106 protein-coding genes and 4 pseudogenes are annotated in these 110,177 nt (G+C 69.9%); 71 read left to right on the top strand and 39 right to left on the bottom strand.

All coding sequences use genetic code 11. The annotated features are described in order from the left end of the window. Window positions 1-187: 187 nt before the first annotated feature. The 8 genes from ACZ6ZQ_RS16455 (at window position 188) to ACZ6ZQ_RS16490 (ending at window position 7,168) form a co-directional block, all read left to right on the top strand. The gene (locus ACZ6ZQ_RS16455; RefSeq protein ID WP_469769232.1) at window positions 188-832 is read left to right on the top strand and encodes an HAD family hydrolase; all 645 of its coding nucleotides are present in this window, start codon (window positions 188-190) and stop codon (window positions 830-832) included. Between the two features lie 43 nt (window positions 833-875). Then, window positions 876-2,111 (top strand): MFS transporter, encoded by a 1,236-nt coding sequence (locus ACZ6ZQ_RS16460; protein WP_469769233.1) that lies wholly within the window; start codon window positions 876-878, stop codon window positions 2,109-2,111. Continuing rightward, window positions 2,062-3,237 (top strand): acetoin utilization protein AcuC, encoded by a 1,176-nt coding sequence (locus ACZ6ZQ_RS16465; protein WP_469769234.1) that lies wholly within the window; start codon window positions 2,062-2,064, stop codon window positions 3,235-3,237. Before ACZ6ZQ_RS16460 ends, ACZ6ZQ_RS16465 begins: the two co-directional genes overlap by 50 nt. A 184-nt stretch (window positions 3,238-3,421) precedes the next feature. After that, a complete protein-coding gene (locus ACZ6ZQ_RS16470; RefSeq protein WP_469769414.1) occupies window positions 3,422-4,237 on the top strand; it encodes a phosphatase in 816 nt (271 codons plus the stop codon). 128 nt (window positions 4,238-4,365) lie between these two features. Next, on the top strand, window positions 4,366-4,575 hold the full coding sequence (locus ACZ6ZQ_RS16475) for a helix-turn-helix domain-containing protein (RefSeq protein ID WP_158687078.1): 210 nt from the start codon (window positions 4,366-4,368) through the stop codon (window positions 4,573-4,575). Between the two features lie 110 nt (window positions 4,576-4,685). Beyond that, a complete protein-coding gene (locus tag ACZ6ZQ_RS16480) occupies window positions 4,686-4,784 on the top strand; it encodes a 30S ribosomal protein bS22 (protein ID WP_003948845.1) in 99 nt (32 codons plus the stop codon). A gap of 218 nt (window positions 4,785-5,002) precedes the next feature. Then, window positions 5,003-6,064 carry an NAD-dependent epimerase/dehydratase family protein gene (locus tag ACZ6ZQ_RS16485; RefSeq protein WP_469769235.1) on the top strand — a complete coding sequence of 354 codons (1,062 nt, stop codon included), beginning with the start codon at window positions 5,003-5,005 and terminating at the stop codon, window positions 6,062-6,064. Between the two features lie 15 nt (window positions 6,065-6,079). Continuing rightward, a complete protein-coding gene (locus ACZ6ZQ_RS16490; RefSeq protein WP_469769236.1) occupies window positions 6,080-7,168 on the top strand; it encodes a lysophospholipid acyltransferase family protein in 1,089 nt (362 codons plus the stop codon). Window positions 7,169-7,262: 94 nt separating this feature from the next. Here ACZ6ZQ_RS16490 and ACZ6ZQ_RS16495 read toward each other — a convergent pair whose 3' ends face one another. From ACZ6ZQ_RS16495 to ACZ6ZQ_RS16505, 3 genes are all read right to left on the bottom strand, one after another. Continuing rightward, on the bottom strand, window positions 7,263-8,462 hold the full coding sequence (locus tag ACZ6ZQ_RS16495; RefSeq protein ID WP_469769237.1) for a DUF5667 domain-containing protein: 1,200 nt from the start codon (window positions 8,460-8,462) through the stop codon (window positions 7,263-7,265). Window positions 8,463-8,777: 315 nt separating this feature from the next. After that, complete coding sequence (locus tag ACZ6ZQ_RS16500) at window positions 8,778-9,626, bottom strand: ECF subfamily RNA polymerase sigma factor, BldN family (protein ID WP_469769238.1); 849 nt, start codon at window positions 9,624-9,626, stop codon at window positions 8,778-8,780. 411 nt (window positions 9,627-10,037) lie between these two features. Next, window positions 10,038-10,988 carry an HAD family hydrolase gene (locus ACZ6ZQ_RS16505; RefSeq protein WP_469769239.1) on the bottom strand — a complete coding sequence of 317 codons (951 nt, stop codon included), beginning with the start codon at window positions 10,986-10,988 and terminating at the stop codon, window positions 10,038-10,040. Between the two features lie 126 nt (window positions 10,989-11,114). Between ACZ6ZQ_RS16505 and ACZ6ZQ_RS16510 the strand changes: the two genes are divergently transcribed. The 6 genes from ACZ6ZQ_RS16510 to hemB all read left to right on the top strand — a co-directional run bounded on the left by ACZ6ZQ_RS16510 (window position 11,115) and on the right by hemB (window position 17,607). After that, window positions 11,115-11,390, top strand: coding sequence for a glutaredoxin family protein (locus ACZ6ZQ_RS16510; protein ID WP_469769240.1), 276 nt, complete (start codon window positions 11,115-11,117; stop codon window positions 11,388-11,390). Window positions 11,391-11,663: 273 nt separating this feature from the next. After that, window positions 11,664-12,449 (top strand): redox-sensing transcriptional repressor Rex, encoded by a 786-nt coding sequence (locus tag ACZ6ZQ_RS16515; protein WP_469769241.1) that lies wholly within the window; start codon window positions 11,664-11,666, stop codon window positions 12,447-12,449. Further along, a complete protein-coding gene (locus tag ACZ6ZQ_RS16520) occupies window positions 12,446-13,801 on the top strand; it encodes a glutamyl-tRNA reductase (protein WP_469769242.1) in 1,356 nt (451 codons plus the stop codon). Before ACZ6ZQ_RS16515 ends, ACZ6ZQ_RS16520 begins: the two co-directional genes overlap by 4 nt. Further along, on the top strand, window positions 13,798-14,775 hold the full coding sequence (hemC, locus tag ACZ6ZQ_RS16525; RefSeq protein ID WP_469769243.1) for a hydroxymethylbilane synthase: 978 nt from the start codon (window positions 13,798-13,800) through the stop codon (window positions 14,773-14,775). The genes ACZ6ZQ_RS16520 and hemC overlap by 4 nt, the downstream gene beginning before the upstream one ends. After that, the gene (locus tag ACZ6ZQ_RS16530; RefSeq protein ID WP_469769244.1) at window positions 14,772-16,430 is read left to right on the top strand and encodes a bifunctional uroporphyrinogen-III C-methyltransferase/uroporphyrinogen-III synthase; all 1,659 of its coding nucleotides are present in this window, start codon (window positions 14,772-14,774) and stop codon (window positions 16,428-16,430) included. The genes hemC and ACZ6ZQ_RS16530 overlap by 4 nt, the downstream gene beginning before the upstream one ends. A 178-nt stretch (window positions 16,431-16,608) precedes the next feature. Then, window positions 16,609-17,607 (top strand): porphobilinogen synthase, encoded by a 999-nt coding sequence (hemB, locus tag ACZ6ZQ_RS16535; RefSeq protein ID WP_469769245.1) that lies wholly within the window; start codon window positions 16,609-16,611, stop codon window positions 17,605-17,607. A 244-nt stretch (window positions 17,608-17,851) separates the two neighbouring features. Here the strand turns inward: hemB and ACZ6ZQ_RS16540 are convergent, their stop codons facing one another. Both ACZ6ZQ_RS16540 and ACZ6ZQ_RS16545 read right to left on the bottom strand, forming a co-directional pair. Next, a complete protein-coding gene (locus ACZ6ZQ_RS16540) occupies window positions 17,852-18,736 on the bottom strand; it encodes a DUF4253 domain-containing protein (RefSeq protein ID WP_469769246.1) in 885 nt (294 codons plus the stop codon). 83 nt (window positions 18,737-18,819) lie between these two features. After that, window positions 18,820-19,560 (bottom strand): DUF4232 domain-containing protein, encoded by a 741-nt coding sequence (locus ACZ6ZQ_RS16545; protein ID WP_469769247.1) that lies wholly within the window; start codon window positions 19,558-19,560, stop codon window positions 18,820-18,822. Between the two features lie 298 nt (window positions 19,561-19,858). Between ACZ6ZQ_RS16545 and ACZ6ZQ_RS16550 the strand changes: the two genes are divergently transcribed. Continuing rightward, a complete protein-coding gene (locus tag ACZ6ZQ_RS16550; RefSeq protein ID WP_469769248.1) occupies window positions 19,859-21,223 on the top strand; it encodes a helix-turn-helix domain-containing protein in 1,365 nt (454 codons plus the stop codon). Between the two features lie 3 nt (window positions 21,224-21,226). Here the strand turns inward: ACZ6ZQ_RS16550 and ACZ6ZQ_RS16555 are convergent, their stop codons facing one another. Then, a complete protein-coding gene (locus ACZ6ZQ_RS16555; RefSeq protein ID WP_469769249.1) occupies window positions 21,227-21,475 on the bottom strand; it encodes a DUF397 domain-containing protein in 249 nt (82 codons plus the stop codon). Continuing rightward, entirely contained in the window at window positions 21,459-22,298 is an 840-nt protein-coding gene (locus ACZ6ZQ_RS16560; RefSeq protein ID WP_469769250.1) for a helix-turn-helix domain-containing protein, read from the bottom strand. The genes ACZ6ZQ_RS16555 and ACZ6ZQ_RS16560 overlap by 17 nt, the downstream gene beginning before the upstream one ends. Window positions 22,299-22,411: 113 nt before the next feature. Here ACZ6ZQ_RS16560 and ACZ6ZQ_RS16565 point away from each other — a divergent pair, with 113 nt between their 5' ends. Then, window positions 22,412-22,816: an ATP-binding protein gene (locus tag ACZ6ZQ_RS16565; RefSeq protein WP_469769251.1), complete on the top strand. Its 405-nt coding sequence runs from the start codon at window positions 22,412-22,414 to the stop codon at window positions 22,814-22,816. Here the strand turns inward: ACZ6ZQ_RS16565 and ACZ6ZQ_RS16570 are convergent. After that, window positions 22,800-23,675 (bottom strand): NAD(P)-dependent oxidoreductase, encoded by an 876-nt coding sequence (locus ACZ6ZQ_RS16570; RefSeq protein ID WP_469769252.1) that lies wholly within the window; start codon window positions 23,673-23,675, stop codon window positions 22,800-22,802. The two genes, ACZ6ZQ_RS16565 and ACZ6ZQ_RS16570, sit on opposite strands and share 17 nt — an antisense overlap. A 137-nt stretch (window positions 23,676-23,812) precedes the next feature. Here ACZ6ZQ_RS16570 and ACZ6ZQ_RS16575 point away from each other — a divergent pair, with 137 nt between their 5' ends. After that, the gene (locus tag ACZ6ZQ_RS16575) at window positions 23,813-24,082 is read left to right on the top strand and encodes a DUF1876 domain-containing protein (protein ID WP_469769253.1); all 270 of its coding nucleotides are present in this window, start codon (window positions 23,813-23,815) and stop codon (window positions 24,080-24,082) included. Window positions 24,083-24,164: 82 nt separating this feature from the next. Here the strand turns inward: ACZ6ZQ_RS16575 and argS are convergent, their stop codons facing one another. After that, a complete protein-coding gene (argS, locus tag ACZ6ZQ_RS16580) occupies window positions 24,165-25,940 on the bottom strand; it encodes an arginine--tRNA ligase (protein ID WP_469769254.1) in 1,776 nt (591 codons plus the stop codon). A 199-nt stretch (window positions 25,941-26,139) separates the two neighbouring features. On the opposite strand from argS, the gene lysS reads away from it, so the two are divergent. Continuing rightward, window positions 26,140-27,879 carry a lysine--tRNA ligase gene (gene lysS, locus ACZ6ZQ_RS16585; protein WP_469769255.1) on the top strand — a complete coding sequence of 580 codons (1,740 nt, stop codon included), beginning with the start codon at window positions 26,140-26,142 and terminating at the stop codon, window positions 27,877-27,879. A 189-nt stretch (window positions 27,880-28,068) separates the two neighbouring features. On the opposite strand, the gene ACZ6ZQ_RS16590 is transcribed toward lysS, so the two are convergent. The 3 genes from ACZ6ZQ_RS16590 to ACZ6ZQ_RS16600 form a co-directional block, all read right to left on the bottom strand. Then, window positions 28,069-29,379: a DUF2637 domain-containing protein gene (locus tag ACZ6ZQ_RS16590; RefSeq protein ID WP_469769256.1), complete on the bottom strand. Its 1,311-nt coding sequence runs from the start codon at window positions 29,377-29,379 to the stop codon at window positions 28,069-28,071. A gap of 236 nt (window positions 29,380-29,615) precedes the next feature. Further along, window positions 29,616-30,338, bottom strand: coding sequence for a DUF3558 family protein (locus ACZ6ZQ_RS16595; RefSeq protein ID WP_469769257.1), 723 nt, complete (start codon window positions 30,336-30,338; stop codon window positions 29,616-29,618). Between the two features lie 178 nt (window positions 30,339-30,516). Then, window positions 30,517-31,383 (bottom strand): DUF3558 domain-containing protein, encoded by an 867-nt coding sequence (locus ACZ6ZQ_RS16600; RefSeq protein WP_469769258.1) that lies wholly within the window; start codon window positions 31,381-31,383, stop codon window positions 30,517-30,519. 208 nt (window positions 31,384-31,591) lie between these two features. Between ACZ6ZQ_RS16600 and ACZ6ZQ_RS16605 the strand changes: the two genes are divergently transcribed. Together ACZ6ZQ_RS16605 and ACZ6ZQ_RS16610 are read left to right on the top strand one after the other, a co-directional pair. Next, a complete protein-coding gene (locus ACZ6ZQ_RS16605) occupies window positions 31,592-32,785 on the top strand; it encodes an RtcB family protein (protein WP_469769259.1) in 1,194 nt (397 codons plus the stop codon). Window positions 32,786-32,847: 62 nt separating this feature from the next. Beyond that, a pseudogene (locus ACZ6ZQ_RS16610) lies at window positions 32,848-33,285 on the top strand (SRPBCC family protein); the annotation flags it as partial. A 113-nt stretch (window positions 33,286-33,398) separates the two neighbouring features. On the opposite strand, the gene ACZ6ZQ_RS16615 reads toward ACZ6ZQ_RS16610, so the two are convergent. Continuing rightward, complete coding sequence (locus ACZ6ZQ_RS16615) at window positions 33,399-34,076, bottom strand: hypothetical protein (RefSeq protein WP_469769428.1); 678 nt, start codon at window positions 34,074-34,076, stop codon at window positions 33,399-33,401. Window positions 34,077-34,398: 322 nt separating this feature from the next. Here ACZ6ZQ_RS16615 and ACZ6ZQ_RS16620 point away from each other — a divergent pair, with 322 nt between their 5' ends. After that, window positions 34,399-35,865 (top strand): APC family permease, encoded by a 1,467-nt coding sequence (locus ACZ6ZQ_RS16620; RefSeq protein WP_469769260.1) that lies wholly within the window; start codon window positions 34,399-34,401, stop codon window positions 35,863-35,865. A gap of 151 nt (window positions 35,866-36,016) precedes the next feature. Here the strand turns inward: ACZ6ZQ_RS16620 and ACZ6ZQ_RS16625 are convergent, their stop codons facing one another. The 3 genes and pseudogenes from ACZ6ZQ_RS16625 to ACZ6ZQ_RS16635 all read right to left on the bottom strand — a co-directional run bounded on the left by ACZ6ZQ_RS16625 (window position 36,017) and on the right by ACZ6ZQ_RS16635 (window position 38,664). Next, window positions 36,017-36,784 (bottom strand): SDR family NAD(P)-dependent oxidoreductase, encoded by a 768-nt coding sequence (locus tag ACZ6ZQ_RS16625; protein ID WP_469769261.1) that lies wholly within the window; start codon window positions 36,782-36,784, stop codon window positions 36,017-36,019. Window positions 36,785-36,834: 50 nt separating this feature from the next. Beyond that, on the bottom strand, window positions 36,835-37,170 hold the full coding sequence (locus ACZ6ZQ_RS16630) for a YnfA family protein (protein WP_469769262.1): 336 nt from the start codon (window positions 37,168-37,170) through the stop codon (window positions 36,835-36,837). A gap of 85 nt (window positions 37,171-37,255) precedes the next feature. Continuing rightward, window positions 37,256-38,664: pseudogene (locus tag ACZ6ZQ_RS16635) on the bottom strand (FAD-dependent monooxygenase). A gap of 43 nt (window positions 38,665-38,707) precedes the next feature. Between ACZ6ZQ_RS16635 and ACZ6ZQ_RS16640 the strand changes: the two are divergent. Continuing rightward, window positions 38,708-38,842, top strand: a pseudogene (locus ACZ6ZQ_RS16640) (TetR/AcrR family transcriptional regulator); the annotation flags it as partial. A gap of 29 nt (window positions 38,843-38,871) precedes the next feature. Beyond that, window positions 38,872-39,366, top strand: a complete 495-nt coding sequence (locus ACZ6ZQ_RS16645) for a MarR family winged helix-turn-helix transcriptional regulator (protein ID WP_469769263.1) — start codon at window positions 38,872-38,874, stop codon at window positions 39,364-39,366. A 39-nt stretch (window positions 39,367-39,405) separates the two neighbouring features. Here the strand turns inward: ACZ6ZQ_RS16645 and ACZ6ZQ_RS16650 are convergent, their stop codons facing one another. From ACZ6ZQ_RS16650 to ACZ6ZQ_RS16665, 4 genes are all read right to left on the bottom strand, one after another. Continuing rightward, window positions 39,406-40,140: a Mut7-C RNAse domain-containing protein gene (locus ACZ6ZQ_RS16650; RefSeq protein ID WP_469769264.1), complete on the bottom strand. Its 735-nt coding sequence runs from the start codon at window positions 40,138-40,140 to the stop codon at window positions 39,406-39,408. A 201-nt stretch (window positions 40,141-40,341) separates the two neighbouring features. Continuing rightward, window positions 40,342-41,199: an SDR family oxidoreductase gene (locus ACZ6ZQ_RS16655; protein WP_469769265.1), complete on the bottom strand. Its 858-nt coding sequence runs from the start codon at window positions 41,197-41,199 to the stop codon at window positions 40,342-40,344. A gap of 217 nt (window positions 41,200-41,416) precedes the next feature. Further along, on the bottom strand, window positions 41,417-41,959 hold the full coding sequence (locus tag ACZ6ZQ_RS16660; protein WP_469769415.1) for a GNAT family N-acetyltransferase: 543 nt from the start codon (window positions 41,957-41,959) through the stop codon (window positions 41,417-41,419). 94 nt (window positions 41,960-42,053) lie between these two features. Then, the gene (locus tag ACZ6ZQ_RS16665; protein ID WP_469769266.1) at window positions 42,054-43,010 is read right to left on the bottom strand and encodes a DUF6597 domain-containing transcriptional factor; all 957 of its coding nucleotides are present in this window, start codon (window positions 43,008-43,010) and stop codon (window positions 42,054-42,056) included. 76 nt (window positions 43,011-43,086) lie between these two features. Here ACZ6ZQ_RS16665 and ACZ6ZQ_RS16670 point away from each other — a divergent pair, with 76 nt between their 5' ends. After that, window positions 43,087-43,653: a TIGR03086 family metal-binding protein gene (locus ACZ6ZQ_RS16670; RefSeq protein WP_469769416.1), complete on the top strand. Its 567-nt coding sequence runs from the start codon at window positions 43,087-43,089 to the stop codon at window positions 43,651-43,653. Here the strand turns inward: ACZ6ZQ_RS16670 and ACZ6ZQ_RS16675 are convergent. Further along, on the bottom strand, window positions 43,574-43,957 hold the full coding sequence (locus ACZ6ZQ_RS16675) for a hypothetical protein (RefSeq protein ID WP_469769267.1): 384 nt from the start codon (window positions 43,955-43,957) through the stop codon (window positions 43,574-43,576). The two genes, ACZ6ZQ_RS16670 and ACZ6ZQ_RS16675, sit on opposite strands and share 80 nt — an antisense overlap. Window positions 43,958-44,243: 286 nt before the next feature. On the opposite strand from ACZ6ZQ_RS16675, the gene corA reads away from it, so the two are divergent. Further along, window positions 44,244-45,359 carry a magnesium/cobalt transporter CorA gene (gene corA, locus ACZ6ZQ_RS16680; RefSeq protein ID WP_469769268.1) on the top strand — a complete coding sequence of 372 codons (1,116 nt, stop codon included), beginning with the start codon at window positions 44,244-44,246 and terminating at the stop codon, window positions 45,357-45,359. A 141-nt stretch (window positions 45,360-45,500) separates the two neighbouring features. Here the strand turns inward: corA and ACZ6ZQ_RS16685 are convergent, their stop codons facing one another. Further along, window positions 45,501-46,100, bottom strand: coding sequence for an SMI1/KNR4 family protein (locus ACZ6ZQ_RS16685; protein ID WP_469769269.1), 600 nt, complete (start codon window positions 46,098-46,100; stop codon window positions 45,501-45,503). Beyond that, the gene (locus ACZ6ZQ_RS16690; RefSeq protein ID WP_453663086.1) at window positions 46,091-46,645 is read right to left on the bottom strand and encodes a hypothetical protein; all 555 of its coding nucleotides are present in this window, start codon (window positions 46,643-46,645) and stop codon (window positions 46,091-46,093) included. The genes ACZ6ZQ_RS16685 and ACZ6ZQ_RS16690 overlap by 10 nt, the downstream gene beginning before the upstream one ends. 126 nt (window positions 46,646-46,771) lie before the next feature. Between ACZ6ZQ_RS16690 and hemL the strand changes: the two genes are divergently transcribed. The 8 genes from hemL to ACZ6ZQ_RS16730 all read left to right on the top strand — a co-directional run bounded on the left by hemL (window position 46,772) and on the right by ACZ6ZQ_RS16730 (window position 55,441). Beyond that, window positions 46,772-48,106 carry a glutamate-1-semialdehyde 2,1-aminomutase gene (gene hemL, locus ACZ6ZQ_RS16695; protein WP_469769270.1) on the top strand — a complete coding sequence of 445 codons (1,335 nt, stop codon included), beginning with the start codon at window positions 46,772-46,774 and terminating at the stop codon, window positions 48,104-48,106. Continuing rightward, complete coding sequence (locus ACZ6ZQ_RS16700) at window positions 48,103-48,795, top strand: histidine phosphatase family protein (protein ID WP_469769271.1); 693 nt, start codon at window positions 48,103-48,105, stop codon at window positions 48,793-48,795. The genes hemL and ACZ6ZQ_RS16700 overlap by 4 nt, the downstream gene beginning before the upstream one ends. Window positions 48,796-49,074: 279 nt before the next feature. Further along, window positions 49,075-50,325 (top strand): polysaccharide deacetylase family protein, encoded by a 1,251-nt coding sequence (locus tag ACZ6ZQ_RS16705; protein WP_469769272.1) that lies wholly within the window; start codon window positions 49,075-49,077, stop codon window positions 50,323-50,325. 119 nt (window positions 50,326-50,444) lie between these two features. Further along, entirely contained in the window at window positions 50,445-51,047 is a 603-nt protein-coding gene (locus ACZ6ZQ_RS16710) for a TlpA family protein disulfide reductase (RefSeq protein WP_469769273.1), read from the top strand. Between the two features lie 2 nt (window positions 51,048-51,049). Next, window positions 51,050-51,787 carry a cytochrome c biogenesis CcdA family protein gene (locus ACZ6ZQ_RS16715; protein WP_469769274.1) on the top strand — a complete coding sequence of 246 codons (738 nt, stop codon included), beginning with the start codon at window positions 51,050-51,052 and terminating at the stop codon, window positions 51,785-51,787. 3 nt (window positions 51,788-51,790) lie between these two features. Then, window positions 51,791-53,641 (top strand): cytochrome c biogenesis protein ResB, encoded by a 1,851-nt coding sequence (resB, locus tag ACZ6ZQ_RS16720; protein WP_469769275.1) that lies wholly within the window; start codon window positions 51,791-51,793, stop codon window positions 53,639-53,641. Next, entirely contained in the window at window positions 53,638-54,720 is a 1,083-nt protein-coding gene (gene ccsB, locus ACZ6ZQ_RS16725) for a c-type cytochrome biogenesis protein CcsB (RefSeq protein WP_469769276.1), read from the top strand. Before resB ends, ccsB begins: the two co-directional genes overlap by 4 nt. A 130-nt stretch (window positions 54,721-54,850) precedes the next feature. Further along, window positions 54,851-55,441, top strand: a complete 591-nt coding sequence (locus ACZ6ZQ_RS16730; protein ID WP_469769277.1) for an SRPBCC domain-containing protein — start codon at window positions 54,851-54,853, stop codon at window positions 55,439-55,441. Here ACZ6ZQ_RS16730 and ACZ6ZQ_RS16735 read toward each other — a convergent pair. The 3 genes from ACZ6ZQ_RS16735 to ACZ6ZQ_RS16745 are packed head-to-tail and all read right to left on the bottom strand — an operon-like array spanning window position 55,428 to window position 57,130. Beyond that, the gene (locus ACZ6ZQ_RS16735) at window positions 55,428-56,357 is read right to left on the bottom strand and encodes an isopenicillin N synthase family dioxygenase (RefSeq protein WP_469769278.1); all 930 of its coding nucleotides are present in this window, start codon (window positions 56,355-56,357) and stop codon (window positions 55,428-55,430) included. The two genes, ACZ6ZQ_RS16730 and ACZ6ZQ_RS16735, sit on opposite strands and share 14 nt — an antisense overlap. Beyond that, the gene (locus tag ACZ6ZQ_RS16740) at window positions 56,347-56,802 is read right to left on the bottom strand and encodes a nucleoside deaminase (RefSeq protein WP_469769279.1); all 456 of its coding nucleotides are present in this window, start codon (window positions 56,800-56,802) and stop codon (window positions 56,347-56,349) included. Before ACZ6ZQ_RS16740 ends, ACZ6ZQ_RS16735 begins: the two co-directional genes overlap by 11 nt. A 19-nt stretch (window positions 56,803-56,821) precedes the next feature. Continuing rightward, window positions 56,822-57,130, bottom strand: a complete 309-nt coding sequence (locus ACZ6ZQ_RS16745; protein ID WP_453663106.1) for a PLD nuclease N-terminal domain-containing protein — start codon at window positions 57,128-57,130, stop codon at window positions 56,822-56,824. 84 nt (window positions 57,131-57,214) lie between these two features. On the opposite strand from ACZ6ZQ_RS16745, the gene ACZ6ZQ_RS16750 reads away from it, so the two are divergent. Both ACZ6ZQ_RS16750 and mqnP read left to right on the top strand, forming a co-directional pair. Then, a complete protein-coding gene (locus ACZ6ZQ_RS16750) occupies window positions 57,215-58,666 on the top strand; it encodes a menaquinone biosynthesis decarboxylase (protein ID WP_453663108.1) in 1,452 nt (483 codons plus the stop codon). Beyond that, complete coding sequence (gene mqnP, locus ACZ6ZQ_RS16755) at window positions 58,663-59,565, top strand: menaquinone biosynthesis prenyltransferase MqnP (protein WP_469769280.1); 903 nt, start codon at window positions 58,663-58,665, stop codon at window positions 59,563-59,565. Before ACZ6ZQ_RS16750 ends, mqnP begins: the two co-directional genes overlap by 4 nt. Here the strand turns inward: mqnP and ACZ6ZQ_RS16760 are convergent. Beyond that, entirely contained in the window at window positions 59,555-60,154 is a 600-nt protein-coding gene (locus tag ACZ6ZQ_RS16760) for a rhomboid family intramembrane serine protease (protein WP_469769281.1), read from the bottom strand. The two genes, mqnP and ACZ6ZQ_RS16760, sit on opposite strands and share 11 nt — an antisense overlap. A gap of 98 nt (window positions 60,155-60,252) precedes the next feature. On the opposite strand from ACZ6ZQ_RS16760, the gene ACZ6ZQ_RS16765 reads away from it, so the two are divergent. The 9 genes from ACZ6ZQ_RS16765 to ACZ6ZQ_RS16805 all read left to right on the top strand — a co-directional run bounded on the left by ACZ6ZQ_RS16765 (window position 60,253) and on the right by ACZ6ZQ_RS16805 (window position 66,535). Continuing rightward, the gene (locus ACZ6ZQ_RS16765) at window positions 60,253-60,954 is read left to right on the top strand and encodes a UbiX family flavin prenyltransferase (protein WP_469769282.1); all 702 of its coding nucleotides are present in this window, start codon (window positions 60,253-60,255) and stop codon (window positions 60,952-60,954) included. A gap of 106 nt (window positions 60,955-61,060) precedes the next feature. After that, window positions 61,061-61,516, top strand: a complete 456-nt coding sequence (locus tag ACZ6ZQ_RS16770; RefSeq protein WP_453663114.1) for an Lrp/AsnC family transcriptional regulator — start codon at window positions 61,061-61,063, stop codon at window positions 61,514-61,516. A 91-nt stretch (window positions 61,517-61,607) separates the two neighbouring features. Continuing rightward, a complete protein-coding gene (mqnE, locus tag ACZ6ZQ_RS16775) occupies window positions 61,608-62,786 on the top strand; it encodes an aminofutalosine synthase MqnE (protein WP_453663116.1) in 1,179 nt (392 codons plus the stop codon). A gap of 135 nt (window positions 62,787-62,921) precedes the next feature. After that, entirely contained in the window at window positions 62,922-63,446 is a 525-nt protein-coding gene (locus tag ACZ6ZQ_RS16780; RefSeq protein ID WP_469769283.1) for a GNAT family N-acetyltransferase, read from the top strand. A 102-nt stretch (window positions 63,447-63,548) separates the two neighbouring features. Next, window positions 63,549-63,839: a DUF4229 domain-containing protein gene (locus tag ACZ6ZQ_RS16785; RefSeq protein WP_469769284.1), complete on the top strand. Its 291-nt coding sequence runs from the start codon at window positions 63,549-63,551 to the stop codon at window positions 63,837-63,839. A 184-nt stretch (window positions 63,840-64,023) separates the two neighbouring features. Further along, window positions 64,024-64,101 (top strand): putative leader peptide, encoded by a 78-nt coding sequence (locus ACZ6ZQ_RS16790; RefSeq protein ID WP_469769417.1) that lies wholly within the window; start codon window positions 64,024-64,026, stop codon window positions 64,099-64,101. 90 nt (window positions 64,102-64,191) lie between these two features. After that, window positions 64,192-65,523, top strand: coding sequence for a dicarboxylate/amino acid:cation symporter (locus tag ACZ6ZQ_RS16795; RefSeq protein ID WP_469769285.1), 1,332 nt, complete (start codon window positions 64,192-64,194; stop codon window positions 65,521-65,523). A gap of 176 nt (window positions 65,524-65,699) precedes the next feature. Further along, entirely contained in the window at window positions 65,700-65,774 is a 75-nt protein-coding gene (locus ACZ6ZQ_RS16800) for a 50S ribosomal protein bL37 (protein ID WP_099048249.1), read from the top strand. 140 nt (window positions 65,775-65,914) lie between these two features. Beyond that, on the top strand, window positions 65,915-66,535 hold the full coding sequence (locus ACZ6ZQ_RS16805) for a TetR/AcrR family transcriptional regulator (RefSeq protein WP_469769418.1): 621 nt from the start codon (window positions 65,915-65,917) through the stop codon (window positions 66,533-66,535). Between the two features lie 226 nt (window positions 66,536-66,761). Here ACZ6ZQ_RS16805 and ACZ6ZQ_RS16810 read toward each other — a convergent pair whose 3' ends face one another. The 4 genes from ACZ6ZQ_RS16810 to ACZ6ZQ_RS16825 form a co-directional block, all read right to left on the bottom strand. Continuing rightward, the gene (locus tag ACZ6ZQ_RS16810) at window positions 66,762-67,598 is read right to left on the bottom strand and encodes a DUF4097 family beta strand repeat-containing protein (RefSeq protein ID WP_469769286.1); all 837 of its coding nucleotides are present in this window, start codon (window positions 67,596-67,598) and stop codon (window positions 66,762-66,764) included. A 276-nt stretch (window positions 67,599-67,874) separates the two neighbouring features. Further along, a complete protein-coding gene (locus ACZ6ZQ_RS16815; RefSeq protein ID WP_469769287.1) occupies window positions 67,875-68,414 on the bottom strand; it encodes a hypothetical protein in 540 nt (179 codons plus the stop codon). Between the two features lie 145 nt (window positions 68,415-68,559). Further along, the gene (locus tag ACZ6ZQ_RS16820; RefSeq protein ID WP_469769288.1) at window positions 68,560-68,958 is read right to left on the bottom strand and encodes a DnaJ family domain-containing protein; all 399 of its coding nucleotides are present in this window, start codon (window positions 68,956-68,958) and stop codon (window positions 68,560-68,562) included. Window positions 68,959-69,165: 207 nt separating this feature from the next. After that, window positions 69,166-69,369 (bottom strand): cold-shock protein, encoded by a 204-nt coding sequence (locus ACZ6ZQ_RS16825; RefSeq protein WP_003967102.1) that lies wholly within the window; start codon window positions 69,367-69,369, stop codon window positions 69,166-69,168. A 276-nt stretch (window positions 69,370-69,645) separates the two neighbouring features. Here ACZ6ZQ_RS16825 and ACZ6ZQ_RS16830 point away from each other — a divergent pair, with 276 nt between their 5' ends. Beyond that, window positions 69,646-70,533, top strand: coding sequence for a menaquinone biosynthetic enzyme MqnA/MqnD family protein (locus tag ACZ6ZQ_RS16830; protein ID WP_469769289.1), 888 nt, complete (start codon window positions 69,646-69,648; stop codon window positions 70,531-70,533). An 81-nt stretch (window positions 70,534-70,614) separates the two neighbouring features. Here ACZ6ZQ_RS16830 and ACZ6ZQ_RS16835 read toward each other — a convergent pair whose 3' ends face one another. Further along, window positions 70,615-71,673: an alpha/beta hydrolase gene (locus ACZ6ZQ_RS16835; RefSeq protein WP_469769290.1), complete on the bottom strand. Its 1,059-nt coding sequence runs from the start codon at window positions 71,671-71,673 to the stop codon at window positions 70,615-70,617. A 191-nt stretch (window positions 71,674-71,864) separates the two neighbouring features. Here ACZ6ZQ_RS16835 and ACZ6ZQ_RS16840 point away from each other — a divergent pair, with 191 nt between their 5' ends. The 5 genes from ACZ6ZQ_RS16840 to ACZ6ZQ_RS16860 all read left to right on the top strand — a co-directional run bounded on the left by ACZ6ZQ_RS16840 (window position 71,865) and on the right by ACZ6ZQ_RS16860 (window position 77,247). Next, on the top strand, window positions 71,865-73,523 hold the full coding sequence (locus ACZ6ZQ_RS16840; RefSeq protein ID WP_469769291.1) for a serine/threonine-protein kinase: 1,659 nt from the start codon (window positions 71,865-71,867) through the stop codon (window positions 73,521-73,523). A 167-nt stretch (window positions 73,524-73,690) separates the two neighbouring features. Next, on the top strand, window positions 73,691-74,890 hold the full coding sequence (gene mqnC, locus ACZ6ZQ_RS16845; protein ID WP_453660343.1) for a cyclic dehypoxanthinyl futalosine synthase: 1,200 nt from the start codon (window positions 73,691-73,693) through the stop codon (window positions 74,888-74,890). A 7-nt stretch (window positions 74,891-74,897) separates the two neighbouring features. Next, window positions 74,898-75,542: a hypothetical protein gene (locus tag ACZ6ZQ_RS16850; RefSeq protein WP_469769292.1), complete on the top strand. Its 645-nt coding sequence runs from the start codon at window positions 74,898-74,900 to the stop codon at window positions 75,540-75,542. Window positions 75,543-75,618: 76 nt separating this feature from the next. Further along, on the top strand, window positions 75,619-76,314 hold the full coding sequence (locus ACZ6ZQ_RS16855; RefSeq protein ID WP_469769293.1) for a demethylmenaquinone methyltransferase: 696 nt from the start codon (window positions 75,619-75,621) through the stop codon (window positions 76,312-76,314). 21 nt (window positions 76,315-76,335) lie between these two features. Continuing rightward, window positions 76,336-77,247 carry a glutaminase gene (locus ACZ6ZQ_RS16860; protein WP_469769294.1) on the top strand — a complete coding sequence of 304 codons (912 nt, stop codon included), beginning with the start codon at window positions 76,336-76,338 and terminating at the stop codon, window positions 77,245-77,247. Between the two features lie 157 nt (window positions 77,248-77,404). Here ACZ6ZQ_RS16860 and ACZ6ZQ_RS16865 read toward each other — a convergent pair whose 3' ends face one another. Continuing rightward, window positions 77,405-77,941 (bottom strand): GNAT family N-acetyltransferase, encoded by a 537-nt coding sequence (locus ACZ6ZQ_RS16865; protein WP_469769295.1) that lies wholly within the window; start codon window positions 77,939-77,941, stop codon window positions 77,405-77,407. Window positions 77,942-78,040: 99 nt separating this feature from the next. Between ACZ6ZQ_RS16865 and ACZ6ZQ_RS16870 the strand changes: the two genes are divergently transcribed. Then, window positions 78,041-79,327 carry a geranylgeranyl reductase family protein gene (locus tag ACZ6ZQ_RS16870; RefSeq protein ID WP_469769296.1) on the top strand — a complete coding sequence of 429 codons (1,287 nt, stop codon included), beginning with the start codon at window positions 78,041-78,043 and terminating at the stop codon, window positions 79,325-79,327. A 14-nt stretch (window positions 79,328-79,341) separates the two neighbouring features. On the opposite strand, the gene ACZ6ZQ_RS16875 is transcribed toward ACZ6ZQ_RS16870, so the two are convergent. Further along, window positions 79,342-80,319, bottom strand: a complete 978-nt coding sequence (locus tag ACZ6ZQ_RS16875; protein WP_469769297.1) for a helix-turn-helix domain-containing protein — start codon at window positions 80,317-80,319, stop codon at window positions 79,342-79,344. A gap of 138 nt (window positions 80,320-80,457) precedes the next feature. Here ACZ6ZQ_RS16875 and ACZ6ZQ_RS16880 point away from each other — a divergent pair, with 138 nt between their 5' ends. After that, a complete protein-coding gene (locus ACZ6ZQ_RS16880; protein WP_469769298.1) occupies window positions 80,458-81,324 on the top strand; it encodes an NAD(P)-dependent oxidoreductase in 867 nt (288 codons plus the stop codon). A 380-nt stretch (window positions 81,325-81,704) separates the two neighbouring features. Here the strand turns inward: ACZ6ZQ_RS16880 and ACZ6ZQ_RS16885 are convergent, their stop codons facing one another. Beyond that, window positions 81,705-82,502 (bottom strand): C40 family peptidase, encoded by a 798-nt coding sequence (locus tag ACZ6ZQ_RS16885; protein WP_469769299.1) that lies wholly within the window; start codon window positions 82,500-82,502, stop codon window positions 81,705-81,707. Between the two features lie 690 nt (window positions 82,503-83,192). Between ACZ6ZQ_RS16885 and ACZ6ZQ_RS16890 the strand changes: the two genes are divergently transcribed. The 15 genes from ACZ6ZQ_RS16890 (at window position 83,193) to ACZ6ZQ_RS16960 (ending at window position 99,605) form a co-directional block, all read left to right on the top strand. Next, complete coding sequence (locus ACZ6ZQ_RS16890) at window positions 83,193-83,552, top strand: NADH-quinone oxidoreductase subunit A (RefSeq protein ID WP_003992243.1); 360 nt, start codon at window positions 83,193-83,195, stop codon at window positions 83,550-83,552. Between the two features lie 19 nt (window positions 83,553-83,571). After that, complete coding sequence (locus ACZ6ZQ_RS16895) at window positions 83,572-84,126, top strand: NuoB/complex I 20 kDa subunit family protein (protein ID WP_003998928.1); 555 nt, start codon at window positions 83,572-83,574, stop codon at window positions 84,124-84,126. Beyond that, window positions 84,123-84,851, top strand: a complete 729-nt coding sequence (locus ACZ6ZQ_RS16900) for an NADH-quinone oxidoreductase subunit C (RefSeq protein ID WP_469769300.1) — start codon at window positions 84,123-84,125, stop codon at window positions 84,849-84,851. The genes ACZ6ZQ_RS16895 and ACZ6ZQ_RS16900 overlap by 4 nt, the downstream gene beginning before the upstream one ends. Next, entirely contained in the window at window positions 84,848-86,170 is a 1,323-nt protein-coding gene (locus tag ACZ6ZQ_RS16905) for an NADH-quinone oxidoreductase subunit D (protein ID WP_469769301.1), read from the top strand. Before ACZ6ZQ_RS16900 ends, ACZ6ZQ_RS16905 begins: the two co-directional genes overlap by 4 nt. Before the next feature lie 17 nt (window positions 86,171-86,187). Next, on the top strand, window positions 86,188-87,045 hold the full coding sequence (nuoE, locus tag ACZ6ZQ_RS16910; RefSeq protein ID WP_469769419.1) for an NADH-quinone oxidoreductase subunit NuoE: 858 nt from the start codon (window positions 86,188-86,190) through the stop codon (window positions 87,043-87,045). Then, window positions 87,045-88,418 (top strand): NADH-quinone oxidoreductase subunit NuoF, encoded by a 1,374-nt coding sequence (nuoF, locus tag ACZ6ZQ_RS16915; RefSeq protein WP_469769302.1) that lies wholly within the window; start codon window positions 87,045-87,047, stop codon window positions 88,416-88,418. Before nuoE ends, nuoF begins: the two co-directional genes overlap by 1 nt. After that, window positions 88,415-90,940, top strand: coding sequence for an NADH-quinone oxidoreductase subunit G (locus ACZ6ZQ_RS16920; protein WP_469769303.1), 2,526 nt, complete (start codon window positions 88,415-88,417; stop codon window positions 90,938-90,940). Before nuoF ends, ACZ6ZQ_RS16920 begins: the two co-directional genes overlap by 4 nt. Next, complete coding sequence (gene nuoH, locus ACZ6ZQ_RS16925; protein ID WP_469769304.1) at window positions 90,937-92,307, top strand: NADH-quinone oxidoreductase subunit NuoH; 1,371 nt, start codon at window positions 90,937-90,939, stop codon at window positions 92,305-92,307. Before ACZ6ZQ_RS16920 ends, nuoH begins: the two co-directional genes overlap by 4 nt. Then, a complete protein-coding gene (nuoI, locus tag ACZ6ZQ_RS16930; protein WP_469769305.1) occupies window positions 92,300-92,920 on the top strand; it encodes an NADH-quinone oxidoreductase subunit NuoI in 621 nt (206 codons plus the stop codon). The genes nuoH and nuoI overlap by 8 nt, the downstream gene beginning before the upstream one ends. After that, window positions 92,917-93,765 carry an NADH-quinone oxidoreductase subunit J gene (locus ACZ6ZQ_RS16935; protein WP_469769306.1) on the top strand — a complete coding sequence of 283 codons (849 nt, stop codon included), beginning with the start codon at window positions 92,917-92,919 and terminating at the stop codon, window positions 93,763-93,765. Before nuoI ends, ACZ6ZQ_RS16935 begins: the two co-directional genes overlap by 4 nt. After that, entirely contained in the window at window positions 93,762-94,061 is a 300-nt protein-coding gene (gene nuoK, locus ACZ6ZQ_RS16940; RefSeq protein ID WP_392034867.1) for an NADH-quinone oxidoreductase subunit NuoK, read from the top strand. Before ACZ6ZQ_RS16935 ends, nuoK begins: the two co-directional genes overlap by 4 nt. 16 nt (window positions 94,062-94,077) lie before the next feature. Continuing rightward, the gene (gene nuoL / locus ACZ6ZQ_RS16945) at window positions 94,078-96,048 is read left to right on the top strand and encodes an NADH-quinone oxidoreductase subunit L (RefSeq protein WP_469769307.1); all 1,971 of its coding nucleotides are present in this window, start codon (window positions 94,078-94,080) and stop codon (window positions 96,046-96,048) included. 5 nt (window positions 96,049-96,053) lie between these two features. Beyond that, window positions 96,054-97,649, top strand: a complete 1,596-nt coding sequence (locus ACZ6ZQ_RS16950) for an NADH-quinone oxidoreductase subunit M (RefSeq protein ID WP_469769308.1) — start codon at window positions 96,054-96,056, stop codon at window positions 97,647-97,649. After that, window positions 97,646-99,295 (top strand): NADH-quinone oxidoreductase subunit NuoN, encoded by a 1,650-nt coding sequence (nuoN, locus tag ACZ6ZQ_RS16955; protein WP_469769309.1) that lies wholly within the window; start codon window positions 97,646-97,648, stop codon window positions 99,293-99,295. The genes ACZ6ZQ_RS16950 and nuoN overlap by 4 nt, the downstream gene beginning before the upstream one ends. A 160-nt stretch (window positions 99,296-99,455) precedes the next feature. Continuing rightward, window positions 99,456-99,605, top strand: coding sequence for a hypothetical protein (locus tag ACZ6ZQ_RS16960; protein WP_469769310.1), 150 nt, complete (start codon window positions 99,456-99,458; stop codon window positions 99,603-99,605). Between the two features lie 150 nt (window positions 99,606-99,755). Here ACZ6ZQ_RS16960 and ACZ6ZQ_RS16965 read toward each other — a convergent pair. The 3 genes and pseudogenes from ACZ6ZQ_RS16965 to ACZ6ZQ_RS16975 all read right to left on the bottom strand — a co-directional run. After that, window positions 99,756-100,034, bottom strand: a pseudogene (locus ACZ6ZQ_RS16965) (GntR family transcriptional regulator); the annotation flags it as partial. A gap of 235 nt (window positions 100,035-100,269) precedes the next feature. After that, a complete protein-coding gene (gene fahA / locus ACZ6ZQ_RS16970; protein WP_469769311.1) occupies window positions 100,270-101,499 on the bottom strand; it encodes a fumarylacetoacetase in 1,230 nt (409 codons plus the stop codon). Between the two features lie 511 nt (window positions 101,500-102,010). Next, window positions 102,011-104,068, bottom strand: coding sequence for a CocE/NonD family hydrolase (locus ACZ6ZQ_RS16975; protein ID WP_469769312.1), 2,058 nt, complete (start codon window positions 104,066-104,068; stop codon window positions 102,011-102,013). Between the two features lie 236 nt (window positions 104,069-104,304). Between ACZ6ZQ_RS16975 and ACZ6ZQ_RS16980 the strand changes: the two genes are divergently transcribed. From ACZ6ZQ_RS16980 to ACZ6ZQ_RS16995, 4 genes are all read left to right on the top strand, one after another. After that, on the top strand, window positions 104,305-105,315 hold the full coding sequence (locus tag ACZ6ZQ_RS16980) for a polyprenyl synthetase family protein (RefSeq protein ID WP_469769313.1): 1,011 nt from the start codon (window positions 104,305-104,307) through the stop codon (window positions 105,313-105,315). 228 nt (window positions 105,316-105,543) lie between these two features. Then, entirely contained in the window at window positions 105,544-106,767 is a 1,224-nt protein-coding gene (locus ACZ6ZQ_RS16985; RefSeq protein WP_469769314.1) for a LolA family protein, read from the top strand. A gap of 76 nt (window positions 106,768-106,843) precedes the next feature. After that, window positions 106,844-107,785 carry an ABC transporter ATP-binding protein gene (locus ACZ6ZQ_RS16990; protein ID WP_469769315.1) on the top strand — a complete coding sequence of 314 codons (942 nt, stop codon included), beginning with the start codon at window positions 106,844-106,846 and terminating at the stop codon, window positions 107,783-107,785. Further along, complete coding sequence (locus tag ACZ6ZQ_RS16995) at window positions 107,772-108,704, top strand: ABC transporter permease (protein ID WP_469769316.1); 933 nt, start codon at window positions 107,772-107,774, stop codon at window positions 108,702-108,704. The genes ACZ6ZQ_RS16990 and ACZ6ZQ_RS16995 overlap by 14 nt, the downstream gene beginning before the upstream one ends. A gap of 94 nt (window positions 108,705-108,798) precedes the next feature. Here the strand turns inward: ACZ6ZQ_RS16995 and ACZ6ZQ_RS17000 are convergent, their stop codons facing one another. Next, complete coding sequence (locus ACZ6ZQ_RS17000) at window positions 108,799-110,130, bottom strand: M28 family metallopeptidase (RefSeq protein WP_469769317.1); 1,332 nt, start codon at window positions 110,128-110,130, stop codon at window positions 108,799-108,801. Window positions 110,131-110,177: the final 47 nt, after the last annotated feature.

Consider the following 110,177-nt stretch of genomic DNA (forward strand, 5'->3'; position numbering starts at 1 on the left):
TGCAGGGGGGACCCTGTGGGAGAGTAGGACGCCGCCGAACAATCTTTAGCCTCAACCCCCGGACATCGTCCGGGGGTTGAGGCATTTTTGCGTTCTGCACCAGTACGGTCCTGCCGAGTTGCTACTGAGTTCCTGCTGACTTCCTGCCGGGGGATGACGGTTGAAGTCCACTACCTACGCTGGACGCATGCGCTATGACCTCGTCATCTTCGACAACGACGGTGTGCTCGTCGACAGTGAGCCGATCTCCAATACCGTCCTGGCCGCGTATCTGACCGAGCTCGGGCACCCGACGTCGTACGAGGACTCCCTCCGCGACTACATGGGCGCCGCTGTGCACCGGGTGCACGACACGGTGCTGGAGAGGACCGGGCAGCGGCTGCCGGAGGACTTCGACGAGATCCTGCATGGCCGAGTCTTCGCCGCCTTCGAACGGGAGTTGCAGCCGGTCAACGGCGTGAGCGAGGTGCTCGGGAAGCTTGTCGCGGAAGGGGTGCCGTACTGCGTGGCGTCGTCGGGGAGTCATGAGCGGATCCGGGTCGGGCATCGGAAGACCGGACTGGGCGAGTGGTTCCGGCGCGAGAACGTCTTCAGCGCGCAGGATGTGGGCCGCGGGAAGCCGGCGCCGGATCTGTTCCTGTACGCCGCCGAACGGATGGGGGTCGCGCCCGAGCGGTGCGTCGTCGTGGAGGACAGCCCGCTCGGGGTCGCGGCGGCTCATGCGGCGGGGATGGACGTGTACGGGTTCACGGCGATGACGGCGGCCGCGGACCTCGCCGGCGCCAAGGCGCACTTCGCGGACATGGCGGAGCTGCCGGGATTGCTCGCGTGATCCATCTACTCATGGGTAGATGAGCGGCTTACGCTGTGCGGCCATGACAGACGCGCGGTTGCGGCACGGTCGGGGCTCGTTGGGGCTGAGCTTCTTCGTCCAGGGGGTGACCTTTGCGCTCCTCGTGACGCGCATACCTGCGATTCAGGACCGGTACGGGATATCCGACGGGCTGCTGCCGCTGTTTCTGGCGGCCGTGCCGATCCTGGCCGGGGTAGGCAGCGTAGTGACCGAGAAGCTTGTGGCGCGCGTGCGGCCGGGTGCCGTGCTGAGGTGGTCGCAGCCGGTCGTGCTGCTGTCGCTTCTGAGCGTGGGGGCGGGCAGCGGGCTGTGGCAGGTGGCCGTGGCGCTCGGGGCGTTCGGGCTTGCGGTCGGTGCGCTGGACGCGTCCATGAACATGCTCGGGGTGAGCTTGCAGCGGGCGTACGGGCGCAGCATCATGCTCGGCTTCCACGCGACGTACAGCCTCGGTGGGATCGTGGGCGCGTCGCTCGCATGGGTGGGGGCGCACTGGGATCTGCCGCTCGTGGTGTCGTATCTGCCGGTGGTGGCGGTGCTGTTGCCGGCGGCGCTGGTCGGGAGCCGGTGGTACGTGGACGCGGAGGACCGTCCGGGCCGCCAGGAGGAGGGCGTTGCGGGCGGGGCGCCGGTTCCCTTCAAGGTGCTGCTGCCGCTGTGTCTGGTGATGACGTTCGCGTACATCGGGGATTCGACGGTCTCCAATTGGAGCGCGAAGTATCTCCAGGACGTACTGGGGGGCTCGGAGGAGCTGGCGACGGTCCCGTACAACGCGTACATGGTGACGACGCTGCTGGGGCGGGCCGTGGGGGATCTCGGCGTGCGGCGCTTCGGGGCCGTCGCGGTCGTGCGGTTCGGTACGGTGCTGGCCGCCGGTGGGTTCGCGGTGGTCGCGGTGGCGCCCGGGGCATGGGTGGGGCTTGCCGGGTTCACTCTGCTCGGGCTCGGGCTGTGTGTGATCGTGCCGCAGACGTTCGCAGCGGCGGGGCGGCTCGCTGGTGAACGTCGTAGCCCGGGGGCGAGCGACGTGGCCGTGGCTCGTCTGAACGTTTTCAATTATGTGGGGTTCTTGATCGGGTCGCCGCTGGTCGGGGCGCTCGGAGATGCGTGGAACTACCGGGGCGCGATGCTCGTTCCGATGGTGTTGGTCCTTGTGACGTTGCTGTATGCCCGGTCGTTCATGGCGGAGTCCGACCGATACGGTGGCGAGCATGAGCGGCCGCGCACTGTTGATGTGGGACGAAGCGGTGACGAAGTATGACTTCGGAGCCGGCCATCCGATGGATCCGGTACGGCTTGCGCTGACCATGGGGTTGGTGCGGGCGTACGGGCTGGACCGTGCGGTGGATGTGGTAGCCGCGAAGCCGGCCGGGGAGTCGACGCTGCGGCTGGTCCACCGAGAGGACTATGTGGCGGCCGTGCGGGCGGCCTCCGAGGACCCGCGGGCGGCAGACCAGTCGTACGGTCTGGGGACGATGGACGACCCGGCGTTCGCCGGCATGCATGAGGTGTCCGCGCTGATCGCGGGACAGTCGGTGGGGGCGGCGGACGCGGTCTGGCGTGGGGAAGCCGGGCATGCGGTGAACTTCGCGGGTGGGCTGCATCATGCGATGCCGGGGGCGGCGTCGGGGTTCTGCATCTACAACGACGCGTCGCTGGCGATCGCCCGGCTGCTGGAGCTGGGAGCGGAGCGGGTCGCGTACGTGGATGTGGACGTACATCACGGGGACGGGGTCCAGGCGGCGTTCTGGGACGACCCGAGGGTGCTGACGATTTCGCTGCACGAGCATCCGCGCATGCTGTTTCCGGGGACGGGGTGGCCTGAGGAGACAGGCGGGTCCGGTGCGGCCGAGGGCAGCGCCGTGAATGTGGCGCTGCCGGCGGGGACGGGTGACGAGGGCTGGCTGCGGGCGTTCCATGCCGTGGTGCCGGAGCTGTTGTCGGACTTCCGGCCGCAGGTGCTGGTGACGCAGCACGGGGCGGATACGCACTTCGAGGATCCGCTGGCGCATCTGGCGGTGTCGCTCGATGCGCAGCGGCTGGTCCAGGAGGCGTGCCACTCGCTGGCGCACGAGTACGTCGAGGGCGGGCGTTGGGTCGCCCTCGGGGGCGGTGGGTACGCGGTGGTGGATGTGGTGCCGCGGTCGTGGACGCACCTGGTGGGGATCGCTGGGCATGCGCCGGTGGATCCCGAGTCGGTGATTCCGTCGTCGTGGCGGGATGAAGTGTATGCGCGGACACGGCAGTTGGGGCCGGGGCGGATGACGGACGGCCGTACGCCCGGATGGCGGGCCTGGGAGGAGGGGTACGACCCGGCGGACCGGCTGGACCAGGCGGTGCTGGCGACGAGGCGGGCGGCGTTTCCGCTGAGGGGACTGCTGGCCTAGGGGGTGCCTTCTGGATCAGCCCTGATCCGGAAGACAGGTGCTGGAGCCCGGGGGCGGCGCGCTGACGAAGGAAGGGCGACGCGCTTCCGGAGGCGGGGAGGGAGAGTACCCGCGTTACGCCGACTGTGGGGATTTGCCGGGGTTTTTGGTGTGTGGGTCGGTGGGCTGCGGCAGCATCGGCGGTGTGTTGAGCAGGGGAGCGTTGCGGGCGCATCTGTTGGCGGCGAGGTTGGCCGGGCCGGTGGCCACGTCGAGGGAGGAGAGCCTGCGGAGCTATCGGCTGTTCGCGGCGCGGGATCCACGCGTCACGCTCGGACTCGATCCCGAATGGGTATGGGATGAGCGGGATTTGATCGCGTTAATGGCCGACAAGTGCGGGGTCTCCGGTGATCCGAGGCATGTTTCAGGGCCGGATGTGATCGATCCTGAGAGGACGCTGAGCGGGCTCGATGCGTTCGCCGAGCGGCTGGGGGTGCTGGCCGAGCGGCGGGGTGCGGTGCTGTTCGGGACCGGGCACCCGCATCGGCTGCTCGGGTTCTACGCCGAGCTGGCAGACGCTTTGTCGGCGGCAGGCTGTCTCGTCCTCACACCGGCGCAGGGGCGATGTGTCGACATAACGACCCGGTTCGGGGTACGCACGTACAACCTTGACTACGTACGGGGAGTCGCGCTGGTGCGGGAACCCGGCGTGCCGGTCGCCGGCCGTGAGACCGGTGCGCACACTCACTCGCCCCTCCCGGTTCGGGCCGCGATGGAGGGGGTTGCGGAGGTGGGCGGCCGCCTGCCCGAGCTGGTCGTCGGGGACCACGGCTGGGTCTGCGGGGCAGGTCAGCTGGGATTCGAGGCCATCGGCCTGGCCGACACGGACGATCCGGCGCTGTTCGTCGGCGAGGCCGAGGGGCAGGTGTCCGTCGCCGTTCCGCTTGATGACGCTGTGCGGTCCGATTACTACCGGCCGCTTACTCGCTATGTACTCAATCGAGCGTGTCTGTCACAGTAAACGGCCGATGGCTGCTCCTCTTCCCCACTCGCATCACCCGCCCCTAGTCTGGTGAGTGAGCGCACCGCGACGAAGAGTCACCGGAGGGGAAGCCGGTGTGCGTCGTGTGCGGAAGGTACAGGTGGGTCATGGCTGCTGGCGAGAGGCCTCTCAACGAGGTCAAGTTCCTGACCGTGGCGGAAGTCGCCTCGGTGATGCGCGTATCGAAGATGACCGTGTACCGGTTGGTGCACAGCGGTCATCTGCCGGCGATTCGGGTGGGCAGGTCCTTCCGGGTCCCGGAGCAAGCGGTTCACGAGTACCTCCGCGAGTCCTTTGTGGGGGTGGAATCAGCCTGAGGCGCCCCTCGGATTACAAGCTCGGAGCTCGGGCCGGTAGGCTAGGCCGACGTAGGTCGTGTGGGCCCAGACGCCCCGCACCGAGTGAAGAGAAGTGAGCGAGGGTAGTCGTGGGCTCTGTTATCAAGAAGCGGCGCAAGCGGATGGCGAAGAAGAAGCACCGCAAGCTGCTCAAGCGCACGCGCGTTCAGCGTCGCAACAAGAAGTAAGCGGCGGCTGTCCGTGAATCCGCGGCCCTTCCACCCGAGTGGGTGGAGGGGCCGCGGTGCGTTTGCGGGGCGCGTGCTGTCCCTCGTTTCATGCCACCTGGACCGGCGGTGTCGTGCGTTGGGACCAATGAGCCGTGAAGAAAGCCCTGCGGTCATCACAGCGCAACATCAACCCGCTACGGTGACGCATAGCCAGGACCGAACGGAAGGCGCTGATCTTGGGCAAGGTCGTGCTCGTCACCGGTGTGGCCCGGCAGCTCGGGGGCCGCTTCGTACGCCGAATCCAGCGGGACCCCGAAGTGGACCGGGTAGTGGGCGTGGATGCGGTGACTCCCGAGCATCATCTCGGCGGTGCCGACTTCGTACGGGCGGACATCCGCCAGCCCGCGATAGCTCGTGTACTTGCCGAGCATGATGTCGACACGGTCGTCCATATGGACGTCACGGGCACTCCCCTGGGCGCCGGCGGCCGCACGTCGGTCAAGGAGACCAACGTCATCGGCACCATGCAGCTGCTCGGCGCCTGCCAGAAGTCTCCGACCGTGCGGCGCCTGGTCGTCAAGTCCAGTACGAGCGTGTACGGCTCCGCGCCCCGCGACCCGGCCGTCTTCACCGAGACCACACCGCCCAAGTCCCTCCCCAGCGGTGGCTTCGCCAAGGACGCGGTGGAGGTCGAGGGGTACGTACGCGGCTTCGCGCGCCGCAGGCCGGACGTGGCCGTGTGCGTGCTGCGCTTCGCGAACATCCTCGGGCCGCGCGCCGACTCCCCGCTCGCCGACTATTTCTCGCTGCCCGTCATGCCGACCGTCTTCGGCTACGACCCGCGGCTGCAGTTCGTCCATGAGGACGACGTCATCGAGGTGTTGCGGATCGCCTCCCACGAGCCGCGCCGTGGAACGCTGAACAGCGGCACGTTCAATGTCGCGGGCGATGGCGTGCTGCTGCTGTCGCAGTGCTCGCGGCGGCTGGGCCGTCCCACGGTGCCGGTGCTGCTGCCGGCCGTCACCTGGGTCGGGTCCGCACTGCGGACGGTCGGGCTCACCGACTTCTCGCCGGAGCAGATCCGGCTGCTCACGCACGGCCGGGTGGTCAGTACCGTCCAGATGCGCGAGACGCTGGGCTTCACCCCCGCGTACACGACCGCGGAGACCTTCGCGGACTTCTCGCGCAGCCGCGGGCCGGGGCTGCTGCCGCCGGAGGCCCTGGCGAGGGCGGTCGACAAGGTCGCCGCCCTCCCGCTGGCGGGCGGCGCCAGGACCACCACTCAGAGCGCCGGATAAGGAGCGCAAGGAACGATGGCGGACGCCAAGGTCATTCCGTTCGACGACGACCGGTCACGCAACGGTACGCCGCAGCGCTCGGTGCGGCGGCGCCCCGGGTCAGGTCGGCGAAAGGCCGCCGAGGTGGCGGCCCGTGAGATCCCGGTGGGCGCTGTGCCGGGGCAACTGGGCGGGGAGCGTACGTCGGCGCGGGACGCCGTCGCGGATGCGGGTACGGACTCGGGCACGGCGTCCGACGGGTCGCCGCGCGTGCCGGAGGCGGGCGGCGGCTGGGACCGGCGCATCGCGGGCGGGCTGGCGTTTCTGCGGCGCCGGGTCACCGGTGACTACGAGGTCGACGAGTTCGGCTACGACAAGGAACTCACCGACCAGGTGCTCATGTCGCTGCTGCGGCCGCTGTACGAGAAGTACTTCCGGGTCGAGGTGAAGGGCATCGAGAACATCCCGTCGGAGGGCGGGGCGCTCGTCGTGGCCAACCACTCCGGGACGCTGCCGCTGGACGGGCTGATGATGCAGGTCGCCGTCCATGACAATCACCCGGCCGGCCGCCATCTGCGGCTGCTCGCCGCGGATCTGGTCTTCGTGCTGCCGGTGATAAACGAGCTGGCGCGGAAGGCCGGGCACACGCTGGCGTGCGCGGAGGACGCGGAGCGGCTGCTGCAGCAGGGTGAGGTCGTCGGTGTCATGCCGGAGGGCTTCAAGGGCATCGGCAAGCCCTTCAGCGAGCGGTACAAGCTGCAGCGCTTCGGGCGTGGCGGCTTCGTCTCGACGGCGCTTCGGGCGGGGACGCCGATCGTGCCCTGCTCGATCGTCGGGGCGGAGGAGATCTACCCGATGGTCGGTAACGCGAAAACGCTGGCGCGGCTGCTGGGGTTCCCGTACTTCCCGCTTACGCCGACGTTCCCCTGGCTGGGGCCGCTGGGGGCGGTGCCGCTGCCGACGAAGTGGACGATCCAGTTCGGGGAGCCGATCCCGACGGACGGCTATCCGCCGGAGGCGGCGGAGGATCCGATGCTGATGTTCAACCTGACGGACCAGGTGAGGGAGCAGATCCAGCACACCTTGTACAAGCTGCTGGTGCAGCGGCGGTCGGTGTTCTTCTGAGGGGCCTGTCGGGCCTTCTCATGTCATGACGTCATGAGGGAGGGGCGGGAGACCTGGTGTCTCCCGCCCCTCCCTCATGTGCTCCCTCAGGTGCCTAGGGTGCGTCCTCGCCCTCGATGCCCAGACCGGGCAGCAGGCCCGGCAGCAGCGGCGGGATGGTCACATCGGGCATGGGATCCGTCATGTCCGTCCCCCTGCCGGAGGGGGACGGTGTCGCGCTGTTCTGCGGAGGGTCGAGCAGTCCGCCCGTGTTGCCCCCGAGCAGGCCGTCGTCCGTCGTCGTGCCCGAGCCCGACGGCTGGGGCCAGTTGTCCCCGTCGGTCCGGCCCGTGGAGGGCGAGGACGGCGACGGGCGGTACGTACCGGACGTACCCGAGGAGTCCTGGGGGGACGGTCCGGAATGCTGCGGTCCGCCGTGCTCCGTCTCGGGTACGCGGGGCAGCAGCGACTGGAGCGGCCCGACCTCTTGGTCTATGGCGTCGAGGACCGAGCTCACTTCGTCGCCGACGTCGGTCAGCTGTGCGGGCAGGCGGTCCCGCAGCCCGTTCCACGTGTCGCGGTGGGAGCGGGAGAAGGACGACAGCGTCGCGATGGGGCCGAGCGAGCCGTCCCGTTCGTAGGCCTGGTGAAGAAGCCGGTGGCCTTCGGAGACGTCGTGGTGCATGCCGCTCAGGGCGCGTCTGACCTCGCCCAGGGACTCGTGGTCCAGCTCGCCTGCCCGGCCGCGCTCCATCAGACGGCGGGCTTCGTTGAGCCTGGTCGAGGCCTGGTCGAGGTAGAGCTCGCCGCGGTCCGCGTCGTCGTCGGCCATGCCGAGCTTGATGTCCTCCATGCCCCGCTTGAGCCCGTAGAGCGAGTCACCGGGGAGGGCGTCGGCACTTGCGCCGGCCACCCCGCTGAGGGCTCCTGCGGCCACACCGACGGTGAGCCCGCCGGCTGCGAGGCCCTTGGACCAGCGGGAGCGCGGGCGCAGTTTCCTGAGCGGGGAGGCCCGATGGGCACCGCGGCCGGAAGTTCGCTGCCCCGGCACGGTGGGGCCCGCGGGGGCGCCACCCTCCGCGAGCATCGCTTCCATGGCGGCCACGAGCTGAGCTCGCTGCACCACCTTGACCTCGGGATCCAACTGGGGTTTCGGCAGTTCCCCGAGGCCGTTCGCCAAGGCCAACAGTCGCCCGTGCTCGGCCGGTTCGGCCGAATCCTCGGGCGGCTCGGCCGCCGTGCCCCGGAGCGTCCGATCCTCCAGGGCCTGGGCGAAGGCGTTCGCCCGCCGGTGCGCCGAAACGTTCGCGATCACTGGCGGCACCTCCTCTCGTCATGACGGTCGACTCCCCGGGGGGTCCGGAAGGTTGCACGCCTTGAGCACATCCACACGAACGAGTGAGTGGCTGCGGGCATGGCGTGACCGCAGGGAGCCTGCATTCCGCACAACGAGCGGCTCGGCAGTTGGGTTACGCGCGGAGGATGATCGGACCAGTGCGTCATCAGGCGCTCACGGATGGTGAGTTGAGGTGAACGGGACCGGGGACTGGGCGCGTGGGGGGAGGTGCGTGGGGGTGTGGGGATGTGGGGCGCAGGGGGGAGGGGGGACGAGGGGGAGGGTGACGGGCGGTCAGCGCGCGTCTTCGGGGAGGAGTCGGGCCAGGGTGCGGACGGCACGGTATTGGAGGGTCTTGATCGCGCCCTCGTTCTTGCCCATCACCCGTGCGGTTTCGGCGACAGACAGGCCCTGCAGGAAGCGCAGGGTCACACACTCCTGCTGCTGGGGATTGAGCTTGCGGACGGCTTCGAGCAGTGCGGCGTTCGAGAGGGATTCGAGAACCGAGTCCTCGGGGCTGCGCTCGACCTCGTTGGCATCGAGCATCTCGCCGGTGGTCACTTCCAGTCGGAAGCGGCTCGATTTGAAGTGGTCGGCGACCAGATTGCGGGCGATCGTGACCAGCCAGGCGCCGAAGTCGCGGCCCTGCCAGGTGAAGGTGGAGATACGGCGCAGCGCGCGGAGGAACGTCTCGCTGGTGAGGTCCTCCGCGGTCGCCTTCCCGCCAACGCGGTAGTAGATGTAGCGATAGACCGTGTCGCTGTACTGGTCGTACAGCCGGCCGAAGGCCTCGGCCTCGCCGGCCTGGGCGCGCTCGACGAGCTCCATCATGCGCGCGCTGTCGCTGTCGGCGCTGGGCCGGCGGGCCGTGGTCGAGGCGCCGGCGCCGCCCCGGCCGCCCCGTCTGCCCACCTCCCGCCCGTCACCCGACCGCCGTCCCGCAACGACTCCGCTGCGCGTCGGCCCCTTCTCGAGGCCGTCGGCCAGGGCGTAGCAGGGACCGGCAGGGCCGAGGGCGGCAGGGCTCGGCGCGGCGAAAGCGGGGACGGCGTACGCGGTGGGGACGAAGCCACGCAAATGGTCGAGGACCGTTGCGCGCAGCGTAGCCAGGCCCGAGGCGTCAACCCCGACGTGTGGGTACACGGGACTCCCAGAGGCAGAGCTTCCATCACGTGCAGTGCGGGACCGTTCACCCGTCGTGGCGACGTGTGGGGTCCTTAATGCGTCTGAGGAGAATAACGCTTCGTACAGGCAGCGCTACACCCAGTTGCCCAAATCACCGATTACGTCGCTTCTGTTGCAGCAAAGCGACACATCCAGTCGCAGATTGTGATCGCTTATTGATCGGATTACTTCGTGATCTGCTGCGGCGCGTGATGGGTTGTGCTCAAGTGGCGGCAACGGGACTGGCAGGGCGCACAGGCGGGTAAGAGGGCCGGAATGGCGCATGCCGGACACCGGCGTCAGTTTCCTCGCACCGGTGCGGTCGAACGGATGTCCGTCTATGTGCGGTTGCGGTTGCGGTCGTGCTCGTGGTCCGCGTGTCCCGCCGCGTCAGCGGCGGCGGCGGTGCAGGGCGACGGCCGCCGCCGTGCCGCCCGCGATCGCCCCGACCCCCGCCGCGGCCGGGATGCCGACCTTGGCCGCCTTGCGGCCGGTGCGGTAGTCGCGCAGCCGCCAGTCGCGCTCGCGCGCGTGCTTGCGCAGCTTGGTGTCCGGGTTGATGGCGTACGGGTGCCCGACGAGAGAGAGCATCGGGATGTCGTTGTGCGAGTCGCTGTACGCCGCACAGCGGCCCAGCTCCAGGTCCTCGGCGGCCGCCAGGGCCCGTACCGCTTCGGCCTTCGCCGGGCCGTGCAGCGGCTCGCCCACGAGCTTTCCGGTGTAGACGCCGTCCACGGACTCGGCGACCGTGCCGAGCGCGCCGGTCAGGCCGAGGCGGCGGGCGATGATCGTCGCGGTCTCCACCGGCGCGGCGGTGACCAGCCAGACCTTCTGGCCCGCGTCGAGGTGGGCCTGGGCCAGGGCGCGGGTGCCGGGCCAGATGCGGTCCGCCATGTACTCGTCGTAGATCTCCTCGCCGATGGACATCAGCTCGGAGACGCGGTGGCCCTTGACGATGGACAGCGCGGACTCGCGTACGTCCTGCATATGGTCGGGGTCCTCGACCCCGGCGAGCCGGAACCAGGTCTGCTGCCAGGCGAATCTCGCCAGCTCGCGGCGCTGGAAGAACTTCCGCTTGTACAGGCCGCGCCCGAAGTGGAAGATCGCGGCGCCCTGCATCACGGTGTTGTCGAGGTCGAAGAAGGCCGCGGCGCGGACGTCCCCGACGACGGGGAAGTCCGGCTCGGCCGGCTTGGCGCCTGCCGTCTCCGCCGTCTCCGCGGATTCTGCTTCGTACTGTTGCGAGGTCTTGCGCGCTGCCTCGGCGGCGGCCTCGCCTGCGAGGACGCTCCGTGCGGTGGCGGAGCGCCTACGGGGGGTGAGCCATCCCAGTGCGGCCATGTCGTGAGCATAGCCAGTCTGTTCGGGACTTCCTGACGCGTCGGGATGCGAAGGCGTGAACTCTCCGGGGCCGGATTGTTAAAGGGACCATTCGGGCGTGTGGCGGGCAGGCGGAGAATGGGCGTCATGAGTGCTCTGCTGCGGCGTACGAAGAAGAAGGCAGGCGATCGGGTCGTGACCCTGATCGGGAAGCCCGGGTGCCATCTCTGTGACGATGCGAGGTCCGTGATCCAGGAGGTGTGCGCGGAGACCGGCGCGGCCTGGGAGGAGAAGGACATCACGCAGGACGAAGAGCTGCACCGGGAGTACTGGGAGCAGATTCCGGTCGTCCTGGTGGACGGCGAGCAGCACACGTTCTGGCGGGTGGACGCCGGGCGGCTCCGCCGCGAACTGGGGGCGTGACCGAAAGGCGGTTACCATCGTGGGCGATTTGTTGGGGTCTCGGGGGCGTGGCCGTAAGGAGTGTGTACCGCTTTGCCCCCTTCGGACTTTCAACGAGCACGAGGGGTCCGCGGTTCCGGAATCGCGCGATCGGCTCGCGTGACCCCGGTCACTTTGCACGGACAAAGCGGACACCATCTTTGTGCACGCGTTCACAAAGACATAGCCTGCATTCGACGGGGCGGCCATGGGACGTACGGCCGCCTGCAGCCTCGCTCATCCCGCAGGAGCACCGTGGCAACTGGCCGAACTCACCGACCGGCGACTCGCAGCCGAGGAATCCCCGAGGCCACTGTCGCCCGGCTTCCGCTGTATCTGCGCGCCCTGACCGCGCTGTCGGAGCGCTCAGTGCCGACGGTCTCCTCGGAGGAGCTCGCGGCGGCGGCGGGTGTGAACTCCGCGAAGCTGCGCAAGGACTTCTCGTACCTCGGCTCCTACGGGACCAGGGGTGTCGGCTATGACGTCGAGTACCTCGTCTACCAGATCTCGCGCGAGCTCGGCCTCACCCAGGACTGGCCGGTTGTGATCGTCGGTATCGGTAACCTCGGCGCCGCGCTCGCCAACTACGGCGGCTTCGCCTCCCGTGGCTTCCGGGTCGCCGCGCTGATCGACGCCGACCCGGCGATGGCCGGTAAGCCGGTCGCCGGGATCCCCGTCCAGCACACCGACGAGCTGGAGAAGATCATCTCGGACAACGGCGTCTCCATCGGGGTCATCGCGACGCCCGCGGGCGCCGCCCAGCAGGTGTGCGACCGGCTGGTCGCCGCCGGCGTCACGTCCATCCTCAACTTCGCGCCCACCGTCCTCTCGGTGCCGGACGGCGTGGACGTGCGCAAGGTCGACCTCTCGATCGAGCTGCAGATCCTCGCCTTCCACGAGCAGCGCAAGGCCGGCGAGGAGACCGAGGTCGGGGGCGAGGTCGAGGCCGCTGTACCGCCCGTCGCCTCGCGCGGAGCCACAGGCGCGGCCGCCGGCCGGAAGGGACCCGACGGGGACGTACCCGCCGTGATGCCGGCATGAGCCTCCTGGTCGTCGGACTCAGTCACCGCAGCGCTCCGGTCAGTGTGCTGGAGCGGGCCTCGCTGTCCTCGGACACGCAGGGCAAGCTGCTGCAGGACACGCTCGCCGCGGAGCCCGCGGTGGAAGCGGCCGTCCTCGCCACCTGCAACCGCATCGAGCTCTACGCCGACGTGGACAAGTTCCACGCCGGTGTCGCCGAGCTGTCCACCCTGCTCTCCCAGCACAGCGGCGTGGGGCTCGAGGAACTCACCCCTTATCTCTATGTGCACTACGAGGACCGGGCCGTCCACCACCTCTTCTCGGTGGCCTGCGGGCTGGACTCGATGGTCGTCGGCGAGGGCCAGATCCTCGGCCAGATCAAGGACTCCCTCGCGCTCGGCCAGGAGCTGCACACCGCCGGCCGGCTGCTGAACGACCTGTTCCAGCAGTCGCTGCGGGTCGGCAAGCGTGCCCACAGCGAGACCGGGATCGACCGGGCCGGGCAGTCGCTCGTCACCTTCGGCCTGGAGCAGCTGTCCGAAGGCACCCCGGTGGACTACTGGGCGCGCGGCAAGCGGGCGCTCGTCATCGGTGCCGGCTCGATGTCCTCGCTCGCCGCCGCCACGCTGGCGCGGGCCGGGGTCGCCGAGATCGTCATCGCCAACCGCACGCAGGAGCGCGCCGAGCGGCTCGTACAGATCCTCACCGAGCCGGGCGGTACGGGCGTGCGCGCCCGAGCAGTCGAAATGGCCTCTGTCGGCGCAGAGTTGACACGTGCCGACGTCGTCGTGTCGTGCACCGGGGCGACCGGGCTCGTGCTGAAGGCCGACGCCGTCGCCGCGGCGCTGCAGGGACGCGAGAGCATGCCGGCGCTGCTCGACCTCGCCATGCCCCGCGACATCGACGCCGCCGTGCACGGCCTCGACGGGGTCCGGTTCGTGGACATCGAGTCGCTCGCCGAGGCCTCCGCGGACGCCCCGATGGCCGCCGACGTCGACCAGGTGCGCACCATCGTCGCCGACGAGGTCGCCGCCTTCGGTGCCGCCCAGCGCGCCGCGCACATCACGCCGACCGTGGTCGCCCTGCGCACCATGGCCGCCGATGTGGTGGCCGGCGAGGTAGCCCGGCTGGAGGGCCGGCTGCCCGATCTCGACGAGAAGCAGCGCGCCGAGATCACCCAGACCGTGCGCCGCGTCGTCGACAAGCTCCTCCACGCGCCCACCGTGCGGATCAAGCAGCTCGCCGCCGAGCCCGGCGGCGCCGGCTACGCGGACGCGCTGCGCACACTCTTCGACCTCGACCCGGAGACGGTCGCCTCCGTCAGCCGGGCCGACGTGAACGACGCAGATCTCAAGAACCGAGGGCGAGTATGACCGAGAGGGCTTTGGGTACCGACCGGCCCCTACGGCTCGGAACCAGGCGCAGCAAACTCGCGATGGCCCAGTCCGGGCACGTGGCCGAGGCGGTGCGGCAGCTGACCGGCCGCCCCGTCGAGCTCGTCGAGATCACCACGTACGGCGACACCTCCCGCGAGCACCTGGCGCAGATCGGCGGCACCGGCGTGTTCGTCACCGCGCTGCGCGACGCGCTGCTCGCCGGTGAGGTCGACTTCGCGGTGCACTCGCTGAAGGACCTGCCGACCGCACAGCCGGACGACCTGGTGCTGGCCGCGATCCCGCGGCGCGAGGACCCGCGCGACGTCCTGGTGGCGCGTGACGGGCTGACCCTTGACCGGCTGCCCCGGGGAGCCCGGGTCGGCACCGGCTCGCCGCGCCGGATGGCGCAGCTGAACGCGTACGCGCGTTCGCACGGGCTGGACATCGAGACCGTGCCGATCCGCGGGAACATCGACACCCGCGTCGGTTTCGTGCGGAACGGGGAACTGGACGCGGTGGTTCTCGCCGCGGCCGGCCTGAACCGTATCGGGCGGATCAACGAGGTGACCGACTTCCTGCCGGTCGACTCGATCCTGCCCGCCCCCGGCCAGGGGGCCCTGGCAGTCGAGTGCCTGTCGGCGAACGCCGATCTCGCTGCCGTGCTCGCCGAGCTCGACGACCCGTACACCCGGGCCGCCGTGACCGCCGAGCGATCCCTGCTCGCCGCCCTGGAGGCCGGCTGCAGCGCACCTGTGGGTGCGCTGGCCGACCTGCTGGCTGACGGACAGGTTGTTCATGAGATGCGCCTGCGGGGTGTCGTCGGCACGACCGACGGTTCCACGCTGGTGCAGCTGTCCACCACCGGTCCCGTACCTACGTCGCACGACGACGCGGTGGCACTCGGTCGCGAACTCGCGTCCGAGATGCTCGCCAAGGGTGCGGCCGGTCTTATGGGGGAGCGAGCACTTTGAGCCCCACCGCCTCGAACCTTCCGGCTGTTCCCGCACACGGGCACGTCACCTTCCTCGGCGCCGGTCCCGGTGACCCGGGTCTGCTGACGCTGCGCGCCGTGGAGGCGCTGGCGCGCGCGGACGTACTGATCGCCGAGCCCGATGTCCTCGACGTCGTTCGCGGCCATGCGCGCACCGGAGTGAGCACGCCTGAACTGACGGTTGTTGACGATGCGTCAACGGCCGTCGGGGTCCCCGTGTTGAGGGATGCGGCCAATCTTGTCATGGAGGCCGCGCGGAGCGGCAAGCGGGTCGTCCGTGCGGTGAGCGGCGACCCCGGGCTCGACGGCGACGCGGGCACGGAGATGCTCGCCTGCGCGGCCGAGGCCATCCCCTTCGAGGTCGTGCCGGGTGTCGCGACGGCGGTGGGCGTGCCTGCGTACGCCGGTGTCCCGCTGCGCGACGCACAGGGGACGGACGTGCGGTTCATCGACGCCCGTACCGCGGACAGCCGCTGCTGGACCGAGGTCGGCGCGTCGGACGGGACCGTCGTCGTGTCCACGACGCTGGACGCGGTCGCGTCGGCCGCGGGCGAGCTGGTGACCGCAGGGCGCAAGCCCGACACCCCGCTGACGGTGACGGTCGCCGGTACGACGACACGGCAGCGGACATGGACGGCCACGCTCGGGACGATCGCGCAGCTCTTCAAGCAGACGAAGGTGCTGCCGTCGCCGGAGGGCCACCGGCCCGTCATAGCCGTGGTCGGTGAGCGCAGTGCCGCCGCCCAGCGCGACCAGCTCGCGTGGTTCGAGTCCAAGCCGCTGTTCGGCTGGAAGGTCCTCGTGCCGCGTACGAAGGAGCAGGCGGCATCGCTCTCCGACCAGCTCAGGTCCTATGGCGCCGTCCCGCACGAGGTGCCGACGATCGCCGTCGAGCCGCCGCGGACGCCGCAGCAGATGGAGCGCGCGGTCAAGGGGCTCGTCACCGGCCGCTACGAGTGGATCGCCTTCACCTCGGTCAATGCCGTGAAGGCGGTACGGGAGAAGTTCGAGGAGTACGGGCTCGACGCGCGGGCCTTCGCCGGGATCAAGGTCGCCGCGGTCGGCGAGCAGACGGCGCGTGCTCTGGTCGAGTTCGGCGTCAAGCCCGATCTGGTGCCCAGCGGGGAGCAGTCGGCCGCCGGTCTGCTGGAGGACTGGCCGCCGTACGACCCGGTGTTCGACCCGATCGACCGGGTGTTCCTGCCCAGGGCCGACATCGCCACGGAGACGCTGGTGGCGGGCCTGATCGAGCTGGGCTGGGAGGTCGACGACGTCACGGCCTACCGGACCGTGCGGGCGTCGCCGCCGCCGGCGGAGACCCGGGAAGCGATCAAGGGCGGCGGTTTCGACGCCGTTCTGTTCACGTCGTCCTCCACCGTGCGGAACCTGGTCGGTATCGCCGGGAAGCCGCACAACGTGACCGTGATCGCGTGCATCGGTCCGGCCACCGCGAAGACGGCGGAGGAGCACGGGCTGCGGGTGGACGTGCTGTCGCCCGAGCCGTCGGTGCACAAGCTCGCGGAGGCGCTCGCGGAGTTCGGGGCGCGGCGGCGTGACGCGGCGGTCGAGGCCGGGGATCCGGTGACGCGGCCGAGCGAGCGGCGGCCGGGGGCGCGGAGGCGTCGTACGACGTAGTCGTACGACCCCGAGGGTTTACGGTGCCGGGCGCCCATCGCATGGGCGCCCGGCACCGTGGCGTTGTGCCGACCCGGTGCGCCCTGCGAAACGCCTCCCTGCGAAACGCCTCCCTGGGGAACGACCGCCCACAACCTGTCGGTAAGTGCGTGCTTCGGACGGGCGTAGCGTGGTGGGCATGACTGTGTACGGATCCTTTCCCGGGTCGCGGCCGCGGCGGCTGCGGACCACTCCCGCGATGCGGCGCATGGTCGCCGAGACGCGGCTGAATGCGGCTGATCTGATTCTCCCGGCGTTCGTACGGGAAGGCGTGAGCGAGCCCGTGCCGATCGCGGCGATGCCGGGGGTCGTGCAGCACTCGCTAGACACGCTGCGGAAGGCCGCGGTGGAGGCGGTGTCCGCCGGAGTTTCCGGGATCATGCTCTTCGGGGTGCCGGAGGACGCGAAGAAGGACGCGGCCGGGACGGCGGGGACCGATCCGGACGGGATTCTGCAGGTCGCCATCCGCGCGGTGAAGGCCGAGGTGGGCGACGAGCTCGTGATCATGTCCGATCTCTGTCTGGACGAGTACACCGATCACGGGCACTGCGGGGTGCTGGACGAGACCGGGCGCGTCGACAACGACGCCACGCTGGAGCGGTACGCCGAGATGGCGCAGGTCCAGGCCGACGCGGGCGTCCATGTGGTCGGCCCCAGCGGCATGATGGACGGCCAGGTCGGGGTCGTCCGGGACGCGCTGGACACCATCGGCAAGGAGGACGTGTCGATCCTCGCCTACACCGTGAAGTACTCGTCCGCCTTCTACGGGCCCTTCCGGGAAGCCGTCGGCTCGTCGTTGACCGGTGACCGCAAGACGTACCAGCAGGACCCCGCGAACCTGCGGGAGTCCATGCGGGAGCTCGCGCTCGACCTGGCCGAGGGCGCCGACATGGTCATGGTCAAGCCCGCGGGTCCGTACCTCGATGTGCTGGCGAAGGTCGCCGAGTCCGTGGACGTGCCCGTGGCCGCGTACCAGATCAGTGGCGAGTACGCGATGGTCGAGGCCGCGGCCGAGAAGGGCTGGATCGACCGGGACAAGGCGATCCTGGAGACCCTGACCGGGATCAGGCGCGCGGGCGCGCAGATGATCCTGACGTACTGGGCGACGGAGGTCGCGCAGAAGCTCGGCCGCGCCTAGGGCGTGTTGCGAAAGTCCCGCCTGGCCCGCGACGCCTGGCACACACTCCCCCGTAGCCCTTCGGGCACGGGAGGTGCCCCCACGCTGCGTTGTCGGACTCGTCCAAGTACGTCCAGTACGAGGACGATCTCCCCCAGAGCTGCGCCTGGGAGGTGCCCACCGCCTTGCGATCGCACGCACCAGACGCCGCGGGCCCCGCCCTACGGGCGGACGGCGCTACTTTCGCAACACGCCCTGGGCCTGCTCAGTCCCACCAGAACGACCACACGCTCTGCTCCAGCACCGCCTTGGCCGCGTACTCGTCCAGGGCGGTGAAGTGGCCCTGGGTGATGTTGTCCGGGCAGAACGCGAAGTGCTCCGCGGCGACGGCCCGCGCCTCGGCGGTCGTCGTCGGCGGGGCCGCCACGGAGAGCACGAGCTGGTCGAAGGTGAGTGCCACGACGCGTATGCCGAAGCGGTCCTCCCACGAGCGCAGGACGGAGCAGAGGCGCGCCACGTCGTTCTCGTGGTTGAGCGGACCGGTCCAGCCCAGCGCCGCCGGTATGTCGGCGCTGCGGCGGGCCGGGACGAGGGCGAGCCTGCACCGCTCCAGCCAGGAGTCCTCCCCGATGAGCGCTTCGGCCACCTCGGTCGCCGTCACGTCCGGATCGATGCCCGACGCGGCGGCCGGGGCGAGGCCGGGCCACTCGGCACCGAACGGCGCGACCTTGTCGTCGAACGCCGGGGGTTCGCCGAAGAGGGCGACGACGGCGTCCCGGCCGGGGTAGTCCTCGGGGGCGCCGAGCTCGTCAGCCGCGTACTCCTCCCAGAAGGCCTCCAGGACCTCCTCGGCGTCGTGATCCCCGGCGTACGACATCATCGCCGGGGCCAACTCCCAGTCCTCGGGCTGCCTTTCATGGCTGCTGCCCGAGCCGATGAGCACGGGGTGGAGCCCGGCGGCCCTGCGGGCGGGCAGCAGAGCGGACCAGTCGCCGGGGCGGGCGGGCTCGTCGGCGTACCAGAGCAGGGGCTCGTGCCACGGGCCGTCGACGGTCGTGTCGATCAGTCGGCCGGACGGCAGGTCGAGACCCAGTGAGCGGCCTGCGGGGTCGGTGGCCAGGGTCGGCAGGGGATTGGGAAGCATCGCCATGGACCGAATGTAGAGGCCGCCACTGACAACGGAGGCCGCCCGTCCACAACGGGCGGCCTCCACACCGGCCTTCGCGTGGGCGATCAGTAGGTGAGCGCGTCCGACATGTCGCTCAGCCAGTACGTGACCATGGCGCTGTCGTCCTCGATGTAGGTGCCCGCAGGGAGTGCGACCTCGGCGTGCGCGCCGGTCGACCCGGAGCCGTTGCCCGCGTCGAAGGAGACGGTGAGGTGCTTCGCGGTGCGGCCCTTGCTCCTGCCGGGCTCGCCGGTCAGCGAGACCGAGGCGTAGGCGGACTGGCCGGGGGCCAGGGTGACGACGGCCTGCGGCTTGCTGTCCTCGACGAACTGGGTGGGGGACTGGGCTTCGTCGAAGCGGAGGTACGGCGCGCCGAAGGCGTTGCAGGGGCGCGAGCCGGTGTTGGTGACGGTGATCAGCAGGTGGTTGATGGGGCGTGTGACCTTGCTGGCGACGACCTTGGTGTTGCTGCCGGTGCAGGTGACGGGGGAGGCGTCGCTGCTGCCGCCGTCGCTTGTGCTGCCGTTGCTGAAGCCGTTGCTCGCGTTGCCGCCGCCGCTGGTGCCCTTGCCGGAGCCCTTGCCGTTGCCGCCGGCCGGGGTTGCGGGCGCGGTACCGCCGCCCGTGCCCGAGGAACCCGCGGAAGAGGTGGCCGCAGGGGTCTCCGGGGCGGTGGCGCTCGCCTTGCCGCCGCCGGCCGGGTCCGCCGCCTTGGCCTTGTCGTCGTTCTGGCAGGCGGTCAGGGACAGGCCCGCCAGAAGGGCGGCGGTCGCAGCGATGGCGGCGCGGGTACGGATGGTGCGCATGGTGGATCGACTCCCCGTTGTGGTGGATTCAGTGACGGTTGATCAGCGAGATCACGACTGCGGTGCAGGCGATCAGAACGATGACCGCGAGGGCATCGCTCAAGCTGAAGTTGAAGCGGGTCGGCATCGGAGCTCCCGGTTCGGTGGTGCTGAACACACCTTGCGGGGGCAGCGGATCGTGGGACAACCGACCAGGGACAATGGGGGAAGCTGGAACGCCGAAACGGGATCTGACCTGGGGAAACCCCATGAGCCTGGAACGCGTTCCCGGGACGGTGGGACGAGGGGGAGGGCCGAAATGGCAGCGGGAACGGACGGCTTCGCGAGGCTGCTGAGCGCGCTGAAGGAACGCTCCGGACGCAGTTACGGGGCTCTCGCCAGACAGCTGCACATGAGCACGTCCACGCTGCACCGCTACTGCAACGGCGATGCCGTACCGACGGAGTACGCCCCCGTGGAGCGGCTCGCGCGGCTGTGCGGGGCGACCCCGGACGAGCTCGTGGAGCTGCACCGGCAGTGGATCCTGGCCGACGACGCCCGCAGGCGTGGCCGGGTCGGTGCGGCCGAGTCGCCCGGCGAGCCTTCGGGTGAGCCGTCCGTTGCGCCATCGGGTGAGTCGTCGGGTGTGCCGTCGGGTGAGGTCGAGCCCGGCGTGGCGGCTGTCCCGGCTCCGGTAGCCGGAACGCCCGAGCCTGAGCGGGCGCCCGAGGACGTGGCCCCCGAGCCGGTGGTCGTGGGGACGAAGCCCGCATCGCGCAAGCGCCGTCTGCGTATCGCCGTCGCCACGGCCGCCGTTGTCGCCGTCGCCGTCCCGGCCGCCGTCGCCGTGAGCCGGCTCGGGGACGAGGGCGCCGGTAGTGAGCAGCCCCGTGCAGGAGCGGGAGCCGGCGCCCCGACCGGGACCGCCGTGTCCCCGTCCCCTTCCGCGTCCGTCTCCGCCTCTGCCTCACCGAGCGGCAGCGCCTCGCCCGGCGGGAAGAAGGGGAGCACCTCGCCGTCGGACCCGGCCGCCACGAAGAAGTCGGAGGCACCCGCCGGGCCGAGCGGTGGGGCGGCGCCCAGCGTGGGCATCAGCTCGTACAACTGGGAAGAGCCGTGCGGCGAGGAGTACATGCTGGACCAGCAGCCCGGCCAGGTCCCGCCGCCGCCCCCTCCCCAGGACACCCGGAACTGGGCGCGCGCCCTGGGCGGTGTCAGCGCAGGCAACATGGCGCTGCAGCTGTCCGTGACGGGCAACACGGACGAGGCGGTGCTCATCACCGACCTGAACGTACGCGTGGTGGGCCGAAAGACCCCCCTGGCCTGGCAGGCCTATTCCATGGGTGACGGCTGCGGCAGCGGCGTCACCCCGCAGACCTTCGACATCGACCTGGACAACGCCCGGCCGCTGACCAAGCCCGTGGCGGGGCAGGACGGTGACACCGTGGTGCCGGCCAAGGACTTCCCGTACAAGGTCTCCACCCGCGATCCGCAGGTGCTGAACCTCGACGTCCACACCGAAGGGCACGAGGTCACGTGGTACCTGGAGCTGGCATGGAGCAGCGGCGACCGGAAAGGGACGATACGGGTCGACGACGGCGGAAAGCCCTTCCGCACGAGTGCCTTCGACGAGGGCAAGCTGCACCACTACTGGCCGGAGAAGGGCGAGTGGATCGCCCAGTGACGGTCAGCCGGAGTGAGCGGCCGCGAAGGCGGCGAAGGACGACCAGGTGGCGGGGGCGAGGGTGAGCATCGGGCCGTCGGGGGTCTTGGAGTCGCGGACGTGGACGGCGGTGGGGTGGGTGGCCACCTCGACGCAGGCGCCGCCCTCATCGCTGCTGTAGGACGACTTGCGCCATACGTACGCGACTTCGAGGCAGGCGCCTCCTTCGCTGCCGCTGTAGCTGGACTTGAACCACTCAAGTGCGGTGCTCATTGCTCTCCCCTAGCAGCCGGTCCAACAGGCCTTTCGTCTCCTCGGGGTTGAGGGCCTGTGTTCGCAGCATTGCATACTTCTGCGCCAGGATGCTGACCTCGTCGGGGTCAGTGATGAGCTGGCTGCCACGCTGTGTCTCGGTGTAGGCAAGGTGCTGGTGGTCTGGTGTCTCCAGGAGGATGAAGGGGCCGTCGAGGGCTGCGTGGGTCTCGCGGCCGAGCGGCATGATCTGGAGCGTGATGCCAGGGAGGTCGGCGCATAAGCGGAGGTGGCGGAGGGCCTCGACGTACACCTCGGCGCCGCCGAGGCGGTCCCGCACGATCGCTTCGGAGATGATGAAGCTCGTGGTCGGTGGGACCTTGCGGTGGAGGACCTCCTGGCGGTCCAGGCGGGCTGCCACCTGGGCGTTGATCTCGTCCTCGCTCAGGACGGGGACCTTGCTTTGGAAGACCGCTCGCGCGTAGTTCTCCGTCTGGAGGAGGCCGGGCAGCACCTGGTTCTCGAACCATGACAGCGCGATCGCCTCGCGCTCCAAGTCCATGTACTGCTCCGCCCACGCCGGAATCAGGTCCACCTCCGGCATGTTCTCGACCGCCGTCTCCAGCGCCCTCTTCGTCTCCAGAATCCCGTCCAGCAGCCTTGCCAGATCCGGTTTCAGCGGCCGCCTCCCCTGCTCGATCGAGGCGATCGTCTCCTCGTGCAGGCAGGCCCGTTCCGCAAGCTCGCGCTGGGTGAGGCAGGCGGTCTCCCGGAACAGGGCCACCAGCGCGCCCACGAGCTTCATCGCCGACGCGTTCTTCCTACGCCGTTTCCTGGGGTGCATGCCGTACCAACTCCCCGTGGCCGTACGAAAGTCATGCGCGGACCACCCGTACAGAAATCCCGTACGGGTGCGCGCACTGCAGCACGCTCATCACGGACCGTGACGCTCGTCTCATGAACGAGATGATTCAACTCCCCTGTGTGTGCGAGCGGTTTTACCGCCGGGAGCGGCGGTCCGTGCCCGCTGCCAGGGAGTTCACGCGAGAGGTCCTGGAAGCGTGGGACCTGGCAGGGGTAAGGGACGACGTACTGCTGTGCGTCAGCGAGCTGGCGACCAACGCGCTGGTGCACGGCGTACCGCCGGGCCGCGGCTATCTGTTGCGGTTGCGGCGGTACGGGGACGCCCTGCGGGTGGAGGTCCACGACAGTGGCGACGGCTGTCCCCGCGCGCGTGAGCCGGAGGGGGAGTCGGGGCGGGGGCTGTTGCTGGTGGCGGCGGTCGCGGACAAGTGGGGGGTCGGGGAGCGGCTGCCCGGGAAGGTCGTGTGGTGCGAGTTCGGGGTCAGCGCGAGACCGTGAGGAGGTCGGCGAGGCGGGAGAGACCGTCGGTGGAGTGCCCCTCGTCGATCGCGCGGTCCAGGATCGCCTGGAAGGGCTCGAAGAGTTCGGGGCTCACGCCCTGCTCGCGGAACGTGGCCAGGAAGTTGGGGAACGCCGCCTGGTTGACCGCGAGACTGGACACGTCGGTGAGGTGCTCTCCGGCGTCGAGCGCCCTGCCCATCTGCGGGGCGCCGCCGAGCATCGCGGTGATCCAGGGCACGAGGAGTTCCGAGAACTCCTCCGCGGAGATGTTCTCCGTACGGACCAGGGCGAAGGCCTGGAGGACTCCGAGGAGCATGCCGTACATGCCGGTGAGCAGCGCCAGGTCGTAGAGGGCTGCCCGCCCCGGGTCGGTGCCGGTCCACTTCGTGCCGCCGAAGGCCGCGAGGGTGGACCGGTGGGTCTCGTAGGCCTGCTCGTCACCGCTGTAGAAGACGTACGCATGCGGGCCCGCGATCATCTGCGGGACCGCCATGATGCCGCCGTCGACGTACCGGGCGCCGTGCTCGGCGGCCCAGGCCGCGAGCTCCCGGGCCTGGGCAGGGGTGCCGTTGGTCAGGTTGACCAGGGTCTTGCCGGTCACGGTGTCGCCGAGGGTGTCGAAGACCTCCTGGACGCTGTCATTGGTGAGGAGGCAGACGATGACGAGGGGGCTCGCCGTGACGGCGTCGGCAGGTGTGCCGGCCGGAAGGGCGCCCTGGGCGACGAGGGGGCCGGTCTTGGCGGGGGACCTGTTCCAGACGGTGACGGGGTGGCCGGCCTTGAGGAGCGCGGCGGCGAGGGCGGAGCCCATCATGCCGAGGCCGAGGACGGATACGCGGGTGGTGGTTTCTGGCATGGACCCGATCCTTGCCCGGTGCTGAAACCTGTACAAGTACTGACTATTTGGTGAGGTACTCACTCATGGGTAAGTGACCTGGCGATCACCACGCGAGGGGCGCACCCTGGAAGAGGTATCGCTGGAGGTGATCGGCCATGCAGACGCTTGTCGGATGGCACATCGAGACGGAGTTCCGTGAGGACGGCGACCACACGAGGGCGGCCGCTCTGCTGAGACTCGCTGACGGCACGGAGATCCGCGGACACGGAGCGGCCAACCGCCACCCGTCCGATGCCTCGCAGCTGCGGGTGGGCGAGGAGATCGCGGGCGCCCGGGCGCTCATGGACATCGCTCAGCAGTTGCTGCAGAAGGCCCATGTGGAGATCGACGATGTCAGGGGCACGCCCTCACATCCGCTGAAGTGAATCCGTTTGAGTGAGTTGCCTGCGTACGCCAAGGCCCCCGCACCCGGGCAGGGGAGCGGGGGCCGTGGCGGCGTACGTGTGATCAGAGACGCTCGGGGGTCCGGATGCCCAGCAGGGCCATGCCCTGCTGGAGGGTGCGGGCCGTCAGGTCGACGAGGAAGAGGCGGTTCTCCCCGACCTCCAGCGGCGGCTCCGGCCGTACCACCGGGCACTGGTCGTAGAACGTCGTGAGGAGCGACGCCAGCTGGTACAGGTACGCCGCCAGCTTGTGCGGCTCGTACGACGCGGCGACCTCGGCCAGGGTCTCGCCGAACCGGTCCAGGTGGAGGCCGAGAGCGCGCTCCGCCGGGGCCAGTTCGAGCTCCGGGTGGGCGACCGGCTTGCGGCCGCCGGCATTCCGCTTGATCGACTGGATACGGGCGTACGCGTACTGGAGGTACACGGACGTGTCGCCGTTGAGCGACACCATCTGGTCCAGGTCGAACTTGTAGTCGCGCACCGCCGACGTGGACAGGTCGGCGTACTTCACCGCGCCGATGCCCACGTACCGGCCGTTCTCGACAACCTCCTGGTCGCTCAGGCCCGCCTTCTCCTTCTTCTCGGCGACGACCGCCGTGGCCCGCTCGACCGCCTCGTCCAGCAGGTCCTCCAGGCGCACCGTCTCGCCCTCACGGGTCTTGAACGGCTTGCCGTCCTTGCCCAGCACCGTGCCGAAGGCGAGCTGGACGGCCGTGACGTCGTCGTTCAGCCAGCCGATGCGGCGGGCGGTCTCGAAGACCATCTTGAAGTGGAGCGACTGGCGGACGTCCACGACGTACAGCAGCGAGGTCGCGCCGAGGTTCTGCACGCGGTCCCGGATCGCGGAGAGGTCCGTCGCCGCGTAGCCGAAACCGCCGTCGGACTTCTGGACGATCAGCGGGACCGGGTTGCCGTCCGGGCCCTTGACGTCGTCGAAGAAGACGCACAGCGCGCCGTTGGAGCGGACGGCGACGCCCGACTCCTCCAGCAGCCGGCAGGTCTCGACCAGCATGTCGTTGTAACCGGACTCGCCGACGATGTCCGGGTCGTGGATCTCCATGTCGAGCTTGTCGAAGACCGAGTAGAAGTAGATCTTCGACTCGTCGACGAACCGCTGCCAGAGCGCGCGGGTCTCCTTTTCGCCCGACTGCAGGTCGACCACCCGGCGCCGGGCCCGGTCCTTGAACTCCTCGTCGGAGTCGAAGAGGGCGCGCGAGGCCTTGTACAGCCGGTTCAGGTTGGACATCGCCTCTTCGCCGGAGACGGCGGCGTCCTCGGAGCCCTTGTGGTCCAGCTCGTGGGGGTGCTCGATCAGGTACTGGATGAGCATGCCGAACTGGGTGCCCCAGTCGCCGATGTGGTGGCGCCGGACCACCTTCTCGCCGGTGAACTCCAGGATCTCGACCATGGCCGCGCCGATCACGGCGGACCGCAGATGGCCGACGTGCATCTCCTTCGCCACGTTCGGCTGGGCGTAGTCGATCACGGTCGTGCCGGGGTTCTCCGCGTACGGGACGCCGAGGCGGTCGTCCGCGGCGCGGGCGGCCAGCGTCTTCACGATCGCCTCGTCGGTGATCGTGATGTTGAGGAAGCCGGGGCCGGAGACCTCGATGTCCTTGAGGAGGTCGTTGGCGGGGATCGCCTCGACGAGCTTGGTCGCCAGTTCGCGCGGGTTGCCCTTGAGCTGCTTGGCGAGCGCCAGGATGCCGTTGGCCTGGAAGTCGGCCCGGTCGCTACGTCGCAGCAGCGGGTCGGCGGAGCCGGCCTCCGGCAGGGCTGCCGAGAGGGCGTCCGCGAGGCGCTGCTGCACGGTCGAAGCGAGGGAAGGGACCGAGGCCATGAGCTTCCGTTCCTGTGAGTGAGGCGTCAGTGGGTCATCAGTGGTGCTAATTCGGTAGTCAAGTGTCCCATGGGGGAGCAACCTGTTTCTCCCGCCGGACTCTCCGACGAACCGCGCGCCTGTGGACAACCACAGGGCCCGCTGTTCCGTCTGGGAGAATGGCTAACGCCAGTTTCGACAGAATCAAGCATTCAAGGACGTGCCGATCGTGGCTCAGAGCAGCACCGAGACCGACTGGGTCTCCCGTTTCGCGGACGATGTCATCGCCGACTCGGAACGGCGTGCACCCGGGAAACCGGTCGTGGTTGCCTCTGGCCTGTCTCCGTCCGGGCCCATCCACCTGGGCAATCTGCGCGAGGTCATGACCCCGCACCTGGTCGCGGACGAGATCCGGCGGCGCGGGCACGAGGTCCGGCATCTGATCTCCTGGGACGACTACGACCGCTTCCGCAAGGTGCCGGCCGGGGTCCCGGGTGTCGACGAGTCCTGGGCCGAGCACATCGGCAAGCCGCTGACCTCGGTGCCGGCGCCCGCGGGCTCGGAGTACCCGAACTGGGCGGCGCACTTCAAGGCCGCCATGGTCGAGTCCCTCGCCGAGCTGGGTGTCGAGTACGACCCGATCAGCCAGACCGAGCAGTACACGTCGGGGGTGTACCGCGAGCAGATCCTGCACGCGATGAAGCACCGCGCCGAGATCGACGGAATCCTCGACCAGTACCGGACGAAGGCCAAGGTCCAGGCGAAGAAGCAGCAGCAGAAGCCGGTCGACGAGGCCGAACTGGAGGCTGCCGAGGGCTCCGGCGCGGCGAGCGAGGACGACGGCAGCGGCGGCTCCGCGGGCTACTTCCCGTACAAGCCGTACTGCGGCAACTGCGAGAAGGACCTGACGACGGTCACCGAGTACATCGACTCGACGACCGAGCTGACGTACTCCTGCACCGCCTGCGGCTTCTCCGAGACGGTCCGGCTGAGCGAGTTCAACCGCGGCAAGCTGGTCTGGAAGGTCGACTGGCCGATGCGCTGGGCGTACGAGGGCGTGATCTTCGAGCCGAGCGGTGTCGACCACTCGTCGCCCGGTTCGTCGTTCGTCGTCGGCGGGCAGATCGTCCGCGAGATCTTCGACGGGGTGCAGCCGATCGGCCCGATGTACGCCTTCGTGGGAATCTCCGGCATGGCGAAGATGTCGTCGTCGCGCGGTGGCGTGCCGACGCCCGCGGATGCGCTGAAGATCATGGAAGCGCCGCTGCTGCGCTGGCTGTACGCGCGCCGCAAGCCCAACCAGTCCTTCAAGATCGCCTTCGACCAGGAGATCCAGCGGCTCTACGACGAGTGGGACAAGCTGGAGTCCAAGGTCGAGGACGGCTCCGTGCTGCCGGCCGACGCCGCCGCGTACTCGCGCGCGGTGCGCACCGCCGCCGGTGAGCTGCCGCGTACGCCGCGGCCGCTGCCGTACCGCACGCTCGCTTCGGTCGTCGACATCACGGCCGGGCACGACGAGCAGACCCTGCGGATCCTGAGCGAGCTGGACCCGGCGAACCCGCTGACCGCGCTGGACGAGGCGCGGCCGCGTCTCGACCGCGCGGAGAACTGGATCACCACCCAGGTCCCGGCCGATGCGCGGACGGTCGTGCGCTCCGAGCCCGACGCGGAGCTGCTCGGCTCGCTCGACGACCAGGGGCGCGAGTCGCTGCGGCTGCTGCTGGACGGCCTGGACTCGCACTGGTCGCTGGACGGGCTCACCACGCTCGTCTACGGCGTGCCGAAGGTGATGGCGGGCCTGGAGCCGGACGCCAAGCCCACCCCGGAGCTGAAGGTCGCCCAGCGCTCCTTCTTCGCGCTGCTGTACCGCCTGCTGGTCAGCCGCGAGACGGGGCCGCGGCTCCCGACGCTGCTGCTCGCGGTGGGTGCGGACCGGGTGCGCAAGCTGCTCGCGGCCTGACGGGGCCACGCCGTCGCCGGACGGTCCCCTCCGCACCATGGAGACCGTCCGGCGACCGGGGACGGACACCCAGGGACAGACCGGGTGGTACCGGCATGCTTCGGAGCCCGCCCGCAGCGCGCACGGGGTGAGGGCCGACGGGCGGCCGGGCTGAGGGCTGACCGGGCTGAGGGCCGGCCGGCGCCTGGCTCAGGCGATGTGCTCCGCCTCGAGCTCGGACTGGTAGCGGTTCTGGAACTGCGGCGTGAGCCGGCGCAGCAGGCTGGCGCTGCGCGTGTGCTTGATGCCGTGGGCGTCGGCGAGGGTGATGTCGAGCTGGTCGTTGCTCGGGAACATGCCGTGCAGGTCCACGTACTCCTTGAAGACCGGGTACGCCAGCTCCGCGAACTGGATGTCGTCGATGGTGTCCGCAGCGGGCTCCGGCTCGGGCTCCGGCTGCGGCTCGGGCGCCGGCGCCTGCTCGTACGCCGGTTGCTGCTCGGCGCGCGGGCCCGGGATGGCGCCAGGGCCGGGTCCGGGGCCGGCGGGCATGGCGTCCGGGCCGGACGGCACGGCGACCGGAGTCGGCTCCAGGCCCTCGACGTACGTCGGGTTGTACGCGGTCTCGTACGCCTCCTGCGGGACCTGGGGCGCCGCGAACCACGGGCTTTCGTGGGTACCGGCCCGGCCGTCCTGCGGCAGCAGCTGCTGTTCGTCAGGGTGGGCCTGGGGCCACTCCTGCTGGAGCTCCGGCCTCGGCGCCGGCTGCTCCGCGGACCGCTCCGCGGGGGAGAGCTCTGCCGCAGGCGCCGGGTTCGGGGGCAGCAGCGCCGGCTCGATACCGGCGGCGGCCAGCCCCGCGGGGGCCGTCTCCGCCAGCGGAACGCCGTACTTCGCGAGCCGCAGCGGCATCAGCGCCTCGACCGGGGCCTTGCGGCGCCAGGCGCGACCGAAGCGGGCCTGCAGTCGGGCCTGGTAGATCAGCCGGTCCTGTTCGAGCTTGATGACCTGCTCGTACGAGCGCAGCTCCCACAGCTTCATCCGGCGCCACAGCCGGAACGTGGGGACGGGGGAGAGCAGCCAGCGGGTGAGGCGCACCCCCTCCATGTGCTTGTCGGCCGTGATGTCCGCGATCCGGCCCACCGCGTGGCGGGCGGCCTCGACGGCTACGACGAACAGCACCGGGATGACGGCGTGCATACCGACGCCGAGCGGGTCGGGCCAGGCGGCGGCGCCGTTGAAGGCGATCGTCGCCGCCGTCAGCAGCCACGCCGTCTGGCGCAGCAGCGGGAACGGGATCCTGATCCAGGTCAGCAGGAGGTCGAGGGCGAGCAGCACACAGATGCCCGCGTCGATGCCTATGGGGAAGACCAGCGAGAAGTCGCCGAAGCCCTTCTTCTCGGCGAGCTCGCGTACGGCGGCGTACGACCCGGCGAAGCCGATCGCGGCGATGACCACCGCTCCGGCCACGACGACGCCGATGAGTATGCGGTGCGTGCGTGTCAGCTGCATCGCGGCCACCCGCGATCCCCTCCCAGTATCGAATTCTGGCGCCGTGGCGCGGCCCAAGCCTGGCACACGGGTCCGGAGCCCGAGCCTCCGGGGAGGTCCGGGCTCCGGCCGGGGCGCCTGCCGGGGACGGTCAACAGCCGTTGCCGGGTGTGGCGGTCGGGTGTGGAGCGTGCGGCGCGCTCACGCCGCCCGTCCGGCCCGGCCGTCCGGGCCGGACGGGCGGCGTGAGCGCGCCTGTTCGGGTCCTAGTTGGCCTTCGCGACCGCGGCCGCGGCCTCCTTGGCCGCCGTCACCGCGTCCTTCATCAGCGCCGACGCGTCCGGGGTCTTGGCCCCCGCGTAACCGGCACCGTTGTAGCCGAGCGTGACCACGACATTGCCCGTGCGCGCCACGATCGTTGCGTACTTGAAGTCCTCGCCGGTCTTGGTGAGGCCGTAGCTGATCGCCGTCGCCTCGTCGCCGACACCCGCCGCGGGGGAGCTCTTGACGCTCTTGGCCCCCTCGGTGTCCTGGACCTTGGCGACTTCCTTCGCGAGCGCGTCCTTGGCGCGCTGCTCGCCGCTGCCCAGGCCGGCCTCGGACTCGTACCGCAGGAAGGAGACGTCGAGCCAGCGGTAGTTCGAGCCCTTCACGCCCTTGTCCTCCAGACCGTTCCAGGAGCAGCCGCCGCGGGAGCTCGTGTCGCTGGAGGTGCCCGCCGTGCCTGACTTGTTCTTCACCTTCGGCACCAGCTCCTCGATCGTCTTCGAGGAGATCGCCTTGCAGGGCTGGGGCAGCTTGGCGTACTTCGCGGGCTCGACGGCCGTCGCGGACTGCTGCGTGCCGGGGGAGGACGTGTCGGAGGAGGACGAGCCGGCGCTCGAGTCCTTGTTGCTGTCGGAGTCCGACGAGCAGCCGGCGACGACGAGCATCACCGGGACGGCGGCGCAGGCGAGTATGCGGGTGAGTCGCGGGGCTGTTCGGTGCATGGTTCCTTCAGTCGGTGAGTCGTACGCTCCGCCGGTGTGGTGCGGTGCGGGGCGGACGGTCCGGGTCTTCCGGGCGGCCACAGTACGCCGACACGGTACGACGCCGGGGTCGTCCGGCGGGACCGGGTGACCGATCCGGACGGCTCGGGAAGCAGCTCGGCGGGGCGGAGTGCGGGCGCTAGTCGTTGAACCGCTCGGCGAGCTTCCGGGCCAGACCCTGGGCCTTTTCCTGCAGTTCCTTGCTGTCCGGGACCTCTGTCGTACGGGCCGGCTGCTCGCCGTACTCGACGGTCACGATCACGTTCGATGTGCGGAACACCACGCTCACGGTCCGGTGCTGCGCGGTGGAACCGGCGCGGGTGAGGACGTCGTCGAGGAACGCGGCGTCGCCGAGGCCGTCGAGCACGCGGGGCTCCAGGCCCTCGGGGGCGGCGGGGGTGCCGGTGGCCGATCCCGGAGCGGATCCGCCGGGGGCTCCGGTCGGGGCGTTCGTGGGCGTGGTGGTACCGGGCGGGGGTGTGGCGCCGGTGCCGGACGAGGCGGGCGTGGAGGGGGTGCCGCTCGGGATCCCGGCCCCCGGTCCCTGCCCGCCCGTGGCTGCCGGGGGAGGCAGCTCCGCCGCGTCCTGCTTCGTTGCGTAGACCTCCTGCGCCCGGTCGTCGTCGCTGATGTCGGGGTCGTACGAGACGACGCGCTCGACATCGATGCGGAGGTGGTTCGAGGCGTCCGGCGAATCGGCCTTCCAGCTGCAGCCGACGCGGCGGTCGGTGTCGTACGTGACGGCCGCCGTGCCGCGGAACACCTTGTCCTGCTGGTCGTCCGGGAGTTGCGCGGCGCCGGGGAGCAGGTCTCTCAGAGTGGCGCGCTCGACCGCGCCGCAGGGCTCGTAGAGCGTGCGGTACTTGCCGGGCGGGGCGGCGGAGCCGGCGGCCTCGCCGGCCTTGGCGCCGGTTGCGGAGCCGTCGCCGCCGGACGCTGCGGTGCAGCCTGTGACGAGCGCCACGAGGAGCGCCGCGAGGCCGGGTGCGTACGCCTTTCGCTGCACGTTCCCAGGCTCCTTTCTCTTCCGTCTTCTCTTCGGGCCGCCGGCGTGTCCGCTGTTGTGTCCGCGGCGAAAACTGGTTGCCGCCCGATGCAGGCCGATGGACACAATGTGTATCGCACGCGCTGCTGTGAACGCCGGTCCGCTGTCCCTTTCGCCGGCCTTGGCGCCGGTTTTTGCGTTTCAGGTTCTTCGGGGGAGTTGGGGAAGTATGTCGTATGTAGAGGTGCCCGGGGCGAAGGTCCCGATCCGGATGTGGACGGACCCGTCCACGGTCGAGAGCGGCGCGATGCAGCAGCTGCAGAACGTTGCGACGCTGCCCTGGATCAAGGGGCTCGCCGTGATGCCGGACGTGCACTACGGCAAGGGCGCGACCGTCGGCTCCGTGATCGCGATGCACGGCGCGGTCTGCCCGGCGGCGGTCGGTGTCGACATCGGCTGCGGAATGTCGGCGGTGAAGACCTCCCTCACCGCGAACGATCTGCCGGGCGACCTGTCCCGGCTCCGCTCCAAGATCGAGCAGGCCATCCCGGTCGGCCGTGGCATGCACGGCGACCCGGTGGATCCGGGCCGGGTGTACGGACTCCCGGTGGCGGGGTTCGACGACCTCTGGTCGCGGTTCGACGGGGTGGCGGACGCGGTGAAGTTCCGTCGGGAGCGGGCGACGAAGCAGATGGGAACGCTCGGAGCCGGCAACCACTTCGTGGAGTTCTGCATCGACGAGTCCGGATCCGTGTGGCTGATGCTTCACTCCGGGTCGCGGAACATCGGCAAGGAGCTCGCCGAGTACCACATGGGCGAGGCCCGGAAGCTGCCGCACAACCAGGGTCTGGTCGACCGCGACCTGGCGGTCTTCATCGCGGACACCCCGCAGATGGCGGCGTACCGGAACGATCTCTTCTGGGCGCAGGAGTACGCGAAGTACAACCGCGCGATCATGATGGGACTCTTCCAGGAAGTCGTCCGCAGGGAGTTCAGGAAGGCGAAGGTCACCTTCGACCAGGTCATCTCCTGCCACCACAACTATGTGGCGGAGGAGCGGTACGAGGGCATGGACCTGCTGGTCACCCGTAAGGGCGCGATCCGCGCGGGCTCCGGCGACTTCGGGATCATCCCGGGTTCGATGGGCACGGGTTCGTACATCGTGAAGGGCCTGGGGAACGCGAAGTCCTTCAACTCGGCGTCGCACGGTGCCGGGCGGAGGATGAGCCGGACCGCGGCGAAGCGGAAGTTCTCGACGAGGGATCTGGAGGATCAGACGCGGGGTGTGGAGTGCCGTAAGGACTCCGGCGTCGTGGACGAGATCCCGGGCGCGTACAAGCCGATCGAGAAGGTCATCGACCAGCAGCGGGACCTGGTGGAGGTCGTCGCGAAGCTGAAGCAGGTCATCTGCGTGAAGGGCTGAGGAACAGCACACCACCTCATCGACAGAGCCCCCCGGACTGCTCCGGGGGGCGGTTCTTCGGCATGGACTTCAGCTACCTGACCAACCGACTGACGGGCAAGGGAGCCTTCTGGCTGCTCGGCATCGGATTGCAGGTGGTGGCCGTCGCCGGCTCCCTCCGGCGATGCCGGGGCCGAGACCTCCGCGCGTCGGCCGACGCCGTCTTCGACCAGCTCGCCGCCCACCCCGAGAACTGGCCACGGTGGTTCGGACCGGCCAACGAATGCCGCTATGAAGGAGCACCCCCGTACGGCGTGGGGACGATGCGATACCTGCGACTGTCCAGGGTCGTCGGGCACGCGAGGCCCTGCTCGTCCGGGATCCGGGCAAGTACTTCGCCTACCAGGTTCCACGAGACCAACGTGCGGGGCGTCGCGGCCATGATGGAACGCTGGACGCTGGCGCCCTTGGCGGACCGGAGGACCAGAGTCAGCTGGACGATCGCCGTCGACTGCGCCCCCCGTACACCTGCTGCTGCGGGCAAGCCAGCGGCGTGTGGACAAGATCTTCCAGGATGCGATGAAGCGGCTCGAAGGCATGTGCCGCCGTCCCTGACGGCGAACCACCACATGGCTCAGGAGACGATGCCGGCCATCGCTCCGCCGCCGGTGGCGACGCCGCCGGTCGGTCTGGGCGTGGAGAAGGGGGGCGTGTCCTGTCGGCACGTCGTTCCCGCCGGGGGGAGGGTGCCGTCGATGAAGGAGCGGCTCTCTGCCCAGGTCCAGAAGCGTCCGACGTCGCCCGCACGGATGGCACTGGCCTCCTCCAGGGCGTGGTAGACCTCGGGGTCACGCGGATTGGGGCTGTCGGAGCAGAGCACGGCACCACCCTGTTCCTCGCCCAGGTACGGATTCGGATGCGGGACCGGTTGTGCGGGTGGGGGTTGGGCCGGCTGCGGGGCGCGGCCCTGCCACAGGTCCTGCAGCCTGCCGGCGAGGTCCGTCCATCCGGGGTGGACGACGTAGAGGCTGTTGACCAGGTCACCGACCGTACGGCCGTAGGTCCACGCGCCCACGGGGTGCTCCCGGAGCCGCCGCATCAGCTGGTCGAACTTGTCCCGGGTCGCTTCCGGGCCGCCGGCGGAGAAGGCGCAGCGGGCGGCGGTGGTGGACCCGCACAGGGCGAGGAACCTGTCCAGGGTTGCTGCCGCGGTGCGGTCCGAGCCCATGCGCAGGAATGTCGTGAGCCGGGGGGCGTCGTCGGAGGCGTGGTTCGTCCAGGCCTGCGGGTCGATGTTGCTGTCGAGGGTCATGGCGCGGGCGCCCGATGCCACTCATGCGCCGGATGCCGGCAGACGTCCGTGTCAACAACACCGCGGTCCGGAAGGCGCGCGAGCCAACCGCAGCCGAATGGCCGAGCCACTGCCACCGGGGCCGCGGACGACCGCGCCCGGCGCCGGATCGCATCCGCCGCCGGGCGCCGCGCGACGTTGCCGGGATCCCGGTGGATCGCGCGGGTACGCACATCTCGCAACCGTGTCACATGCGGAGCAAATGTGACATAAGCCCCGAGAATGGTCGGACCCTACCGCGGCGTTCGGAGCCGAAGGGCTGATGGAAGGTGAGGTGGCCGAGGTGGCGGAAGCTTCGACAGACACGCAGGACGGCGAGGGTTCCGTCGAACTCGGGGGCTACCGGCAGGAGCTGAAACGGACGCTCGGCTCCTGGCAGGTGTTCGCGATCTCGTTCGCGTTCATCTCCGTGGCCGTCGGTATCTTTGCGACGTACGACGATGTGCTGGTGAACGCGGGGCCGGTCGGCATCTGGCTGTGGGTGATCGCGGGGGTCGGGCAGACCCTGGTGGCGTTGGTGGTCGCGCAGTTCGCGGCCCGCATCCCGCTCAGCGGCTCCTCCTACCAATGGGCCTCGCGGCTGGCGAATCCGAAGATCGGCTGGGGGTTCGGTTGGCTGACCTTCTGTTACCTGGCGGTCGCCGTGGTGGCGGCCGACAATGCGCTTGCGAGCCAGGCGTTCATGCCGCTCGTGGGCCTCGAGCCGGACGAGGGTACCGCGCGTCTGATCACGGTCCTGGCGCTGCTCATTCAGGCCCTGCTCGCGGTGGCCTCCACGAGCATCGTCAGCCTGATCAACTGTCTCGCGGTCGGGCTCGAACTGGTCCTCGTCGCGGTGGTGGTGATCGCGCTCACCATCGCTGTGGCGATCACGGGCGAAGGAGGAGCCGGCAACCTCACTTCGCGCGGTGTCGCCGAGAACGCCCCCGACTACTTCGCCGTCGGTGGCGGGTTGATGATTGCAATGATCATGGGACTCGCCACGCTCGTCGGCTTCGACTCCGCGGCGAACCTGGCCGAGGAGGCCAAGGATCCCTATCGCACCGTGCCACGCGCGATCGTGGGATCGGTCGTGGCGGCCGGACTGCTGGGATTGCTGTTCCTGATCACGCTCACCGTCGCGATCGACGACATCCCCCGGATCAGCGACAGCGGCTCCCCGGTCGCGGCGATCCTGCGCGATCAGCTCGGCCCGGTGATGGAGAGGACGCTGCTGGTCGCGATCACGTTCGCGTTCTTCGGAGCCGGCGTGGTGATCATGGTTTCGTGCTCGCGGATCATCTTCGCAATGTCACGCGATGGGCGCTTCCCTGCCCACCGGCTGATGCGCCGGGTCAACCCGCGCACGCAGACACCGATCCCGGCGACGGTCCTGATCTTCTCCCTGGGGGTCATCCTCATGGTCGCCCTGCCGGGTGCCGCGCTGCTGGAGCTGATCACGGCATCGACGATCCTTCCGGCGATCACCTACGGCTCGACGGTCGTCCTCTACCTGGCGGTGCGTAAGCGACTGGAGCGCAAGAAGGGTGCGTTCGACCTCGGGCGCTTCGAACTGCCGGTCGCGATCTGCGCGCTGGTGTGGACGCTCGTCGCGCTGTTCGTGCTGGTGGCGCCCCGGGAGGCGCTCGTCTCCGTCGTGATCGTGGTCGGCTTGCTCGCCGCGGGCGGGCTGTTCTTCCTCGGCATGTGGAAGTTCAACCGGGAGGCACTGGAGAGCGAGCCGGGGGACGTGAGCGCCTTCAAGCACTGACTCAGAGGTGAACGCGGGGGCATCGTTCGACCAGCTGCGTGATCTGGCGGTCAGGCCTTCTTGGCGAGAAGGCAGGAGCCGACCTGCATGTCGGGCTCGACGAGCCTGAGCGACTCATATCAGCACAGGCCAGCCGCTTGCGGAAGGGATGTCAGAGCTCGCGGTGGATCTTCGTGTTGGAGGCCTGGGCGCGGGGGCGGACCACCATGAGGTCGATGTTGACGTGGGAGGGGCGGGTGACGGCCCAGGTGATGGTGTCGGCGACGTCGTCGGCGGTGAGGGGCTCCGCCACACCCGCGTAGACCTTGGCGGCCTTCTCGTTGTCGCCGCGGAAGCGGGTCGTCGCGAATTCGTCCGTCTTGACCATGCCGGGGGCGATCTCGATGACGCGGACCGGGGTGCCGACGATCTCCAGGCGGAGGGTCTCGGCGAGGACGCGGGCGCCGTTCTTCGCGGCGACGTAGCCCGCGCCGCCTTCGTATGTGGCGTGGCCCGCGGTGGAGGAGAGGACGACGACCGTGCCGTCCCCGCTGGCGGTGAGGGCGGGCAGCAGAGCCTGGGTGGTGTTGAGCGTGCCGATGACGTTGACCTCGTACATCCGGCGCCAGTCGGCGGGGTCGCCGGTTGCGACCGGGTCGGCGCCGAGTGCTCCGCCCGCGTTGTTGACGAGGACCTTGACCGGGCCGGAGCCGTCGAGGGAGGCCGCGAAGGCGTCGACGGCCGCGCGGTCGGTGACATCGAGGCCGTGGGCAGTGGCCAGGTGGCCGGCGTCGGTCAGCTCGGCGGCGAGCGCCTCGATACGGTCCTTGCGGCGGGCGGTGAGGATCACGTGGTACCCGGCGGCGGCGAGCCCGCGCGCGGTCGCGGCGCCGATCCCGCTGCTCGCTCCGGTGACAACGGCGATGGGGGCGGCGGTCATGACAGCTCCTCGGTCAGGCGATCGATTCCCATGATCAGGATAGGCCGCTGTCAGCGGCCACGCGGCGCGTACACGATCACGGCCATACCGGCCAGGCAGATCAGCGCGCCGATGATGTCCCAGCGGTCGGGGCGGTAGCCGTCGGCGACCATGCCCCAGGCGAGCGATCCGGCGACGAACACCCCGCCGTAGGCGGCGAGGATGCGGCCGAAGTCGCCCTGCGGCTGGAGCGTGGCCACGAAGCCGTACGCGCCGAGGGCGAGGACTCCGGCGCCGATCCAGACCCAGCCACGGTGCTCGCGCACGCCTTGCCAGACGAGCCAGGCACCGCCGATCTCGAAGAGCGCGGCGACGGCGAACAGGAGGGCGGAGCGGGCGACCAGCATGCGGACCAGCGTGTCATGGAGGGTGCGGGCGGGCCGGTGCGGGCTCGCGCCGGACCGGAAGTGCGGCCCAAGGGCCGCGCCCGGGTCAGTTCTGTGCCCATGCGATGTATCCGTCCGGGCGGACCAGGAGCGACGTGCGGCGCGGGGCGCGCCAGTGGGTCCGGGTGACGGGGCCGGGGCCGGGGGCGGGAGGCGCCGCCGCCGGGGCCGTATCCTCGTCCTCGGGAGTGACCAGGACGAATTCGCCCTTGCGGAGCAGTTCGTAGAGGCGGCCCTCCGCGAGCTGCAGGTCGGGGGCGCGGGTGCCGGTCGTCGGTGGGCGCCGCGCTCGGCGCCGTACGAGATGCCGATCCCCGAGATCATGCCTATCGCCTTGTCGGAAGCAGGGCGGACCAGGGAGATGAACCGGGCGGCGAGGGAGCGGAAGAGGCGCTGCGCCGAGGTGTGCGCCATGGCGAGGCGGACGATCGCGCCGCTGCTGCGCAGCACCATCGCGCCGACCGGATGCCGCTCCGCCTGGTAGGTGTCGAGGAGGGCGTCGGCGTCCGGCGCGTCACCACGGACGGCCGCGGCAAGCTTCCAGGAGAGGTTCGCCGCGTCCTGCATGCCGGTGTTCATCCCCTGGCCGCCGGCCGGGGAGTGGACGTGCGCCGCGTCTCCGGCGAGGAAGATCCGGCCCTTCCGGTACTCCGGGACCTGGCGCTCGTCGCTGTGGAAGCGGGACAGCCAGCGGGGGTCCCGCATGCCGAAGTCGGTGCCGAACGCCTGGCGGGCGATGTCGCGCACCTCCTCCAGATCGAGCGGCTCGCTCTCCGGGACCTGGTGGCTGCGCCGCCATGCCATCACCCGGTACCAGCCGTCGCCGAACGCGGCGACGGCCGCGAACGCGTCCCCGGTGCCGTCGGCGTAGAACGGGCTCTCGGGCTCTTCGGTGAGACGGACGTCCGCCATGGCCATGGACCGGATGACCGAGTCACCGGGGAAGGGCAGACCGAGGGCCTTGCGCACGGAGCTGCGCACCCCGTCGGTGCCGACGCAGTAGCGGGAGCGCAGCGTCGAGTCCCGCCCCGCCGCGTCACGCAGCTCGGCGGTGACCGAGTCGGCGTCCTGGCGCAGCCCACGCAGCTCCGTGTCGAACCGGAAGTCGGCCCCGGCGGAGAGTGCTCGGCGCTTCAGCAGGCGCTCCACCTCGTACTGCGGGGTGACCAGGAGAAACGGGAAACGGGTCCGCAGCCGGGACAGGTCGAAGGCGATCCGGCGGAAGAAGCGCAGGCGGGTCTTGGGTGTGCCCGTCTCCACCAGCTCCTCCGCGAGGTCCCGGGCGTCGAGCAGCTCCAGCGTGCGGGCGTGCACGCCGAAGGCCCGGGTCATGTTGCTCGTCTGCTGTGGGCGGCGCTCGACGACGGTGACCCGGACGCCCGCGGCTGCGAGGTCGCCCGCGAGGAGCAGGCCGGTGGGGCGGCCCGACGCGGGGCCTCGGCCGGCACCGGGCAGACTCCGGCCGCTATCGGCAGCAGCTGTCCCTTGAATATCTGCCGGCTCGCAGATTCTGGGGATGGCCCTCGCCCGCTATGTGCTGCGCGTACCGCCCGCGGTCGACATGACCAGGGAAGAGGTGATCGCCTGGCTGGCCCCGACGATGCAGCGCTACCTGACGGCGGAGGCCCCGTAGGCCGGCTGCCTGCTTCGTACACTTTCTGCATGCCGCAGAAGAGTTCCGAACGGCGTCGCGGTCTGATGGCCGAGCTCGCCGCCGTGTCCCGTCGCCACATGGCCGCGTACGCCATGTTCAACCAGGCGCTCGCGGACCATCTGCGGCTCCACCCCACCGATCTGCAGTGCCTCAATCTGCTCGGACTCGAACCGGGGCCCGTCACCACCGGGCGCGTGGCCGAACTGACCGGGCTCACCACCGGATCGGCGACCCGGCTGGTCGACCGACTGGAGCGGGCCGGCTATGTGACGCGGAGGCGGGACACGGAGGACCGGCGCAAAGTGCTCGTCGAAACCGTGCCCGAGCGCATGGCGGAATTCGGGGCGCTCTGGGACCGGCTGGGCGTCGGCTGGGCGGCGATCTTCGATGCCTACGAGGACGACGAGATCGCCCTGCTCACCTCCCATATGCGGCGAACGGTGGAGCTCGCGGCCCTGCAGATCGACCGGCTGCGCCACGGTGAGCCGGACCGGCCGGCTTAGGAGGTGTCCTGGGATCTTGCCTGATCCACAAGACACCCCCTAAGCGGCCGCGTTGCCGAATTCGCGCAGCGCGCCCTCGACGATCGCCTCCAGGCGGGCGTGGTGGGCGCCCCGCCAGTAGACGCGCTCGCAGGCCGTGCACTGGGCGAACACGTCGTACGAGCGCTGCGTGCCCTTCTCCAGGTGATGCTCCACGGCCTCCTTGTCGGTGTCCGTGAGCGGGCCGTTGCAGGCGGTGCAGCGGGTCCACGGCGCGAGGGCGGGCGCGAACCGCTGCAGTACGTCCCGCAGCTGGTCGTCGGGGCGGTCGCTGTAGATGTACGCCCCGGCCCACAGCTCGCGGCGGCGCAGCAGCCCGCGGTCACGCGACAGCATCACGCGCTGCTCCCGCGCCGAGAGCGTGGCCAGCGCCGGATCGCCGATGTCCTCGCTCTCGTAGGCCGCGTCGACGCCCAGCAGCCGCAGCCGTCGGGCGAGGGTGCCGAGATGGACGTCGAGCAGGAAGCGGAGCGGGGCACCCGGTACGTGCTGCGGGCGCTCGACGCCGAGCACCTCGATGTGCTCGCCCGCAGCGGGGATGTGTGAGACCTGGACCGGGCTGCCGTCCACCAGCAGCCGCCCCGCCTCGGTGAGCGGAATGCCGAGCGACTCGACGACATGGCCGAGCGTCGAGGCGCCGTCGGTGACGAGGGACGTCCGCCCGTCGCGGCGCTCCGCCGCGACGAAGAGCCGCAGCTCAGGGGCGATGCTGATGTGGATCTCCGGTCCGTTCACGCCGCCAGCATGCCATCGGGCGGACCGCGCCAGCCAGGCTTTTCCGCCGTGCCGCAGCGCCCCCGCTGCCCCCTTCCCGCCGCCGCTTCCCCGTATGAGCACGCGTTGCCGCTGTAGCCCTTGGACAGGCGACAGGCGACAGGCGACAGGCGACAGGCGACAGACGTCAGGTGACAGGTGACAGGCGTCGGGCGTCAGGCTCTAGGCCTGGCCGCAGAAGGCGTCGGCGTGTTCGCGGGCCCAGGCGGCGAACGTACGGGCCGGGTGACCGGTCAGCTCCTCGACGGTGCGGGTAACGGGTACGGGTGAACCGACGTGCGACGCCCAGTGGTTGAGCAGCGCGTCCGCGAAGTGCTCCGGCAAGTAGTCGGCGACGGACGCCTTCCACGCAGCGGGCGAGACCGTGTTGACCGTGATGTCCCGCTCCGCCACCCGTGCCAGGACGGCGATCTGCTCCGTGAAGGTGAGCGCCTCGGGTCCCGTGAGCAGATACGCCGAGCCGCGCAGGGCGGGCTGGGTGAGAGCGGCGAGGGCTGCCTCGGCGAGGTCGGACTCGTGGATCGGGTCGCTGTACGAGCCGGGGTACGGGAGGTCCACCGCGCCCGCGGACCGCACCGCCCATGACCACTGCAGCGCGTTGGTCGCGAAAGCACCCGGCTGCAGGTGGGTGACCTCGAACGCGCCGTCCGAGGCCGCGGATTCCAGCGCCCGCTCAACCGCGAGATGGGAGGCGGCGATCGGGTTGTCCGCAGCATCGGGGGCGAGGACCGAGCTGGAGGAGAGCAGCACGATGTGTTTCACGCCCGCTCTGCGGGCCGCCGCGGTGAAGCTCTCGATCCCCGACGGCTCGGCGTAGAGGAAGACGGACTCGATACCGGCGAGAGCGGCCGGGAAGGTCTCCGGGTCGGAGAGGTCGCAGTGCACGGCCGGCACGTCCGGGGGATGGCTGAGCTCCTTGTGGCGCGCCGAGGCCGCACGCACGGCGATCCCCTGGTCGTGCAGGAGCCGCACAAGGGCTGAGCCGACACGCCCGCGGCTTCCGGTGACAAGGACGGTCATGAGATGGGTCTCCTGCTCTCTCAGTTGATTGACTCGACGCAGTATCTGCGTGACGCAGATAAATATCTGCGAGGGGTCCGGATCCGTCAAGCCAATAGATGCGGGCACACCTGTGGCTTGCCACGTACCTGCCGCTGAGCGACCCGGGTGATCCGGAACGGCGCGGAACGGCGCGGAACGGCGCCGAGCGCCCCCGGAACCGAGTGCAGGCGGCCCGTCAGCGCGTGGCCATGGCGCCCATGTCCTCGAGGTCGAGACACCAGTCATTGCTGCGCAGCGGCGTTCCCGGCGGGTACTCGAAATCGCACTCGCCCAGCAGCGAGAAGCCCGCTTTGCGGCACACCGCGTTCGACGGAGCGTTGTCGACGGACGGGAACGCGTGCAGGTAGCGGTGCTTGTGCGCCGCTCTGGCCGCCTCGGCCACGGCCGACGTCGCGGCCGAGGCGAGCCCGCGGCCCTGGAAGCCGGGCAGGATGGTCCAGCCCGTCTCGTAGACCTGCTCTCCCCGCCAGGTCTTCTCCCAGAATCCGATCGTCCCCACAGCCACGCCCGCGTCAGCCAGGACCACCCGGTACATGCACCCTGCACCGGTCCGTTCCGCGCTCAGGGCCACGTACCGCCTGTGCCGCTCGGCCAGCTTCTCGTCCGGCTCCGGACCTCCGAGATGCTCCATCAACTCCGGTGCGTTCGCCGCCTGCAGCAGGGCGAAGTCGCCCTCCGACCAGGGCTCGATCCGCACCACCGATGCCTCGTCCTGCATGAACCGGTTCTGCGTGTCCCGGTTCTGCGTGTCCCGGTTCTCCATAGTCCCGCACGGTACGCCCGAGGTCTGACAACCACCCGGGCAACCGGCCTCACCTGGACGTTTGCGCCGCGTACGCCGTCGGCGGCACGCCGACCGTCGCCGTGAAGTCCCGTACGAGATGTGCCTGGTCGCTGTAGCCGAGCTCGGCCGCGAGCGCAGCCCAGTCCGGCTCGCTGCCGCTGCCGGTGCCGGTGCCGGTGCCGGAGTCGGTCCCCGGGCCCGTGCCGGAGTCGGTCCCCGGGCCCGTGCCAGTGCCGGTCCCCGAGCCCGTGCCGCTCCCCGGACCCTCCGCCTCGGCCCGTTCCAGCGCCTCATGAATGCGGTAGCGCAGGATGACCCACTTCGGCCCGACGCCGACGTACGCCGCGAAGAGCCGCTGCAGCGTCCGCACCGACACCCCGTCCGCCTCCGCGAGCTGAGCCACGCGGCGGATCGTCCGGTCCGTACGGACCTGCTCGACCAGCGCCATCGCGTGATCGGCCTGCGGATCGGCCACCGGGCCGAGCCCCAGCAGGAACGCGTCGAGCGCCGCGACCCGCGCATCTTCCTCGTCCGGGCCGACAACGGCCGCGGCGCCGATGCCGGAAGGGCCGTCGAACACCTCGCACACCGGCACGTGCCGCCCCGTCCACTCCGACACCGGCCGCCCAGGAGCGAAGGGCCGGAAGCCGCCCGGCCGGAACTGCACCCCGCAGACCCGCCCCCGCCCCTCCAACTGCTTCGTGAAGAGCCCGAGACCGATGCCCGCGACCTCGCCCCAGGGCTCCTCGTTCCCGTACCGCTGGAAGACGACGTTCACCGACGGATGTGGCACCACATGGGAGGCGTACGGCTCGGGCAGGTCCCAGTCGATGAGCCAGTAGTGCTCCAGATACGGCCGCAGCGGTGGGGCGGGCTCGCGGCGCCGGAAGCGTACCCGCGCGAAGAGCTCCGGGGCGTCGACGATCCCCCGGGTGTCGCGTCGAGGACCGGCTGCCGCCGCCTGCGGCTCACTCCTGCTGCCCATGCCCGGATCCTATGTCGCCTTTGTTCTGTCGCGTTTGTTCAAGACGCAGGGGCCCGCGCTGCCCACCATCGAGGCCATGAAGGCCATCAGTGAACTGCTCGAAGCCACGACTGCACGCGCCGTTCCCGTCGTACGCGGAATGACCGCGGCCGACCTGACCGCGCCGACTCCGTGCCCGGAGTACGACGTACACGCCCTGATCAACCACCTCCTCCACGTGGTCGTCAACTTCCAGGCGCTCGCCGCCAAGAAGGACTCCGACTTCTCCACGACCCCCGACCGGACGGCGGGCGACTGGCAGGGTCTCTTCGAGGACGAGACCGCGCGGCTCGTGAAGGCCTGGGCCGAACCGGGCGCGGAGGAGGGCACCACAGGCTCGCTCGGCCTTCCGGCCAGGACGGTCGGGCACATGGTGCTGGCCGATCTGACCGTGCACGTATGGGATCTGGCCCGTGCGACCGGGCAGGAGTACGACCCCGATCCGGAGGTGGTCGCCGAACTGGTCCCGGCACTCGAGGAGATGGCCCCGATGGCACGTCAATGGGGGGCTTTCGGGGAGGCGGTCAGTGTGCCGGCGGATGCGTCCCCGTTCGCGCGGGCGCTGGCGACGACGGGTCGTGATCCGGGGTGGAGCCCGCGCTGACGCCGCCGTACGCGCCTGTGCACTCGTCGTCGTATGCGCCGGCATACCTGTCGCCGTACAGGTCTGCGAGCCGCGCGTACGCCTCCGACACGATCTCCTCCGCCGCCACGAGCATCTCCCGCTCGGCGAGGCGGGCGCCGGCGTGCGCGTACGGCGACGGGGACGTGGGCGGGAACCGGTTCGGGAACGGGAACGGTGACGGCGGCGCCGGACGTCTGCGCCGCCACCAGCTCTCGCACACCGCGTAGATGCCGCTCGCGCAGACCGTCAGCGGGATGCACAGGGCCAGCAGGACGTCACCCACGCCGGGCCTCCTTGGATGTTCGGATGTCGGTACACACGACACGACCGGTGCGTGCACTGTGGACATCGGCCGGCGCGGCGTCCGGCTGGAGGCAGGTCACCGTTCAAAAGCCTGTCCGGACAACGGGATCGCAGGATCACCGCAGGACCCTCACGTGACTCGGCGGTTCCCCATCGAACGGACTGCCATGGACAAGCGAGTTCTCGTCGTACAGGGTTGCGGGGAGAGTGAGTGCCGGTCCCTCGCGCCCGGCGCAGCCCGTGCCGCCCAGGAGCCCGCGTTGTCGATGATCCGGAATCTCCGTCGCGCGGTGCGCCGTGCATACCGGCGCACCGTCGATCTCAGCCACCCTGCGCGCTCGCCGCTCGGCAGCGCCGTCGTCAACTGTGTGGGGTACGCGGACGGGCTGCGACAGGCCGGGCACTGCCCGGCCGAAGAGGCGCTGCGCCGCGTGCGCAAGGAGAACAGCGCAAGTCCCGGCAGCAACGGCTTCGTCTGGATCGGGCTGCACGAGCCCACCGAGGAGGAATTCGCCTCGCTCGCCGAGCTGTTCGGCCTGCACCCGCTGACGGTCGAGGACGCCGTGAACGCCCACCGGCGGCCCAAGGTCGTCCCGTACGACGACACGCTGCTCGCGGTCTTCAAGACCGTCGGGTACGCCGAGCACGACCAGCTGACCGCCACGAGCCAGGTGGTGGAGACCGGCGAGATCACGGTGATCACCGGCCGGGACTTCGTGATCACCATCAGGTACGGACGGCACGGCTCGCTCGGCCCGCTGCGCGAGGCGCTGGAGACGACGCCCGAGCAGCTCGCCAAGGGGCCCTCGTCAGTGCTGCACGCGGTGGCCGACTTCGTCGTGGACGAGTACGTCGCCGTCGCCGACGCCGTGCAGGACGACATAGAGGCGGTCGAGACGGCCGTCTTCTCCGAGCACGTGGGGCGCGGCGCCGCGGGCCGTGGCGAAGCCGGGCGGATCTACCAGCTGAAGCGGGAGCTCCTGGAGTTCAAGCGGGCGTTGTCCCCGCTGAGCCGACCGCTCGAGGCCCTCGCCACCCAGCCCGACTCCCTCATCGCCCCGGACATCCGGCCGTACTTCCGGGACGTCTCCGACCATCTCGCCCGCGCGGGGGAGCAGATCAACGGCTTCGACTCGCTCCTGGACTCGATCCTCCAGGCCCATCTGGCGCAGATGACCGTCGCCCAGAACGAGGACATGCGCAAGATCACGGCGTGGGCGGCGATCGTGGCCGTACCGACGATGGTCTGCGGGGTGTACGGCATGAACTTCGACCACATGCCGGAGCTGCGCTGGACCTACGGCTACCCGGTCGTCCTCGGCGTCATGGCCGTCGCCTGCTTCGTGATCCACCGGGGCTTCCGCCGCAACGGCTGGCTCTGACGGCCCCGCGGTACGGGGCAGGCGCCCGACGGCGCAGGTGTCCGACGGCACACGCGCCCGACGGCGTAGGTGCCCGACGGCGTACGTGTCGGCGTGCGCGTCTGACGGCGTACGTGTCGGCGTGCGCGCCCGGGCCGGGGATCAGCGACCCGCCGACTCCAGCCACGCCAGATACCACTCGTGGAAGGCAGGCCCCGGCGTCAGCGTATTCATCACGGCCAGATCGTCGAACCAGACGCGCCCGGCGCCCTCACCGGTGACGACGAGGCGGACGAACGTCATGCAACCGCTTTCCGCGACCACCAGAGTGCCGGGAACCGGAGTGTCCTGGGTGCACGCCGCCTCGGGGCGGAACGGTGTCGCCAGCAGGCCGGGCTGCCTGGCCTCCGCTCGCAGGTCGTGGGCGGCCTCCTCCTCGTCGGGCAGTTCCTCCAGCCCGTACAGGCCGTAGGCAGGGCCTGCGCCGCCGTCGCCGACCTCCCCCAGAAAGCCGCGGTAGGACTCCGGCAGTGTGATGCCGTACCGCTCCTCGAAGGCGCGGATCTCCGTCTCGGGCATCGGTGGGCGGAGCCGGTAGCCGTGGTGTTCCGCTCCGAAACGGCTGAGCCCGGGATCCTGGGCGGACAGGGCCGCGAGACGGGACCTGACGGCTTTCCCGTGCCAGCGCGCGCCGTCCCACAGCACTCCCGTATCTGCAGAACCCCAGCTCAGGGGCCCACCGGGCCCGGAGGTCAGGGCCACACCAGACAGTACGGCTGGTGCCCCGCCTCGTGCAGCCGGACCGAGAAGTCCTGCCACTCGTGAAGCAGTTGGTACACGTTGAACGCGTCACGTGGGCCGCCCCGGTCCGGGACCGTGGACCAGATGAAGGCGGCCGCGCCGACCGACTCCTCGCCGATGCCGCGGAGCGGGTCGACGACGGTCATGGGGAGCTTCACCACCGCGTAGTCGGGGTGCAGGACCACCAGCTCCAGCGGCGGCACCTTGTGCAGCGGCATGCCCTGGATACCCGTGAGGACCATCGCGGCTATCGTCTCGGGCTTGATCTTGGTGAACATTCCGCCCATGCCCAGCTCATCGCCGCCCAGCTCCTCCGGGCGCATCGAAATGGGCACGCGGGCAGCCGTGGCGCCGTCGGGTGCGCCGAAATACTTGTAGGTCACCCCCACTCGGCCACCCCTGCTCCCCGTGGGCTCGTCCGCCTCGTGCCGCCGGTGCCTCCCCCGCCGGGCAGGCTCGGGACCCAGATCGTCAGTCCCCTCGCCCAGTCCGCCACCGCGATGCATATCTCCACCCGACTGCTTTTAGGACGCACAGCCCCCGCCGCGCAACCCGATCATCGTGACAGTGACCTCCCCCACGGACGTGCGGTGAAACACCTGTCCGCAAGAACGTCCCGGGCCTCTGACACCATGGATTCCGTGAGCTTTCCCTATGACGCCCCAGTTTCGCAGACGCTTTTCGACCGCGCGTCCCTCGTGACGCCCGGCGGCGTGAACTCTCCCGTCCGTGCCTTTCGAGCTGTGGGCGGTACGCCCCGGTTCATGGTGTCCGGTACCGGTCCGTACCTGACCGATGCCGATGGACGCGAGTATGTCGACCTCGTGTGTTCGTGGGGTCCGATGATCCTCGGACATGCCCACCCCGAGGTCATCGCCGCAGTTCAGGAGGCCGTCGGCCGCGGCACCTCGTTCGGTACGCCGGGAGAGGGTGAGGTTGCTCTCGCCGAGGAGATCGTGGACCGGATCGAGCCGGTCGATCAGGTACGGCTTGTTTCGAGCGGTACGGAAGCGACGATGTCCGCGATCCGGCTGGCCCGCGGGTTCACCGGTCGCGCCAAGGTGGTCAAGTTCGCCGGGTGCTACCACGGGCATGTGGACGCCCTGCTGGCCGCCGCCGGATCCGGGGTGGCCACCTTCGGGCTGCCTGACACGCCGGGCGTCACGGGCGCTCAGGCGGGTGACACGATCGTGCTGCCGTACAACGATCTGGAATCGGTCCACGCGGCCTTCCACGCGCACCCGGGCGAGATCGCGTGCGTGATCACGGAGGCGTCGCCGGGCAACATGGGTGTGGTCCCGCCGCTGCCGGCCAGTGAAAACAATCCAGGCTTCAACCAGGGCCTCAAGGACGCCTGCGCGAAGAACGGGGCGCTCTACATCTCCGACGAGGTCATGACCGGCTTCCGTACGTCGAAGGCCGGCTGGTACGGCATCGACGGCGTCACCCCGGACCTGATGACCTTCGGCAAGGTCATGGGCGGCGGCTTCCCGGCCGCGGCGTTCGGCGGCCGCGCCGACGTGATGGGCCACCTCGCCCCGGCCGGGCCGGTCTACCAGGCGGGCACCCTGTCCGGGAACCCGATCGCGACCGCCGCGGGCCTCGCCCAGCTGCGACTCCTCGACGACGCCGCGTACGAGAAGGTCGACGCGGTCTCCGCGCGGATCCAGGGCCTCGTCACGGATGCGCTGACCAAGGAGGGCGTCGCCCACCGGCTGCAGACCGCGAGCAACATGTTCTCGGTCTTCTTCACCGACCGTGAGGTGCGCGACTACGACGACGCGAAGAAGCAGGACGTGTTCCGCTTCAACGCCTTCTTCCACTCGATGCTCTCTCAAGGCGTGTACCTCCCGCCGTCCGCTTTCGAGTCCTGGTTCGTGTCGACGGCCCACGACGACGCCGCCATCGACCGGATCGCCGCCGCACTGCCCGCGGCCGCCCGCGCCGCCGCGGAGGCCACCGCATGACCGGCACGGAGACCAGTACGGAAACGACCGTCGTTCATCTCATCCGGCACGGCGAAGTGGAGAATCCGGATGGTGTGCTCTACGGGCGCCGGGCGGGCTACCACCTCTCCGATCTCGGCCGCCGGATGGCCGACCGGGTCGCCGAGCACCTCGCGGAACGTGACATCACTCACGTCGGGGCCTCTCCGCTGGAGCGGGCGCAGGAGACGGCCGCGCCGATCGCCAAGTCGCACGGCCTGGGCCTGGACACCGACGAGCGGCTGATCGAGGCGGCGAACGTCTTCGAGGGCAAGACCTTCGGGGTCGGCGACGGCGCCCTGCGCAAGCCGGGCAACTGGAAGCACCTGATCAATCCGTTCCGGCCCTCCTGGGGTGAGCCGTACCTCGATCAGGTGGTGCGGATGATGGGTGCGCTGGACGCCGCGCGTGACGCGGCCCGCGGTCATGAGGCGGTCCTGGTCAGCCACCAGCTGCCGATCTGGATCGTGCGCAGCTACGTGGAGCGGCGCCGGCTCTGGCACGATCCGCGCCGCCGGCAGTGCACCCTCGCGTCGCTGACGAGTTTCACCTATCAGGGCGACAAGATCGTCTCGGTCGGATACTCGGAACCGGCCCGCGATCTTGTTCCGGCGCATCTTCTCGCCGGCGCCAAACCGGTCAAGGGCAAGTCAAAAGCCTTTGGCGCATAGCCATCTGGCTGTGTCAGACACGGCCTAGTGCCCCTCCCGGCAAGCTTTGCCCTGTCGCGCCGCCCGGCACGCACCCTCGCTGCGTTGGCCAAAAGCCCTGGTAGCTCCGCTACAAGGACTTCCGGCCGCCTTGCGATGGCACGCACCGGACGACGCTCCTTGACGGGCAAACATTGCCGGTCGCGGCACTAGCCCCTGGAACCTTCACGTTCCGCACGCCATCTAACCCGTTGGTCGGACGGCGGCAGCGAAACATGAACGTGAACGGGACGTGGGGGCATGCGCGACATCAGCCGAAGGGGTCTGCTCGGAGCGGGACTTGGCGCCGCGGCGGCGATCGGCATCGCAGGCTGCCGGTCCGGCTCGGGCGGCGGCAAGGGCAACGACCAGGGCGGCAGCAGCGGCGGTGGCGGGGGCGGCGGTAAGCCAGGCTCCGCCACGAAGCCGGTCCGCCTCATAGGCGACGGCTCGACCGCCGACACCGGAAAGCAGCCGCACCAGCCCACCGCGCCCGTCCCGCTCGAACCCGGCCAGACCCCGCCGCAATTCGTGATCTTCTCCTGGGACGGCGCGGGTGAGGTCGGCAACGGACTCTTCCCGCGCTTCCTGGAACTCGCCAGGAACCACGACGCGGCGATGACCTTCTTTCTCTCCGGCATCTATCTGCTGCCCGAGTCGAAGAAATCGCTCTACCGCCCGCCGAACAACCGTGTCGGCGCCTCCGACATCGGCTATCTCACCGACCCGCACATCAAGGACACCCTCAAGTACGTCCGGCAGGCCTGGCTCGACGGCCATGAAATAGGCACCCACTTCAACGGGCATTTCTGCGCGGGATCGGGTTCCGTCGGAAACTGGACGCCCGCGCAGTGGCAGAGCGAGATCGACCAGGCTGTGTCCTTCGTCACCGAATGGAAGACCAACAGCGGCTGGCAGGACATCGATCCGCTGCCCTTCGACTACCGCAAGGAACTCGTCGGCGGCCGCACCCCCTGTCTGCTCGGCCAGGACAACCTGCTGCCGACCGCCAAGAAGCTCGGCTGGCGCTACGACGCGAGCTCGCCCGGCGGCCGCCAGAAGTGGCCGGAGAGGCGCGGCGGCGTATGGGACCTGCCGCTGCAGGCCGTACCGTTCCCCGGGCACTCCTTCGAGGTGCTCTCGATGGACTACAACATCCTCGCCAATCAGTCGCAGAATTCGACCAAGGGCATGCCGTCCCGCTATCCCGGATGGCGCAAGCAGGCCACCGAGGCCTACCTCAGCGGATTCAAGCGCGCGTACGAGTCGAATCGCGCACCGCTCTTCATCGGCAACCACTTCGAGCAGTGGAACGGCGGCATCTACATGGATGCCGTCGAGGAAGCCCTGAAGGGAATGGCCGGAAAGAAGGACGTACGTCTCGTGTCGTTCCGGCAGTTCTGCGACTGGCTGGACGTCCAGGACCCGAAGATCCTCGCGAAGCTCCGTACGCTCGAGGTCGGCCAGTCCCCGGCGGGCGGCTGGAGCGCCTTCCTCAAAGCCGCCGCATAGCCGCCGGCAGTTGGCACTCCGATGTTTCCGGTGTCCCTTTAAACGCTCTTGACAAGGGGCGTTACGGGCATCAAGGGGGGTGCGCAAGATCCCCTGAAGGCCCATGCGAAACTTTTCACATGAGCCTTGTCCGCGCCCCTCGACGCACCCTGCTCGCCGCCGGCGCCATCGCGGCCGCGCTCACGCTCTCGGCGTGCAGCGGCGACTCCAACGGCAAGTCCGGCGGCGGCGGCGACACGAACTTCGTGACCAACACCGGCGGGATCTCCACCGCCGCCAAGGGCAAACGCACGGACGCTCCGGCTCTTGCCGGCAAGGACCTCACGGGCAAGCCGCTCGATCTCGCCGACTACAAAGGCAAGATCGTCGTGCTGAACCTCTGGGGCTCGTGGTGTACGCCCTGCCGTGCCGAGGCGCCTTATCTCACCAAGGTCGCGAAGGAGACCAAGGGCAAGGGCGTGGAGTTCATCGGGATCAACACCCGTGACTCGCAGACCGGCCCGGCGCTCGCCTTCGAGGAGGAATTCGGGATCAGTTATCCGAGTTTCCACGACCCCATCGGCAAGCTGATCCTGAAATTCCCCAAGGGCAGCCTCAACCCGCAGGCCATTCCGACCACGATCGTCGTCGACCGTGACGGAAAGCTCGCGGCGCGCGCGCTCACCGCGCTCGACGACAAGCAGCTCCACTCGATGATCGACCCGCTGATCGCGGAGAAGTAGGGATGAACGAGACGGTCTTCAGTGGTGCGCTGCTGCTCGCCCTGCCCATCGCCGTACTCGGAGGCCTTGTCTCCTTCTTCTCGCCCTGCGTGCTGCCCCTGGTCCCCGGCTATCTCTCGTACGTGACCGGCATCACGGGCACCGACCTCGCCGAGGCCAAGCGGGGCCGGATGGCGGCCGGGGCCGCGCTCTTCGTCCTCGGTTTCACCGCCGTCTTCGTCTCCGGCGGGGCGCTCTTCGGCTACTTCGGCTGGACCCTCCAGGAGCACCGGGAGACCCTCACCACGGTCCTCGGCGTGCTGATGGTCCTCATGGGGATCTTCTTCATGGGGCTGATGCCCTTCCTCACCCAGCGCGAGTTCCGCTTCCACAAGCGGCCGGCGACGGGTCTGGTCGGGGCGCCGCTCCTGGGCGCGCTCTTCGGCATCGGCTGGACCCCGTGCATCGGCCCGACCCTCGCGTCCGTCCAGGCGCTGGCCGCCGAACAGGCCAGCGCGGGCCGCGGGGCGCTGCTGACCGCCGCGTACTGCCTCGGGCTCGGCCTGCCGTTCGTTCTCGCCGCCGTCGCGTTCCGCAAGGCGCTCGGTGCGTTCGGCTGGGTCAAGCGGCACTATGCGTGGGTGATGCGGATCGGTGGCGGCATGATGATCGCGACCGGTCTGCTGCTGCTCACAGGTGCGTGGGACAGCATCGTGCAGGAGATGCAGGGCTGGTCCAAAGGCTTCCAGGTGGGGATCTGATCCATGAGCAAGACCGAGACGACGTCCGAGAGCGGGACGACGCCGGAGAGCGGGACGACGCCGGAGAGCGGGACGACGTCCGAGAGCGGGACGACGCCGGAGACCGCCGACCAGGAGGTCGGCGAAGCCGGGGCACAGCTCTCCACCGCCCCTCAGGAACGAGCCGTGCCCGGCTCCTTCGGCGGCACGCGCGCGCCGGGCGCCGTCGGCGCGATCGCCTGGACCGGCCGCGAGGTCATCGGGTGGACGCGCTGGTTCTGGCGGCAGCTGACCTCGATGCGGGTCGCGCTGATCCTCCTCTTCATGCTCTCCCTCGGCGCGATCCCCGGCTCCCTCATCCCGCAGAACAGCGCGGACGAGATGAAGGTGAGCACCTGGAAGGCCAACAACGAGTTCTGGACGCCGGTCTTCGAGAAGCTCCAGCTCTTCGACGTCTACAGCTCGGTGTGGTTCTCCGCGATCTACATCCTGCTGTTCGTCTCGCTCATCGGCTGCATCGTCCCCCGCACCTGGCAGTTCATCGGCCAGCTCCGGGGCCGCCCGCCGGGCGCCCCCAAGCGGCTCACGCGACTGCCCGTCCACACGACCTGGCGCACCGAGGCGGACCCGGAAGCGGTCCGTGAGGCCGCGCTCGCGATGCTGAAGAAGCGCCGGTTCCGTGCCCACCTCGCCGGGGACGCGGTCGCCGCCGAGAAGGGCTACCTGCGCGAGGTCGGCAATCTGCTCTTCCACGTCGCCCTGATCGTGATGCTGGTGGCGTTCGCCGTCGGGCAGCTGTTCAAGTCCGAGGGCGGCAAGCTGATCGTCGAGGGCAGCGGTTTCTCCAACACCCTCACCCAGTACGACGACTTCAAGTCCGGGTCGATGTTCAGCGTCGACGAGCTCGCGCCGTTCAGCTTCACCCTGGACAGCTTCACGGGAACGTACGAGAGTCGCGGGCCGCAGCGGGGCACCCCGCGCACCTTCGAAGCGGCCGTGACCTACTCCGAGGGCGCCGACGGCAAGGACCAGAAGCGCATCATCCGGGTCAACGAGCCCCTGGAGATCGACGGCTCCAAGGTCTACCTGCTCTCCCACGGCTACGCGCCCGTCGTCACCGTCCGGGACGGCAGGGGCAAGGTCGTCCACCGGGAGGCCGTGCCGCTCCTGCCCATCGACAACAACGTCACCTCCACCGGCGTCGTCAAGGTGATGGACGGTTACCGGGACAAGAACGGCAAGAAGGCACAGCTGGGCTTCCCGGCTTTCTTCGTCCCGACGTACGCCGGCAAGGGCCACGGCCAGATGTTCTCGCAGTTCCCGGGGCTGGTGTTCCCGGCGCTGAACCTGGGTGCGTACCACGGCGATCTGCGCGTGAACGCGGGCCTTCCGCAGAACGTGTACCAGCTGGACACCAGCAAGATGACGGCGTTCAAGGACGCCAACGGCGACGTGTTCAAGCAGACGCTGCTGCCGGGCGAGACGATGAAGCTGCCGAACGGCGCCGGCTCGATCACCTTCGAGAAGGAGATCAAGGAGTGGGCGAGCTTCCAGATCTCCCAGCAGCCCGGCAGTGGTCTCGCCCTCGCGGGCGCGATCGCCGCGATCGCGGGCCTCGTCGGCTCGCTGTTCATCCAGCGGCGCCGGGTCTGGGTCCGGGCCGTACGGGGGGAAGACGGCGTGACCGTCGTCGAGATGGCGGGGCTGGGGCGGAGCGAGTCCGCGAAGCTCCCCGAGGAGCTGTCGGATCTGGCCGTCACGCTCAACGAGCGGGCGCCGACCGCGCCCGATGCCGATGCCGATCCTGATCCTGATCCTGATCCTGTCGAAGCTGATCCAGCCGAAGCTGTTCCTTCCGAAGGGGCTGAGAAGTGAATCTCGCCGCCGCCACCAACGAGAGCCTCGCCGAGTTCAGCAATGGGCTGATCTACTCGTCGATGGCCGTCTACACCCTGGCGTTCCTGGCACACATCGCCGAGTGGGTCTTCGGCAGCCGCAGCAAGGTCGGCCGTACCGCCGCCGCGCTCACCGCCCCCGCGGCGGCAGCCGCGGTGACGGTCAACGTCGCCCGTAAGGGCGGGGGAACCACCGTCCTGGAGCGCCCCAAGGTCGTCACCCGCACGGCGGCCGGACAGCGCGACGTCCCCGACGGCCCCGGCGCTGCGGGCGGCACGGTCAAGGGCGACCTGTACGGGCGGATCGCGGTCTCGCTGACGGTCCTCGCCTTCCTCGTCGAGGCGGCCGGCGTCGTATCCCGCGCCGTGTCCGTGCAGCGAGCCCCCTGGGGCAACATGTACGAGTTCTCCACCACCTTCTCCACGGTGGCGGTCGGCGCGTACCTCGGCTTCCTCCTCGCCAGGAAGAACGTCCGCTGGATCGGACTGCCGCTGGTCACCACGGTCCTGCTCGACCTGGGCATCGCCGTCACCTGGCTCTACACCGAGAGCGACCAGCTGGTCCCGGCGCTGCACTCGTACTGGCTGTGGATCCACGTCTCCACCGCGATCTTCTGTGGTGCGGTCTTCTACCTGGGCGCGGTCGGCACGCTGCTCTATCTCTTCCGTGATTCGTACGAGAACAAGCTGGCGAACGGCGGCAACCCCGGCTCCTTTGCCCGCTCGGTGCTGGAGCGGCTGCCCGCCGCGACCTCCCTCGACAAGTTCGCGTACCGCATCAACGCCGCGGTCTTCCCGCTCTGGACGTTCACGATCATCGCCGGTGCGATCTGGGCCGGTGACGCGTGGGGACGCTACTGGGGCTGGGACGCCAAGGAGGTCTGGTCGTTCATCACCTGGGTCGCGTACGCCGCGTATCTGCACGCCCGAGCGACCGCCGGCTGGAAGGGCCGCAAGGCCGCGTACATCGCGCTGGTCGCCTTCGCCTGCTTCCTCTTCAACTACTACGGCGTCAACCTCTTCGTGAACAGCCTCCACGGCTACGCCGGAGTCGAATGATCCCGCAGTGATCACGCAGTGATGCCGCAGTGATCCCGCGAGGACGGCTGCGCGTCCGTGAGCAGCGGATCTTCGACCGGGTGGGCGAGAGCCGGTAGCGGGCACGGCCCGTACGGGCGACGCTGGTGCCATGACGGAACCGATCCCTCACGGCACCGGCGAGACCCGCCGCGGCGACGACGGCGACACCCATGTCCTGCACTTCGTGCTGCATCTGCCGCACCCCGTGGTGAACGTCTGGGTCGCCGTGGCCACCCCCGAGGGCCTGCCGCAGTGGCTGGCCGCCGCCGATCTGCTGGAACCGCGCCTCGGCGGCGGGGTGACGCTCCGCTGGCTCAACGCAGACGCAGCCGCAGACGCCGGGAGAACCGGGGGAACCTGGGGAACCGGGGGAACCGAGGGAAAGGGGACGGTCGTCTCCGGGCGGGTCACCGCCTGGGACATGGAGGCCGTCGCCGAGTACACCGTCGAGCTGCACGGCAGGATCCGCTTCCACATGGAGCCGGCGCCCGCGGACTCGCTCGCGACCGTCCTGCGCTTCACCAACGAGTTCACCGGGACCGACGAGCAGCGCCTCGACAGCCTGGCGGGCTGGCACCAGCACTTCGAGTATCTGGAGGCCGCCCTCGACGGACGCCCCATGGACTGGTCCGCCTGGACCCCGGACCGCTTCCGGCAACTGCGCGAGGAGTACGCCGGCCGGGACGTCAGCCGGCCGTGATCGCGTCCAGCTGGGCCCGCAGATAGGTGTGCGAGTCGACGCCGCGCACGTCGGTGCCCGGATCGCACTCGTAGAAGTACACCAGCGACATCAGCTCCTCCGCCGGTACGTCCGCGGGCGGCGGCAGCACCCGATGACGCCCCGAGCACCAGCGGCCCCCCGTCCAGCGGGCCATCAGATCCCCGATGTTGACCGTCAGCGCGTCCGGCGCGTACGGGGCGTCCTCCCAGCCGCCCTCGTCCGTGAAGACCTGGAGGCCGCCCCTGCCGGTCTGCCGGTCGAGGACGGTGACCGTGCCGAAGTCGGTGTGCGGGCCGATCCGGAACTGGCCGGGCTGAGGCTCGCCGACGGTGTCCCGGCCGGGATACCAGTTGATGTTGAAACCCCAGGTCGGATGCCCGGTGTGCCGGGTGAAGAAGTCCTCCGGCTCGCCCAGAGCCGCCCCGAGCAGCTCCAGCAGCAGGTCCGACAGCGCCCGCATCTGCCCCAGATACGTCTCCACCGCCGGCCTGAGCCCGGGGGCCTCGCCCGGCCAGGTGTTCGGCAGGAACCACTCGGCGTCGACCTCCGGGTCGCCCGTGGGACGGTCCGCCGCGAACGACAGCGACTCCTTGAGATCGGGCGGCGTCTGCGTACCCTCCGCGTAGCCGTTGGCCTCCGCCCCGGGACCCAGCCAGCCCCGCCCGCCCACCTTCACCGCGTACGGCTCCTTGGCGGACTGCGGAAGGCGGAAGAAGTCCCGGGCCAGCTCCCGGATCTCCGTCCGCAGTCCCTGGTCCACCCCATGGCCGGTGACGAGCAGAAACCCGGCCGTGCGCAGGGCGGCGTCGACGGTGGTGGCGACGCGGGACCGGGCGTCGCGGTCTCCGGAGAGCCAGGGCTCCAGGTCGATCACAGGGATACGGTCACTCGTCATCGCCGATGTCCTCGTTCCACAGCGCCGGGTGCTTGCCGATGAAATCGCGCATCAGTGCCGTGCACTCCGGATCGTCCAGGACCACGACCTCGACGCCGTGTGCCGCGAGCCAGCCGTGGGCCCCGTGGAACGTGTCGGCCTCGCCGACGACGACCCGGGAGATGCCGAACTGCCGGACGAGCCCGGAGCAGTACCAGCACGGGGAGAGGGTGGTGACCATCGTCGTACCGCGGTACGAGCGCTGACGCCCCGCCGCCCGGAAAGCGGCCGTCTCCGCGTGCAGCGACGGGTCGCCGTCCTGGACGCGGCGGTTGTGGCCGCGGCCGAGGAGGCTGCCGTCCGGGCCGTACAGCGCGGCGCCGATCGGAATGCCGCCCTCGGCGAGGCCCGCGCGGGCTTCGGCGAGGGCGGGGGCCAGCCATCGGCGTGCCTGCTCCTCGTCCATGAACCCGACCCTCCCGTCGTCAGGCCTTGCCCTGGTCCTCGTCCCGATTGTGGCCCTTGTCGTGGCCCTTCTCGTCGTCGAGGGACTTCAGGAAATCAGGGTTGTCGTCAGGCGCCACCCAACCGCCGCGGCGCGACGGCCGCTGGGCCGTCCGGTCCTTGCCGGCCAGCAGCCAGGAGATGGAGCCGACGAGGGGGAAGAGCAGAACGAGGATCGCCCAGATCGGCTTGGGGATGTACCTGATCTCCTTCTCGTCGGTGGAGATGCAGTCGATGAACGCGTAGATGCTGAGTGCCAGTGGCACCAAGAACATCAGCACCCGAAGCATGGCGGCCCCCTGAACGCGGGTTCGGGACCGCTGGGACGGCCCCCGTGACAGGTCAAGCGTAGCGAGTGGCCGATACTGGACGGCATGGCTTACGACGATCTTCGCTCGCTGCTCCGGGCGCTGGAGCGCGAGGGCGACCTCAAGCGCATCAAGGCCGAAGTCGACCCGTATCTGGAGGTCGGGGAGATCGTCGACCGGGTCCAGAAATCCGGCGGTCCGGCGCTCCTCTTCGAGAACGTGCGCGGCTCGTCGATGCCGCTCGCGATGAACGTGTACGGGACGGACCGCCGGCTGCTCAAGGCGCTGGGCCTGAAGTCGTACGACGAGATCAGCGGGAAGATCGGCGGGCTGCTCAAGCCGGAGCTGCCGCACGGGTTCGTCGGGGTGCGCGAGGCGTTCGGGAAGCTCGGCGCCATGACGCACGTACCGCCGAAGAAGGTGAAGGACGCGCCGGTGCAGGAGGTCGTCCTGCGCGGTGAGGACGTCGACCTGGACCGGCTGCCCGCGCTGTTCACGTGGCCGCAGGACGGCGGCTCGTTCTTCAACCTGGGGCTGACGCACACCAAGGACCCGGAGACGGGGATCCGCAACCTCGGGCTCTACCGCCTCCAGCGCCACGACAAGCGCACCATCGGTATGCACTGGCAGATCCACAAGGACAGCCGCAACCACTACCAGGTGGCAGCGCGGCGCGGCGAGAAGCTGCCGGTGGCGATCGCCTTCGGCTGCCCGCCGGCCGTGACGTACGCGTCGACGGCGCCGCTGCCCGGCGACATCGACGAATATCTGTTCGCCGGCTTCGTGCAGGGCAAGCGGATCGAGATGGTCGACTGCAAGACCGTGCCGCTGCAGGTGCCGGCGCAGGCGGAGGTCGTGCTGGAGGGCTGGCTGGAGCCGGGGAAGATGCTTCCCGAGGGCCCGTTCGGCGACCACACCGGCTTCTACACGCCGCAGGAGGACTTCCCGGCGCTGACGATCGACTGCGTGACGATGCGGAAGCGGCCGCTGCTCCAGTCGATCGTGGTGGGCCGGCCGCCGACGGAGGACGGCCCGCTGGGCCGGGCGACGGAACGCTTCTTCCTGCCCCTGCTGAAGATCATCGTGCCGGACATCGTGGACTACCACCTGCCCGAGTCGGGCGGCTTCCACAACTGCGCGATCGTCTCGATCGACAAGAAGTACCCGAAGCACGCCCAGAAGGTCATGCACGCCATCTGGGGCGCGCACATGATGTCGCTGACCAAGCTGATCGTGGTCGTCGACTCCGACTGCGACGTCCACGATCTGCACGAGGTGTCGTGGCGGGCGCTCGGCAACACGGACTACGCCCGTGACCTGACCGTGGTCGAGGGCCCGGTGGACCATCTGGACCATTCCTCCTACCAGCAGTTCTGGGGCGGCAAGGCGGGCATCGACGCGACGAAGAAGTGGCCGGAGGAGGGTTACACCCGCGACGGGGGCTGGCCGGACATGGTCGAGTCGGACCCCGACACGGCGGCGCTGGTCGACCGGCGCTGGAAGGAGTACGGCCTGTGAGCGCGTCCGCGGCCGCGGTACCGGGCCCGGGCCGCACCAAGGCGTTCCTTCGGCTGGTGATGATCGAGCACTCGGTCTTCGCGCTGCCGTTCGCGTACATCGCCTCCCTCACCGCGATGTTCCAGCTGAACCGGAACATCCACTGGGGCAAGCTGCTGCTCGTCACCGTCGCCATGGTGGGGCTGCGGACGTTCGCGATGGCCTGCAACCGGATCATCGACCGGGAGATCGACGCCCGTAATCCCCGCACGGCGGGGCGGGAGCTGGTCACGGGTGCGGTGTCGGTGCGGTCCGCGTGGACCGGGGCGGGCGTCGCGGTGGTGATCTTCCTGGGGGCCGCGGCGATGCTCAACCCGCTGTGCCTCGCGCTGGCGCCCGTCGCGGTCGTGCCGATGGTCGTCTATCCGTACGGGAAGCGGTTCACGAACTTCCCGCACGCGATCCTGGGTCTGGCCCAGGCGATGGGTCCGGTCGGCGCGTGGATCGCGATCACCGGGGCCTGGTCGTGGGACGCGGTGATCCTCGGTTTCGCCGTCGGTATCTGGATCGGCGGCTTCGACCTGATCTTCGCCTGCCAGGACGTCGAGGCCGACCGCGCGCACGGCGTGATGTCGGTCCCCGCCCGGTTCGGTGTCCCGGCCGCGCTGTGGGGCGCGCGGGCATGCCATGCCGTGACGATGGTCCTCTTCGTCTGGTACGCCCTCGCGACCGACGCCGGCTTCTTCTTCTGGCTGGGCCTCGCGGTGGTCACCGCGGCGTTCCTCTACGAGCACACGATCGTGCGCCCGCACGATCTGTCCCGGCTGAACAGGGCCTTCTTCACGGTGAACGGGTTCATCGGCATCGCCCTGTTCGGGTGCGCGCTGCTGGATCTGCTGGTGCGGGGCCTCACGGTGTGAGGCGGGCGCGCTCTCGCGGGCGGCGGAAGACGAACGCCGCCGCGACGCCGCCCAGCAGTCCGAAGAGGTGGCCCTGCCAGCTGACGCCCGAGTCGGTCGGGAGAACGCCCCACAGGATCGAGCCGTAGAGCGCGGCGACGACCAGCCCGACCACCACGTCCAGCGCGCTGCGGTCCACGAAGCCGCGGACCAGTACGTAGCCGAAGAGGCCGAAGACGACGCCGGAGGCGCCCAGCGTGACGGAATCGGCGGGGGAGGTCAGCCAGACGCCCAGGCCCGAGGCCACGATGACGGTGAGGACGACCCCCGCGAAGCGGCGTATGCCGGACAGCGCGGCCAGGAAGCCGAGCACGAGCAGCGGGAGGCTGTTGGCGGCGACATGGCCGAAGCCGTAGTGAAGGAAGGCCGCGGGGACGATGTCCGGCAGCTCGGCGATGTCGCGCGGAGTGATGCCGTACGGATCGAGGGCATGGCCGGACGCGACGTCGATCGCCTCCAGCGCCCACAGCAGCGCGACCCAGCCCAGCATCAGCATGCCGGCCGTCTTCGCCCGGTCGGTCCGGCTCCACTCGAGTGCGTCGCTCGACATCGTGGCCCCCTGCGTCCTGCGGTCCTGCGTCTCCCCCCGGAAACGTCCGGGGCACCTTACCCAGTTCCGCCGTCCGGTGGCCGGATAGGCTCAATGCCATGACTGACGCCAACCGCACCCCGTGGGTCGTCGGGGTCTCCGGGGCGTCCGGGACCCCCTATGCCGCCGCCGTGCTGCGCGGGCTGCTCGACGCGGGTGAGAGCGTCGACCTGGTGGTGTCGCGGGCGTCGCGGCTCACCCTGCTGGACGAGACCGGGATCGCGTTCCGGGACGCGCACTGGCACGACGATCTGCGGGAGTGGCTGGGGCGCGGCGCCGACGGCAAGCCGGGCACCTTTCAGGCGGATGTGGCGGACGTGCGGCACTGGGCGGCCGGGGACCTGGCGGCAGGGCCGTCCTCCGGGTCGTACCCCGTCAAGGGGATGCTGATCGTACCGGCGTCCACGGCGTGCGTCGCGGGCGTGGCACTCGGGCTGTCCAAGGACCTGCTCCAGCGGGCGGCGAGCGTGACGCTGAAGGAGCGGCGGAAGCTGGTGGTCGCGGTCCGGGAGACCCCGCTGAACGGGCAGACCCTCAAGCATCTCGTGGCGCTGGACGAGGCGGGCGCCGTGGTGCTGCCGGCCTCTCCGGCGTTCTACGCGGGAGCGACGCACATCCAGGATCTGGTGGACTTCGTCGCCGGACGGGTGCTGGACGCGGCGGGGGTGCCGCACGGGCTGTACCGCCGTTGGGAGGGTGAGCTGGGCGGCTCCAGGGCCGAACAGGGGGACCGGGCAGCGGGACCGGGTGGTCCGGGCTGACGTTCTGATCGTTTGAGGTACACACGGGCACACAGGGTGTCTCCTGCGCGCCTTTGATTTCACACGTAAAATTGCGGTAGCGATGAATAATGGAAGGCTCAGGCATATGGACGCCGTGGATAGGCAGCTCATCCAGGCCCTGCGTGAGAACGGCAGGGCTTCGTACGCCGAGCTCGGCCGGCTCGTAGGACTCTCCGGTCCCTCCGTCACCGACCGCATCAACCGCCTGGAGGCGGCGGGCGTCATCACCGGCTACCGGGCCACCGTCGACGCCGCCTCGCTGGGCCTCGGCGTCACCGCGCTGATCGGCATCTCGCTCTCCGACGCGGCCGACCACGAGGACGTGGCGCGCCGCCTGCGCGACCTCGCCGAGATCGAGGACTGCTGGTTCATCGCCGGCGACGACTCGTACATGCTCAAGGTGCGGGCGAGTGACGTCGACGGTCTTGAGAAGACGATCCGGCGGCTGTCGGGGACGAAGGGCGTGTCGCGGACGCGTACCACGATCGTGCTCTCCACGAAGTGGGAGAACCGGGTCGGGGACCTGCCCGAAGAGGTGTGACGCGAAGCGTCCTTGGGGGTCCCCCGGTGCGTGAAGTACGGGGGAGTACGGTTGGTGAAGCTCGATTCGTAGACATGTGGGAGGCGGCCTGATGACTGCATCTATCAAGGATGTGGGTCTCAAGCGCGAGTTGGAGGAGAAGGTCCGGGCCGGCGAGCGGCTGACCCGCGAGGACGGCATCGCGCTCTACGAGTCGGACGATCTGGCCTGGCTCGGTGGTCTCGCCCACGAGGTGCGTACGCGCAAGAACGGCGACGTCGTCCACTTCAACGTCAACCGTCACCTCAACATGACGAACGTGTGCACGGCGTCGTGCGCGTACTGCTCGTTCCAGCGCAAGCCGGGCGAGAAGGACGCGTACACGATGCGCATCGAGGAGGCCGTCCGCCTCGCCAAGGCGATGGAGAACGAGAACCTCACCGAGCTGCACATCGTCAACGGGCTCCACCCGAACCTGCCTTGGCGCTACTACCCGCGGTCGCTGAGCGAGCTGAAGAAGGCCCTGCCGAACGTCTCGCTGAAGGCCTTCACCGCCACCGAGATCCACCACTTCGAGACGATCTCGGGGCTCTCGGCGTCGGAGATCCTCGACGAGCTGATCGAGGCCGGTCTGGAGTCGCTGACCGGTGGCGGCGCGGAGATCTTCGACTGGGAGGTCCGCCAGCACATCGTGGACCACCGGACCCACTGGGAGGACTGGTCGCGCATCCACCGCCTCGCGCACGAGAAGGGCCTCAAGACCCCGTGCACGATGCTGTACGGGCACATCGAGGAGCCCCGGCACCGGGTGGACCATGTGCTGCGGCTGCGTGAACTCCAGGACGAGACCGGCGGCTTCCAGGTCTTCATCCCACTGCGCTACCAGCACGACTTCGTGGACATGCAGGACGGCAAGGTCCGCAACCGCCTTCAGGCGCGGACGACGATGGCGACGGGCGCGGAGGCGCTGAAGACCTTCGCGGTGTCGCGGCTGCTGTTCGACAACATCCAGCACGTCAAGGTCTTCTGGGTGATGCACGGCGTGCAGACCGCGCAGCTGGCGCTGCAGCACGGCGCGGACGACATGGACGGCTCGGTCGTCGAGTACAAGATCACCCACGACGCGGACAACTACGGCACGCCGAACAAGCTGACGCGTGACGATCTGCTGGACCTCATCCGCGACGCCGGCTTCCGTCCGGTGGAGCGGAACACGCGGTACGAGGTGATCCGGGAGTACCCGGGGCCGGACGGCGACCGCCGGGAATCGCCGCAGCCGATGCGGGTCTGATTCCGCAGGTCTGGGTTCTTCGGGCCTGGGTTCTTCGGGTCTGATTCCTCGGGTCTGACTCGTGGGTCTCATTCGGTCCGGGGCGTTGCCCCGGACCCCTGTGGGGCGTTGAACCCGGAAAGTTATTGTCTGGCCATGGCTCTTGTATTCACGCTCGATCCGCCGGTCGACCGCGCGCTGCGCGACGGCGTTCTCGGGCTCTGGACGGACGTGTCGAACGCTGATGGGGCCGTCGGGTTCGTGCCGCCCGTGACCGCGGAGGAGATCCGGCCGGAGCTGGTGCGGCATCTCGTCGCGATGGCCGAGGGGCGGGCGCGGCTGCTCGTCGGGCGGGAAGCGGACGGGCAGGTCGCGGCCGCCGCGTTCCTCACGTACAACACGCACCGGTTGATGCGGCACTGGGTGTGGCTCTACACCGTGATGGTGCATCCGCGGCATCAGGGCAAGGGATACGGCCGCGAACTGCTCGCCGCGGCAGCCGACGCCGCGAGCGGGCTGGACGGCATCACGGCGATACGGCTCACCTGCCGCGGCGGCACCGGGCTGGAGCGGTTCTACGCGTCGTGCGGCTACAAGGAGGTCGGGCGAGTGCCCGACGCGATCCGGGTCGCCGACGGGGACTATCGCGACGACATCACGATGCTGCTCCCCCTGAACTGATCAAGCGGCTTCCCCGTGAATTGACCAAGCGGCTCCCCGTGAATTGATCAATTCGGCACGTGCTTCACTTGTGGGGCAACCAAGTGAAGGGAAGGGGCCGTCGTGTCCGACAGCAAGACGAGCGCCACGCTCCGGTACACCCTCATGCGGTTCGGCATCTTCGCCGGCTGCTTCGCCGTCCTCTCGGGGCTGGTGTATCTCCGCGTACTGCCGAGGGGCCTGGGCGACTCCAACCTGTTGTGGGTGCTGGTCCTCTCCGTCCTGCTCTCGGCGCCGCTCAGCCTCGTCCTGCTGCGCAAGCAGCGCGACGCGATGTCCGAGCAGATCGTCGGCAAGGTCGATCGGGTCAAGTCCCGCCTGGAGGCGAACCGCACCAGGGAAGACGCCCAGTAGGCGGAGCGTAAGCTTCCTCACACATCCCCGAAGCCCCAGGCAGGAGCACCCGCTCCGGCGCTGGGGCTTCGGCGTGTCCGGATGTGCCGTGACGCGTTCTCGCCTCAAAGGCCAGCTTTGAGGTTCTCAAAGTTCAAGTGTTAACGTGTTCGGCATGACGACAGCAGTGCGCCCCGGAACAGTCATGAGCCCCCCGCTCGTGGCGCGCCTGCATGTCGACCTGTGCCGCTGTATGTCCGCGGTCTGTTGCCGCTCGGTCTGACCCGGCATCATGCAGCGGCGCTTCCGAGCGCACGGGCGCCGCACCCCTGTCCCCCGAATTCCCCGATACGCCTTCCCGGAGTGTGTCCCCGTGTCCGCGAACTCCGCGACGCCCACCCGCGCCAGCCGCATACCCAAGGTCCCTTTCTGGGCCCAGATCGTCGCCGGTCTCGTGCTCGGTGCCCTGCTCGGCTGGCTCGCCCGCAGCCAGGACATCAACTGGCTCTACAAGACCCTGGAGCAGGTCGGCGGCATCTTCGTCCAGCTGCTGAAGCTGGCCGTCGCCCCGCTCGTCTTCTTCGCGATCCTGGTGTCGATCACCAATCTGCGGAAGGTCAACAACGCCGCCCGGCTGGCGACCCGCACCCTGCTCTGGTTCATGATCACGTCGCTGATCGCGGTCGCCATCGGCCTCACGATCGGCCTGCTCACCAACCCGGGCGCGGGCACCGGCCTGACGCCCAGGGACGGCAAGCTGCCGGAGCACGCCGGCTCCTGGATCGACTTCCTCACCGGCATCATTCCGACGGACGTCATCACCCCCTTCACCGAGCTGAACGTCCTTCAGATCGTCTTCATGGCCGCCGTCGCCGGTATCGCGGCCCTCAAGCTCGGCGACCGCGCCAAGCCGATCCTCGCCCTCAGCGAGTCCGTCCTGGAGTTGCTCCAGAAGGCCCTGTGGTGGGTCATCCGCCTCGCCCCGATCGGCACCGTCGGCCTCATCGGCTACGCCATCGCCGACTACGGCTGGGACCTGATCGGCAAGTACGCGACCTTCACCGCCGACGTCTACATCGGCTGCGCGCTGGTCCTGTTCGGCGTCTACCCGCTGCTGCTCGCGACCGTCGCGAAGGTCAACCCGCTGCAGTTCTTCAAGGGCGCCTGGCCGGCGATCCAGCTGGCCTTCGTCTCCCGCTCGTCGGTCGGCACGATGCCGGTCACCCAGAAGGTCACCGAGCGCCTCGGCGTTCCGAAGGAGTACACCTCCTTCGCCGTGCCGTTCGGCGCGACGACCAAGATGGACGGCTGCGCCGCGATCTACCCGGCGCTCGCCGCGATCTTCATCGCCCAGATCTTCGGTGTCGAGCTCGGCATCCAGGACTACCTCCTGATCGCCTTCGTCTCGGTCGTCGGCTCCGCGGCCACCGCGGGCCTCACCGGCGCGACGGTCATGCTGACGCTGACCCTCTCCACCCTGGGCCTCCCGCTGGAGGGCGTGGGTCTGCTCATGGCGATCGACCCGATCCTGGACATGATCAGGACGGCCACGAACGTCGCCGGCCAGGCGCTGGTCCCGGTCGTCGTCGCGGCCCGCGAGAAGATCCTGGACCACGACGCGTACAACGCGGCGTCGGCCTCGCCGGTGGACGACATCGAGGTGCGCGACGCCGAGCAGAAGGTGGCCGTGCCGGTCACCGCGTGACGCGGTTCTCCGTCAACGGGCCCTCACCTTCGGGTGGGGGCCCGTTCGCGTGGAACGACGGGCGTTTCGCGTCGCAACGGCAGGCGTTCCCCAGCGGGCAGTGGGTGCGGAGCCCGGGTGGCGAACCTAGACTGACGAGGGCATGGAGAAAGTCCTGAAACAAGGAGATCCATACCATGTCGAAGCGAGGCAACAAGCGGCGGGCCCGCAAGGGGAAAAAGGCCAACCACGGCAAGCGCCCCAACGCCTGAGAAGTCACCGAGGCCGTTCTCCCGTCAGGGCGAGCGGCCTTCGGCGTTCCGCACTCCGGTGCGGGCCTTACTCTTACCGAACAGTAGATCGGTAAGCCGGGAGGGCGTCTCACGTGGGTGGTGCCGGTAAGGGCAAGCGGATGCCGCGCGCCATGCGCGAGCAGCAGATGCTGGACGCCGCGGTGCGGACGTTCGGGCAGCTCGGCTACCGGGCGGCGTCCATGGATGAGATCGCCGAGCTCGCGGGCGTGTCCAAGCCGCTGGTCTATCTCTATCTCAACTCCAAGGAGGACCTCTTCACGGCGTGCATCCGGCGCGAGGCCGAGGCTCTCGTCGCGGCGGTACGGGCGGCGGTGGAGCCGGGGCTTCCGGCGGACCGGCAGCTGTGGGAGGGGCTCGCGGCGTTCTTCCGGCACACCGCTGATCACCCGGACGCGTGGGCGGTGCTGCACCGGCAGGCGCGGACGCACGGTGAGCCGTTCGCCGCGGAAGTGACCGTGATGCGGGACGAGATCGTGGCGTTCGTGACCGGGCTCATCGGGGCGGCGGCGCGGGAGACCCACGGCGAGGGCGAGCTCGCCGACGGGGATGTGGCGGGGCTCGCGCAGGCGCTCGTGGGCGCGGCGGAGTCGCTGGCCGGCTGGGCCAACGAGACGCCGGGCGTCTCGGCGAAGGAGGCGGCGGCGACGCTGATGAACTTCGCGTGGGAGGGACTGGGCAACCTCATGCAGGGGGAGCGGTGGTCGCCGTCCGCCCGATGAGAGCACGGTGAGCGGGAAGCCGAGGTCCGAGGGCCGAGGGCCGAGGACATGGGGGGCATGCGATCGGGAGCGGGCCGCGCTCGTCGAACCCGCATGAAGCATGCGTACGCGGCGAGTTGGCGGCCCAACGGGTGACCGCGACCCTCGAACGCCCCTGAGATTCCCCAACGACCCGTGAGATTCCCCGTACTGCGTCGCGGGCCCGCTCATTCGGTCACGGCTGCGGTCAGGCGCGGCGGATCACGATGTCGCCGACACCGGTGCGGGCGCGCACCTCGACGGTCTCGTCGGAGGGGTCGGGGCCCTCGGACGCGCCGAGGGAGTTGCGCACGGTGCCGACGCGGGTGTTCACGTCGAGCCAGGCGGCGGTGGCCTCTCGGATACCGACCTCGAGATCTCCCGCAGCGGTCTGGAGCACGACCTGGCCGCGCGCCACTTCGCCGATCCGGATGGCGCCGTTGGCGGACTTGGCGTCGACTCCGGCGTGTGCGACGCCGACGGTGATGAGGCCGTTGGCCGAGTTCGCCCTGAGGTCGCCGGTGACTTCGCCGATCGTGGTCTCGCCGTTGCCGTTCTTGACCGTCGCCGCGCCCGCGATCTCGCCGAGGTCGATCCGGCCCGCCGCGACGACCTCGGCGTCCCCCGCCACGCGGTCCACGCGGATTTCGCCGTGGTCGGTCCTCAGGCGCACGGTTCCCGCCTCGTCCACCTGGATGTCGCCGAGCGAGGTCCTGAGCCGGCAGTCTCCGAGGCGCCCTTCACAGACGAAGTCCGCCAGGGCGGAGTTGCCCTGGACATGCGATCCGGCCGGCAGTTCGATGCTCACGTCGACCGACCCGGTCCTGCCGAACAAGGAGCGCTTCTTGGGCCCCTTGACCAGCAACTTGCCGCCCGAGCAGGTGACCGTGGTCTGTTGTACGGCCCGTACGTCGGCGTCTGCTGCGCCGTTGCTCGGCAGCACCTCGACCACCGTGTCCGTGCGCTTGCCCGCGGTGATCCGGGCGGACCCGACGTCGAATTCGAGGGTGACGGAGATCGGTTCGGGAGTGTCGAAAGCAGGCATGGCTGTCCCGTTCTCATGGTCTGGAGTGTGTTCCCGCTGGTGGGGCGGGTGAAGGGGCAGTGGTGCTGTGCGCCGGCGGGCCGGGCGCTGGTCCGGGCTCGGCACGGTCGGGCCCTAGGGCCTGTCCGGTGGATCTGGCTGGGCTCGCGACGCCCTGCGACTCCGTCTCCTGCGTTGTCGTCAGTCGGCATGGCTCCGCCATGCCTCCTTCCTCCGCCTTGGATCCGAAGCCGCATGCCGCCGCTCGCTGATCCAGCCTGATCCACCGGTCAGGCCCTAGCGAACCCAGCCCGTGTAGCCCTGCTGGCTCCGGTGGCGGCCGGCGCGAGGTGGGCGGGCGCGGTCGCCGGGTTCCAGGGCGGTGGCGACGGCCCGCACCAGCCAGGCGTTGACCGAGAGGCCTTCCTGTCCCGCGGCGTCCTCGACCCGGGTCTTGAGGTGGGCAGGAAGGCGGAAGTTGATCCGCGCCGTACCGCCCTCGTCAGCACCGTCCGAAGGGCTGGGCGGCACCGGCGCCGACACCGCACTTGGCGCGCTCTCGGGCGTCCCTGCTTCCCCGTACGGCTCCAGGGCCGGCGGTGGCGTCACCACGAACTCGGGGTCGAGCCCTCGCAGCCGTACGTCGACCGAGCCCGGCGCCAGGTCACGGGTGACCTCGCCCATGGCGGCGGACAGCGCGTTCAGCAGGGTGAGCCGGGCGGCCGACTCCAGGGGCGCGGTGAGCCGCTCGGCCAGAGCACGGGCTTCGTCTCCGCCCGCATCCGCGGCGACTGCGAGTTCGTGCCGGAGATTGTCGACGTAGGGCGTCAGGTCCATGGCGCCACTGTGACACCAAAGTGGCGCCACTGCAAGTCATCGTGGTGTCACATGGCGCCCGTGGCGTGCGAGTGGCGCAGGCGTGGCGCACCGGTGCCGCTGTGCGGGGGATTGCAGGCCGGGTGAGATGACCTGCGCCACCGTGTCAGCCCTGTCTGCGCCGCCAGTCCCGGACGACCTCCTCGATGTCGTACGGCGTCAGCCCCAGCGGCGGGCCGGGTGGCGGGCGACGGACCGCCGCGGCGATCTTCTCGTTGATCTCCGCGACGATTCGCCGCACCGCGGATTCCGATGGCGCCCGGCCGGCGTTCTCCAGCGCGTCCTCGGCCTCCTTGCGCAGCTGCAGCGTCGGCGGCAGGACCGATATGCCCTCGCGGTGCATCTTGCCCTTGATCCACCACAGCTCGTCGTAGGTGTCGTCGCTCTCCGGCAGGGGCTTGCCGAAGCCGGGCAGATCCTTGAAGTCACCGCGCTCCGTCGCTTCGCGGATCTGCTTGTCGACCCACGACTCGAAGCTGACGCCCGTCGGTTTGCGCTCGGTCATGTGTTCCAGCGTACGGACGCGGGGGATCTCTTGGTGCGGGTTGTGGACAACCCTTCAGACGGTGCCCCGGCTGTGGACAACCCGTTCAGCCATGGGGGCCGGACAGCCGTCCCCGCGCAAAGGCAGGAGCCCCGCTTCCGTACGCGAGGTACGGGAGCAGGGCTCCTTGGGTACTGCTAAGTCGTACGCGATCGCCGACCCGGGCAACTAGGCCGGGGTGACGTTCTCCGCCTGCGGGCCCTTCGGACCCTGAGTGACGTCGAAGTTCACGACCTGGTTCTCCTCGAGGGAGCGGAAGCCAGACGCGTTGATCGCGGAGTAGTGGACGAAGACATCCGGGCCGCCGCCGTCCTGGGCGATGAAGCCGAAGCCCTTTTCAGCGTTGAACCACTTGACGGTTCCGGTAGCCATAAGCCCTCCTTGGGCCAAAGGGTTGCCCTGCTCCAGAACCTGCAAACAAGTCTGAAAACTACAAAAGCCTGCGGGTCACATGCTCCGCAGGCTCTGTACTGCAAGGGAAACCAAACTGCAACTTGCGTTGAGCGTAGCACGCAGGGTGTTCGCAGCGGTAGAGGGAAAGATCACGTCACCCGGAAGCTTGATGGCGCCTTGACATGCTGACGTTTGTGGCGTGGCCGGGGCCGCCCCGGCCATTGGTGCCGCGGCCCGCAGGTCTAGCCTCACGCTGTGGACAGTCATGCAGAACCTGCAGAAAGCGCCGCCGCCGACGGCGACCGTCGCAGCCGGCCGCGCGTCGGTCACATCCAGTTCCTGAACTGCCTGCCCCTCTACTGGGGCCTCGCCCGCACCGGGACGCTCCTCGATCTGGAGCTCACGAAGGACACCCCGGAGAAGCTCTCCGAGCGGCTGGTGCGCGGCGACCTCGACATCGGCCCCGTCACCCTCGTCGAGTATCTGCGCAACGCCGACGACCTCGTCGCCTTCCCCGACATCGCGGTCGGCTGCGACGGGCCTGTCATGTCCTGCGTGATCGTGTCCCAGCTGCCGCTGGAGCAGCTGGACGGCGTGCGTGTCGCCCTCGGCTCCACCTCGCGCACCTCGGTGCGTCTCGCGCAGCTGCTGCTCGCCGAGCGGTACGGCGTGGCGCCGGACTACTACACGTGCCCGCCCGACCTCGGCCTGATGATGCAGGAGGCGGAGGCCGCCGTGCTGATCGGCGACGCCGCCCTGCGGGCCTCGCTGCACGACGCGCCGAGGCTGGGCCTGCACGTCCATGACCTGGGCCAGATGTGGAAGGACTGGACCGGGCTGCCGTTCGTGTTCGCGGTGTGGGCGGCGCGCAAGGACTACCTCGCGCGTGAGCCCCGCGTCGTACGGAAGGTCCACGAGGCCTTCCTGGCCTCCCGTGATCTTTCCCTGGAGGAGGTCACGAAGGTCGCCGAGCAGGCGGCCCGCTGGGAGGCGTTCGACGCGGAGCTGCTGAAGCGGTACTTCACGACGCTCGACTTCCGCTTCGGGCCCGAGCAGCTCGCCGGTGTGCGCGAGTTCGCACGCCGGACCGGTCCGACGACCGGGTTCCCGGCGGACGTACGGGTCGAGCTGCTCGGCCCCTGAAGCCCGGACGCCGCCCCCCCCCAGGGCCGGAAGGCGCGTCGTAGGGAAGTCGGGACGTCGGAACGTCGGAACGGCAGGACGTCAGGACGTGGGGATGGGTGCCTGCATGTGCTTGCTGATCCACTCGATCGACCCGTCCTCCATGCCCTTCACATAGGTCTTGGCGTTGTGCTCGCCGTCCTGGATGACCTGCAGCCGGGTCTTGACCGGGCCCTTCGTGTAGTCACGGATGAAGGACTTCACCTTCCGCACCGCGGACTCCTTGGTGCCGACCTGGAACGCCAGATAGACATCGCGGTCCTCGCCGGCCGGCTTGCTGCCGAGTGCCTTGGCCAGCTTCTCCGGGTTGTTCGCCTGCTGCTCGGTGGCGTGTCCCGCCCACAGCGGGGAGTCCGGCACGGTGTCCGGCCCGGAGGCGATGACCGCCTTGAACTTGTCGGGGTGCTTCAGGACCGACTTCAGCCCGACGAAGCCGCCCGACGACGACCCCATGAAGGCCCAGCCGTCCCGGGATTTGAACGTACGGAAATTCGCCTTCACGAGATCGGGGACGTCCTCGGTCATCCACGTGCCCATTTTCGGCTGCCCCGGGATATCGCTCCCGTCGTAGTAATACTTGTCGTCCGGGTTGAGTACGGGCATCACGACGATGAACGGAAGGCTCTTCCCCTCCTGCGACCACTCACTGATGCTGCTCTGCAGCTTCAGATCGGTGCCCATCCAGTAATTGTTCGGGTATCCGTTGCCGCCGGGGAGCGCGATGAGCACAGGGAAACCGCTGTTCGCGTACTTCGGGTCGAAGTACTGCTTCGGGGCCCAGACCCAGACCTTGCCCGTGAAGCCGGACTTCGCGCCGTGCAGCGTGGTGACGCCGATCTTGGTGCCGTCGTCGACGGTGTTCTGGGTGGTGAACTCCGCCTTCGGCCCGGTCGGCATCAGGGTCTTGGCCGCGGCCTCGGCGGCCGCGCCGCCGCCCTTGCCGGATCCGGTGCCGGATCCGGAGCCCGCTGCGGAGGACGCGGGGGCCTGAGCGGACGGGCCGTCGAAGGAGAGCGGGTCTCCTTCGTCCGAACAGCCCGCGACGAGCGCGACAGAGCCGAGGGCGACGGCGGCTATGAGGGCTTTGGGCAGGCGTTTCATGACGGACTCCGTGGTTTTATGCGGTGCTTCGCTGCGGTTCCGGATGTGGTGCGCGGTTTACGCCAAGGGAGATGAGGGCCGGGGCCGATCGGTTGGCCCGGAGAGGGACCCAATCGCCGTGATCCGGCCCACGCGGCGTTCTACGCTGTCCCGGACGGACATCGCGCAGTCGGGCGGAATCGGGGGAGCTCATGCAGCCGCTGGAGGCGGGCGAGCCGCAGAGCATCGGTCCGTACCGGCTGCTCGGCCGGCTCGGAGCGGGCGGCATGGGCCGGGTCTATCTCGCGCGTTCCGAAGGCGGCAGGACCGTCGCGGTCAAGGTGGTCCATCCGCATTTCGCGCTCGACGAGCAGTTCCGGGCCCGTTTCCGTCGCGAGGTGGAGGCGGCCCGGCGGGTGGGCGGGGCCTGGACCGCGCCGGTGCTGGACGCGGACCCGGAGGCGTCCGTTCCGTGGGTGGCCACCGGCTATGTGGCCGGACCCTCGCTGGCGCAGGCCGTCGCCGAGTACGGGCCGCTGCCGGAGCACACCGTGCGGACGCTGGGCGCGGGGCTCGCCGAGGCACTGGCGGCCGTGCACGCGCTGGACCTGGTCCACCGGGACGTCAAGCCCTCGAACGTACTGCTCGCGCTCGACGGCCCCCGCCTCATCGACTTCGGCATCGCCCGCGCCACCGACGGCACCGCCTCGCTCACCGCGACCGGTGTGTCGGTCGGCTCGCCCGGCTACATGGCACCCGAACAGATCCTCGGACAGGGTGTCACCGGCGCCGCGGATGTCTTCTCGCTCGGCGCGGTCCTCGCGTACGCCGCGACGGGTGCCGCGCCCTTCCCGGGCGACTCGTCCGCCGCCCTGCTCTACAAGGTGGTCCACGAGGAGCCCGAACTGGGCGCGCTGGCCGGGGAACTGCGCGACATCGTCACCATGTGCCTGGCCAAGAACCCGGCCGAACGGCCGGCTCCCGCGGACCTCGCCCGCCGGCTCGCGCCGGGCGGCGCGGGCGCGCTGGTGGGGGCGGGCTGGCTGCCCGGACCACTCGTCGAGCAGGTCAGCCGGTCGGCGGTGCGACTGCTCGACCTGGAGCCCGCGCGGCAGGACCCGGTGGGCTCGGGGCCCGTGCCGTTCACCAGCCAGGCGATGGGGGAGTTCGGCCCGCCGGTCGAACCACCGACGCAGTTTCCGGCGCAGACCGGGCCGCCGGTGCCGACGCGGCCCCCGGGGGCGCCGTCCGTGGCGGACGCGGTACCGCCGCAGCGCCGGCCCGACGGCCGGCTCTCCGTCTCGGTGACCACCAGCTCGGAACGCGGCCGCCCCGGCGGCGGCCGCAAGGTGAGCTGCACGGTCGCCCTCGCCGTGGCGGGCGCGCTGGCCGCGGTGAGCGTGGGCGCGGGCGTGCTCTTCGACCTCTTCCCCGGTGGCGGCGGCGGCCACAACGACCTGGCCGAGCCGCCCAAGTCGTCGGCGTCCGGTGAGCCGGCGGACGGGGCGACGCCCCCGCTGAAGGACGTGCCGAAGGGGTTCATCGGCACCTGGGAGGGCGCGGTCACCGCCGCCGGACTGCCCGCGGGAACGATGAAGGTCACCATCGAGGGCGGCCGCACCGGCCAGCGGATCGGCAAGGCCGAACAGACCGACATCCTGGGCAACTTCATCTGCGAGGACCTGCTCACCGCCACCAGCGCCGACGCGAAGACCCTCGTCGTCGATGCGAAGCGCGGCCCGCGCAGCAAGGGAATGTGCACCGAGAGCACGACCGGGCTGCGGCTCGTGCTGGACGGCAGCACACTGCGCTACGTCTCCGCCGACGCCCGGGCCGGCAGTCCGACCGGCGACCTGGCGAGGAGCCGCTGACCCACCGGGCGAGACCCGGTGCACCGCCCGGACAGGGCCTGGGCAACTCCCCCTGCCTCCCCTCCCCGAGACACCGTGCGGGGGCACCCCAGGAGCGGACCGCACCGCTGTCGTAGGCTGGACCGGCCCGCGCAAAGCCCTGAAACACCGCCGAAAGGTGACTCCCGGTGACCGAGAAGGCCGACCTTCAGTCCGTCCTTGACCGTGCCGCCGAGGGCGGGCGGATCACCCCCGAGGAGGCGCTCGACCTCTACCGGTCCGCGCCGCTGCACGCGCTGGGCGCAGCCGCCGACGCCGTACGCCGCCGCCGCTACGCCGGCACCGAACACATCGCGACGTACATCATCGAGCGGAACATCAACTACACCAACGTCTGCGTCACCGCCTGCAAGTTCTGCGCCTTCTACGCCCCGCCCAAGGACACCGCCAAGGGCTGGACCCGGGACCTCGACGACATCCTGCGGCGCTGCGCCGAGACCGTCGAGCTGGGCGGCACCCAGATCATGTTCCAGGGCGGACACCACCCGGACTACGGCGTCGAGTACTACGAGGAGCACTTCGCCGCCATCAAGCAGGCGTTCCCGCAGCTGGTCATCCACTCCCTCGGCGCGTCCGAGGTCGAGCACATGGCCCGTATCTCCAAGGTGTCGGTCGAGGAGGCCGTCCAGCGCATCCACGCGGCCGGCCTGGACTCCTTCGCGGGCGCCGGCGCCGAGCTGCTGCCGGAGCGGCCGCGCAAGGCGATCGCCCCGCTGAAGGAGTCCGGCGAGCGCTGGCTGGAGATCATGGAGACCGCGCACCGGCTGGGTGTCGAGTCCACCTCGACGATGCTGATGGGTACGGGCGAGACCAACGCCGAGCGCATCGAGCACCTGCGGATGATCCGTGACGTACAGGACCGGACGGGTGGCTTCCGGGCCTTCATCCCGTACACGTACCAGCCCGAGAACAACCACCTCAAGGGCCGCACGCAGGCGACGATCTTCGAGTACCTGCGGATGATCGCGATCGCCCGTCTGTTCTTCGACAACGTCGCCCACATCCAGGGCTCGTGGCTGACGACGGGCAAGGAGATCGGCCAGCTGTCGCTGCACTACGGTGCCGACGACCTGGGCTCGATCATGCTGGAGGAGAACGTCGTCTCCTCGGCGGGCGCGAAGCACCGGTCCAACCGGCAGGAGATCATCGACCTGATCCGCAAGGCGGACCGCGTCCCGGCACAGCGGACGACGACGTACGAGCACATCACCGTCCACGACGACCCGGCGAACGACCCCGTGGACGAGCGCGTCGCCTCGCACATCTCGTCGACGGCGATCGAGGGCGGCACGGCGCACCCCGAGTTGAAGCTGCTGAACGCGAACTGACCCGGCCGTGCTGACGATTCATGTCGCGGACGCGGTGTTCGGTGCCGGCCGCGGGCGCGGCGACGCCGTCGCCGTGGACGGCGGGCTGATCGTCGCTCTGGGGCGGTACGAGACGCTCGCCGCGGACCGCCCGCAGGCGCGGGTGCGCCGCTGGCCGGGGCTGCTCACCCCGGGGCTGGTGAACCCCGATGCCGCCGCCCTGCTGGAGGCCGCCTACCACCCGGACCCGCGTGAGGCGGACACGCTCGGCACGGAGCCGCTGACGGGCGACGCGCTCGCGGCCCTCGCACTGGACGACGCGCGCTGGGGCGCGAGCGCACGACGCGGGCTGCAGCGCATGCTGCGGCATGGCACGACGGCGGTCGTCGGCCCGTTCACCCGCCCGGCGGTGCGCACGGCGGTCGCGCGTTCGGGCCTGCGGGTGCGTGACCGACGCCCCGGCCGGGACGGCGGGAGCCCGTCGCTCGATCCGTTCGCCACGCGCCCGCTGGGCGCGGTGCTCGACGGCGAACTGGCGGCCGGAGCTCCGGCCGACTTCGCCGTGTTCGACGTGCCCGTCGACGAACTCCCCGGGCGGGCACTCCGCGAACACGGCGCCGGCACCTGCGTCGCCACCGTCCTCGCCGGTCGCCTGGTGTACCGGGCGCGCTGAGCGCCGGACGCCCATGCGCAGCCGTCCGGCGCGCCCTGCCCGAAGCCCGGCGGGGGTCGAACGGCACAATGGGGGCGTGACCCGAGCCTCCCTGGACAAGCAGCCGCACGAAGTCGCCTCGATGTTCGACGATGTCGCGGCGAACTACGACCTCACCAATGACGTGCTCTCGCTCGGCCAGGACCGGCGATGGCGCAATGAGGTCGCCAAGGCGGTGAACGCACGCCCGGCCGAGAAGATCCTCGACCTCGCCGCCGGCACCGGCACGTCCTCGCTGCCCTTCACCCGCACCGGCGCGTACGTCGTGCCGTGCGACTTCTCCCTCGGCATGCTGCGCGAGGGCAAGAAGCGGCACCCGTGGCTTCCGCTCACCGCCGGGGACGCGACGAAGCTGCCGTTCCAGGACAACGCCTTCGACGCCGTGACGATCTCCTTCGGGCTGCGCAACGTGCAGGACACGGAGGGGGCGCTGCGTGAGCTGTACCGGGTGACCAAGCCGGGCGGGCGTGTCGTGATCTGCGAGTTCTCGCACCCGACGTGGGCGCCGTTCCGGACCGTCTACGAGGAGTACCTGATGCGGGCGCTGCCGCCCGTGGCGCGTGCGGTCTCGTCGAACCCGGACGCGTACGTCTATCTCGCCGAGTCGATCCAGTCGTGGCCCGAGCAGCCGGAGCTCGCCGGGCTGCTGCAGAAGGCCGGCTGGTCGAAGGTGGCGTGGCGGAATCTGACCGGCGGGATCGTGGCGCTGCACCGCGGCACCAAGCCGCAGTAAGTACCCGAAGGCCCAGACACCATGGACTACCAGGCGATCCTGGAGCAGATCGCGCAGGACGTCGCACCGCTCGTCGGCAGCGGCACACCCGCCGAGTACATCCCGGCCCTGGCCTCCGTCGACCCGAGCCGGTTCGGCATGGCCCTCGCCGATCTCGACGGCAAGGTGTACGGGGTCGGGGACTGGGAACGGCCCTTTTCCACCCAGTCCGTCACCAAGGTCTTCGCCCTGGCCCTCGCCCTCTCGCAGGGCGGCGACAGCCTGTGGGAACACGTGGGCCGGGAACCCTCCGGCAACCCGTTCAACTCGCTGGTGCAGCTGGAGTACGAGAACGGCATCCCGCGCAATCCGTTCATCAACGCGGGCGCCCTCGTCGTCACCGACCGGCTGCAGACCCTGACCGGCGACGCGAGCAGCGAACTGCTGGAGTTCCTGCGGCAGGAGAGCGGGAACCCGGAGCTGGCCTTCGATCCGGAGGTCGCCGGATCGGAGTCCGCGCACGGCGACCGGAACGCCGCGCTGGCCCACTTCATGGCGTCGTACGGCAACATCGCCAATCCTGTCTCCGCGCTGCTCGACCACTACTTCTGGCAGTGCTCGATCGAGATGAGCTGCGCCGATCTGGCGCTCGCGGCCCGCTTCCTGGCCCGTCACGGGCTGCGCGCGGACGGCACCCGGCTGCTGACCCGCAGCGAGGCCAAGCAGATCAACGCGGTGATGCTCACCTGCGGTACGTACGACGCGGCGGGCGAGTTCGCGTACCGGGTCGGGCTGCCCGGCAAGAGCGGGGTGGGTGGCGGGATCGTCGCGGTCGTACCGGGGCGGTGCACGCTGTGCGTGTGGAGCCCGGGGCTGGACAAGCAGGGCAATTCGGTGGCGGGCGTGGCGGCGCTGGACCGGTTCACGACACTGACCGGCCTGTCGGTGTTCTAGGTCGTGTCTGACAAATAGCGCCGTCCGCCAGGCGGGATTTGTCAGACACGACCTAGGCCTGTCCCGGGCCTGTCCGGCGCCGTGGGTGTGCCTGTCCCCTGAACGAGGACTCTTCGGGGCCAGGGCCTGTCCGGCGGATCGGGCCGGATCCGCGAGCTCAGCAAGATCCACCGGACAGGCCCTGGAGAACGAGCCGGAAGCAGTAGGCCTTGCGATCCGAGTCCGGGATGCCGAACGTCTCCGTCCGCTCCATGCCCAGCCGCCGCGTGACGGCGATCGACCGCTCGTTGCGGGCGTCGACCATCGCGACCACCGACGGGACGCCCGCCGCCCGCACCCGTTCCAGGGTGATCCGTGCGGCGGCCGTCGCATAGCCCCGGCCCCAGTACGCCCGCCCCAGCCGCCAGCCGATCTCGATCTCGCCGACCGGACCGAAGGTCTTGTGCGGCCACGGCTGCGCGCCCGTGAAGCCGATCACCTCGCCCGCCTCGTCGAGCATCGTCCACAGACAGAAGCCGCGCTCCGCGTCATGGCGGCGCTGGCGGGCGGTGAGCTCCTCGTACACCGACAGCTCGGCGGACCTGCCCCCGTGGAACTCCATGACGTCCGGGTCGTCGAAGACGTGATGCCAGGCGAACGCGTCCTCCTCGGTGGGAACGCGGAGCTGTACGACGGGGAGAGAGGCTGCGGTCATCGCGGGGGAGCCCTTCGATTGTCGATCAGTACGCCCCCATAGACTGCACATGACCTGTGCCGCCTGGCACGCGAATTCGAGTCTTCGGGAGAACTGGCCGTGACCGAGACGACGCCCTCCGAGCACACCGCAGATGTGATCGTCGTCGGGGCAGGCCCGGCCGGCTCGACGACTGCGTACTACCTGGCCAAGGCCGGTCTCGACGTACTCCTTCTGGAGAAGACGGCGTTCCCGCGCGAGAAGGTCTGCGGCGACGGCCTCACCCCCCGCGCCACCAAGCAGCTCGTCTCGATGGGCATCGACATCTCCGAAGAGGCCGGCTGGCTGCGCAACAAGGGCCTGCGGATCATCGGCGGCGGCGTCCGGCTCCAGCTCGACTGGCCGGAGCTCGCCAGCTACCCGGACTACGGCCTCGTCCGCAAGCGGGACGACTTCGACGAGCAACTGGCCCGCCAGGCGCAGAAGGCGGGCGCGCGGCTGTACGAGCGCTGCAACGTCGGCGCGCCGGTCATCGACGACCGCACCGGCCGTATCACGGGGGTCCACGCCAAACTCGGCGAGGAGAAGCGCGAGGTCACCTTCTCCGCCCCGCTCGTCGTCGCCGCGGACGGCAACTCCTCCCGGATCTCCCTCGCGATGGGGCTGCACCGTCGTGAGGACCGCCCGATGGGCGTCGCGGTCCGTACGTACTTCACCAGCCCCCGGCACGACGACGACTACCTGGAGTCCTGGCTGGAGCTCTGGGACCGGCGCGGCGCCCAGGACCGGCTGCTGCCCGGCTACGGCTGGATCTTCGGCATGGGCGACGGCACGTCCAACGTCGGCCTCGGCGTGCTCAACACCTCGTCCGCCTTCAAGGAGCTCGACTGGCGCGAGGTGCTGAAGGCCTGGTGCGCCTCGATGCCGGAGGACTGGGGCTACACCCCGGACAACATGACGATGCCGATCCGCGGCGCCGCGCTCCCGATGGCCTTCAACCGGCAGCCGCACTACACGAAGGGCCTGCTGCTGGTCGGCGACGCGGGAGGCCTCGTCAACCCGTTCAACGGCGAGGGCATCGCGTACGCCATGGAGTCCGGCCAGATCGCCGCGGACGTCATCGTCCAGGCACACGCCCGGGCGACCCCGGCCCAGCGCGAACTGGCCCTCCACGGCTACCCGAAGGTCCTCAAGGACACCTACGGCGGCTACTACACGCTGGGCCGCGCCTTCGTGAAGCTCATCGGCAACCCGAAGGTCATGAAGATCGCGACGCAGCGCGGACTGACCCACCCGCTGCTGATGAAGTTCACGCTGAAGATGCTCGCCAACCTCACCGACCCGACGGGCGGCGACGCGATGGACCGCATCATCAACGGGCTCTCGAAGGTGGCGCCGAAGGCCTGAGCCTCGCCGGAGCCTCAAGGCCTGAACGACCTCCGGTAGTCGGTAGGGGACACACCCACCGACCGGGTGAAGTGGCGGCGCAGATTCGCCGCCGTACCCAGCCCGCTGTGTTCACCGATCTGCTCGACGGGCAGATCGGTGGACTCCAGCAGGGTCTGTGCCCGCGCCACGCGCTGCTGCAGCAGCCACTGCAGCGGTGTCGTCCCGGTGCTCTCCTGGAGTCGCCGGTAGAACGTGCGCGGGCTCATCCGCGCTCGGCGCGCGAGCTCCTCCACCGTGAGCGGGTCCTCCAGATGCTCGGCCGCCCACTGCAGTACGGGGCCGAGGCTGTCGTCGTCGCTCTGCGGCACCGGTGCGTCGATGAACTGGGCCTGCCCGCCGGTGCGATGGGCGTGCACGACGAGCCGGCGGGCCAGCTTGCCCGCGACGCCCGCACCCAGATCGCGGCGGACCAGATGCAGACACAGGTCCAGCGCCGCCGTGGCACCGGCGCTGGTCAGCACGTTTCCCTCGTCGGTGTAGAGCACCGAGTCGTCGACGACCACCTCGGGATGACGGGCGGCGAGCTCGGCCGTGTGCTGCCAGTGGGCGGTGGCCCGGCGGCCGTCGAGGAGCCCGGCGGCCGCGAGCGCGAACGCGCCGGTGCACAGCGAGACCATGCGGGCCCCGGATGCGGCGGCGGCGCGCAGGGCGTCAACGAGCTCGGCAGGCGCCTCCTCGCCGCCGTCGACGCACGCGTCGGGCACGGACGGCACGATGACGGTGTCCGCCCCGGCGAGCGCGTCGAGGCCGTACTCCGTGCGCACGGAGAGCCCGGGACCGGCGCTGTCCTGTGCGGGGCCGCACAGGCGCAGCTCGTACCAGGGGTCGGCAAGATCGGGGTGCGGGATGCCGAACACGGTGCAGGCGATGGAGAGTTCGTACATCTCCCAGAGCGAGATCCCGGACCGTTGATCCGGCACGACGGCGACGGCGACGATTCCTGGGCGCATGGTGCCGAGCGTACGGTCGGCGCCGAGTGTGCGGCAGGAATTTTGCGGAGATGGGCACTCCTGCCACTGTCGACGACTCGGACCCGCTGAGAGTGTGGATCTTGCACAAGGAACCACGCTTTAGAGGGAGTTATCGCCATGACCCGCACAAAAGTCACCGTCATCGGACTGGGGCAGATGGGTACGGCGCTCGCCGGGGCCTTTCTGGACTCGGGCCACCCGACGACCGTCTGGAACCGCACACCGGAGAAGGCGGACGCGCTCGTCGCCCGGGGAGCCGAGCGCGCGGCCACCGTCGCCGAAGCGGTCGAGGCGGGCGAGCTCGTCGCAGTCTGCGTCCTCGACTACACCGCCGTACGCGAACTCCTCGACCCAGTCGCCGGGCTGCTGTCCGGGCGCACCCTCGTCAATCTGACGTCCGGCTCGCCCGAACAGGCCCGCGAGGAGGCGGCATGGGCGGCCGGCAACGGCATCGGCTACCTCGACGGCGGCATCATGACGACACCGCCCGGTGTGGGGAATCAGGCGAACATGATCCTCTACAGCGGCTCCTCCGCTGCCCTCGCCGCTCACCGTGACACCCTCGCCGTGCTCGGTGACCCGGTCGACCTCGGTGAGGACGCCGGGCTCGCCTCGCTGTACGACACGGGGCTGCTCGGACTGATGTGGTCGGTGTTCGGCGGCTGGCTGCACGCGACGGCGCTCGTCGGCGCGGACGGGGTGTCCGCGCAGACCTTCACGCCGGTGGCGATCCGCTGGCTGACGACGGTCACGGGTTTCATGGACACCTACGCGGGTCAGATCGACGCGGGTCACTACCCGGGCGACGACGCCACGATCGACGTACAGCTCGCGACGGTCGAGCACCTCCTGCATGCGGGGGAAGCCCGGGGGGTCGACGGGCGGCTGCCCCGGCTGCACCGGGACCTGATGGCGCAGGCCGTCGCCGACGGCAACGGCGGCGACAGCTACGCCCGGGCGATCGAGCTGTTCCGCAAGGGCTGAACGCCGAGGTCGTGTACGCACTGTAAAGATGCTGTGGCCGTCCGTGCCCGTTCACTTCCGGCTCAACCCCCCTCCCGGCGCCCCTGCCGGCGTATCCATGCCACGGGCGTCGGTGGAGGGGGGCGCAGCCATGGGCCGTCGATGGAGGGCACCAACGAGGCGGCCCGGCGCGCCGTCAACGCCCTGCTCGACGCGGACGGCTCGACCGCCGGGCGGTGCGAGACCTGGGGGGCACTACCAGCCGCCGGAGATGGAGGCCCGCAAGCGCGTCGACGAGGCCAGGTGGCGGCTGGGACTGCCGAACACCTTCGATCTCGGGTGAGCGAAGGGCCGCCGCTCCCGGGTGGGAGCGACGGCCCTCGGCGAAGTGTCAGGGTGCGTCAGAGGACGCGGACCGCGCCGCTCGCCGGGTAGCCCGACAGGTCCTGGATCACGACGCCCTTGCTGGGGTTCGCGGCGTCGAGGTACTGGCCGTCGCCGATGTAGACGCCGACGTGGTACGCCGAGCCGGCGCCGCCCCAGTAGAGGATGTCGCCGACCTGGAGGTTGTCCAGGGAGACCTGGGTGCCGGCCACGGACTGGTCCTGGGAGACGCGGGGCAGGTCCACGCCCACCTGGCGGTACGCGGCCTGGACGAGGCTGGAGCAGTCCCAGGCGTTGGGGCCGCTGGCGCCCATGACGTAGGCGTCGCCGAGCTGTGCCTTGAGGAAGGAGATGACCGTCCCGACGGAGCCGGATGCGGAGGTGCTCCGCGAGGAGGCGGAGAGCGTGGTGCGCTCGGAGGAGCGGGAGGCGCGCTCCTTGGCCTCGGCGCGGGCGGCCTCTTCGGCCTTCCGCTCGGCCTCGGCCTTGCGGTCCGCCTCGGCCTTGGCCTTCTTCGCGGCCTTGGCGGCCTTCGCTGCGGCAGCGTTCTCCTGGGTCTGCAGTTCCAGATCCAGGGCGGCCTGCTGCGTCGCCTCGGCGGAGAGGGCCACCGCGCTCGCGAGCTGCGGGGTGTCGAGCGTGAGCGCGGGCATCTCGATGGTCTCGGTCACCGGCTCGGCGTTCGCCGGCACGGTGCTACCGGCCACCGCGATGGTGCTGAGGACGCCACCGGCAACTCCGGCCCGGAGCGCGAGCGTCGAGGCGCTACGAGTGCGGGGCTTCCGGTGGCTTCGTATGTGAGCGGTGTGGGACATGAGTACAACCGCTATCAGGGGCTCACGGTTCCCTTCAAGAAACGTGTGTTGCGCCACAGTTGCGCACGGAGGCGCCTAATCCGCTTTCCTGGGACCTTTATTGACGCCGTAACGGGCAAAACGGGCATGCGTGATCACGGCCGTGATCATGGGCTTTCAGAAAAAGGTCCGGATTGCCCGCCGCTTACCACCCCTTCGCACCGATGGCCAAGCCCCGGTTTTCGGGGACCGCCGCCGAGTGGTACAGGTCACAGAATGGTCACCGCCGACGACGCCCCGGAGCCTCGTGAACGGATGCACGCGTCCACCCCGGTCCGCCCTGCCCCTCGCCCGGGTGACGGCGCCCTCTATCACCCGGTCCAGCCCATCGCGAATTTGCTTGCACGGGGAGATCCCTGATAGGGGCGACCACCCCTGACCAGCGGTAATAGGGGAAGGCGTCACCTTTTGTAGTCGCTCGTGCGCTTCCCGTATGAAGATCACCGCTCATCCGACTTCATGATCCTTCGTCAGGTGGTGGAGATCACAAAGTCGTTGTCGTACCCCGTGTCGCAGATCACAGACCGGCAGGCATAGGATGCGGAGCAGTCGGGCTTGTGAACTGCCTCACATATGCGTGATCTTCGCGAGGCGGCGAGGCGGTGCCCGGTGCGGTCCAACGGTCAAGGACGACTGGAAGGAGCGAGGAGCGTGAATGCCTACGCACCCATCCTCGTGCTCGGCGCCCTAGGGGCAGGCTTTGCGATCTTCTCCGTGGTCATGGCCACGCTTATCGGCCCGAAGCGCTACAACCGGGCGAAGCTCGAGGCGTACGAATGCGGTATCGAGCCCACGCCCACCCCGGCCGGGGGCGGCCGCTTCCCGATCAAGTACTACCTGACGGCGATGCTCTTCATCGTCTTCGACATCGAGATCGTCTTCCTCTACCCCTGGGCCGTCACCTTCGACGCCCTGGGGATTTTCGGGCTCGTGGAGATGCTGCTCTTCGTGCTCACCGTCTTCGTCGCCTACGCGTATGTATGGCGGCGCGGCGGCCTGGAATGGGACTGAGGGGCTGAGGGGCACACCAATGGGACTCGAAGAGAAGCTGCCGAGCGGTTTTCTGCTGACCACCGTCGAACAGGCCGCGGGCTGGGTGCGCAAGGCGTCCGTCTTCCCCGCCACCTTCGGCCTGGCCTGCTGCGCCATCGAGATGATGACGACCGGCGCCGGCCGGTACGACCTGGCCCGCTTCGGCATGGAGGTCTTCCGCGGTTCGCCCCGGCAGGCCGATCTGATGATCGTGGCCGGGCGGGTGAGCCAGAAGATGGCCCCCGTCCTGCGCCAGGTCTATGACCAGATGCCCAACCCCAAGTGGGTGATTTCCATGGGGGTTTGCGCATCCTCGGGTGGAATGTTCAACAATTACGCGATTGTGCAGGGTGTTGACCACATTGTTCCCGTTGACATCTATTTGCCGGGCTGCCCCCCGCGGCCGGAGATGCTGATGGACGCGATCCTCAAGCTCCACCAGAAGATCCAGACCTCCAAGCTCGGTGTGAACGCGGAAGAAGCGGCCCGTGAGGCGGAGGAAGCGGCTCTCAAGGCGCTCCCCACCATCGAGATGAAGGGGCTGCTCCGGTGACTGACCAGCCGAACCCCGAGAAGGAGCTCAGCGGGCAGAACCTGCCGGGCCAGCGTGGTGAGCACGGCGAGGAGATCCGCCTCCAGCGCGGCATGTTCGGTGCGAACAACGGCGGCGACACCTCCGGATACGGCGGGCTCGTCCGTTCCGTGCGGCTGCCGGGCGCGGCCACGCGCCCGTACGGCGGCTGGTTCGACGAGGTCGCCGACGAGCTCGAGGGCGCCCTGGAGGAGCAGAACCTCCTCCCCGAGAACGCGATCGAGAAGACCGTCGTCGACCGGGGTGAGCTCACCTTCCACATCGCCCGCGAGCACCTCGTCCAGGTCGCCGGCACCCTCCGGGACGACCCGGCACTGCGCTTCGAGCTCTGTACGGGTGTGAGCGGCGTCCACTACCCCGGAGACAAGGGCCGCGAGCTGCACGCCGTCTACCACCTGCGCTCGATCACCCACGGCCGACTGATCCGCCTGGAGGCCAGCGCCCCGGACACGGACCCGCACGTCCCGTCCCTCGTCGAGGTCTATCCGACCAACGACTGGCACGAGCGCGAGACCTACGACTTCTTCGGCCTGATCTTCGACGGCCACCCCGCCCTCACCCGGATCATGATGCCGGACGACTGGCAGGGCTTCCCTCAGCGCAAGGACTACCCCCTCGGCGGCATCCCCGTCGAGTACAAGGGCGCCCAGATCCCGGCTCCGGACCAGCGGAGGTCGTACTCGTGACAACACCGTCTGCATCTGCACGTGAGACGACCGAGGGGACTGTATATACAGTCACCGGCGGCGACTGGGACGAGGTCGCCCGGACCGCGGCCAAGGCCGACGACGAGCGCATCGTCGTCAACATGGGTCCGCAGCACCCGTCCACCCATGGAGTGCTCCGTCTCATCCTGGAGATCGAGGGCGAGACGGTCACCGAGGCCCGCTGCGGCATCGGCTACCTGCACACCGGCATCGAGAAGAACCTCGAATACCGGAACTGGACGCAGGGCACGACCTTCGTCACGCGCATGGACTACCTCACGCCGTTCTTCAACGAGACGGCGTACTGCCTCGCGGTCGAGAAGCTGCTCGGCATCGAGGACCAGATCCCGGACCGGGCGACCATCATCCGCGTTCTGCTGATGGAGCTGAACCGGCTCTCCTCCCACCTCGTGTGCATCGCCACCGGCGGTATGGAGCTCGGCGCCACCACGATCATGATCTACGGATTCCGTGATCGTGAACTGATTCTCGACATCTACGAACTCATCACCGGCCTGCGGATGAACCACGCGTACATCCGCCCCGGCGGCCTCGCCCAGGACCTGCCCCCGGGCGCCGTGGACCAGATCCGCGAGTTCGTGAAGAAGATGAAGAAGAACCTTCCCGAGTACGACAAGCTCGCCACCGGGAACCCGATCTTCAAGGGCCGGATGCAGGACATCGGCTATCTGGACCTGGCCGGCTGCATGGCGCTCGGCGCGACAGGACCGATCCTGCGCGCCACCGGGCTGCCGCACGACCTGCGCAAGACCGACCCGTACTGCGGCTACGAGAACTACGAGTTCGACGTCCCGACCGCCGACACCTGTGACGCATACGGCCGCTTCCTCATCCGGCTGGAGGAGATGCGGCAGTCGCTGCGGATCGTCGAGCAGTGCCTGGACCGCCTGGCCCCCGGCCCGGTCATGGTCGAGGACAAGAAGATCGCCTGGCCCGCGCAGCTCGCGCTCGGCCCCGACGGCCTCGGCAACTCCCTCGACCACATCAAGAAGATCATGGGCACCTCCATGGAGGCCCTGATCCACCACTTCAAGCTGGTGACCGAGGGCTTCCGGGTCCCGGCAGGACAGGCGTACGCGGCCGTCGAATCGCCCAAGGGCGAACTCGGGGTCCATGTCGTCTCCGACGGCGGCACCCGCCCCTACCGGGTCCACTTCCGCGACCCGTCCTTCACCAATCTGCAGTCCATGGCGGCGATGTGCGAGGGCGGCCAGGTGGCCGACGTGATCGTCGCCGTCGCGTCCATCGACCCCGTGATGGGAGGCGTCGACCGGTGACAGACGTATCGCTCGGGATGCCACAGCTCCCCGCACCTGACTACCCGGCCGACGTGCGGGCCAGGCTCGAAGCCGACGCCAAGGAGATCATCGGCCGCTACCCGGACAGCCGGTCCGCGCTGCTGCCGCTGCTCCACCTCGTGCAGTCGGAGGAGGGCTACGTCACCCGCACCGGTATGCGGTTCTGCGCGGACCTGCTGGAGCTGACGACGGCGGAGGTCACCGCGGTCGCCACCTTCTACACCATGTACCGCCGCAAGCCGTCCGGCGACTACCAGGTCGGTGTCTGCACCAACACGCTGTGCGCGGTGATGGGCGGCGACGCCATCTTCGACGAGCTCAAGGAACACCTCGGCGTCGGCAACAGCGAGACAACCGAGGACGGCAAGATCACTCTTGAGCACATCGAGTGCAACGCGGCCTGCGACTTCGCGCCCGTGGTGATGGTCAACTGGGAGTTCTTCGACAACCAGACCCCCGAGTCGGCACGGCGGCTCGTCGACGACCTGCGGGCCGGGCGGACCGTCGAACCCACCCGCGGCGCCCCGCTGTGCAGCTTCAAGGAGACCTCCCGCATCCTGGCCGGCTTCCCCGACGCACGCCCCGGCGCCGTCGAGGCGACCGGCGGCGCGGGCCCGGCGTCCCTGATCGGCCTGCGGCTGGCCAAGGGCGAAACCCCTCAGCCGCGCGTGGTCCACCCGCGCGGCGCCGCGCCGCAGAGCGAGTCGCCGGGCGAGCACCTCAGCTCGCACGCCCGCCCGTCGCCCGACCACCACCCCTCAACGAGTCCCTCCGGGACGCAGAACGACGCGCAGCAGACATCGGCGTCCGACCCGGCGCACCCGGCCGGCCCGGTTTCCGAGGAGGGGGAGTGATGACCGTGTCGACCGAGTACGGGCCGGAGGCCGGGGGAGAAACCAGCCCCGAGAAAATGCTCGTGCCCGTCCTGTCCGCCTTCTGGGACCAGCCCGAGTCCTGGACGCTGGAGACCTACCGGAACCACGACGGCTACGAAGGCCTGCGCAAAGCCCTCGCGATGGCCCCGGACGAGCTCATCGCGTACGTCAAGGACTCCGGACTCCGCGGCCGCGGTGGCGCCGGCTTCCCCACCGGAATGAAGTGGCAGTTCATTCCGCAGGGTGACGGCAAGCCGCACTATCTCGTCGTCAACGCCGACGAGTCGGAGCCGGGAACCTGCAAGGACATCCCCCTTCTGTTCGCCAATCCGCACTCCCTCATCGAGGGCATCGTGATCGCCTGCTACGCGATCCGGTCCAACCACGCCTTCATCTATGTGCGCGGCGAGGTCGTGCCCGTACTGCGCCGGCTGCACGAGGCCGTCCGCGAGGCGTACGAGGCGGGCTTCCTCGGCAAGAACATCCTGGGAAGCGGACTCGACCTCGAGCTCACCGTGCACGCGGGCGCCGGCGCGTACATCTGCGGTGAGGAGACCGCACTCCTCGACTCCCTGGAAGGCCGCCGCGGCCAGCCCCGGCTGCGACCCCCCTTCCCCGCGGTCGCCGGTCTGTACGCATGCCCCACTGTGGTGAACAACGTCGAGTCCATCGCGTCCGTTCCCGCGATCCTCAACAGGGGCAAGGACTGGTTCAAGTCGATGGGCAGCGAGAAGTCCCCGGGCTTCACGCTCTACTCGCTGAGCGGCCATGTCGCGAGCCCCGGCCAGTACGAGGCCCCGCTCGGGATCACCCTGCGCCAGCTGCTCGACATGAGCGGCGGCATGCGCCCCGGCCACCGGCTGAAGTTCTGGACGCCGGGCGGCTCCTCCACCCCGATGTTCACCGACGAACACCTCGACGTCCCGCTGGACTACGAGGGCGTCGGCGCCGCCGGATCGATGCTCGGCACCAAGGCACTCCAGTGCTTCGACGAGACGACCTGTGTCGTACGGGCCGTCACCCGCTGGACCGAGTTCTACGCCCACGAGTCCTGCGGCAAATGCACGCCCTGCCGCGAGGGCACCTACTGGCTGGTCCAGTTGCTCCATGACATCGAGGCGGGCAAGGGCGTCATGGCGGACCTCGACAAGCTGGGCGACATCGCCGACAACATCAACGGCAAGTCGTTCTGCGCCCTCGGCGACGGCGCCGCCTCGCCGATCTTCTCCTCGCTCAAGTACTTCCGGGACGAGTACGAGCAGCACATCCGCGGGAAGGGCTGCCCCTTCGACCCGGCCGCGTCCACCGCGTGGGCGGACAAGCACGACGACAACACGGAGGTGAACGCATGACTGTGACCACCAGCGCTCCCTCCGGGGGCGGCGAGGCGGCCGTCCCGCCGGAGGACCTCGTCACGCTCACCATCGACGGCATCGAGATCAGCGTGCCGAAGGGCACCCTGGTCATCCGCGCCGCCGAGCTGCTCGGCATCGAGATCCCCCGGTTCTGCGACCACCCCCTCCTCGACCCGGCCGGCGCCTGCCGGCAGTGCATCGTCGAGGTCGAGGGCCAGCGCAAGCCGATGGCGTCCTGCACCATCACCTGCACCGACGGCATGGTCGTCAAGTCGCAGCTCACCTCGCCCGTCGCCGAGAAGGCACAGCAGGGCGTGATGGAGCTGCTGCTCATCAACCACCCCCTCGACTGCCCGGTCTGCGACAAGGGCGGCGAGTGCCCCCTGCAGAACCAGGCCGTCTCGCACGGCCAGGCCGAGTCCCGCTTCGAGGGCAGGAAGCGCACGTACGAGAAGCCGGTCAACATCTCCACACAGGTGCTGCTCGACCGTGAGCGGTGCGTGCTGTGCGCGCGCTGCACCCGCTTCTCCAACCAGATCGCCGGCGACCCGATGATCGAGCTGCTCGAGCGCGGTGCGCTGCAGCAGGTCGGCACGGGCGAGGGCGACCCCTTCGAGTCGTACTTCTCCGGGAACACCATCCAGATCTGCCCGGTCGGCGCGCTGACCTCGGCGGCGTACCGGTTCCGCTCCCGGCCCTTCGACCTCGTGTCGTCGCCCTCGGTGTGCGAGCACTGCGCGGGCGGCTGCGCCACCCGGACCGACCACCGGCGCGGCAAGGTCATGCGGCGGCTCGCCGCCGACGACCCCGAGGTCAACGAGGAGTGGATCTGCGACAAGGGGCGGTTCGGCTTCCGCTACGCCCAGCAGCGCGACCGGCTCACCACCCCGCTCGTACGCAACAAGGAGAGCGGTGAGCTGGAGCCGGCGAGCTGGCCGGAGGCGCTGGAGGCCGCGGCCGCCGGGCTCTCCGCGGCACGCGGCCGGGCGGCCGTGCTGACCGGCGGCAGGCTCACCGTCGAGGACGCGTACGCGTACGCCAAGTTCGCGCGGATCGCTCTGGACACCAACGACATCGACTTCCGGGCGCGGGTGCACTCCTCCGAGGAGGCCGACTTCCTTGCCGCCCGGGTCGCCGGTCACGGCCGGGACCTGGACCGCGCGGGCGTCACCTACACCTCCCTGGAGGCGGCGCCCGCGGTGCTGCTCGTGGGCTTCGAGTCCGAGGAGGAGGCCCCCGGCGTCTTCCTGCGGCTGCGCAAGGCCTCGCGCAAGCACCGTCAGCGGACCTTCGCACTCGCCACGCACGTCACCCGCGGCCTGACGAAGGCCGGAGGCGTCCTGCTGCCCGCCGCACCCGGCACCGAGGCCGAGTGGCTGAACGCGCTGGCGTCCGGCACCGGACTCGACGGGGACGGCGCGGCGGCCGCGGAAGCACTGCGCGGCGAAGGCGCAGTGATCGTCGTCGGCGAACGGCTGGCCGGAGTGCCGGGCGCCCTCACCGCGGCGGTACGGGCCGCCACCGCGACCGGCGCCGAGCTGGTGTGGATCCCGCGCCGGGCCGGGGAGCGCGGCGCCGTCGAGGCGGGTGCCATCCCCTCGCTGCTGCCCGGTGGCCGCCCCGCCACCGACCCGCGGGCCCGCGAGGAGACCGCGGCCGCCTGGGGCGTACGCGAACTGCCGCACCGCTACGGCCGCGACACCGGCCAGATCGTCGAGGCCGCGGCCAACGGCGAACTGGCCGCACTGGTCGTCGCCGGTGTCGAGGTGGCCGATCTGCCGCACCCCGCACGCGCGCGCGAGGCGTTCGACGCGGTCGGATTCCTCGTCTCGCTGGAGCTGCGGCCGACGGAGGTCACCTCGCGGGCCGATGTGGTCCTCCCCGTCGCGGCCGTCGCCGAGAAGCCCGGCACATTCCTCAACTGGGAAGGCAGGGCGCGGCTCTTCGAGGCGGCGCTGAAGCCCGACCAGATGACCCGCCCGCTGCCGCCGACGGACGCGCGGGTGCTGCACATGCTCGCCGATGCCCTCGACGTCCATCTGGCCCTGCCGGACCTCAGGTCCGTACGGCGGGAGATGGACGGGCTCGGGGCGTGGACCGGGGCGCGGGCGACCGAGCCCGTCGAGTCCCCGCGGCCGCTGCCCCGCCCCGGCGCGGGCGAGGCGGTCCTCGCGGGCCACCGGCTCCTGCTCGACCAGGGGCTCCTCCAGGAGGGCGACGAGGCGCTGGCCGGCACCCGGCACGTCGCGGTCGCCCGCCTCTCCGCCACCACGGCGGCCGAGACCGGCGTCAAGGACGGCGATGTACTCGCCGTCACCGGACCCGCCGGTTCCGTACAACTCCCGCTCCAGGTGACCGAGATGCCGGACCGGGTGGTCTGGCTCCCGCTCAACTCGACGGGCGGCGGCGTGCTCAGCGACACGGGTGTGGTGCCCGGCCGGCTCGTCCGCATCGGTCCGGCAGCCGTTGCCGGCCCGGGGGCCGCCGACAGCGACGACGTACCGGAGGTGCGCCCGTGAACCCGATCCTCCTCGCCGCCGAGGACCTCTCGCTGTTCGGGCGGGACCCCTGGTGGCTCGTCGTCATCAAGGCGGTCTTCTGCTTCGCCTTCCTGATGCTGACGGTGCTGTTCTCCATCGTGTGGGAGCGCAAGGTCGTCGCCTGGATGCAGCTGCGCATCGGCCCCAACCGGCACGGCCCCTGGGGTCTCCTCCAGTCCCTCGCGGACGGCGTCAAGCTGATGCTCAAGGAGGACCTGATCGTCAAACGCGCGGACAAGATCGTCTATGTCCTCGCACCGATCGTCGCCGCGATCCCCGCCTTCATGGCGATCGCCGTCATCCCCTTCGGCCCGGCCGGCAACGAGATCTCGATCTTCGGCCAGCGGACCACGATGCAGCTCACCGACCTGCCGATCGCGATGCTCTACATCCTCGCGGTCGCCTCGGTCGGCATCTACGGCATCGTGCTGGCGGGCTGGTCCTCCGGCTCGACGTACCCGCTGCTCGGCGGACTGCGCTCCTGCGCGCAGATGATCTCGTACGAGATCGCCATGGGCGCGGCCTTCGCCTCGGTCTTCCTCTACTCCGGATCGATGTCGACCTCGGCGATCGTCGAGGCGCAGGCGGACCGCTGGTACATCCTGCTGCTGCCGGTCTCGTTCCTGATCTACATCGTGACGATGGTCGGCGAGACGAATCGTGCCCCGTTCGACATGCCGGAGTCCGAGGGCGACCTGGTCGGCGGCTTCAACACGGAGTACTCGTCCATCAAGTTCGCCCTGTTCATGCTCGCCGAGTACGTCAACATGGTCACCGTCTCGGCGGTCTCGGTCACCCTCTTCCTCGGCGGCTGGCGCGCCCCGTATCCGGTCAGCACCTTCTGGGAGGGCGCGAACCACGGCTGGTGGCCGATGCTCTGGTTCGTCATCAAGGTCCAGCTGCTGCTGTTCTTCTTCATCTGGCTGCGCGGCACGCTGCCGCGCGTCCGCTACGACCAGCTGATGAAGCTCGGCTGGAAGGTCCTCATCCCGGTCTCGGTCGTCTGGCTGATGCTCGTCGCGACCGTCCGGGCGCTGCGCAACGAGGGCCAGGACTTCTCGCAGATCGTGCTGTACGTCGGCGGGGCGGTCATCGCCGTACTGCTGCTGTCGTTCGTCTTCGACCTCTTCCGCGGCAAGAAGGAAGCGGCCGGGGCGGAGAAGCAGCCGCCGGCCGCCGCGTTCGACCCGATGGCGGGCGGCTACCCCGTGCCGCCGCTGCCCGGACAGGAGCTGCCGCCGGTGCCGCGCAGGCGACCGCGCCGCGACCGCGAACTGATTGTCAGTGGTGGCGTGAATACTGACAGTGACGGTCCTCGTGACGGAAAGGAGGCTGACGGTGTCTGAGGAATCCGAGAGCTCGTTCCAGAACCCGGTCGCCGGCTTCGGCGTGACCTTCAAGGCCATGTTCAAGAAGCGGCTGACCGAGCAGTATCCGGAGCAGCAGAAGACGACGGCGCCGCGCTTCCACGGCCGGCACCAGCTCAACCGGCATCCGGACGGGCTGGAGAAGTGCGTGGGCTGCGAGTTGTGCGCCTGGGCCTGTCCCGCGGACGCCATCTACGTGGAGGGCGCGGACAACACCGACGAGGAGCGCTACTCGCCGGGCGAGCGGTACGGCCGCGTCTACCAGATCAACTACGCCCGCTGCATTCTGTGCGGGCTGTGCATCGAGGCCTGCCCCACTCGGGCGCTCACGATGACCAATGAGTTCGAACTGGCCGACAGCTCCCGCGAGAACCTGATCTACACGAAGGAGCAGCTCCTCGCGGGCCTCGAAGTCGGCATGGTCGACACCCCGCACGCGATCTACCCCGGTATGGACGAGCAGGACTACTACCGGGGCCGGGTCATCGAGGCCGCGCCGGGTACGGAGCGCCAGGTCGCCGTCTCCAAGGGCGAACCGGATCCATCGGCAGGCGCTCCGGGTGCGGCACAGGCCGAGGAGGTCGACGCATGAGCGCGCTGGCCGCGGCGGCTTCCACCGGTGAAGCCGTCCAGTTCTGGGTGCTCGGCCCCGTCGCCGTCATCGGCGCGCTGTGCACCATCCTGATGAAGAAGGCCGTGCACAGCGCGCTGTGCCTCGCCGCGACCATGATCATCCTGGCGGTCTTCTACCTCGCCAACGGGGCGTACTTCCTGGGCATCGTCCAGATCGTCGTCTACACCGGCGCGATCATGATGCTGTTCCTCTTCGTCGTCATGCTCGTCGGTGTGACGGCCGCGGACTCCCTCAAGGAGACGCTGAAGGGCCAGCGCTGGTGGGCAGCCGCCTGCGGGCTCGGCTTCGGCATCCTGCTCATCACCGGAATCGGGCACGCCGCGCTGGGCTCGGCGTCCTTCATCGGACTCGGCCAGGCCAACGCGGGGGGCAACGTCGAAGGCCTGGCGGCGCTGATCTTCACCAAGTACGTCTTCGCCTTCGAGCTCACCGGCGCGCTGCTCATCTCGGCGGTCGTCGGCGCGATGGTGCTCACCCACCGCGAGCGCACCGAGCGCGCCAAGACCCAGCGCGAGCAGGCCGAGCAGCGTGTCCGCGAGGGCAAGCACCTGCCGCCGCTGCCCGCGCCCGGTGTCTACGCCCGGCACAACGCGGTGGACATCGCCGGCCTCCTCCCGGACGGCACCGCGTCCCAGCTCAGCGTCAACAAGACGCTGCGTGACCGCGGCCAGATCCGCGATGTGTCCCGCGAGGCGCTGAACGATCTGAAGGCGCTCGAACAGCGCTCCGAGGAGCGGCTCGGCCGGGACCGGGACGAGCACGACAGGGACGGACAGCGGGACGGACAGGAGGTCACGCGGTGAATCCGGTCAACTACCTCTATCTCGCCGCTCTGTTGTTCACCATCGGCGCGGCCGGTGTGCTGATCAGGCGCAACGCCATCGTGGTGTTCATGTGCATCGAGCTGATGCTCAACGCCTGCAATCTCACGCTCGTCGCCTTCTCCCGGATGCACGGCAACCTCGACGGCCAGATCATCGCCTTCTTCACGATGGTCGTCGCCGCCGCGGAGGTCGTGGTCGGGCTCGCGATCATCGTGTCGCTGTTCCGTTCCCGCCACTCGGCCTCGGTCGACGACGCCAGCCTGATGAAGCTGTAAGGGGCGCTAGAACGACATGAACGCAGAGAACCTGATTGCGCTGCTGGTGGCGGCGCCCCTGCTCGGAGCGGTCCTGCTGCTGTGCGGCGGGCGTCGGCTCGACCGTGTCGGCCACTGGCTGGGCACAGTGCTCGCCGCCGTCTCCTTCGTCATCGGTGTCGTGCTCTTCGCCAACATGCTCGGCAGGCCCGGCGACGACCGGACCCTGACCCAGCATCTGTACAGCTGGATCCCGGTCGAGGGCTTCCAGGCCGATGTCGCCTTCCAGCTCGACCAGCTGTCGATGACCTTCGTCCTGCTGATCACCGGCGTCGGCTCGCTCATCCATCTGTACTCGGTGGGGTACATGGAGCACGACGAGCGCCGCCGCCGCTTCTTCGGCTATCTCAACCTCTTCCTCGCGGCGATGCTCCTGCTGGTCCTCGCCGACAACTATCTGCTGCTGTACGTCGGGTGGGAGGGCGTCGGCCTCGCTTCGTACCTGCTCATCGGCTTCTGGCAGCACAAGCCCAGCGCGGCGACGGCGGCCAAGAAGGCCTTCCTGGTCAACAGGGTCGGCGACATGGGCCTGTCGATCGCCATCATGCTGATGTTCACCACCTTCGGGACCTTCGCCTTCGGCCCGGTGCTGGCGTCGACGGGCGCTGTGACATCAGGCGCTGCCGCACCGGTCTCCGAGGGTGTGCTGACCGCCCTCGGGCTGCTCCTGCTGCTCGCCGCGTGCGGAAAGTCCGCCCAGGTGCCGCTGCAGTCCTGGCTCGGGGACGCGATGGAGGGCCCGACCCCGGTCTCGGCCCTCATCCACGCGGCGACGATGGTGACCGCCGGCGTCTATCTGATCACCCGCTCCGGGGCGATCTTCAACGCCGCACCGGAGGCGCAGCTCGCGGTCGTCACGGTCGGCGCGGTCACGCTCCTCTTCGGTGCGATCGTCGGTTGCGCGAAGGACGACATCAAGAAGGCGCTGGCCGGTTCGACGATGTCGCAGATCGGCTACATGATCCTGGCCGCGGGGCTCGGGCCGATCGGATACGCCTTCGCGATCATGCACCTGGTGACGCACGGCTTCTTCAAGGCCGGGCTCTTCCTCGGCGCCGGATCGGTCATGCACGGCATGAACGACGAGGTCGACATGAGGAAGTACGGCGCCTTGCGGAAGTACATGCCGATCACCTTCGTCACCTTCGGCCTCGGCTATCTCGCCATCATCGGCTTCCCCGGTCTGTCCGGCTTCTTCTCCAAGGACAAGATCATCGAGGCGGCCTTCGCCAAGGGTGGCACGGAGGGCTGGATCCTCGGCGGCGCGGCCCTGCTGGGCGCGGCGATCACCGCGTTCTACATGACGCGCGTGATGATCATGACGTTCTTCGGCGAGAAGCGCTGGCAGCCCGCCCCCGACCCGGACACGGCGCCGAGCGTCGAGCCCGGTCTCGAGGTGCACCCGGGTGACATGCCGCATCCGCACGAGTCGCCGAAGTCCATGACCATCCCGATGATCGTGCTCGCCTTCGGTTCGGTCTTCGCCGGTTTCCTGTTCTCGTGGAACGACGCGTTCGTGAACTGGCTGAAGCCGGTCACCAGCTTCGAGCACGGCCACCCGCCGATCAGCGCGGGCGCCATCACCGGCGCGACCGTCGCGGTGATGGTCCTCGGCGTCGCGCTCGCCTACCTCCAGTACGGGCGCCGTCCCGTGCCGGTCGTCGCACCGCGCGGCTCGCTGCTCACCCGGGCCGCCCGCCGCGACCTCCTCCAGGACGACTTCAACCACATCGTTCTGGTCCGCGGCGGCGAGCACCTCACCCGCTCCCTCGTGTACGTGGACCACACCCTGGTCGACGGGGTCGTCAACGGCACGGCGGCCTCGGTCGGCGGTCTCTCGGGCCGGCTCCGCAAGCTGCAGAACGGCTATGCCCGCACCTACGCGGTCTCGATGTTCGGAGGTACGGCGTTGCTGATCGCTGCGACCCTGCTGATGAGGGCGGTGTAACTGCCATGTCATTCCCGCTCCTTACAGCGACGGCGGCGCTCCCGGCGATCGGTGCGATCGCCACCGCCGCCGTGCCGGCCGGCCGGCGCGCCGCCGCCAAGTGGCTGGCGCTGATCGTCTCGCTCGCCACGCTCGTGCTGGCGGCGGTCGTCGCCGTACGGTTCCAGCCCGGCGGCGACCGCTATCAGCTCACCGAATCCCATGCCTGGATCAAGGACTTCGGGGTGCGGTACGAGCTGGGCGTGGACGGTATCGGGGTGGCGCTGATCGCGCTGACCGCGGTGCTGATCCCGTTCATCATCCTGGCCGGCTGGCACGACGCCGATCCCCTGGAAGTGTCGGACAGCGACTCCGTCGCGGGGCAGTCCAGGCGCTGGCGGCCGACGCAGGGCTTCTTCGCCCTGATCCTGTCCGTCGAGGCGATGGTGATCCTCTCCTTCGAGGCCACCGACGTCTTCCTCTTCTACATCCTCTTCGAAGCCATGCTCATCCCGATGTACTTCCTCATCGGCGGCTTCGGAGACCGCGCCCACGCGGGCACCGACGAGAACGCGGCGGCCCAGCGCTCGTACGCCGCAGTGAAGTTCCTGCTCTACAACCTGGTCGGCGGACTGATCATGCTGGCCGCGGTCATCGGCCTCTATGTCGTCGCCGGGAACTTCTCGCTCCAGGAGATCACCGAGGCCCGGGCGAACGGTTCGCTGGACATGGCGACCACCACCGAGCGGCTGCTGTTCATCGGCTTCTTCTTCGCCTTCGCGGTGAAGGCGCCCCTGTGGCCGCTGCACACCTGGCTGCCCAACGCCATGGGCGAGGCGACCGCTCCGGTCGCCGTGCTGATCACCGCCGTCGTCGACAAGGTCGGCACCTTCGCGATGCTCCGCTTCTGCCTCGGGCTCTTCCCGGAGGCCTCGGAGTGGGCGACGCCGGTGATCCTTGTCCTGGCGCTGATCAGCATCGTGTACGGCGCGCTGCTCGCGGTCGGTCAGCGGGACATCAAGCGCCTGATCGCCTATGCGTCGATCTCGCACTTCGGCTTCATCATCATGGGCATCTTCGCGATGACGAGCCAGGGGCAGTCCGGCGCCACGCTCTACATGGTCAACCACGGGATCTCGACGGCCGCCCTGATGCTGGTGGCCGGCTTCCTGATCTCGCGGCGCGGCTCGCGGCTCATCGCCGACTACGGCGGTGTGCAGAAGGTCGCGCCGGTCCTCGCGGGCACCTTCCTCATCGGCGGTCTGGCGACCCTGTCGCTGCCGGGACTCGCGCCGTTCGTCAGTGAGTTCCTGGTCCTGGTCGGCACGTTCGCGCGCTATCCGGTGGTCGGCGTCATCGCGACCTTCGGCATCGTGCTCGCCGCGCTCTACACCCTGGTCCTCTACCAGCGGACGATGACCGGCCCGGTGAAGGCGGAGGTGCGGACCCTGCCGGATCTGCGGCTGCGCGAGCTGGTGGTGGTCACCCCGCTGATCGTGTTGCTGATCTTCCTCGGCGTCTATCCCAAGCCGCTGACGGACATCGTCAACCCGGCCGTGGAGTACACCATGTCCGACGTACAGAAGAAGGACCCCCAGCCCGAGGTGGAGGCGGCCAAGTGAGCACGACAGCTGTCCACAGCCTGTGGACAACGGCGGCCCAACCGCTGGACAAGATCCCGGCGCCGCACATCGAGTACGCGCAGCTCGCTCCCACGCTGATCGTGATCGGAGCGGCGGTCGTGGGGGTGCTGGTCGAGGCCCTCGTCCCGCGCAAGAGCCGCTACTACACGCAGGTGTTCCTGTCCGTCGTCGCGCTGGCCGCCGCGTTCGCCGCGGTGGTCGGCCTCGCCGCCGGCGGATACGGCACGACCAAGGCCCATATCGCGGCGATGGGCGCCGTCGCCGTCGACGGGCCCGCGTTGTTCCTGCAGGGCACAATCCTGCTGGCCTCACTGGTCGCGGTCTTCACCTTCGCCGAGCGGCGGCTCGACCCCGAGGCGCACGGCAACCGCGTGGACTCGTTCGCCGCGCAGGCCGCGTCCGTGCCGGGAAGCGACAGCGAGAAGGCCGCCGTCAAGGCCGGGTTCACCACCACCGAGGTGTTCCCGCTGGCCCTCTTCGCCGTCTCCGGCATGCTCATCTTCCCGGCGGCCAACGATCTGCTGACGCTGTTCGTCGCCCTCGAGGTCTTCTCGCTGCCGCTCTACCTCCTCTGCGCCCTGGCCCGCCGCAAGCGGCTCATGTCGCAGGAGGCCGCGGTGAAGTACTTCCTGCTCGGCGCGTTCTCGTCGGCGTTCCTGCTCTTCGGCATCGCCCTGTTGTACGGGTACGCGGGCTCCGTCTCGTACGCGAAGATCGCCGACGTCGTCGACGGCACCATCCAGACCATCGACCCGGCGCTCGCCTCCACGATGGGCAACGACGCGCTGCTGCTCATCGGCGGCGCGATGATCCTGATGGGGCTGCTCTTCAAGGTCGGCGCGGTGCCGTTCCACATGTGGACCCCGGACGTCTACCAGGGTGCGCCGACCCCGATCACCGGCTTCATGGCGGCGGCCACCAAGGTCGCGGCGTTCGGCGCGCTGCTCCGGTTGCTGTACGTGGTGCTGCCGGGCATGAGCTGGGACTGGCGGCCGGTGATGTGGGCCATCGCGATCGTCACGATGCTGGGCGGTGCGATCGTCGCGATCACCCAGACCGACATCAAGCGCCTGCTGGCGTACTCGTCGATCGCGCACGCCGGGTTCATCCTCGCCGGTGTCATCGCGGTCACCCCCGAGGGCGTCTCGTCCGTCCTCTTCTACCTGGCCGCGTACTCCTTCGTGACGATCGGCGCGTTCGCGGTCGTCACGCTCGTGCGGGACGCGGGCGGTGAGGCCACGCATCTGTCGAAGTGGGCCGGGCTCGGGCGGCGTTCACCGCTGGTGGCCGCGGTCTTCGCGGTGTTCCTGCTGGCCTTCGCCGGTATCCCGCTGACGTCGGGCTTCTCCGGGAAGTTCGCCGTGTTCAGTGCGGCGGCACAGGGCGGCGCCGGGGTGCTGGTCGTCGTGGGTGTGATCTCGTCCGCGATCGCCGCGTTCTTCTACATCCGGGTCATCGTGCTGATGTTCTTCAGCGAGCCCAAGCCGGAGGGGCCGACGGTCGCCGTGCCGTCGCTGCTGACGACGACGACGATCGCGGTCGGTGTCGCCGTCACGCTGGTGCTCGGTGTCGCACCGCAGTACTTCCTGGATCTGGCGGGCCAGGCGAGCGTGTTCGTGCGGTAGCCCGCGAGCGTGATCATGGCGAAGGCCCGGCATCTCCCCAGGGGGACGCCGGGCCTTCGGCTTCGGAGCCGTGGGCGCGGGCAGGGCCGGGCAGGGCCGGGCCGTCGGAAAAGGACTACGCTCGATCACGGGGAGGGCTGGAGGGTCAAGGGAGAACATCATGATCGACCAGTACCAGTACCCCGAGTACACCACCCCCTCGCAGGCCGAGGGCGAGGACACCGAATCGACCGAGGAACAGCACCCCGACGTCTCCCGGACGACCCCGTCGCAGGCGGAGGGCGAGCGTACGGCGGACGACGAGAGCTGACCGGCCCTGCCGGACGAGAGTCCTGACCGGCCCCGCCGGGTGATCCCGCGCGGACCCGGACTCCGGGTTCTACGGGAACACGTCAAGCTCTTCGGGTCCTGGCCGGGCGGCTCGCGACGCGTACGCACGCACATCCGCGTCCGGGTCGTGCACCGCCGAGGGGCCCGGCACCCGGTCCACGAGCTGCTCGCCGCGGAGCAGGTCGAGGGCTTGGCGAACCGTGTTGCGGCTGGCGCCGTAGTCACGGCCGATGCTGCCCTCGTGGGGCAGCGCGCCGTCCGGGAAGCCTCCCGCGATGATCTGGTGGCGCAGCAGATCGGCGAGCTGCCGGGCCTGGTCGGCACGCAGCCGGCGACGCCGGGCGGCGACGGTGGTCGCTCCCTGTCCGGCGTGTTCTCGGATGCGTTCGGCGGGCATGCGTCGGACCATACCGACGCACGCCCGCCGATGGTGTTGCGGCAGTGTTGCGCCACTACCCGGGACCCGGGGAACGGCTCTGACCTGCGCTTACGCCTCGGACCGGGGAAAGAGCTGCCACCCGGGCAGGCACTAGGGCGCGTTCCGGAGGACAGGGCACGGCCGACCAGACGCCAGGGCCGGTCGGAGGCTACGAGTGGCTGTGAACAGCACTTTCACAACAGGCCCTGCTGCCCCTCCCGGCGCACTAGTCCGCGGCGGGCACGACCCGGCCCGTCACCTCGCCGAGGCCGACCTTGACACCGTCCGGGCCGGGGGCCCACGCGGTCATCGTGACCTCGTCGCCGTCCTCCAGGAAGCTCCGCTTCCCGTACGGCAGCTCCAGCGGGTCGCGCCCGTTCCAGGTGAGTTCGAGGAGGGAACCGCGCTGGTGGACATCGGGGCCGCTGACCGTGCCGGAGCCGAAGAGGTCTCCGGTACGGAGGGAGGCGCCGTTGACCGTCATATGGGTGAGCTGCTGGGCGGCCGTCCAGTACATGGTGGCGAACGGCGGCTCGGAGACGATCTGTCCGTTGATCGCGACGGAGATACGGAGGTCGAGGCCGCCGGGCTCCTCCTCGCCGGAGTCGTCGAGGTAGGGGAGCAGGTCGAAGTCCCGGGCGGGCGGGGCGACACGGGCGGCGTCGAGGGCCTCGAGCGGGGTGACCCAGGCGGAGACGGACGTGGCGAACGACTTGCCGAGGAACGGGCCGAGCGGGACGTACTCCCAGGCCTGGATGTCACGCGCGGACCAGTCGTTGAGGAGCTGCAGCCCGAAGACGTGGTCGCGGAAGGCGGTCAGCGGCACGGGCTGCCCGAGCCTGGAGGGGGTGCCGACGACGAAGCCGACCTCCGCCTCGATGTCGAGCTTGACGGACGGGCCGAAGACGGGGGCCGGATCGGCAGGGGTCTTGCGCTGGCCGGAGGGCCGGACGACGTCCGTCCCCGATACGACGACCGTGCCGGAGCGGCCGTGGTAACCGATCGGCAGATGCTTCCAGTTGGGGGTGAGGGCGTCCCCGTCCGGCCGGAAGATGTGGCCGACGTTGGTGGCGTGGTGCTCGCTGGCGTAGAAGTCGACGTAGTCGGCGACCTCGTACGGCAGATGCAGGGTGACCGAGCCGAGCGGGTGCAGCAGCGGCTCGATGTCCTGACGGTGGGCGGGCACGGTCACCCACGCGGTGAGCGCGCGGCGCACGTCCCGCCAGGCAGTGCGGCCCGCCGCGAGGAGCGGGCCCAGGCTCGGCTGCGCGAGCAGCGCGGCGTACGGCGAGCCGAGCGTGTGGGCCGCGGCTCCGGCGTCGAGTACGTGGTCACCGATCCGGACGCCGAGCCGCCGCCGGCCGGGCTCGTCCGCGGTGGTGAACACGCCGTACGGAAGATTGTGCGGGCCGAAGGGATCGCCCTCGGCCAGATCGAGCGGGCTCTGCTCGGGCATCGGTGCTTGCCTCGCTTTCCACGTGTGTGGGGGACACGTTACGTGGGGGCGGGGCGCCGGCGGCAGTGGCGCCTGCCCGGTCGGGGGCCCTGCCCCGAACCCCCGCTCCTCAAACGCCGGAGTGGCTGATTCTCAGCCCGTTGGGGGTCCCCCAGGCGAAGCTCCGGGTGACATCGAGGGCACAGCCGAAGGCCGTACGGGGGTCGGAGCCGCACGCGCTCCCCAGGGCCTGTCCGGTGGATCAGGCTGGATCAGCGATCCACCGGACGGCCCTTAGGCCGTGTTTTAGCACTAGCGCCGTCCGCCCGTAGGGCGGGGCTCGCGGCGTCTGGTGCGTGCAGTCGCAAGGCGGTGGGGGCACCTCCCAGCGGTAGCTGGGGGAGATCATCCTCGTACTGGACGTACTTGGATGACTCCGACAACGCAGCGTGGGGGCACCTCCCGTGCCCGAAGGGCTACGGGGGAGTGCGTGCCAGGCGTCGCGTGCCAGGCGGGAGTTCTCAAACACGGCCTAGCCCGCAACCCTCGGGATCCGTTTCTCCCAGGTGTGGTGGAACACCACCTCGTCCCCGTGCCGGCACACCACCTCGTCGGAGGTGACGAAATGGGCCGCGTCGCAGGTGATTTCGGAGCGGGTCTCGATCCGTACGTCCCACGCCAGTTCAGGGCGGTGGAGGCGGATCTTCCAGTCCGATCGGGTGCGTGCGGACAGCGGGTCCCGTTCCTCGATCGAGTACGTGTCCAGGGCCTCCTCGGTGTACTCGAGACCGTCGGGGTGGACGCGGGTGCCGACGTGGCCGGGGTCGGCCTCCAGGCGCCATTCGCCCTTGGCGACGTCGCGGACGATCAGCCGCCCGGGGCGGGGCGGGTCGAGGGTCACGGGGGTGACGACGCCGAGCGGCGCGGAGTGTTCCGGGGCCTCGAAGGCGATCGCGTCGGAGGTGGGGGTTCGGACGGGGAGTTCGACGGACGAGCCCGCCGGGTCGAGGGTGAAGCCCGCGGACCCGGCCCGGGGCCAGATCCAGGGCCAGTACGCGGAGGACACGGCGAGCCGGATGCGGTGGCCGGGCGGAAAGGCGTGGCCGATGCCGTTCAGCTCGAAGGTGACGTCCTCCGTGGCGCCCGGCGGCCAGGCGTCGGCGCGGTCGCGGCCGTGGCGGGCGGAGAGGTTGAGGACGCCACGGGTGACGAGGGTCGAGCTGCCGTCCGGGGCCACGTCGCAGAGGCGGGCGACGGCCTGGCCGAAGGGGACGTCCATGCGCAGCCGCAGCGTCACCCGGGGCCGTCCCAGGATTTCCGTCCGGTCGTCGACCGCGAACTCGAAGCTCGCCGACTTGGCGTCCTCGTCGCGCTGGTCGGGCGGCAGGTCGGCGTCGTTGCCGGAAGGGACGAAGCGCCCGGCGTCGAGTCCCGTGTGCTGGGGGGAGTCGACGGTCACCGGCGGCCCCCGGAAGGCGTACTCCACCGGGGTGATGTGCGCGGACGGCCACGCGTCGTCGGCGACCCAGCGGCCGGGCAGCTCGTCGTACGTCGTCGCGGGCGGATGGGACTCGCTGATCCAGGCGCGGAGCAGCGGCTCGGCCATGACGCTGGTGTCGCCCGCGCTGGTGTCGCCTGCGCCGGTGTCGCCCGCGCGGGTGTCGCCCGAGCCGTGGGCGCTGGCGGGATCGGCCTTCAGCCAGTGGTCCCACCAGCGCAGGGTCTCCTGGAGGAAGCCGATCGCCGGGCCCGGCGGCAGCCCCTGGTCCGGGTACTGGTGCGCCCAGGGCCCGATCAGCCCCCGTACCCGCGACGGGTCGAGGTGCTCGACGAGCCGCAGGACCGTGTCCCGGTACGGGTCGTGCCAGCCGCCCACCGCGAGCACCGCGGCCCGGATCGCGCCGTAGTCCTCGCAGACGCTGCCGTGCCTCCAGTGGTCGTCGCGGGTCTGGTGGTGCAGCCAGGTGTGGACGAAGGGCTGCACGGCTTCCAGCCGGTTCACCCACATCTCGCGCCAGCCTTCGCCCGCGAACAGCGGATCGGGCGGCCGGACGGTGAAGGCGAGGAGGGCCGCGGCCCAGGCCTGCATGTCCATGGCGACCACCGAGCCGCCCAGGTAGTGCACGTCGTTGTCGTAGCGGTCGTCGGTCGAGCAGACCGTGACGACGGCCTTCAGTGGCTCGGGGGCGAGCGCCGCGATCTGCAGGGCGTTGATCCCGCCCCAGGAGACCCCGAACATGCCGACGCGCCCGTTGCACCACGGCTGCGCGGCGAGCCATTCGACGACGGCGGCCCCGTCGGCCAGCTCGGTGGCGGAGTACTCGTCGCCGGGCAGGCCCTCGCTGTTGCCGTGGCCGCGCACGTCGACCCGTACGGAGGCGTAGCCGTGGCCCGCGTACCAAGGGTGGCGCTGCCGGTCCCAGGGCGCGGTCCAGTCGGTCAGCCGGTAAGGGAGGTATTCGAGGAGGGCCGGTACGGGCTCGTCCGTGACCGGCCGCCAGACGCGTGCGTAGAGCCTCGTCGAGTCGGCCATGGGGATACGGATGTCCTCGTGGCGGGTCTCGTACGGGAACTCGGTGCGGATCTTCATGGCGCGGACCTCGGTGGACGGTCGTCTTCGGCCCGGGGCTGCTCGCCGTTCGCTTCGAGTTCGGTCGCAGTTCCGGACGAATGTTGCAGTACTGGTCGTATCGGCTGATCAAGAACATACCGGGGGTGGCGGGAAGGCGCCCATGGTGATCGAAAGGCGACCGGATACGCTGACTTGAGTGATGGCAGCGACACATCGACAATCCGTGTGATCGTCAGCAGACAGGAGTACCTCTCGTGACCGTCGTGGGGCCGTTCGGGCTGAGCGTGCGGGACCAGGCTCTTGAGGCCGATGTCCAGACCGGATTGGCGGCTGTCGAGGCGGGGCTGCTCGATGCCACCAAGAGTGAGGTGCCCTTCATCACGGAGGCCGCGCAGCATCTCGTGCGTGCAGGGGGCAAGCGCTTCAGGCCGCTGCTGGTGATGCTCGCGGCACAGTTCGGTGACCCGTACGCGCCGGGTGTCGTGCCCTCGGCCGTCGTCGTCGAGCTGACGCATCTGGCGACGCTGTACCACGACGACGTGATGGACGAGGCCGATGTGCGCCGCGGGGTGGCCAGCGCCAATGCCCGCTGGGGCAACTCGGTGGCCGTCCTGACCGGCGACTTCCTCTTCGCCCGGGCCTCGCACATCCTGGCCGACCTGGGCCCCGAGGCCGTACGCATCCAGGCCGAGGCCTTCGAGCGGCTGGTCACCGGCCAGATCCTGGAGACCGCCGGCCCGCGCGACGGCCGTGACCCCGTCGAGCACTACCTCGATGTCATCGCGGGCAAGACCGGCTCGCTGATCGCCGTCTCCGGGCGCTTCGGAGCCATGATGTCGGGCGCCGACGAGGGCGTCACCGACATCCTCACCCAGTACGGGGAGCGGCTCGGCGTCGCCTTCCAGCTCGCCGACGACGTCCTCGACATCGCCTCCGACTCGCGCGAGTCCGGCAAGACCCCGGGCACCGATCTGCGCGAGGGCATCCCCACACTGCCGGTGCTCCGGCTGAGGGAGCAGGCCGCCGCGCACGGCCGGCCGGAGGACCTGGAGCTGGTCGAGCTGCTCGCCGGCGATCTGACGGACGACACCCGGCACGCTGAGGCGCTGGCCAGGCTGCGGGTCCACCCTGCTCTGGAGCAGGCGAGGCGGGACACCGTGCGGTACGCGGAGGAGGCGCGGGCCATGCTGGCGCCGCTGCCCGAGTGCTTTGCGAAGGCCGCGCTGGAGGAGCTCTGCGACGCGGTGGTGCACCGCGCCGGCTGAGCCGTGACGGGGCGTCCCCTACTGGTCGGGTGAGGCGAACGGGTCCTCGGGTCATACCGGAGCAGTACGCGGAGTTGATCCCGAGGGCTGACGCTTCTACCCGCCCGATTTGGTCAGATGGAGACAACCACTCCTCACCAGCTTGACCAATACGGGTGAGAATGGCGGCGCGGGGTGGACTCGTGCACTGGACGGACGACGCCGCCGATCACGGAGGTAGGGCACACCATGGCACCGAACGACAACGCACGGACCACCGAAGGGGCCGGGGACCTCGCCGTCGGCCGCCGCAAGGCGGCGCGGTACATCGTCCCGGTCGCGGTGGCGGGAGTTGCCGCGGCGACCATCGGGCTCGTCCCGGCGCTCGCCGCGGCCGGCGACCCCGATCTGCCGAAGATCACGGCACAGGAACTCATCGAGAAAATCGCCAAGTCGGATGTGCAGCAGCTGTCCGGCACCGTGAAGATCAGCACCGACCTGGGCATTCCGTCGCTGGGCGGGCTCGCGGGCGACATGGCGAGCAGCTTCGCACCCGAGGGTGGGAAGGGCGGCGAGGCCGGCTCGTCCGCGTCGCCCGACGCCAAGCTGATGGAGCTGGTGTCCGGCACGCACATGCTGCGGGTCGCGACCGACGGTCCGGACAAGCAGAAGCTGTCGATCCTCGACGACGCGGCGGAGTACAGCCTCATCCACAACGGGGCCGACGTCTGGGCGTACGACAGCAAGTCCAACGAGGTCTTCCACGGCAAGGACGACGGCAAGGGCGCGGACAGGGCCGACGGCACGGAGCACGAGGCTCCGGGTGAGCTGCCCAGCACACCGAAGGACCTCGCCGACGAGGCGCTGAAGGCCGTGGACGACACGACCTCGGTGACCGTCGACGGCACGGCCCGGATCGCCGGCCGCGACGCGTACCAGCTGCTCATCAAGCCCAAGCAGAGCGGCTCGACCATCGGTTCGATCAGGATCGCGGTCGACGCCGAGAAGGGCGTGCCGCTGAAGTTCACGCTGCTGCCGAGCAGCGGCGGCAAGGCGGTGGTCGACGCGGGCTTCACCAAGGTCGACTTCTCCAAGCCCGCCGCGTCGACGTTCGACTTCAGCCCGCCGAAGGGCGCGAAGGTCAAGGAGGCCCCCAAGGCTCCCGAGGGCCTCGAGGGCCTGGAGGGCATGGAGGACTTCAAGGGGCTGAACGTCATCGGCGAGGGCTGGACCACGATCGCCGAGCTCACCGCCCCCGGCGGCGAGAGCATCACCGCCCCCAGGTCCGGCGATGCCCCGCCGGAGGCCGAGAAGTTCCTGGACGCCCTCGGCGACCAGGTCAAGGGCGACTTCGGCACCGGCACGGTCTTCAAGACCCGCCTGGTCAACGCCCTGATGACGGACGACGGCAAGGTCTACGTCGGCGCGGTCACCCAGGACGCGCTGATCAAGGCGGCGAACGAGGCGAAGTAGCCGGCCCCTTCCGGCCGAGGCTGCGGCGGGGATTCCGCCGTGGCCTCGGCGGACCGGTTTCACCATGAGGGAACGCATGACCGAAGCCACTGTCATCGAGACGCGAGGGCTCACCAAGCGCTACCGGGGCGGGCATCTCGCCGTCGACCGGCTGGATCTCGCCGTGCCCGCCGGCAGCGTCTTCGGGTTCCTCGGGCCCAACGGCTCGGGCAAGACCACCACCATCCGGATGCTGATGGGGCTCATCGCGCCCACCTCCGGCACCGCCACCGTCCTCGGCGCCCCCATGCCCCGCGCCTCCCGCACGGTCCTGCCGAAGGTGGGCGCGCTGATCGAAGGGCCCGCGCTGTACGGGTACTTGAGCGGCCGGGACAACCTCGTACGGTTCGACTCGGCCGACCCGGCCGCCGACCCCCGTACCCGCCGGGCCAGGGTCGCCGCCGCGCTCGACCGGGTCGGGCTCGGCGCCGCAGCCTCGCGCAAGGCGAAGGCGTACTCGCTCGGCATGAAGCAGCGCCTCGGGCTGGCGGCCGCTCTGCTCCAGCCGCGCAGTCTGCTCGTGCTGGACGAGCCGACGAACGGCCTGGACCCGCAGGGCATGCGCGAGATCCGCGCGCTGATCAGGGAGCTCGCGACGGACGGCACCACCGTCTTCCTCTCCTCCCACCTCCTCGACGAGATCGAGCAGGTGTGCACACACGCCGCCGTCATGAACCGGGGCACCCTCATCGCCCAGGGCCGCGTCGCCGAACTCGCCGCGCAGACCCGGGGCCGCCTCTCCGTCACCACCCCCGACCCGGCCGACGCCGCCCGGGTGCTGAAGGAACTCGGGGTCACCGATCTCACCGTCACCGAGGACCGGGTGACCGGGGATCCGCCGGCCGGAGCCGAGCCGGCGGACATCAACGCGGCCCTGGTGCGCGCGGACGTCCGGGTACGGGCCTTCGGCCAGGAACGGGCGTCCCTGGAGGACGCGTTCGTGGCCATGACCGGGGAGGGCTTCGATGTCGCGGGCTGAAACGACGGCGCACGCCGGATCGGAGGGGACCTCGCAGGCCGGACCGGAGGGGTCGTCGGGGGCCGGAACGCCCGCACCCCGCCTCCTCTGGTCCCTCGGGCTCTTCCGCTCCGAGCTGGTCACGACCTTCCGCCGCTGGCGCACCGTCGCGCTGCTCGGCGTCCTCGCCGCCGTCCCCGTACTCATCGGTGTCGCCATCAGGATCGAGACGAGCGACCGCGGCCCGGTGGGCGACGGCAGCGGTCAGGGCCCGGCGTTCTTCACCCAGATCACCAACAACGGCCTGTTCCTCGTCTTCGCCGCGCTCGCCGCGACCCTCCCTGTCTTCCTGCCCATGGCGGTCGGCGTGGTCGCGGGCGACGCGATCGCCGGCGAGGCGAACAGCGGAACCCTGCGCTATCTGCTCGTCGCCCCGGCCGGGCGGACCCGGCTGCTGTTCGCCAAGTACGCGGCCACGCTGGCCTTCTGCCTGGCCGCCACGCTCGCCGTGGCCGCCTCGGCCCTCGCCGTGGGGGCGTTGCTCTTCCCGGTCGGCGAGGTCACCACCATCTCCGGGACCCGGATCTCCTTCGCGGACGGCCTGCTCCGCGCGCTGCTGATCGCACTGCTCGTCGCCGCGTCCCTGACGGGGCTCGCGGCGCTCGGACTGTTCGTCTCGACACTCACCGGCAGTGGAGTCGCGGCGATGGCGACGACCGTCGGGCTGGTGATCACGGTGCAGATCCTGGACACGATCCCGCAGCTCGACGTGGTCCACCCCTATCTGTTCCCGCACTACTGGCTGTCCTTCGCGGACGTCCTGCGCGAACCGATCCTCTGGGACGACGTACTGCGGAACCTGGGCCTGCAGGGTGTGTACGCGGCGGTGTTCGGCTCCGCGGCGTGGGCGCGGTTCTCGGCGAAGGACATCACGGCCTGAGGCGCCTCCCGGGGTGCCCCGATAAACGCAACTGCATGCGTATGCAGTTGTGCATACGCATGCAGTCTGTGGGGGGTGGGCCGGAGGGGGAGGCTCAGAAAGTGAGCCTCCAGCTGTCGATGTAGCCGGTGTCCAGGGCCGCCACGTCCTGCACCCTGAGCTTCCAGGCGCCGTTGGCGACCTCACTCGACGCGTTCACGGTGTACGTCGCGATGACGTTGTCCGCCGAGTCGCTTCCGCTGGAGTTCTTCAGCCGGTAGGCCGTGCCGTCGGGCGCCAGCAGATCGACGACCAGGTCGCCGCGCCAGGTGTGCTTGATGTCGACGCTCGCCTTGAGAGTCGCGGGCGCGTTCCCCGTACGGCCGGTCACGTTGACCGACGATGTCACCGCGGCACCGTTGTCCGGTATCGCGACATCAGTGGTGCTCTCGTAGACATCGCCGGGCGGGACGGTCGTCCCGGCGGACAGCGTCCATATGGCGTGCGCTATCGCGTCGCTGTTCCGGTCGAGCGCGGTGTCGTCGATGTTCGACGTCGAATCGCAGGACGAGTGGTAGCAGCGGTCGAAGGCCTGCCCGGCCGTGCCGCCCCACTTCTGGGCCTGCGCACTCGACTTCGTACGGCTGGCGCCGGTGAACAGGCCGCCCACCGGTATCCCGACGTTCTTGAACGAGGCGTGGTCCGAGCGGCCGTCGCCCTCGGTCTCGATCTCCGTCGGCACACCGAGCCGGGCGAAGTGGTCCTTGAGGGTCTGCTCGATCGTCGGGTCGTCGTCGTAGACGAAGTAGCCCGGGTTCGGCGACCCGATCATGTCGAAGTTGAGATAGCCGGAGATCTTCGAACGGTCCGCGGACGGAAGGTTGTTGACGTAGTACTTCGACCCGACGAGGCCCAGTTCCTCCGCGCCCCACCAGGCGAAACGGAGGTGCTTCGCCGGCTGCAGCTGGGCGCGGGAGACGGCGAGGGCGGTCTCCAGGACGCCTGCGGAACCCGAGCCGTTGTCGTTGATGCCCGGTCCGGAACTGACCGAGTCGAGATGGGCGCCGGCCATCAGCACCTGGTTCGCGTCACCGCCCGGCCAGTCGGCTATCAGGTTGTAGCCGGTGGCGCCGGAGGAGGTGAACTGCTGCAGGGTGGTGGTGAATCCGGCCGCGTCGAGCTTGGCCTTCACATAGTCGATCGAGGCCTTGTAGCCGGTCCGGCCGTGTGCGCGGTTGCCGCCGTTGGCGGTCGCGATCGACTGGAGCTGGGAGAGGTGGCCCTTGACGTTGGCCAGCGGGATGTCGGGCGCGGCGAGCGCCGCCGGGGAAGGGGCGGCGCTCGGTGCGGCGTTCGCTGCCGTGGCGGCCGGTACGGCCGCGGTGAGCAGCCCGGCGAGGGCGAGTGCCGCGGTTGCGGCAGTGCGTCTGTGCGCGGAGTGGGTCATGTGGGGGCTCCGGATTCCGTACGGGGACAGGACGGAACGTGCGAGAC

The sequence above is a fragment of the Streptomyces sp. NPDC053673 genome, from assembly GCF_055585225.1.

What these genes read in the sequence shown, in the direction of transcription:
- ACZ6ZQ_RS16665 (WP_469769266.1), bottom strand. Translation starts at nt 43,010, where the DNA reads ATGGGCAGCAGGAGTGAGCCGCAGGCGGCGGCAGCCGGTCCTCGACGC.
- ACZ6ZQ_RS16815 (WP_469769287.1), bottom strand. Translation starts at nt 68,414, where the DNA reads ATGGACCTGACGCCCTACGTCGACAATCTCCGGCACGAACTCGCAGTC.
- ACZ6ZQ_RS16670 (WP_469769416.1), top strand. Translation starts at nt 43,087, where the DNA reads ATGAAGGCCATCAGTGAACTGCTCGAAGCCACGACTGCACGCGCCGTT.
- nuoF (WP_469769302.1), top strand. Translation starts at nt 87,045, where the DNA reads ATGACCGTGTCGACCGAGTACGGGCCGGAGGCCGGGGGAGAAACCAGC.
- ACZ6ZQ_RS16820 (WP_469769288.1), bottom strand. Translation starts at nt 68,958, where the DNA reads ATGACCGAGCGCAAACCGACGGGCGTCAGCTTCGAGTCGTGGGTCGAC.
- ACZ6ZQ_RS16880 (WP_469769298.1), top strand. Translation starts at nt 80,458, where the DNA reads ATGACCCGCACAAAAGTCACCGTCATCGGACTGGGGCAGATGGGTACG.
- ACZ6ZQ_RS16605 (WP_469769259.1), top strand. Translation starts at nt 31,592, where the DNA reads ATGTCGTATGTAGAGGTGCCCGGGGCGAAGGTCCCGATCCGGATGTGG.
- ACZ6ZQ_RS17000 (WP_469769317.1), bottom strand. Translation starts at nt 110,130, where the DNA reads ATGACCCACTCCGCGCACAGACGCACTGCCGCAACCGCGGCACTCGCC.
- ACZ6ZQ_RS16540 (WP_469769246.1), bottom strand. Translation starts at nt 18,736, where the DNA reads ATGGCGATGCTTCCCAATCCCCTGCCGACCCTGGCCACCGACCCCGCA.
- ACZ6ZQ_RS16840 (WP_469769291.1), top strand. Translation starts at nt 71,865, where the DNA reads ATGCAGCCGCTGGAGGCGGGCGAGCCGCAGAGCATCGGTCCGTACCGG.
- ACZ6ZQ_RS16505 (WP_469769239.1), bottom strand. Translation starts at nt 10,988, where the DNA reads ATGGCCGCACTGGGATGGCTCACCCCCCGTAGGCGCTCCGCCACCGCA.
- ACZ6ZQ_RS16735 (WP_469769278.1), bottom strand. Translation starts at nt 56,357, where the DNA reads ATGACGAGTGACCGTATCCCTGTGATCGACCTGGAGCCCTGGCTCTCC.
- ACZ6ZQ_RS16750 (WP_453663108.1), top strand. Translation starts at nt 57,215, where the DNA reads ATGGCTTACGACGATCTTCGCTCGCTGCTCCGGGCGCTGGAGCGCGAG.
- resB (WP_469769275.1), top strand. Translation starts at nt 51,791, where the DNA reads ATGAGCAAGACCGAGACGACGTCCGAGAGCGGGACGACGCCGGAGAGC.
- ACZ6ZQ_RS16885 (WP_469769299.1), bottom strand. Translation starts at nt 82,502, where the DNA reads ATGTCCCACACCGCTCACATACGAAGCCACCGGAAGCCCCGCACTCGT.
- hemB (WP_469769245.1), top strand. Translation starts at nt 16,609, where the DNA reads ATGACTGTGTACGGATCCTTTCCCGGGTCGCGGCCGCGGCGGCTGCGG.
- ACZ6ZQ_RS16780 (WP_469769283.1), top strand. Translation starts at nt 62,922, where the DNA reads ATGGCTCTTGTATTCACGCTCGATCCGCCGGTCGACCGCGCGCTGCGC.
- fahA (WP_469769311.1), bottom strand. Translation starts at nt 101,499, where the DNA reads ATGCCCGAGCAGAGCCCGCTCGATCTGGCCGAGGGCGATCCCTTCGGC.
- ACZ6ZQ_RS16550 (WP_469769248.1), top strand. Translation starts at nt 19,859, where the DNA reads ATGGCAGCGGGAACGGACGGCTTCGCGAGGCTGCTGAGCGCGCTGAAG.
- ACZ6ZQ_RS16645 (WP_469769263.1), top strand. Translation starts at nt 38,872, where the DNA reads ATGCCGCAGAAGAGTTCCGAACGGCGTCGCGGTCTGATGGCCGAGCTC.
- ACZ6ZQ_RS16555 (WP_469769249.1), bottom strand. Translation starts at nt 21,475, where the DNA reads ATGAGCACCGCACTTGAGTGGTTCAAGTCCAGCTACAGCGGCAGCGAA.
- ACZ6ZQ_RS16715 (WP_469769274.1), top strand. Translation starts at nt 51,050, where the DNA reads ATGAACGAGACGGTCTTCAGTGGTGCGCTGCTGCTCGCCCTGCCCATC.
- ACZ6ZQ_RS16810 (WP_469769286.1), bottom strand. Translation starts at nt 67,598, where the DNA reads ATGCCTGCTTTCGACACTCCCGAACCGATCTCCGTCACCCTCGAATTC.
- ACZ6ZQ_RS16615 (WP_469769428.1), bottom strand. Translation starts at nt 34,076, where the DNA reads ATGACCCTCGACAGCAACATCGACCCGCAGGCCTGGACGAACCACGCC.
- ACZ6ZQ_RS16990 (WP_469769315.1), top strand. Translation starts at nt 106,844, where the DNA reads ATGACCGAAGCCACTGTCATCGAGACGCGAGGGCTCACCAAGCGCTAC.
- ACZ6ZQ_RS16625 (WP_469769261.1), bottom strand. Translation starts at nt 36,784, where the DNA reads ATGACCGCCGCCCCCATCGCCGTTGTCACCGGAGCGAGCAGCGGGATC.
- argS (WP_469769254.1), bottom strand. Translation starts at nt 25,940, where the DNA reads ATGGCCTCGGTCCCTTCCCTCGCTTCGACCGTGCAGCAGCGCCTCGCG.
- ACZ6ZQ_RS16455 (WP_469769232.1), top strand. Translation starts at nt 188, where the DNA reads ATGCGCTATGACCTCGTCATCTTCGACAACGACGGTGTGCTCGTCGAC.
- ACZ6ZQ_RS16790 (WP_469769417.1), top strand. Translation starts at nt 64,024, where the DNA reads ATGAGCCCCCCGCTCGTGGCGCGCCTGCATGTCGACCTGTGCCGCTGT.
- corA (WP_469769268.1), top strand. Translation starts at nt 44,244, where the DNA reads ATGATCCGGAATCTCCGTCGCGCGGTGCGCCGTGCATACCGGCGCACC.
- nuoE (WP_469769419.1), top strand. Translation starts at nt 86,188, where the DNA reads ATGCCACAGCTCCCCGCACCTGACTACCCGGCCGACGTGCGGGCCAGG.
- ACZ6ZQ_RS16690 (WP_453663086.1), bottom strand. Translation starts at nt 46,645, where the DNA reads ATGCATCGCGGTGGCGGACTGGGCGAGGGGACTGACGATCTGGGTCCC.
- ACZ6ZQ_RS16545 (WP_469769247.1), bottom strand. Translation starts at nt 19,560, where the DNA reads ATGCGCACCATCCGTACCCGCGCCGCCATCGCTGCGACCGCCGCCCTT.
- ACZ6ZQ_RS16465 (WP_469769234.1), top strand. Translation starts at nt 2,062, where the DNA reads ATGAGCGGCCGCGCACTGTTGATGTGGGACGAAGCGGTGACGAAGTAT.
- ACZ6ZQ_RS16740 (WP_469769279.1), bottom strand. Translation starts at nt 56,802, where the DNA reads ATGGACGAGGAGCAGGCACGCCGATGGCTGGCCCCCGCCCTCGCCGAA.
- ACZ6ZQ_RS16490 (WP_469769236.1), top strand. Translation starts at nt 6,080, where the DNA reads ATGGCGGACGCCAAGGTCATTCCGTTCGACGACGACCGGTCACGCAAC.
- ACZ6ZQ_RS16520 (WP_469769242.1), top strand. Translation starts at nt 12,446, where the DNA reads ATGAGCCTCCTGGTCGTCGGACTCAGTCACCGCAGCGCTCCGGTCAGT.
- ACZ6ZQ_RS16895 (WP_003998928.1), top strand. Translation starts at nt 83,572, where the DNA reads ATGGGACTCGAAGAGAAGCTGCCGAGCGGTTTTCTGCTGACCACCGTC.
- ACZ6ZQ_RS16655 (WP_469769265.1), bottom strand. Translation starts at nt 41,199, where the DNA reads ATGACCGTCCTTGTCACCGGAAGCCGCGGGCGTGTCGGCTCAGCCCTT.
- hemL (WP_469769270.1), top strand. Translation starts at nt 46,772, where the DNA reads ATGGATTCCGTGAGCTTTCCCTATGACGCCCCAGTTTCGCAGACGCTT.
- ACZ6ZQ_RS16765 (WP_469769282.1), top strand. Translation starts at nt 60,253, where the DNA reads ATGACTGACGCCAACCGCACCCCGTGGGTCGTCGGGGTCTCCGGGGCG.
- ACZ6ZQ_RS16475 (WP_158687078.1), top strand. Translation starts at nt 4,366, where the DNA reads ATGGCTGCTGGCGAGAGGCCTCTCAACGAGGTCAAGTTCCTGACCGTG.
- ACZ6ZQ_RS16920 (WP_469769303.1), top strand. Translation starts at nt 88,415, where the DNA reads ATGACTGTGACCACCAGCGCTCCCTCCGGGGGCGGCGAGGCGGCCGTC.
- ACZ6ZQ_RS16825 (WP_003967102.1), bottom strand. Translation starts at nt 69,369, where the DNA reads ATGGCTACCGGAACCGTCAAGTGGTTCAACGCTGAAAAGGGCTTCGGC.
- ACZ6ZQ_RS16950 (WP_469769308.1), top strand. Translation starts at nt 96,054, where the DNA reads ATGTCATTCCCGCTCCTTACAGCGACGGCGGCGCTCCCGGCGATCGGT.
- ACZ6ZQ_RS16805 (WP_469769418.1), top strand. Translation starts at nt 65,915, where the DNA reads ATGCCGCGCGCCATGCGCGAGCAGCAGATGCTGGACGCCGCGGTGCGG.
- ACZ6ZQ_RS16565 (WP_469769251.1), top strand. Translation starts at nt 22,412, where the DNA reads ATGAACGAGATGATTCAACTCCCCTGTGTGTGCGAGCGGTTTTACCGC.
- ACZ6ZQ_RS16995 (WP_469769316.1), top strand. Translation starts at nt 107,772, where the DNA reads ATGTCGCGGGCTGAAACGACGGCGCACGCCGGATCGGAGGGGACCTCG.
- ACZ6ZQ_RS16865 (WP_469769295.1), bottom strand. Translation starts at nt 77,941, where the DNA reads ATGACCGCAGCCTCTCTCCCCGTCGTACAGCTCCGCGTTCCCACCGAG.
- hemC (WP_469769243.1), top strand. Translation starts at nt 13,798, where the DNA reads ATGACCGAGAGGGCTTTGGGTACCGACCGGCCCCTACGGCTCGGAACC.
- ACZ6ZQ_RS16730 (WP_469769277.1), top strand. Translation starts at nt 54,851, where the DNA reads ATGACGGAACCGATCCCTCACGGCACCGGCGAGACCCGCCGCGGCGAC.
- nuoL (WP_469769307.1), top strand. Translation starts at nt 94,078, where the DNA reads ATGAACGCAGAGAACCTGATTGCGCTGCTGGTGGCGGCGCCCCTGCTC.
- ACZ6ZQ_RS16760 (WP_469769281.1), bottom strand. Translation starts at nt 60,154, where the DNA reads ATGTCGAGCGACGCACTCGAGTGGAGCCGGACCGACCGGGCGAAGACG.
- ACZ6ZQ_RS16745 (WP_453663106.1), bottom strand. Translation starts at nt 57,130, where the DNA reads ATGCTTCGGGTGCTGATGTTCTTGGTGCCACTGGCACTCAGCATCTAC.
- ACZ6ZQ_RS16860 (WP_469769294.1), top strand. Translation starts at nt 76,336, where the DNA reads ATGGACTACCAGGCGATCCTGGAGCAGATCGCGCAGGACGTCGCACCG.
- ACZ6ZQ_RS16975 (WP_469769312.1), bottom strand. Translation starts at nt 104,068, where the DNA reads ATGAAGATCCGCACCGAGTTCCCGTACGAGACCCGCCACGAGGACATC.
- ACZ6ZQ_RS16660 (WP_469769415.1), bottom strand. Translation starts at nt 41,959, where the DNA reads ATGCAGGACGAGGCATCGGTGGTGCGGATCGAGCCCTGGTCGGAGGGC.
- ACZ6ZQ_RS16575 (WP_469769253.1), top strand. Translation starts at nt 23,813, where the DNA reads ATGCAGACGCTTGTCGGATGGCACATCGAGACGGAGTTCCGTGAGGAC.
- ACZ6ZQ_RS16705 (WP_469769272.1), top strand. Translation starts at nt 49,075, where the DNA reads ATGCGCGACATCAGCCGAAGGGGTCTGCTCGGAGCGGGACTTGGCGCC.
- ACZ6ZQ_RS16570 (WP_469769252.1), bottom strand. Translation starts at nt 23,675, where the DNA reads ATGCCAGAAACCACCACCCGCGTATCCGTCCTCGGCCTCGGCATGATG.
- ACZ6ZQ_RS16710 (WP_469769273.1), top strand. Translation starts at nt 50,445, where the DNA reads ATGAGCCTTGTCCGCGCCCCTCGACGCACCCTGCTCGCCGCCGGCGCC.
- ACZ6ZQ_RS16985 (WP_469769314.1), top strand. Translation starts at nt 105,544, where the DNA reads ATGGCACCGAACGACAACGCACGGACCACCGAAGGGGCCGGGGACCTC.
- ACZ6ZQ_RS16875 (WP_469769297.1), bottom strand. Translation starts at nt 80,319, where the DNA reads ATGCGCCCAGGAATCGTCGCCGTCGCCGTCGTGCCGGATCAACGGTCC.
- ACZ6ZQ_RS16460 (WP_469769233.1), top strand. Translation starts at nt 876, where the DNA reads ATGACAGACGCGCGGTTGCGGCACGGTCGGGGCTCGTTGGGGCTGAGC.
- ACZ6ZQ_RS16770 (WP_453663114.1), top strand. Translation starts at nt 61,061, where the DNA reads ATGGACGCCGTGGATAGGCAGCTCATCCAGGCCCTGCGTGAGAACGGC.
- ACZ6ZQ_RS16835 (WP_469769290.1), bottom strand. Translation starts at nt 71,673, where the DNA reads ATGAAACGCCTGCCCAAAGCCCTCATAGCCGCCGTCGCCCTCGGCTCT.
- ACZ6ZQ_RS16510 (WP_469769240.1), top strand. Translation starts at nt 11,115, where the DNA reads ATGAGTGCTCTGCTGCGGCGTACGAAGAAGAAGGCAGGCGATCGGGTC.
- ACZ6ZQ_RS16700 (WP_469769271.1), top strand. Translation starts at nt 48,103, where the DNA reads ATGACCGGCACGGAGACCAGTACGGAAACGACCGTCGTTCATCTCATC.
- ACZ6ZQ_RS16960 (WP_469769310.1), top strand. Translation starts at nt 99,456, where the DNA reads ATGATCGACCAGTACCAGTACCCCGAGTACACCACCCCCTCGCAGGCC.
- ACZ6ZQ_RS16630 (WP_469769262.1), bottom strand. Translation starts at nt 37,170, where the DNA reads ATGCTGGTCGCCCGCTCCGCCCTCCTGTTCGCCGTCGCCGCGCTCTTC.
- mqnE (WP_453663116.1), top strand. Translation starts at nt 61,608, where the DNA reads ATGACTGCATCTATCAAGGATGTGGGTCTCAAGCGCGAGTTGGAGGAG.
- ACZ6ZQ_RS16560 (WP_469769250.1), bottom strand. Translation starts at nt 22,298, where the DNA reads ATGCACCCCAGGAAACGGCGTAGGAAGAACGCGTCGGCGATGAAGCTC.
- ACZ6ZQ_RS16935 (WP_469769306.1), top strand. Translation starts at nt 92,917, where the DNA reads ATGAGCGCGCTGGCCGCGGCGGCTTCCACCGGTGAAGCCGTCCAGTTC.
- ACZ6ZQ_RS16595 (WP_469769257.1), bottom strand. Translation starts at nt 30,338, where the DNA reads ATGCACCGAACAGCCCCGCGACTCACCCGCATACTCGCCTGCGCCGCC.